This is a genomic window from Collinsella aerofaciens, from assembly GCF_015670795.1.
Classification (GTDB): Bacteria; Actinomycetota; Coriobacteriia; order Coriobacteriales; family Coriobacteriaceae; genus Collinsella; species Collinsella aerofaciens_Q.
This window is the reverse complement of sequence record NZ_JADPCJ010000001.1, coordinates 1-115,343: the sequence shown is the minus strand read 5'-3', so window position 1 is coordinate 115,343 and position 115,343 is coordinate 1. Positions and strand designations below refer to the sequence as shown.

Annotated in this window: 108 protein-coding genes and 2 tRNA genes (1 of these 110 running past the window's edge); 17 read left to right on the top strand and 93 right to left on the bottom strand. The window is 60.6% G+C overall.

Going from position 1 to position 115,343, the window contains the following annotated elements; genetic code table 11:
- Window positions 1-123: the 3' end of a transcriptional repressor LexA gene (gene lexA, locus I4W09_RS00550; RefSeq protein WP_195239284.1), read on the top strand. It extends 522 nt beyond the left edge of the window; only the last 123 of its 645 coding nucleotides appear in the window; the start codon falls outside the window, past its left edge; it ends in the stop codon at window positions 121-123.
- Window positions 123-827 (top strand): heparan-alpha-glucosaminide N-acetyltransferase, encoded by a 705-nt coding sequence (locus I4W09_RS00545; protein ID WP_196031236.1) that lies wholly within the window; start codon window positions 123-125, stop codon window positions 825-827. The genes lexA and I4W09_RS00545 overlap by 1 nt, the downstream gene beginning before the upstream one ends.
- Here I4W09_RS00545 and hflX read toward each other — a convergent pair.
- From hflX to pyrR, 43 genes are all read right to left on the bottom strand, one after another.
- The gene (hflX, locus tag I4W09_RS00540) at window positions 812-2,101 is read right to left on the bottom strand and encodes a GTPase HflX (RefSeq protein ID WP_196031235.1); all 1,290 of its coding nucleotides are present in this window, start codon (window positions 2,099-2,101) and stop codon (window positions 812-814) included. The two genes, I4W09_RS00545 and hflX, sit on opposite strands and share 16 nt — an antisense overlap.
- Entirely contained in the window at window positions 2,101-3,039 is a 939-nt protein-coding gene (miaA, locus tag I4W09_RS00535; RefSeq protein ID WP_196031234.1) for a tRNA (adenosine(37)-N6)-dimethylallyltransferase MiaA, read from the bottom strand. Before miaA ends, hflX begins: the two co-directional genes overlap by 1 nt.
- Window positions 3,039-4,409, bottom strand: a complete 1,371-nt coding sequence (gene miaB, locus I4W09_RS00530; RefSeq protein ID WP_055285164.1) for a tRNA (N6-isopentenyl adenosine(37)-C2)-methylthiotransferase MiaB — start codon at window positions 4,407-4,409, stop codon at window positions 3,039-3,041. Before miaB ends, miaA begins: the two co-directional genes overlap by 1 nt.
- Before the next feature lie 52 nt (window positions 4,410-4,461).
- Entirely contained in the window at window positions 4,462-4,779 is a 318-nt protein-coding gene (locus I4W09_RS00525) for a stage V sporulation protein S (RefSeq protein WP_006235982.1), read from the bottom strand.
- Between the two features lie 74 nt (window positions 4,780-4,853).
- A complete protein-coding gene (locus I4W09_RS00520) occupies window positions 4,854-5,939 on the bottom strand; it encodes an ATP-binding protein (RefSeq protein ID WP_006235981.1) in 1,086 nt (361 codons plus the stop codon).
- A 1-nt stretch (window position 5,940) separates the two neighbouring features.
- Window positions 5,941-7,491 (bottom strand): ribonuclease Y, encoded by a 1,551-nt coding sequence (rny, locus tag I4W09_RS00515; RefSeq protein ID WP_117770339.1) that lies wholly within the window; start codon window positions 7,489-7,491, stop codon window positions 5,941-5,943.
- A 257-nt stretch (window positions 7,492-7,748) separates the two neighbouring features.
- Window positions 7,749-8,441 carry a regulatory protein RecX gene (locus I4W09_RS00510; RefSeq protein WP_195920007.1) on the bottom strand — a complete coding sequence of 231 codons (693 nt, stop codon included), beginning with the start codon at window positions 8,439-8,441 and terminating at the stop codon, window positions 7,749-7,751.
- Between the two features lie 11 nt (window positions 8,442-8,452).
- Window positions 8,453-9,601: a recombinase RecA gene (gene recA, locus I4W09_RS00505; protein WP_022094695.1), complete on the bottom strand. Its 1,149-nt coding sequence runs from the start codon at window positions 9,599-9,601 to the stop codon at window positions 8,453-8,455.
- 257 nt (window positions 9,602-9,858) lie between these two features.
- Window positions 9,859-10,389, bottom strand: a complete 531-nt coding sequence (locus I4W09_RS00500) for a CinA family protein (protein WP_196031233.1) — start codon at window positions 10,387-10,389, stop codon at window positions 9,859-9,861.
- A 12-nt stretch (window positions 10,390-10,401) separates the two neighbouring features.
- Window positions 10,402-10,950 carry a CDP-diacylglycerol--glycerol-3-phosphate 3-phosphatidyltransferase gene (pgsA, locus tag I4W09_RS00495; RefSeq protein ID WP_006235973.1) on the bottom strand — a complete coding sequence of 183 codons (549 nt, stop codon included), beginning with the start codon at window positions 10,948-10,950 and terminating at the stop codon, window positions 10,402-10,404.
- Between the two features lie 99 nt (window positions 10,951-11,049).
- Window positions 11,050-12,399: a 30S ribosomal protein S12 methylthiotransferase RimO gene (gene rimO, locus I4W09_RS00490; RefSeq protein WP_196031232.1), complete on the bottom strand. Its 1,350-nt coding sequence runs from the start codon at window positions 12,397-12,399 to the stop codon at window positions 11,050-11,052.
- Window positions 12,400-12,426: 27 nt separating this feature from the next.
- Complete coding sequence (locus I4W09_RS00485) at window positions 12,427-12,924, bottom strand: YajQ family cyclic di-GMP-binding protein (RefSeq protein WP_117770334.1); 498 nt, start codon at window positions 12,922-12,924, stop codon at window positions 12,427-12,429.
- 26 nt (window positions 12,925-12,950) lie between these two features.
- Window positions 12,951-14,480 carry a RodZ domain-containing protein gene (locus tag I4W09_RS00480; RefSeq protein WP_196031231.1) on the bottom strand — a complete coding sequence of 510 codons (1,530 nt, stop codon included), beginning with the start codon at window positions 14,478-14,480 and terminating at the stop codon, window positions 12,951-12,953.
- The gene (locus I4W09_RS00475; RefSeq protein ID WP_230318581.1) at window positions 14,480-17,260 is read right to left on the bottom strand and encodes an FtsK/SpoIIIE family DNA translocase; all 2,781 of its coding nucleotides are present in this window, start codon (window positions 17,258-17,260) and stop codon (window positions 14,480-14,482) included. Before I4W09_RS00475 ends, I4W09_RS00480 begins: the two co-directional genes overlap by 1 nt.
- Before the next feature lies 1 nt (window position 17,261).
- Window positions 17,262-18,932: a ribonuclease J gene (locus I4W09_RS00470; RefSeq protein ID WP_022094702.1), complete on the bottom strand. Its 1,671-nt coding sequence runs from the start codon at window positions 18,930-18,932 to the stop codon at window positions 17,262-17,264.
- A gap of 375 nt (window positions 18,933-19,307) precedes the next feature.
- Window positions 19,308-19,928, bottom strand: a complete 621-nt coding sequence (locus I4W09_RS00465) for a sugar O-acetyltransferase (protein ID WP_230318580.1) — start codon at window positions 19,926-19,928, stop codon at window positions 19,308-19,310.
- Between the two features lie 280 nt (window positions 19,929-20,208).
- Window positions 20,209-22,455, bottom strand: a complete 2,247-nt coding sequence (locus I4W09_RS00460) for a polyribonucleotide nucleotidyltransferase (RefSeq protein ID WP_196031230.1) — start codon at window positions 22,453-22,455, stop codon at window positions 20,209-20,211.
- Between the two features lie 149 nt (window positions 22,456-22,604).
- Window positions 22,605-22,883 carry a 30S ribosomal protein S15 gene (rpsO, locus tag I4W09_RS00455; RefSeq protein ID WP_035138510.1) on the bottom strand — a complete coding sequence of 93 codons (279 nt, stop codon included), beginning with the start codon at window positions 22,881-22,883 and terminating at the stop codon, window positions 22,605-22,607.
- A gap of 138 nt (window positions 22,884-23,021) precedes the next feature.
- Window positions 23,022-23,771, bottom strand: coding sequence for a DNA repair protein RecO (gene recO, locus I4W09_RS00450; RefSeq protein ID WP_148331456.1), 750 nt, complete (start codon window positions 23,769-23,771; stop codon window positions 23,022-23,024).
- Between the two features lie 15 nt (window positions 23,772-23,786).
- Window positions 23,787-24,863, bottom strand: coding sequence for a GTPase Era (era, locus tag I4W09_RS00445; RefSeq protein ID WP_196031229.1), 1,077 nt, complete (start codon window positions 24,861-24,863; stop codon window positions 23,787-23,789).
- Between the two features lie 12 nt (window positions 24,864-24,875).
- Complete coding sequence (locus I4W09_RS00440) at window positions 24,876-25,253, bottom strand: diacylglycerol kinase family protein (protein ID WP_148331457.1); 378 nt, start codon at window positions 25,251-25,253, stop codon at window positions 24,876-24,878.
- 9 nt (window positions 25,254-25,262) lie between these two features.
- Window positions 25,263-25,772: an rRNA maturation RNase YbeY gene (gene ybeY, locus I4W09_RS00435; RefSeq protein ID WP_117770331.1), complete on the bottom strand. Its 510-nt coding sequence runs from the start codon at window positions 25,770-25,772 to the stop codon at window positions 25,263-25,265.
- Window positions 25,769-26,755, bottom strand: a complete 987-nt coding sequence (locus I4W09_RS00430; protein WP_196031228.1) for a PhoH family protein — start codon at window positions 26,753-26,755, stop codon at window positions 25,769-25,771. The genes ybeY and I4W09_RS00430 overlap by 4 nt, the downstream gene beginning before the upstream one ends.
- Window positions 26,736-28,028 carry a MiaB/RimO family radical SAM methylthiotransferase gene (locus I4W09_RS00425; RefSeq protein ID WP_148331459.1) on the bottom strand — a complete coding sequence of 431 codons (1,293 nt, stop codon included), beginning with the start codon at window positions 28,026-28,028 and terminating at the stop codon, window positions 26,736-26,738. Before I4W09_RS00425 ends, I4W09_RS00430 begins: the two co-directional genes overlap by 20 nt.
- A 9-nt stretch (window positions 28,029-28,037) precedes the next feature.
- A complete protein-coding gene (gene dnaJ, locus I4W09_RS00420) occupies window positions 28,038-29,186 on the bottom strand; it encodes a molecular chaperone DnaJ (protein WP_055309893.1) in 1,149 nt (382 codons plus the stop codon).
- An 81-nt stretch (window positions 29,187-29,267) separates the two neighbouring features.
- Entirely contained in the window at window positions 29,268-30,371 is a 1,104-nt protein-coding gene (locus tag I4W09_RS00415) for a DnaJ domain-containing protein (protein WP_196031227.1), read from the bottom strand.
- Window positions 30,372-30,429: 58 nt separating this feature from the next.
- Window positions 30,430-31,662 (bottom strand): radical SAM family heme chaperone HemW, encoded by a 1,233-nt coding sequence (gene hemW / locus I4W09_RS00410; RefSeq protein WP_117770328.1) that lies wholly within the window; start codon window positions 31,660-31,662, stop codon window positions 30,430-30,432.
- A gap of 2 nt (window positions 31,663-31,664) precedes the next feature.
- On the bottom strand, window positions 31,665-32,708 hold the full coding sequence (gene dusB, locus I4W09_RS00405) for a tRNA dihydrouridine synthase DusB (protein ID WP_117770327.1): 1,044 nt from the start codon (window positions 32,706-32,708) through the stop codon (window positions 31,665-31,667).
- Window positions 32,709-32,712: 4 nt separating this feature from the next.
- The gene (gene lepA, locus I4W09_RS00400; protein ID WP_117770326.1) at window positions 32,713-34,524 is read right to left on the bottom strand and encodes a translation elongation factor 4; all 1,812 of its coding nucleotides are present in this window, start codon (window positions 34,522-34,524) and stop codon (window positions 32,713-32,715) included.
- A gap of 96 nt (window positions 34,525-34,620) precedes the next feature.
- Window positions 34,621-34,887, bottom strand: a complete 267-nt coding sequence (gene rpsT, locus I4W09_RS00395; protein ID WP_022094714.1) for a 30S ribosomal protein S20 — start codon at window positions 34,885-34,887, stop codon at window positions 34,621-34,623.
- Window positions 34,888-35,020: 133 nt separating this feature from the next.
- A complete protein-coding gene (holA, locus tag I4W09_RS00390; protein WP_117770325.1) occupies window positions 35,021-35,983 on the bottom strand; it encodes a DNA polymerase III subunit delta in 963 nt (320 codons plus the stop codon).
- 78 nt (window positions 35,984-36,061) lie between these two features.
- Window positions 36,062-38,365, bottom strand: a complete 2,304-nt coding sequence (locus I4W09_RS00385; protein WP_196031226.1) for a DNA internalization-related competence protein ComEC/Rec2 — start codon at window positions 38,363-38,365, stop codon at window positions 36,062-36,064.
- Entirely contained in the window at window positions 38,362-39,075 is a 714-nt protein-coding gene (locus I4W09_RS00380) for a helix-hairpin-helix domain-containing protein (protein WP_196031225.1), read from the bottom strand. The genes I4W09_RS00385 and I4W09_RS00380 overlap by 4 nt, the downstream gene beginning before the upstream one ends.
- A 213-nt stretch (window positions 39,076-39,288) precedes the next feature.
- Window positions 39,289-40,533, bottom strand: a complete 1,245-nt coding sequence (gene thiI, locus I4W09_RS00375; RefSeq protein ID WP_196031224.1) for a tRNA uracil 4-sulfurtransferase ThiI — start codon at window positions 40,531-40,533, stop codon at window positions 39,289-39,291.
- Window positions 40,534-40,815 (bottom strand): DNA-directed RNA polymerase subunit omega, encoded by a 282-nt coding sequence (locus I4W09_RS00370; RefSeq protein ID WP_035138532.1) that lies wholly within the window; start codon window positions 40,813-40,815, stop codon window positions 40,534-40,536. It lies immediately after the preceding gene.
- 5 nt (window positions 40,816-40,820) lie between these two features.
- The gene (gene gmk, locus I4W09_RS00365; RefSeq protein ID WP_006236131.1) at window positions 40,821-41,390 is read right to left on the bottom strand and encodes a guanylate kinase; all 570 of its coding nucleotides are present in this window, start codon (window positions 41,388-41,390) and stop codon (window positions 40,821-40,823) included.
- Entirely contained in the window at window positions 41,391-41,699 is a 309-nt protein-coding gene (gene mihF, locus I4W09_RS00360; protein ID WP_148331465.1) for an integration host factor, actinobacterial type, read from the bottom strand. It abuts the gene before it with no gap.
- 239 nt (window positions 41,700-41,938) lie between these two features.
- Entirely contained in the window at window positions 41,939-42,655 is a 717-nt protein-coding gene (pyrF, locus tag I4W09_RS00355; RefSeq protein ID WP_117770322.1) for an orotidine-5'-phosphate decarboxylase, read from the bottom strand.
- Window positions 42,649-43,557, bottom strand: coding sequence for a dihydroorotate dehydrogenase (locus I4W09_RS00350; RefSeq protein ID WP_006236128.1), 909 nt, complete (start codon window positions 43,555-43,557; stop codon window positions 42,649-42,651). The genes pyrF and I4W09_RS00350 overlap by 7 nt, the downstream gene beginning before the upstream one ends.
- A 14-nt stretch (window positions 43,558-43,571) precedes the next feature.
- On the bottom strand, window positions 43,572-44,339 hold the full coding sequence (locus I4W09_RS00345; RefSeq protein ID WP_196031327.1) for a dihydroorotate dehydrogenase electron transfer subunit: 768 nt from the start codon (window positions 44,337-44,339) through the stop codon (window positions 43,572-43,574).
- Window positions 44,340-44,455: 116 nt separating this feature from the next.
- Complete coding sequence (locus I4W09_RS00340; protein WP_196031223.1) at window positions 44,456-45,745, bottom strand: dihydroorotase; 1,290 nt, start codon at window positions 45,743-45,745, stop codon at window positions 44,456-44,458.
- Entirely contained in the window at window positions 45,729-46,673 is a 945-nt protein-coding gene (locus I4W09_RS00335; protein WP_035138537.1) for an aspartate carbamoyltransferase catalytic subunit, read from the bottom strand. Before I4W09_RS00335 ends, I4W09_RS00340 begins: the two co-directional genes overlap by 17 nt.
- Window positions 46,674-46,677: 4 nt before the next feature.
- Complete coding sequence (gene pyrR / locus I4W09_RS00330) at window positions 46,678-47,262, bottom strand: bifunctional pyr operon transcriptional regulator/uracil phosphoribosyltransferase PyrR (RefSeq protein WP_117770320.1); 585 nt, start codon at window positions 47,260-47,262, stop codon at window positions 46,678-46,680.
- Between the two features lie 452 nt (window positions 47,263-47,714).
- Here pyrR and rpmB point away from each other — a divergent pair, with 452 nt between their 5' ends.
- Window positions 47,715-47,903 (top strand): 50S ribosomal protein L28, encoded by a 189-nt coding sequence (rpmB, locus tag I4W09_RS00325; RefSeq protein WP_022094725.1) that lies wholly within the window; start codon window positions 47,715-47,717, stop codon window positions 47,901-47,903.
- 206 nt (window positions 47,904-48,109) lie between these two features.
- Here the strand turns inward: rpmB and I4W09_RS00320 are convergent, their stop codons facing one another.
- A complete protein-coding gene (locus I4W09_RS00320; RefSeq protein WP_196031222.1) occupies window positions 48,110-48,886 on the bottom strand; it encodes a transposase in 777 nt (258 codons plus the stop codon).
- A gap of 332 nt (window positions 48,887-49,218) precedes the next feature.
- On the opposite strand from I4W09_RS00320, the gene adhE reads away from it, so the two are divergent.
- Both adhE and I4W09_RS00310 read left to right on the top strand, forming a co-directional pair.
- Window positions 49,219-51,867 (top strand): bifunctional acetaldehyde-CoA/alcohol dehydrogenase, encoded by a 2,649-nt coding sequence (gene adhE, locus I4W09_RS00315; protein ID WP_196031221.1) that lies wholly within the window; start codon window positions 49,219-49,221, stop codon window positions 51,865-51,867.
- Between the two features lie 88 nt (window positions 51,868-51,955).
- Window positions 51,956-52,720, top strand: coding sequence for an aminoglycoside phosphotransferase family protein (locus I4W09_RS00310; protein WP_035138543.1), 765 nt, complete (start codon window positions 51,956-51,958; stop codon window positions 52,718-52,720).
- 178 nt (window positions 52,721-52,898) lie between these two features.
- On the opposite strand, the gene I4W09_RS00305 is transcribed toward I4W09_RS00310, so the two are convergent.
- The 26 genes from I4W09_RS00305 to rpsP form a co-directional block, all read right to left on the bottom strand.
- A complete protein-coding gene (locus tag I4W09_RS00305) occupies window positions 52,899-54,620 on the bottom strand; it encodes a proline--tRNA ligase (protein WP_230318578.1) in 1,722 nt (573 codons plus the stop codon).
- Window positions 54,621-55,703: a flavodoxin-dependent (E)-4-hydroxy-3-methylbut-2-enyl-diphosphate synthase gene (gene ispG / locus I4W09_RS00300; RefSeq protein WP_196031220.1), complete on the bottom strand. Its 1,083-nt coding sequence runs from the start codon at window positions 55,701-55,703 to the stop codon at window positions 54,621-54,623.
- Window positions 55,704-55,716: 13 nt separating this feature from the next.
- On the bottom strand, window positions 55,717-57,078 hold the full coding sequence (locus tag I4W09_RS00295; RefSeq protein WP_196031219.1) for a M50 family metallopeptidase: 1,362 nt from the start codon (window positions 57,076-57,078) through the stop codon (window positions 55,717-55,719).
- Window positions 57,079-57,103: 25 nt separating this feature from the next.
- A complete protein-coding gene (dxr, locus tag I4W09_RS00290) occupies window positions 57,104-58,291 on the bottom strand; it encodes a 1-deoxy-D-xylulose-5-phosphate reductoisomerase (protein ID WP_196031218.1) in 1,188 nt (395 codons plus the stop codon).
- Window positions 58,291-59,190: a phosphatidate cytidylyltransferase gene (locus I4W09_RS00285; protein ID WP_233504656.1), complete on the bottom strand. Its 900-nt coding sequence runs from the start codon at window positions 59,188-59,190 to the stop codon at window positions 58,291-58,293. Before I4W09_RS00285 ends, dxr begins: the two co-directional genes overlap by 1 nt.
- Window positions 59,191-59,192: 2 nt before the next feature.
- The gene (gene uppS / locus I4W09_RS00280; protein WP_055309876.1) at window positions 59,193-59,987 is read right to left on the bottom strand and encodes an undecaprenyl pyrophosphate synthase; all 795 of its coding nucleotides are present in this window, start codon (window positions 59,985-59,987) and stop codon (window positions 59,193-59,195) included.
- Window position 59,988: 1 nt separating this feature from the next.
- Window positions 59,989-60,525: a ribosome recycling factor gene (gene frr, locus I4W09_RS00275; protein WP_006236112.1), complete on the bottom strand. Its 537-nt coding sequence runs from the start codon at window positions 60,523-60,525 to the stop codon at window positions 59,989-59,991.
- A 2-nt stretch (window positions 60,526-60,527) separates the two neighbouring features.
- Entirely contained in the window at window positions 60,528-61,250 is a 723-nt protein-coding gene (gene pyrH, locus I4W09_RS00270) for a UMP kinase (protein WP_035138557.1), read from the bottom strand.
- Between the two features lie 117 nt (window positions 61,251-61,367).
- Window positions 61,368-62,237 carry a translation elongation factor Ts gene (gene tsf / locus I4W09_RS00265; protein WP_196031217.1) on the bottom strand — a complete coding sequence of 290 codons (870 nt, stop codon included), beginning with the start codon at window positions 62,235-62,237 and terminating at the stop codon, window positions 61,368-61,370.
- A 45-nt stretch (window positions 62,238-62,282) separates the two neighbouring features.
- Window positions 62,283-63,011 (bottom strand): 30S ribosomal protein S2, encoded by a 729-nt coding sequence (gene rpsB / locus I4W09_RS00260; RefSeq protein WP_006236109.1) that lies wholly within the window; start codon window positions 63,009-63,011, stop codon window positions 62,283-62,285.
- Window positions 63,012-63,230: 219 nt separating this feature from the next.
- A complete protein-coding gene (locus tag I4W09_RS00255; protein ID WP_230318590.1) occupies window positions 63,231-64,139 on the bottom strand; it encodes a tyrosine recombinase in 909 nt (302 codons plus the stop codon).
- An 8-nt stretch (window positions 64,140-64,147) separates the two neighbouring features.
- Window positions 64,148-65,485 carry a methylenetetrahydrofolate--tRNA-(uracil(54)-C(5))-methyltransferase (FADH(2)-oxidizing) TrmFO gene (trmFO, locus tag I4W09_RS00250; protein ID WP_117770364.1) on the bottom strand — a complete coding sequence of 446 codons (1,338 nt, stop codon included), beginning with the start codon at window positions 65,483-65,485 and terminating at the stop codon, window positions 64,148-64,150.
- Between the two features lie 14 nt (window positions 65,486-65,499).
- Window positions 65,500-66,432, bottom strand: a complete 933-nt coding sequence (locus I4W09_RS00245; protein ID WP_196031216.1) for a DNA-processing protein DprA — start codon at window positions 66,430-66,432, stop codon at window positions 65,500-65,502.
- Entirely contained in the window at window positions 66,432-67,955 is a 1,524-nt protein-coding gene (locus I4W09_RS00240) for a YifB family Mg chelatase-like AAA ATPase (protein WP_055309873.1), read from the bottom strand. Before I4W09_RS00240 ends, I4W09_RS00245 begins: the two co-directional genes overlap by 1 nt.
- Window positions 67,955-68,440, bottom strand: a complete 486-nt coding sequence (locus tag I4W09_RS00235) for a YraN family protein (RefSeq protein WP_055309872.1) — start codon at window positions 68,438-68,440, stop codon at window positions 67,955-67,957. Before I4W09_RS00235 ends, I4W09_RS00240 begins: the two co-directional genes overlap by 1 nt.
- Before the next feature lie 189 nt (window positions 68,441-68,629).
- A complete protein-coding gene (rnhB, locus tag I4W09_RS00230; RefSeq protein WP_055309871.1) occupies window positions 68,630-69,418 on the bottom strand; it encodes a ribonuclease HII in 789 nt (262 codons plus the stop codon).
- A gap of 93 nt (window positions 69,419-69,511) precedes the next feature.
- Window positions 69,512-69,853, bottom strand: coding sequence for a 50S ribosomal protein L19 (gene rplS, locus I4W09_RS00225; protein ID WP_006236098.1), 342 nt, complete (start codon window positions 69,851-69,853; stop codon window positions 69,512-69,514).
- Window positions 69,854-70,063: 210 nt separating this feature from the next.
- Window positions 70,064-72,814 (bottom strand): pyruvate, phosphate dikinase, encoded by a 2,751-nt coding sequence (gene ppdK, locus I4W09_RS00220; protein WP_117770365.1) that lies wholly within the window; start codon window positions 72,812-72,814, stop codon window positions 70,064-70,066.
- A 249-nt stretch (window positions 72,815-73,063) separates the two neighbouring features.
- Window positions 73,064-73,930, bottom strand: a complete 867-nt coding sequence (locus tag I4W09_RS00215; RefSeq protein WP_196031215.1) for a pyruvate, water dikinase regulatory protein — start codon at window positions 73,928-73,930, stop codon at window positions 73,064-73,066.
- A gap of 34 nt (window positions 73,931-73,964) precedes the next feature.
- Window positions 73,965-76,061 (bottom strand): glycine--tRNA ligase subunit beta, encoded by a 2,097-nt coding sequence (gene glyS, locus I4W09_RS00210; RefSeq protein WP_117770367.1) that lies wholly within the window; start codon window positions 76,059-76,061, stop codon window positions 73,965-73,967.
- A gap of 3 nt (window positions 76,062-76,064) precedes the next feature.
- The gene (locus tag I4W09_RS00205; RefSeq protein ID WP_006236091.1) at window positions 76,065-76,976 is read right to left on the bottom strand and encodes a glycine--tRNA ligase subunit alpha; all 912 of its coding nucleotides are present in this window, start codon (window positions 76,974-76,976) and stop codon (window positions 76,065-76,067) included.
- 59 nt (window positions 76,977-77,035) lie between these two features.
- Complete coding sequence (lepB, locus tag I4W09_RS00200) at window positions 77,036-77,599, bottom strand: signal peptidase I (protein WP_055309866.1); 564 nt, start codon at window positions 77,597-77,599, stop codon at window positions 77,036-77,038.
- A 2-nt stretch (window positions 77,600-77,601) separates the two neighbouring features.
- Window positions 77,602-78,360: a tRNA (guanosine(37)-N1)-methyltransferase TrmD gene (gene trmD / locus I4W09_RS00195; RefSeq protein WP_055285126.1), complete on the bottom strand. Its 759-nt coding sequence runs from the start codon at window positions 78,358-78,360 to the stop codon at window positions 77,602-77,604.
- 10 nt (window positions 78,361-78,370) lie between these two features.
- Window positions 78,371-78,892: a ribosome maturation factor RimM gene (gene rimM / locus I4W09_RS00190; protein ID WP_055309865.1), complete on the bottom strand. Its 522-nt coding sequence runs from the start codon at window positions 78,890-78,892 to the stop codon at window positions 78,371-78,373.
- A 4-nt stretch (window positions 78,893-78,896) separates the two neighbouring features.
- Complete coding sequence (locus tag I4W09_RS00185; RefSeq protein WP_171021534.1) at window positions 78,897-79,142, bottom strand: KH domain-containing protein; 246 nt, start codon at window positions 79,140-79,142, stop codon at window positions 78,897-78,899.
- A 42-nt stretch (window positions 79,143-79,184) separates the two neighbouring features.
- The gene (gene rpsP, locus I4W09_RS00180) at window positions 79,185-79,526 is read right to left on the bottom strand and encodes a 30S ribosomal protein S16 (RefSeq protein WP_022094749.1); all 342 of its coding nucleotides are present in this window, start codon (window positions 79,524-79,526) and stop codon (window positions 79,185-79,187) included.
- A 201-nt stretch (window positions 79,527-79,727) separates the two neighbouring features.
- Between rpsP and dinB the strand changes: the two genes are divergently transcribed.
- Window positions 79,728-80,981 carry a DNA polymerase IV gene (gene dinB, locus I4W09_RS00175; protein WP_195544404.1) on the top strand — a complete coding sequence of 418 codons (1,254 nt, stop codon included), beginning with the start codon at window positions 79,728-79,730 and terminating at the stop codon, window positions 80,979-80,981.
- A 95-nt stretch (window positions 80,982-81,076) separates the two neighbouring features.
- On the opposite strand, the gene rsfS is transcribed toward dinB, so the two are convergent.
- From rsfS to I4W09_RS00080, 19 genes are all read right to left on the bottom strand, one after another.
- A complete protein-coding gene (gene rsfS, locus I4W09_RS00170; RefSeq protein ID WP_022094751.1) occupies window positions 81,077-81,532 on the bottom strand; it encodes a ribosome silencing factor in 456 nt (151 codons plus the stop codon).
- A 27-nt stretch (window positions 81,533-81,559) separates the two neighbouring features.
- Window positions 81,560-82,093: a bis(5'-nucleosyl)-tetraphosphatase (symmetrical) YqeK gene (yqeK, locus tag I4W09_RS00165; protein WP_172677985.1), complete on the bottom strand. Its 534-nt coding sequence runs from the start codon at window positions 82,091-82,093 to the stop codon at window positions 81,560-81,562.
- 87 nt (window positions 82,094-82,180) lie between these two features.
- Window positions 82,181-82,858 (bottom strand): nicotinate-nucleotide adenylyltransferase, encoded by a 678-nt coding sequence (gene nadD / locus I4W09_RS00160; RefSeq protein ID WP_022094753.1) that lies wholly within the window; start codon window positions 82,856-82,858, stop codon window positions 82,181-82,183.
- A 3-nt stretch (window positions 82,859-82,861) separates the two neighbouring features.
- The gene (gene obgE / locus I4W09_RS00155) at window positions 82,862-84,328 is read right to left on the bottom strand and encodes a GTPase ObgE (protein ID WP_022094754.1); all 1,467 of its coding nucleotides are present in this window, start codon (window positions 84,326-84,328) and stop codon (window positions 82,862-82,864) included.
- Window positions 84,329-84,413: 85 nt separating this feature from the next.
- Complete coding sequence (gene rpmA / locus I4W09_RS00150; protein ID WP_006236075.1) at window positions 84,414-84,671, bottom strand: 50S ribosomal protein L27; 258 nt, start codon at window positions 84,669-84,671, stop codon at window positions 84,414-84,416.
- Window positions 84,672-84,704: 33 nt separating this feature from the next.
- Window positions 84,705-85,079: a 50S ribosomal protein L21 gene (gene rplU, locus I4W09_RS00145; protein ID WP_035138585.1), complete on the bottom strand. Its 375-nt coding sequence runs from the start codon at window positions 85,077-85,079 to the stop codon at window positions 84,705-84,707.
- A gap of 67 nt (window positions 85,080-85,146) precedes the next feature.
- On the bottom strand, window positions 85,147-85,959 hold the full coding sequence (locus tag I4W09_RS00140) for a TIGR03936 family radical SAM-associated protein (protein ID WP_117770371.1): 813 nt from the start codon (window positions 85,957-85,959) through the stop codon (window positions 85,147-85,149).
- Window positions 85,956-87,833 (bottom strand): TIGR03960 family B12-binding radical SAM protein, encoded by a 1,878-nt coding sequence (locus I4W09_RS00135; RefSeq protein WP_117770372.1) that lies wholly within the window; start codon window positions 87,831-87,833, stop codon window positions 85,956-85,958. Before I4W09_RS00135 ends, I4W09_RS00140 begins: the two co-directional genes overlap by 4 nt.
- A gap of 10 nt (window positions 87,834-87,843) precedes the next feature.
- Window positions 87,844-88,773 (bottom strand): YcjF family protein, encoded by a 930-nt coding sequence (locus I4W09_RS00130; protein ID WP_117770373.1) that lies wholly within the window; start codon window positions 88,771-88,773, stop codon window positions 87,844-87,846.
- A gap of 18 nt (window positions 88,774-88,791) precedes the next feature.
- Window positions 88,792-90,018, bottom strand: coding sequence for an FtsW/RodA/SpoVE family cell cycle protein (locus tag I4W09_RS00125; RefSeq protein ID WP_117770374.1), 1,227 nt, complete (start codon window positions 90,016-90,018; stop codon window positions 88,792-88,794).
- Window positions 90,019-90,027: 9 nt separating this feature from the next.
- Complete coding sequence (mrdA, locus tag I4W09_RS00120) at window positions 90,028-92,097, bottom strand: penicillin-binding protein 2 (protein ID WP_196031214.1); 2,070 nt, start codon at window positions 92,095-92,097, stop codon at window positions 90,028-90,030.
- 13 nt (window positions 92,098-92,110) lie between these two features.
- Window positions 92,111-92,677, bottom strand: a complete 567-nt coding sequence (locus tag I4W09_RS00115; protein ID WP_117770376.1) for a rod shape-determining protein MreD — start codon at window positions 92,675-92,677, stop codon at window positions 92,111-92,113.
- Window positions 92,678-92,688: 11 nt separating this feature from the next.
- Complete coding sequence (gene mreC, locus I4W09_RS00110) at window positions 92,689-93,630, bottom strand: rod shape-determining protein MreC (protein WP_117770377.1); 942 nt, start codon at window positions 93,628-93,630, stop codon at window positions 92,689-92,691.
- Window positions 93,631-93,708: 78 nt separating this feature from the next.
- Window positions 93,709-94,740, bottom strand: a complete 1,032-nt coding sequence (locus I4W09_RS00105) for a rod shape-determining protein (protein WP_006236061.1) — start codon at window positions 94,738-94,740, stop codon at window positions 93,709-93,711.
- A gap of 127 nt (window positions 94,741-94,867) precedes the next feature.
- Entirely contained in the window at window positions 94,868-96,172 is a 1,305-nt protein-coding gene (locus I4W09_RS00100; protein WP_230318577.1) for a tetratricopeptide repeat protein, read from the bottom strand.
- A gap of 11 nt (window positions 96,173-96,183) precedes the next feature.
- Window positions 96,184-96,726, bottom strand: coding sequence for a peptidylprolyl isomerase (locus tag I4W09_RS00095; RefSeq protein WP_006236059.1), 543 nt, complete (start codon window positions 96,724-96,726; stop codon window positions 96,184-96,186).
- A 107-nt stretch (window positions 96,727-96,833) separates the two neighbouring features.
- Entirely contained in the window at window positions 96,834-97,976 is a 1,143-nt protein-coding gene (locus I4W09_RS00090) for a zinc ribbon domain-containing protein (protein WP_196031213.1), read from the bottom strand.
- Window positions 97,977-98,079: 103 nt separating this feature from the next.
- Window positions 98,080-100,803, bottom strand: a complete 2,724-nt coding sequence (locus tag I4W09_RS00085; RefSeq protein WP_196031212.1) for an HAD-IC family P-type ATPase — start codon at window positions 100,801-100,803, stop codon at window positions 98,080-98,082.
- Between the two features lie 76 nt (window positions 100,804-100,879).
- A tRNA-Arg gene (locus tag I4W09_RS00080) sits at window positions 100,880-100,956 on the bottom strand.
- 204 nt (window positions 100,957-101,160) lie between these two features.
- Between I4W09_RS00080 and aroF the strand changes: the two genes are divergently transcribed.
- The 10 genes from aroF to I4W09_RS00030 all read left to right on the top strand — a co-directional run bounded on the left by aroF (window position 101,161) and on the right by I4W09_RS00030 (window position 111,272).
- The gene (aroF, locus tag I4W09_RS00075; protein WP_196031211.1) at window positions 101,161-102,183 is read left to right on the top strand and encodes a 3-deoxy-7-phosphoheptulonate synthase; all 1,023 of its coding nucleotides are present in this window, start codon (window positions 101,161-101,163) and stop codon (window positions 102,181-102,183) included.
- Window positions 102,184-102,186: 3 nt separating this feature from the next.
- The gene (locus I4W09_RS00070; RefSeq protein ID WP_196031210.1) at window positions 102,187-103,101 is read left to right on the top strand and encodes a prephenate dehydrogenase; all 915 of its coding nucleotides are present in this window, start codon (window positions 102,187-102,189) and stop codon (window positions 103,099-103,101) included.
- Window positions 103,102-103,137: 36 nt separating this feature from the next.
- Entirely contained in the window at window positions 103,138-104,244 is a 1,107-nt protein-coding gene (aroB, locus tag I4W09_RS00065; RefSeq protein ID WP_196031209.1) for a 3-dehydroquinate synthase, read from the top strand.
- Window positions 104,238-105,557, top strand: a complete 1,320-nt coding sequence (gene aroA / locus I4W09_RS00060) for a 3-phosphoshikimate 1-carboxyvinyltransferase (RefSeq protein WP_196031208.1) — start codon at window positions 104,238-104,240, stop codon at window positions 105,555-105,557. The genes aroB and aroA overlap by 7 nt, the downstream gene beginning before the upstream one ends.
- 1 nt (window position 105,558) lies before the next feature.
- On the top strand, window positions 105,559-106,656 hold the full coding sequence (aroC, locus tag I4W09_RS00055; RefSeq protein ID WP_196031207.1) for a chorismate synthase: 1,098 nt from the start codon (window positions 105,559-105,561) through the stop codon (window positions 106,654-106,656).
- A 136-nt stretch (window positions 106,657-106,792) separates the two neighbouring features.
- Window positions 106,793-107,938 (top strand): prephenate dehydratase, encoded by a 1,146-nt coding sequence (gene pheA / locus I4W09_RS00050; RefSeq protein WP_196031206.1) that lies wholly within the window; start codon window positions 106,793-106,795, stop codon window positions 107,936-107,938.
- Complete coding sequence (locus I4W09_RS00045; protein ID WP_138374971.1) at window positions 107,939-109,189, top strand: shikimate kinase; 1,251 nt, start codon at window positions 107,939-107,941, stop codon at window positions 109,187-109,189.
- A 64-nt stretch (window positions 109,190-109,253) separates the two neighbouring features.
- Window positions 109,254-109,691, top strand: a complete 438-nt coding sequence (aroQ, locus tag I4W09_RS00040) for a type II 3-dehydroquinate dehydratase (RefSeq protein ID WP_055309849.1) — start codon at window positions 109,254-109,256, stop codon at window positions 109,689-109,691.
- Window positions 109,692-109,821: 130 nt separating this feature from the next.
- A complete protein-coding gene (locus tag I4W09_RS00035) occupies window positions 109,822-110,271 on the top strand; it encodes a DUF4869 domain-containing protein (protein WP_117770387.1) in 450 nt (149 codons plus the stop codon).
- 23 nt (window positions 110,272-110,294) lie between these two features.
- Window positions 110,295-111,272, top strand: coding sequence for a DEAD/DEAH box helicase family protein (locus I4W09_RS00030; RefSeq protein WP_148331496.1), 978 nt, complete (start codon window positions 110,295-110,297; stop codon window positions 111,270-111,272).
- A gap of 319 nt (window positions 111,273-111,591) precedes the next feature.
- Here I4W09_RS00030 and I4W09_RS00025 read toward each other — a convergent pair.
- The 3 genes from I4W09_RS00025 to I4W09_RS00015 form a co-directional block, all read right to left on the bottom strand.
- Window positions 111,592-111,668, bottom strand: a tRNA-Arg gene (locus I4W09_RS00025).
- 54 nt (window positions 111,669-111,722) lie between these two features.
- Window positions 111,723-112,490, bottom strand: a complete 768-nt coding sequence (locus I4W09_RS00020; protein ID WP_022094777.1) for an ABC transporter ATP-binding protein — start codon at window positions 112,488-112,490, stop codon at window positions 111,723-111,725.
- A gap of 11 nt (window positions 112,491-112,501) precedes the next feature.
- A complete protein-coding gene (locus I4W09_RS00015) occupies window positions 112,502-113,347 on the bottom strand; it encodes an ABC transporter permease (RefSeq protein ID WP_022094778.1) in 846 nt (281 codons plus the stop codon).
- Window positions 113,348-113,507: 160 nt separating this feature from the next.
- On the opposite strand from I4W09_RS00015, the gene I4W09_RS00010 reads away from it, so the two are divergent.
- Window positions 113,508-114,476, top strand: a complete 969-nt coding sequence (locus tag I4W09_RS00010; protein WP_196031205.1) for a glycosyltransferase family 2 protein — start codon at window positions 113,508-113,510, stop codon at window positions 114,474-114,476.
- A gap of 105 nt (window positions 114,477-114,581) precedes the next feature.
- Here I4W09_RS00010 and I4W09_RS00005 read toward each other — a convergent pair.
- On the bottom strand, window positions 114,582-115,343 hold a 762-nt coding region (locus I4W09_RS00005; protein WP_196031204.1), incomplete at its 5' end, for an SDR family oxidoreductase.

Here is a 115,343-nt window from a genome sequence, read left to right as displayed (position 1 = left end):
ACGTTCTACAAGGAGCAGGGGCGCGTGCGCTTGCAGCCCGAGAACGACACTATGGAGCCCATCTATGCGACGAACCCCGTTATTTTGGGTAAGGTTGTCGGGTTAATGCGCCGGTTCTCGTAATGCAAAAACGCATCACCATATTTGATACCGTCCGCGGGGTTACTATGCTGTCGATGGCAGGTTTTCACGCCTGCTACGATTTGGCCTACCTATATAGATGGGATATGCCATGGTTTACCGAAACGGTTTTCCAGGATATCTGGCGCGCAAGTATCAGCTGGGTATTTTTGTTTATCGCCGGTTGGATGTGCACGCTCTCGCGTAATAACGTTAAGCGCGCCCTCAAGTACGCGGCCGCAGCTTTGGTCGTATGGATTGCAACTACACTGGTATCAGTCGACGATTCGGTAAACTTTGGCATCATTTATTGCATGGCGGCGTGCACCGCGGTGGTTGCACTCACCCGTCCGTTACTTCAAAAAATGCCGGGCTCGTGGGGCATCGCAGCGTGCCTTGTTCTTTTTGCCCTAACCTGGGGCATTCCAAAAGCGGTCTACCCACTCCCCTACCTGGCATGGCTTGGATTCCCGGGCCCGGGTTTTGTTTCGGGAGACTACTATCCGCTCATTCCGTTTGTCTTTATGTACCTTACCGGCTTTTTTGCTGCCCAGGCAGCACAAGCATCAAGCCTTGAAGCGCCAGCATGGGCATACGCTAATCCCATCCCGGTGCTCGCAGCCCTCGGTCGGCATGCCTTGCCGTTCTATCTGCTCCATCAACCTGTCATTCTAGGCGTGTTAGAGCTCATTTATTCCGTACGATAGCGCTCAAGACGCGGCGCGATTCGGGCCGGCAACTTCGCCACAATGCGAACGCCATCCTCGAGATATTCCTCATGCAGAAGGGTTCCCTGCTCATGCGCCAGCGTGATGAGGGCACCCTCGCGATACGGGATATCAGCGGAGAGCAACACATCGGTGGCAGCTGCCTCACGAGCAATACGGTCGACGAGATCGTCGAGCCCCTCGCCCGTCTGGGCTGAAAACAGCACGGCCTCGGGATAGCGACGACGGAAACTCAATCGATCGACGCTATCGAGTAGGTCGATTTTATTGAACACCGTAAGCGTCAAACGCTCGCCGGCACCGATCTCGTCAAGAACGCGATCGACTGCCTCGAGTTGGCGCTCGTAGTCCTCGTCAGAGGCATCCACAACTTTAAGGATCAGGTCGGCACCAAGAACCTCAGACAGCGTGGACTTAAAGGCATCAACGAGACCATGCGGTAGCTTTTGAATAAAGCCAACGGTATCAGTAATGGTCATACCACGACCACCGGGCAAGCGATACGAGCGCGTCGTCGGATCGAGCGTGGCAAACAATTTATCCTGTGATAGCACCGTAGACCCGGTCAGGCGATTGAGCAACGTCGACTTACCGGCATTGGTATAACCGGCTAAGGCAACGCGAAACGCCGGCGACTCGATACGACTCTTTGACTGGACATCGCGGCGCTGTTCAACCTGCTTAAGCTCGCGACGAAGCGCGGCAATCTTGTTGCGAATCAAACGTCGGTCAACCTCGAGCTGGCTTTCGCCCTGGCCAAAGCGCGAACCAATGCCACCGCGTGTCTGCTCTTTAGCAAGATGGCTCCACATACCGCGCAAGCGGGGCAATAGATACTGCAATTGGGCTAGCTGCACCTGCAGGCGGCCCTCACGGGTCTGAGCGTGCAGGCCAAAGATATCGAGAATCAACGCCGTACGGTCGATAATCTTAACCGGTTCGCCCACGGCTTTCTCAAGATACGACTGCTGCGAAGGCGTTAAATCGTCGTCGAAGATAACAACATCGGCATCCATACGATGTACGAGCCCGCAAAGCTCCTCAACCTTACCGGAGCCGATAAACGATTTTGGATACGGCTTAACCAGACACTGTGACAAACGCGCCACGCACTGGGCGCCAGCCGTATGGGCCAGGCGCTCAAGCTCGTCAAGCGAACGATCGAGCGGCCAGGCGTTATCGCGCCACTCAACTCCGACAAGAACGGCGCGTTCGGGCTCGGGTGCCGTGGGAACAAGGGGGAAACGGGCCATTAGGCAGCCTCAATACGATGCAGGATGTCCTCAACGACCTCATCGATCGTAAACTCGTCCATATCAAACCACACGATACGGTCATCGCGCTTAAACCACGAAAGCTGACGTTTGGCATAGCGACGCGAACGCATCTTGATGAGTTCGCGAGCCTCATCCATAGAAATCACGCCATTGAAAGCATCAATGATCTCTTTATAGCCAATTGCCTGCATCGAAGTCAGGGCATCTCCCAGCCCCTGGTCCATAAGACCGCGAACCTCATCGACAAGACCCTGCTCAAACATCAGATCGACGCGCAGGTTAATGCGCTCGTAGAGCACCTCGCGATTACGCGTCAGACCAAACCATAGAGCATGATAATGCTCGCGCGGAACACTAAACTGACTTTTTTGCTGTGCATAGGAGATACCATCATCATGCATCTCGAGCGCACGAATCACACGGCGCACATTATGGGGATGAATAACAGCAGCCGATTCTGGGTCGCGCTCGGCAAGCAGGGCATGCAGCTCTTCCTCGCCAATACGCTCGGCAAGCTCCTGATAGCCCATACGACGATCGTCCTCAAGTTCACCCGAAGGAAAGTCCATTTCATCGAGGGCGGCCTTGAGATACAGCCCCGTACCTCCGCAAAAAACCGGCAGGCAACCCGAACCAAGGAGACGTTCAACATGCGCGCGAGCGTCAGCCTGATAAAGCGCAGCAGAATATGCCACACCCGGCTCTACAATGTCGACGAGACGCAGCGGCACCGTACACTCATCGGGCGCCATCTTTGCGGTACCGATGTCCATGCCGCGATAGATTTGCATCGCATCGAACGACAGCACTTCGGACGAAAGACGAGCTGCCAAACGGTCGGCAACATCACTCTTACCAACCGCCGTCGGACCGACGATCGCAACGGCGGAAAGTCCTGCCCTGGGAGAAACCATTAGCGCGGCTCGCCCACAACGGAGCCGGACAAATACCAGGTCTTGGCAACGTCAACGTCAACATCAACGATCTTGCCAACAAGCTGATCGATGCTGTAACCCTCGGGGATAGGCGCATGCACGGTCTGATTCTTGGGACTCTTGCCCAGCAGGACCGCGTCGTTCTTTTTACTCGTTCCCTCAATGAGCGCCGGCACCACAGTATGAAGCTCACCCTGGTTATACTCGTGTGCCGTAGTCTCGATAACCTTAACCAGGCGGTTGAAACGCTCGAGAATAACCTCATGCGGCGTAGGATCGTCAATCTCTGCGGCCGGGGTACCGGCGCGCTTGGAATAGATGAAGGTATAGGCCTGAGCATAGCGGACCGTCTCGGCAAGTGAGAGCGTCTGCTCAAAGTCCTCTTCAGTCTCGCCCGGGAAGCCAACGATAATATCGGTCGAGAGCGCGATATCGGGCATGCGGTTGCGAATGCGATCGACCAGGCCCAGATAGTCCTCGCGTGTATAACGGCGATTCATCTCTTTGAGGATACGCGTGGAGCCCGACTGAACGGCCAAGTGAAGCTGCGGCATGACGGCGGGCGTCTCGGCCATGGCGTCGATGGTCTCGGGCAGCAGATCCTTAGGATGAGAAGAGGTAAAGAAGATGCGCTCCACACCCGTATCACCCACGGCACGCAGCAGATCGGCAAAACGCGGCTTGCCAAACAGATCGCGACCATATGAGTTAACGTTTTGGCCCAGCAGCGTAATCTCGCGCACGCCCTGGCGCACCAAACCGGTCACCTCGTCGACAATTTCCTCGAAGGGGCGGCTCTTTTCGCGACCGCGCACGTACGGCACGATGCAATAGGTACAGAAATTATTGCAGCCCGTCATAATGGGCACCCAGGCGTGATACTGGGTCTCGCGATGCCACGGCATGCTCATGGCATCCGTATCCTCATGCTCATTGGTGCGGATATGACGCTTGCCATCAAGGAACGCCTCGGCAATGAGCTCGGCCACATGTGCGATGGAATGCGTACCAAAGATGACATTGACGTTATCGACGTTGGTGAGCAGGCCCTCGCCATCGCGCTGCGCGATGCAACCACCAACGGCAACCACACGCTTGCCCGAGGGTGAGGGCGGGAGGCTCTTACAAGAGTTGCACTGACCGTACAGGCGAGTATCGGCGGCCTCGCGCACGCAGCATGTCATGAAGACAACAATATCGGCATGCTCGGGATCGAGCGCCATGAGGCAACCATACGAATCGAGCAGACCGCTCACGCGCTCAGAGTCGTGCTGATTCATCTGGCAGCCAAAGGTGCGGATAAAGTAGGTTTTACCGGCAAGAATATCGCGTACGGAACGCTGGTCCATGTGCATAAGTCCTAACGATGGAGAGGGGGGGGCGAATCGAGGCAAGCAGAAGCTATGCCACAGGCTTAACATCATCCATGACGACGTTATCCATAGCAGCTCGATTGATCTGGTGAACGTAAATAGAAAGACGGATGGCCGTGCGCGACTCCCCGTTAATAAGGATGTCGGAGAACACGGGCGCGCAGGAAATATCAAAACCGGTTGGAATCAAAAAACCGCGCGCGATAGCCACAGCCTTTATGGCCTGGTTGACCGCACCGGCGCCGACACACTGAATGTTGACGGGCACACCATCCTTGACCATGCCGGCGATGGCGCCGGCAACGGACGCGGGCGATGATTTGCTTGATACCTTCAGGCAATCCATGAAGAAACTCCTGCGTTTAAAAGTACGTTTTAACTGCAATAACTGTATCGTACCGAGTGGACTCGGTAAAGGCACTATTCCTCTTTGGCAAGATCGAAGGTCACAGTGATTCGATCACGCGAAACGCGAATCTTTGGGTCGCCGCAAAGGTTGAGATAGTACCGGGCGGCAAGGTCATTAAAGTCGCGCTCCACAGCACGCGAAAACTGTGCCATGTCATCCTTGGCAATACGAAGCCCGCGACGATCCTTCGCGAGATCGACAGGAGCCGGCGCATGCGAGGACGAATCACGCTCGCGCAGCAGACGCGCGGTCACACCGCGAACGGGCTTAATCTGCCCTGCCAAAATGCGATGTGCCGTGCGCTCGGACATCTCAAGACCCAAACCCGAGCAGATACGAATAAAGTCCTCGGCATCAGAGGCAAGGCCTAAACGATCGACAACCGGAAGCTCGCTCTCGTCATCAATAAACAGGAGACGAGACGTATCGAGCCGACTTGACGCCTGAGCATAAAGGGTCGCGGCAATCTCAGACGGAGAACCAAGATAGACATCGCAACCACGCAGCTCCTCGAGCGCAAACTCACAGGCAGCGCGAATAATATTATGCGGGCCGCGAGCACAGACATAACGTCCGTCCTCATCCTTGACGGCCTGGGGCCAGCTGGACTGATCGGCACGCTCACTGAGGCGGTCGGCTGCAACGCTCACCTTAAAGGCTGAACCAAGATCGACGCCGGACGTGACCACACGGGCCTCGTCGGTGTTCTGCTTGATCGAAAACAATGCCATGCCACGACCGTGAACGCCCCAACGGTCCATCTTCATGCTCTCGAGCTTGGAGGTAACGCGGGCATCGAAGATTCGCTCTTGCATATCCTGCGGAACGCCCGAACCGTTATCCAGAAAGACAAGCGTGCGGACGCCATCTTCCTTGGTCGTGGCGAGATAGACCTTGTCGGCGCCGGCATCGCGAGCATTACGGAGCATTTCGATGACGATATCCTCGACATGCTGAATGTCGTGTTTTGCCTGGCGCCGCTCGGCCTCCGAAACGCGGAGGCGGACATACCCCTCGCCAAGGTTCTCCTCGACGCGAAGGTTGCCCTCCCCCGACATCGACGCGATAAATGAGATGAGCTCGTTCGCGTCGCTCATGTTATTTAGCGATATCGACAGCGCGGCTCTCGCGAATCACGACGACGCGCACCTGACCGGGATACTCCATCTCTTCCTCGATCTGATGGGCGATATCGTGAGCCAGGACCGTGGACTGGGCATCGGAGATCTTGTCCGGCTGAACCATGACGTGGACCTCGCGACCAGCCTGCATGGCATAGGTACGCTCGACGCCCTCATGGGAGTTGGCAATCTCCTCGAGCTTCTCAAGACGCTTGATGTAGTTCTCGGCAGACTCGCGACGGGCACCGGGGCGAGAGGCGGAGACGGCATCGGCGGCCTGTACCAGGACATCGAGCACCGTGTTGGGGTCGACATCGGCATGGTGAGCCTCGATAGCGTGAACGATAACGGGCTTCTCGCCATAACGGCGGGCAAGCTCGGCGCCGATGACGGCATGCGGGCCCTCGACGTCGTGGTCGATTGCCTTGCCCAGGTCGTGCAGCAGGCCGGCGCGCTTGGCGGTAACAACGTCCAGGCCAAGCTCGGAAGCCATCACGCCGCACAGATCGGAAACCTCGAGGGAGTGCTGAAGCACATTCTGACCAAACGAGGTACGGTAGCGCAGGGCACCAAGGGTCTTGACGATCTCGGGGTGCAGGTCGTGGATACCGGTATCAAAGGCAGCCTGCTCGCCAGCCTCGCGCACGCGCTGCTGAACCAGGTCGGCAGCCTTGTGATACATCTCCTCAATGCGGGCGGGGTGAATGCGGCCGTCAGCAATGAGGTTCTCGAGGGCAACACGGGCGGTCTCACGACGGACCGGGTCGAAGCTCGAAAGAACGACGGTCTCAGGCGTGTCGTCGATCACGAGGTTGACGCCGGAAACCTGCTCGAAGGTCCGGATGTTGCGACCCTCGCGACCGATGATACGGCCCTTGAGGTCATCAGAGGGAATGTGCACGGAGGTAACGGTGACCTCGGCTGTGTGGTCGGCAGCGCAGCGCTGAATCGCCAGGGACAGAATCTCCTGGGCGGTCTTGTGGCACTCGGCGCGAACCTGCTGCTCGGACTCGCGAATGATCGTGGCAGCCTCGTGGGTGACCTCGCCGCGAACCTTATCGAGGAGCTCCTTGTGGGCGTCCTCACGGGTCAGGTCGGCGATACGCTCGAGCTCGGAGGTCTGCTTGGCGCAGAGCTCCTCAAGCTCGCGGGAGCGCTTCTCGACCTGACCGGCCTGGCTGGACAGCTGGTGCTCACGCTTGTCGAGAGCGTCGTTTCGGCGATCAAGGGACTCCTCGCGCTGCATCACACGGTTCTCGAGCGTACGAATCTCGCTCTTACGCTGCTTGTCCTCGGCCTCGGCGGCCTGCTTGTTCTTGATGATCTCCTCTTTAGCCTCGAGCAGAGCCTCTTTTTTGAGGGTCTCGGCCTGACGCTTAGCATCACCGATCAGGGACTCAGCCTGTGCGTGTGCCGACTGGATCTTTTCGTCGGCCTCGTGAAGACTACCCTGCTTGGCGGTGCGCATGTAGGCAATGGCGGCGATGGCACCCAAAACGATGCCAACGAGCGCTGCGATGATAGGCATGCTCACTCCTTTTTATGGATTCGTTACACAACAAAGCGAACCGTCCTTACGAACGGCTCGCGACATTTGAGTAATATGGGCGCAGCTTATGCGGGTCGGATACAGATAAACATATAAACAAACTCATCACAGATGAGCACATATCACAAAGCAAATGACAGTGTTTATCGTACGTTGAACCACAACAACTGTCAAATAAATGGCCCCGGCACGGCGGCTAAAACACGGTGAACGGCAGGGCCACAAAACACATACGCCTAAACCGCACATTCCTCGCGTTCGGCATCGAGACGTGCCTTAACGGCATCGGCGGCGACGTGATACGAGAAGCCCTTGCCCATCAAAAACCGAACCAGTTTTTCGAATTCGCGCGTCTCTGGAACACGCCGCTTGGCGAGCAGGGCTGACGCACGCGCCAAATCGTCTTCGACGGCAAAATAATCCTCGGGATAACCGGGAATGTCATCGAGCACGACATGACGGCGCTTGAGCTCGGTCTCGATTTTGCGCTGTCCCCAACCGCGCCGCTTGCGCTCCTCGATAAAGTACGAGCAAAAGCGGCTCTCGTCTAAAAAACGATACTCGGTGGCGCGCTCGACGGCGAAATCGATCGCAGGCTGGTGAAAGCCGTAGCGAGCCAGCTTGTCACGGACCTCACCCGTCGCATGGTCGCGGCGCGATAACATCTCGGTCACCATGGTAAGTGCACATTTACGCTCAATGAGCTGCACCGCCTCACGGAAGTTGTCCCAATCACAGGGAAGATCGGGGCGGTTTTTGACATACAGCCGCGCGACCCGCACGGGAATCCAAATGGACCGCTCAAAACCGCCCTCAAGCTCACAATCGATATGTGCGCAAGGCTTTTTGGACGCATACCCGCTCGAGAACGAGGAGGCCGCCTTCTTATCGGGAAAGACGACCGTGGCCTCGGTCACCGTATACGACATGAGCGTAACCGCTACTCGTCGTCATCATCGAGCATGGCGGAACCATCGATGGCGTAAAGCTCGTCAAACTCCTCAGGCGCAGGCTGATCGGTCAGCTCGACCTCGGACGGAGCATCGTCATCAAACTCTAGTCCACAGGCAAGGCGGACCTTATGCTCAATCTCGTCGGCACAATCGGGGTGTTCGCGCAGGAACGCCTTGGCGGCCTCGCGACCGTTGCCGAGCTTATCCTCGCCATAGGCAAACCAGGAGCCCATCTTCTTGCAAATGCCGCACTCGACAGCCATGTCCAGAATCGAGCCCTCCTTAGAGATGCCCGTACCGTACATGATGTCGAACTCAGCAGAACGGAACGGAGCTGCCACCTTGTTCTTAACGACCTTGGCGCGCACGCGGTTACCGATAACCTCGTCCTTAAGCTTAATGCTGTCGATGCGGCGAATGTCGATACGCACCGAAGAGAAGAACTTAAGGGCGCGGCCGCCCGTCGTGGTCTCGGGGTTGCCGAACATGACGCCGATCTTCTCACGCAGCTGGTTAATGAAGATGCACGTCGTGTTGGACTTGGACAGCGAGCCGGCGAGCTTGCGGAGCGCTTGGCTCATCAGGCGAGCTTGCAAGCCGACCGTAGTGTCGCCGATTTCTCCCTCGATCTCGGCACGCGGGGTCAGCGCGGCGACGGAGTCGACGACGATAGCATCGATGGCGCCGGAACGCACGAGCATGTCAACAATCTCGAGCGCCTGCTCACCCGTATCGGGCTGGGAAATCAGTACCTCGTCGATATCCACGCCAATGCGCGCGGCATACGTGGGATCAAGCGCGTGCTCGGCATCGATAAATGCCACAACGCCACCCATTGCCTGGGCCTCGGCCAGGATCTCGAGCGAAAGCGTCGTCTTACCGGAGGACTCAGGACCGTAAATCTCGACGATACGGCCGCGCGGCACGCCGCCGATACCCAGCGCGGCATCGAGGGCCAGGGCGCCCGTGGGAATGGCCTCGACCTCGAGCTCGGGGCCACCGTCGCCGTACCTCATGATGGAACCCTGGCCGAATTTCTTCTCGATCTCGGCCTTGGTGGTGGCGATCATCTCATCGCGCTCTTTACCCGTCGTGCGAGCATGAACGGTACGTACGGGACCTGAATTCTTGGCCATGAATAGCCCTCCTCTTAACAACCTGCATCGATAATAAACGAACGGCTGTTCGTGGTCAACCGTTCAGGCCAATCATATGCAGGCGGTCTTTCCAAAACCCAACCAAACGCCGACCAAACACTGACCAAATACTTGACCACAAAGGACCAAATATGAACAAGGCAGGCAAAAATACATCTACAACCAGCACAAACGCTAAATTTGTCAGAGGTCCCTATCTCCACAATTAAGGGGCCCTAAGGCCCCTTAAAACATGTCTATTCCATAGAGTTGAGCACAAGGGCAATGCGCCCCAATGCCTCCGCGACCGCATGGGCACGAACACACGAACGGTCGCCCTCATAGTGGCAGCGCACAGAGTCCACGACCGGCACGCCCCCATCGGCGGAACGATGCGCCCAGCCAATATAGAAAGTGCCCGCCGGATCGCCCTCAGTGCCACCGCCGGGGCCGGCATAACCCGTTGCGCTCACTGCAATATCGCTCTGGTACAGCTCCAGCGAACCCACCGCCATCTCGCGCGCGGTCTGATGCGACACCGCGGTATAGCGGTCGAGCGTCTCCTGCTCAACACCAAGAACACGATGCTTAATCTCATCGCAATAGGTCACCGCACCGCCACGCAGCACCGCCGAGGCGCCCGGGATATCCGCAATCGTCGAGGCGATCATACCCGCCGTCAGCGACTCAGCCGTCGAAACCGTCACGCCCCGAGCGCTCGCGCGCTCGACAATATCACGCGCCAGCTCCTCGTTATGTGCGGAAATCTGCTCAAAAGAGTCCGTCATACCCACCAGGACCTAGACCGAAAAGACGATCTTGCGGCAGTTCCAGAAGTACTGGGCGCCCGAGATAACGGTCAGGACAACGGCAACGGCGTACAGGAAGCGCGACACCGAGTAGATGCCGAGCGTCAGCGCCACCGGGCCGAGGTGCAAGCCGGCCATAGCAAAAACGCACAGGTAACCGCAGATGGAGACCATCGTGGTCGCCGTCTTGTACTTGCCGAGCTTATCGGCCGCAACGACCACACCGGCCGCACTTGCGACCATGCGAAGGGCGCTCACCAGAAGCTCACGGAACAGGATAATGAACACGGACCACACGGTCACCGCGCCAAAATCCAAGAACAGCAGCAGGGCCGAAAACACGAGCAGCTTATCGGCAATGGGGTCCAAGAATTTACCGAAGTCGGTGATCTCGTTGCGCGAACGCGCCAGATAACCGTCGACCTTATCGGTGCACGACAGGATCACATACAGAATGAAGGCAGCGGCGGCGAGCGGGCCGTCGAAGGTGCTCCAATCCGTACCGGCAACACTCGTGTGAGAAAGCGCCGACACGATCATGAACACCGGGATAAAAACGATGCGAACGCACGTCACGATGTTGGCGGGCGTCCAAACACTCGTCAGTTCCTTATTGCTCTCGTTTGCCACGATGCTCTCCTACTCCACAACATGGCCGATAAGCTCATAGCAGAAGCTATCGGTAAACTCGACAGTCAGAATATCGCCCACAGATGCCTCGCTGGCATCCAAGTGCACCGCGCCATCGGAATCGGGCGCCTGGAACCAGGCATGGCCGATCAGCTCGGCGCCGTCCTCGGTTTCTTCGATACCGTCGACGATCACCTGGGCGCGCTCGCCCACATGTGCGGCGGTGGCGGCAAAACCGAGCGACTCGGCCAGGTCCATGGCCTCCTGGGCGCGCTCGAGCTTGACCTCTTCGTCGACCTGACCCTCCATCTTAGCGGCCAGGCTGCCCTCCTCCTGCGAGTAGGCAAAGACGCTCGTGTAGTCAAAGCCGACGGTGTCCATAAAGTCGATAAGATCACGAAACTCGTCGTCGGTCTCGGTCGGGAAGCCGACCATGGCCGTGGAGCGAATCACGATACCGGGGATGCGCTCGCGAAGGTCGCGGAACAGGTCCTCGAGCTCCTGGCGCGAACCGGAGCGACGCATGGCCTTGAGGATGCGCGCGTCGCAGTGCTGCACGGGGATATCGATATAGGGCAGCACCTCGGGCGTATCGCGTATCGTCTCGATGAGTTCGTCAGTCATGCCCTCGGGCTGCAGGTAGAGCACGCGGACCCAGACGTTGTGCGGGCGCACGGCCTCAGCGACGGCACGCAGCAGCTGTGCCAGATTGCGCGGCGAGCCCTCGGCGACGTCCTCGTCGGCAAAGTCGGTGCCCCAAATACCCGTGTCCTGGCCGATCAGCACGATCTCGCGCACACCGCCGGCAACCAAGTCGCGCACCTCGGAGATAATGCTCTCAGCATTGCGCGAATGATAGCGACCGCGAATGTAGGGGATCATGCAGAAGCTGCAAAAACGATTGCAGCCATCGGAGATCTTGACGTAGGCGACAGCGCCCTCGACAGTGCGCTTGAACTGCGGAATATAGGCTGCGATCTCACGCTCGACACCCAGTACGCCATCGATGACCGCCACGATGCCGTCCTCCTCGTCGGCCTTCACAAAGGCAGCGACCTCGGGCAGCTCGTCAGGCAGGTCGTCGCCATAGCGCGACGGCACACAGCCGCACATGACGATGGGGCAAGAACGAACGCCGTCCTGAACCTCGTTGGCGAGCTCGAGCGTGGTCTCGATGCTCTCGGACGTTGCGGAGGCAAGGAACGAGCATGTATTGACGATGGCGATATCGGCATCCTGCGGGTCGAATGCTTCATCGTAGCCTGCAGCGGTCAAAAGAGAACGCATGCGGTCGGTGTCAACCTCGTTCTTAGCGCACCCGAGGGTGATGTAGAGCACGGAGCCCAACGGTGTATCCATGTTGGAGAGCGGTCCTTTCGAATGATATTAGCGGTAGTTGGTGAACTGCAGCGGCTGGCCGTAGTCCTGGTCGCGCAGAAACTGGATCACGGTCTGCAACGCGTCCTTCGAAGCAGAGGAAACACGCAGCTTGTCGGCCTCGATGGTCACCTTGACCTTGAGCTTTTGGTCCTTGATGTCCTTGTTGATCTTCTTGGCGGTCGCCTGGTCGATACCCTCGACGATATGGCCGAGCACGCGCACGGTGCCGCCCGATGCCGCCTGCGGAGCATCCCACGAGACAGCCTTGAGGTCGATGCCGCGCTTGATGAGCTTGGAGCTCAGCACGTCGATAATCTGCTTAGAGACAAAGTCAGCCGGGGCGCTGATCGTAAAGAGCTTGTCGCCCTTCGAAAGCTCGATCGTGGCGCCGGAATCCTTAAGGTCATAGCGCTGGGAAATCTCGCGCGTGGTCTGCTGGAAGGCGTTGTCGACCTCTTGCATGTTGACCTCGGACACGACGTCGAAGCTGGAATCTTTAGCCATGATGTTTCCTTTCGCGTACGAGCGGCTTAGTAGCTATCGTACGAATAGTCGGTAGAATCGGTGGGTGTCTGACCGTCAGTTGCGGTATCGGCGCCATCCGTGGACTGGGCATCGGTACCGTCGGAGGTGTCGGTACCATCGGTGGTATCGGCACCATCGGTGGTGTCGGTACCATCAGAACTTTCACCATTCTCGGAATCAGTCGTCTCCTTCTTGGGAACGGTGATCGTCACACGCGCCACGCCCGAGGTCTTGGTATCGTAACGGACCTTTTCACCGTTCTTGGTAACGGTGACATCGGAAGGCTTGGACGTGGTGATCTCGATCGAGGACTCGGGCGTGTACTCCTGCTCAAAGGGGCCAGTCGCTTGGGCGCCATAGACCGACTTGCCATCGACCTTGACCTCAATCCACGCGGTCTTTCCCTTGGCAACGGAGACTTTGACCTTCGTGACCTCGTTCTCTTCCTTCTTGGCCGTCGTCTTGGTAGCGTCCGAGTCAGTCGACTCATTCGTCGCCTCATCGGTGTCTTCGTCCTCGTCGACCGTTTCGGTCTTCTTAGAAGACTTCTTGGTCGTCGTCTTGGTAGCAGTGGGCGTCTCGGGCGTGGTCTCGGGCGCCGAAGATGCGCAGCCGCGCAGAAGCACCACGATGAGCACAATCAACAGCAGCGCAACGGCACCGATGCCGGCGTAGACGATACGCGGATCGAGCCCGTTGTTTTGAGGAGTACGTGATCCGCCGCGTCCACGATTGGAGCTGCTGCGGCCGCCTCCCTGAGGCATACAGCCACGATTGCTATCGGATCGGCCGCGATAGCCACCCTGGCCCTGAAGGCTGCGCTGACCCGAACGGGGCGCAAGTTCACCGCGGCCTTGATAGCCACGCTGGCCCGAACGCGGAGCCGAAGAGCGCTGGCCATACGGCTGCGACTGAGAACGAAGACGCGGCGTCACCTGCGTGGTATCGGCGTCCGCATAGCCGCCACGAGAGCGACCAGAAGAGACCCCACGGTAACCGCGATCGGAATAGCCGCCGTCGCCGTAGCCGGCACGAGGGTCACGCGCCACGCCTCGGGCAGCGGGAAGTGCACGGTCCTCGGGCATCGGCGTACTGCGGAACCGGTCACGCTGTGAGCGAATCTCCTCGCCCGAACCCGTCTCGGTAATATAACCGGCCTGCTGAGGACGCTGTCCATAGCGGGTCGAACGACCGCCCTGAACCATCAGGAAGCGCCCGTTATCGACCGAGGAACGCGAATTGACGTAGCCGGCGGCGTCCTGAAAACGACCGCCCTGCTGCGACGTCTCGCGTTCGTATGCCATCAGATCGTCAAAGTAGGCATTGACGACCTCGCGCGGATTGAGGCCCAAAAAGCGAGCATAGCTCGAAATCATGCCCTGCGCATAGCCGCGCGGCGGCATCGAAGCAAAGTTACCGGTCTCGAAAAACTCGATGATCTGCGGCCTGATTTTGATGGTGTTGGCGACTTGCTGAATGGAAAGGCCCATTCGGCGACGCTGCTCAAGCAGCATGTCACCAAAGCGTGCAGCCATCAGAATCCTCCAAACTCACGATCTTCACGTGCCATCTCGGCGTCGACAGACTCCAGCGCGGCAAGCCCCTCCTCGTCCAACAGGACCTCGCGCGGCTTGGAACCGTCGGGCGGACCGACGACACCCTTTTCTTCCAGCATATCCATAATACGCCCGGCACGCGCATAGCCAACCTTCAGACGACGTTGCAGGCCAGATGTGGAGCCAAGCTGCGATTCCACCACAATATGGGCGGCTTCCCAAATGAGCGGATCATCGTCTTGCGGCTCGGCGACTCCGGTACGGACAATGCCGCCGCCACCCGCCATGGACATGGAAGCGGGCGCCACGGCAGACAGGATCTCCTCGTGGTAGTCGGGCTCGCTCTGCGACTTGACGAACTCGACGATCTCGTTGATTTCATCATCCGAGACAAAGCAGCCCTGGATACGGCGGGGCTTGCCCCAGTCGACCTTAGAGAACAGCATGTCGCCCAAACCGGTGAGCTTTTCGGCACCCATCTGGTCGATGATGACGCGCGAGTCGATGCCCGTGGCGACGTTAAAGGCGATGCGGTTGGTGATGTTGGCCTTGATGAGGCCCGTCACCACGTTGGAGCTCGGGCGCTGCGTGGCCACGATAAGGTGGATACCTGCGGCACGGCCCAGCTGAGCAATACGCACGATCGAGGCCTCGACATCCTTACCGGCGACCATCATCAGGTCCGAGAGCTCGTCGATGATGATGACCAGGTAGGGCATCTTTTGCGGCGGGTTATCGTAATGCTCAAACTCGCCGGCGGCCTGCTTTTCGTTGTAGGTCGAGATCTTACGCACGTTGAGACGCTCGAAGACCTTCAGGCGACGCTCCATCTCGGACACGGCCCATTGCAGAGCGCTCGCGGCCTGCTTGGGCTCGGTCACTACAGGCACGTAAAGATGCGGCAGACCGTTATAGCCCGCAAGCTCGACGCGCTTGGGGTCGACCATGATCAGGCGAACGTCCTCGGGAAGGGCGCGCATGAGCAAGGTCGTGATGATGGAGTTGATCATGACCGACTTACCGGAACCCGTGGTACCGGCGATCAGCAGGTGGGGCATCTTGGCAAGGTCGGCGACGACCGGCGTACCCTCGGCATCTCGACCGATGGCGAGCTCGAGCGGACCGCCCTTCACATAGGGAAGCACGTCGCCCAGGTTGACGTTCTGGCGCTTGCGATTGGGAATCTCGATACCCACAAGCGAGGTGCCGGGGATCGGGGCAAAGATACGCACCGACTGGGCAGCAAGCGATAGCGCGATATCGTCCTCGAGGCTCGAAATCTTGCTCACGCGCTCGCCCTCGCCAGGTTGCAGCTTAAAGGTCGTCACCGTGGGGCCGGCGATCCAGCCGACCACGCGGGCACTACGACCAAACTCCAGCAAGGTGGACTGAAGCGACTCGGCAGTTTGCTCCAGCTCCTTGTCCGAAGACGCGGAGGAAGCCAACTGCGGGTTGGCATGCAGAATCTCAAGTGGCGGAAGTTTGAGGCCGTCCTCTTCTTCGCCCTCGTTATCTGCGGCGCCGCCGTCCGTTCCCCCATCGCTGGCCGCAGCCGATTCGACAGCACTCAAGGCAGGCGCATCGGCAACCTTGGGATGCTTCAAGAAGTCGGGGATCTGAGGTGCTGCCGAGACAGGATTCACGGCAAACGGCGGCTCGGACTCGTCGATCTTATCGGGGTCGTCTTCCATCGAAAGCTGACCGGTTACCTGGTCGCGCTTTGCATGGCGACGCGGCAGCAAAGTTGTCTTTGCGGTCTCAATCGGAGCCTCGTCGTCCTCGTCATCACCCTCGGTGAGCTCAATCTCGCTCTCGGACCAAGACGGGTCGGGCTCACTCGTATTGAGTTTGGGCGCAGCCTTGCCCTTCTTGGCATGGCGGCGCGGCAACAGCGTTGTCTTGGCCCGCTCGGCCTCCACGGCATCGGACACGTCGACAAACGGGTCCTCGTCCTCGTCGTCATCGTCCAAAACCGGGTCCACATCGTTGCCCATGACCGTGGTCACGGCAGCATCGGAGCCCTTTTGACGAAGATTGCTCAGGTGAGGACGGGCAACGCCGGGCACCGACAGGGCCTCATCGTCACCCCACGGACTCGCGTTAACATCGGCACGACGGCGCTCGGCAAAATCAGCCGCACGGTCGCGAGCAGAGCGCAAAACGCCGCCCACCGAAAAGCCGATGATGACCAGGCCCACGACGACAAGGCCCAACAGGACCACCATCGCGATAGGCTTACCCAGGGCATTCTGCAGCGCACTCGCAATAAACGCACCAATGTAGCCACCCGAGGCGGACAGATTTTGCGGCGTGAACATAAGGTCGCACGAGTCGCTCGTACCTGGCACCATCAACGAAAGAATGGAGACGACGGCGATAAAGACCACGGCGCCGCCCGCAACAGAGCGCGCGTTGAGCGGCGAGTCCTCGCCTAAAAAGAGCGTGGCGGCAAACAGCAAAATGACGATCGGCAGCACGTAGGCGCCCAGACCAAAGCCCAAGTGGTAGAAACCGGCAACCGCAGCCGTAACGGGCGCAGTCGCCGGCGAAATCACGGCAATAAAGGACGCAATCGCCAAGACGGCAATGACCACGCCGGCGATATCGCGGTTGGCCGAGGGCTCGACCAAGGGCTCAAAATCATCGAAGTCCGCCTCGTGGCCCTTATTGGCACGCAGATGGGAACCGGCACCCTTAGCAGATGCCGGTTGGTTGTTGGCCTTATTGCCTTTGGCGTTTTGTGCAGATCCGCGCGCCAAACTAAACCTCCATGACGACCGGGATGATCATCGGACGAGTGCGCGTACGGCTCCAGATAAAGTTGGAGAGCGAGTCGCGCACGGCCTTGCGAATGGCATCGGAACCGCTGCTCGTAAAGCTGAACTTGCCCTTCTCGATCGTCTTCATAATGGACGCGGAGGCATCCTCGGAGAACTGGTCGTCGATGGCAAACGAGACGCCGCGGCCCGAGAACTCGATGGCCTCGATCTTCTTGTGCTTGAGCGAGACGATGGCAACAGCGGTAACCATACCGTCGTTGGCGAGCTTCTGACGATCACGCAAGACGATGGGGTCGGTATCGCCGATGCGCAGGCCGTCGACGTAAACGACGCCGGACTCGACGGGCGTACCGCGCTTAACGATACCGCCGCGCATCTCGAGCGTGTCGCCGTTGTCGAGGATAAAGATATGATCGTCCTTGAGACCCATCTTGCGGGCCAGTTGGGCATGGGCGCGCAGATGCACGGCTTCACCGTGAACCGGCATAAAGTACGTGGGCTTGGCCATGGCCATCAGGAGCTTGAGCTCCTCCTGGCTACCGTGACCGGAAACGTGAACGAGAGCGCGGTTCTTATCCCACACGTCGCAGCCGAGCTTGGCCAGGCTGTTGACGACCTGCTGGACGGCTTTCTCATTGCCGGGAACAGGAGTTGCCGAGAGGATAACGGTATCGCCCTCGTGGATGGAGAGCGTCTTGTGCTCGCCATTGGCCATGCGGGACAGGGCCGACAGCGGCTCGCCCTGCGAACCGGTGCACATGACGACAATCTTGTCGTCAGGCAGGTTATCAATGTCAAAGGCATCGATGATATCGGCGTCGTCGATGTTGAGGTAGCCAAGCTCGCGCGCCACGCGGGTGTTAGTGAGCATGGAGCGACCGGTCACAACGACCTTACGGCCGCACTTGCGGGCGGCATCGCAGATCTGCTGCAAACGATGGATGTGGCTCGAGAACGACGCGACGAACACGCGACCCGGGGCGTTCTTGATGGCGTGCAGCAGGTTGGGACCAACCTCGGCCTCTGACTTGGTAAAGCCGGGAACCGTGGCATTGGTGGAGTCGGAAAGCAGTAGGTCGATGCCCTGCTTAGCAAAGCGGCTGATAGCGGCATAGTCGGGCGTGACGCCATCGATGGGCGTCTGGTCGAGCTTAAAGTCGCCGGTGTGCATAACGGTGCCCTGATTTGTGCGGATGAACACGCCCAGAGCGCCGGGGATGGAGTGCGTCATCGAGAAGAAGTCGAGCGAGATGCCGCCGAGGTTGACATGGCTGCCGCCCTTGACCTCGCGGAACTTGGGTGCGCGGATGCGGAACTCAGAAAGCTTGCCCTCGATAAAGCCAAGCGTCAGCTTGCTCGAGAAGATGGGCACCTTATTGTTGAGGTCCTGCAGCAGGTACGGAAGCGAACCGGTGTGGTCCTCGTGGCCGTGGGTGACGACGATACCGCGGAGCTTCTCCTCGTTCTCCAGAACATAGGTGTAGTCGGGAAGCACCAGATCGATACCAGGCTGGGAGTCATCCGGGAACATGAGACCGGCGTCGACGAGCACCATGTCGTCGCCGCACTCGAAGACCGTCATGTTCTTGCCGATGCCGTCAAGGCCGCCGAGCGGAATGATCTTCAAGGGAGATGATTTTTTAGCTGCCATAGGTTAGTGTGGTTTCCTTTCTTCGAAACGGGTCTGGAACAACCGACGGGGCGCTTCTGGCAAACCGACCGCCGGGAACGTACAAACATGCATCACAGAGTCGACGCAGTAACCACAGTATGATACCCATTTGCCCACCAACAGACCACCCATGCATCAAAGCCCCATCTGAACTGGTCCATCCCGCCGGTTTCCCGTGGGGCGGGCACTGATGAAGTTTCCTGCTCTACAGTCCTGCTCACGACGGAGGCCACATTAAGTGGCCTCCTGTTCGTGCGGAACTCGCGATAAACTTCATCAGTGCCCGCCCCACGGGAAACCTGCCAATAAGGGATAGGTTTGTTTTAGTAGGTTTTATCTGCGGGAATGCCGAGGCTATGATCCAATTGCCTCGTTGTAGGCATTCAGCTGGCCTTGCCAGAGCTTGCGATCGTTGTCGGTAATCTCTCGAATGATATGAGCTGGATTGCCGCCGATGATGACGTGGCTTGGAACGTCTTTAACAACAACTGAACCTGAGGCTATGACCACATCGTCTCCGATTGATACGCCCGGATTGATAATCACCCCGCCGCCCATCCAGACGTTGTTGCCGATTACGACAGGCTTAGCATACTCGAGGTCTAGATTGCGCACATCGGCGTCAATTGGATGCCCAGCAGTAAATATACTCACATGGGGTCCTAGAAAGACGTTGTCGCCAAAGGTCACGTAATTTTCGTCCAGAATCGTCAAACCGGTATTCGCATAGAAATGGTTACCAAACGAAACCCTGTCGCCGTGATCAAAATAAACGGGAGCCGTTAAGACCATATCGTCCGGAGCAACGCGAAAACACTTCTTTAGTTCCTCAAAGGCGCTCGAATCAGCCCAATACTCCGACTCATTAAACAACTTCTGAGCCGCATGCACCCTACAAAACGAATGGTCGTTAACCCGATAGGGGCTATAGAGCTCCCCGGCAATCATGCGGTCCCATTCAACCTTATTTGTCATGCCAACCCCCTAGGCTAAGCGTTAGATGCGAAAAAGTATATCAACTAAGAACAGAAGACCAGCAAGCTACCAACAGCGTTAACCAGCCCTTTTGCTTGCGCCCGGGAGGGACGCATATGAAGTTTATCGCGAGTTCCGCACGCAAAGGAAAGCACTTAATGTGCTTTCCGTCTTACGCAGGACTGTAGAGCAGGAAACTTCATATGCGGCCCTCCCGGGCGCGAGCAAAAGGGCGACCCCTGTCCGGAGTCGCCCTTGTTGAGCTGCTTATGTTTAGCTGTTACTCGGCGTCGTGGTGACGGCGGGGCTTTCGGCCTCCGTTGTCGCCGGGACGGCGCGGACGGTCGCTGCGCTCAGAGCGCTCGCGACGCGGACGCTCACGGCGCTGGAAGTGCTCGCCGTCGCCCTCGGAGGCACCCTCGGCACGAGCCGGGGCCTCGGGCTTATCAAGACGATCGAGCGAGATCTTGCCGCGATCGTCGACCTCGATGACGACGACCTTGACCTCGTCGCCCACGTTGAGGACGTCCTCGACCTTCCCCACGCGGCCCTTGGCGACGCGGGAGATGTGCAGCAGGCCGTCCTTACCGGGCAGCAGGTTGACGAAGGCGCCGAAGGGCTGGATGGAGACCACACGACCGGTGTACTCCTCGCCCGGCTCGGGAACCTTGATGATGAGCTTGATACGCTCGACGGCCTGGTCGACGGACTCGCCGGTGCCGCCAACAAAGACGGTGCCGTCCTCCTGGATGTCGACCGAGGCGCCGGTCTCGTCCTGGATACCGCGGATGACCTTACCGCCGGAACCGATGACGTCGCGGATTTTGTCGGTCGGAACCTGGATGGAAACGATGCGCGGAGCGGTGCTGCGCGTGGTGTGGCGCGGCTCGGGGATCACATCGAGCATCTTCTGCAGGATGAAGGCGCGACCCTCCTTGGCCTGCTGCAGAGCGCGGGCCAGGATGTCAAAGGTGAGGCCGGTGGCCTTGTTGTCCATCTGCAGAGCGGTGATGCCCTCGGTGGTGCCGGTGACCTTAAAGTCCATGTCGCCCAGGAAGTCCTCGAGACCCTGGATGTCGGACAGGACCACGGTCTTGCCCTCCTCCTGGATCAGGCCCATGGCGATACCGGAGACCGGGCGCTTAATGGGCACGCCGCCGTCCATAAGGGCGAGCGTAGAACCGCAGGTCGAAGCCATCGAAGAGGAGCCGTTGGACTCCATGACCTCGGAGACGACGCGGATGGCGTAGGGGAACTCGTTCTCGTCGGGGAGCACCGGAAGCAGAGCGCGCTCAGCAAGGTTGCCGTGGCCGATCTCGCGGCGCTTGGGGCTGCCCATGCGGCCAGTCTCGCCGGTGCAGAACGGCGGGAAGTTATAGTGGTGCATGTAGCGCTTGCCCTCGGTGGGCTCGATGGTATCCAGACGCTGACCCTCGTTGAGCATGCCGAGCGAAAGAACCGAGAGCACCTGGGTCTGGCCACGCTGGAACAAACCGGAGCCGTGAACGAGCGGCAGGTAGTTGTCCTTCACCATGATGGGACGGATCTCATCGGCGGCACGGCCGTCGACGCGCTCACCGGTCTCGACGACCATGGTGCGCATGGCCTTCTTCTCGAGCTTCTTGAGCGCCACGGGGATCTCGCGCTCCCAAGCGGCCTGCTCCTCCTCGGTGAACTCGGCGCGGATGGACTCCTTCAGAGCCTCGACCTTACCGATACGGGAGAGCTTGTCGGCGTCGCGAAGGGCGGCAGCCATCTCGTCGTAGTGGGCGAAGATGCGCTCCTGGACCTCCTCGACGGGCTGGTCGAGCGGGTACTCCTTCTTGACGATGGGGCCGTTGACCTGCTCCCACTCGGCGACGAACTCGTCCTGAGCCTGGCAGAAAGCAGCAAGGGCCTCCTGGCCAAACTTCATGGCGGCAAGCATGTCGTCCTCGGAGATCTCCTCGGCTCCGGCCTCGACCATCGAAATAAAGTCGGCAGAGCCGCCCAGCTCCAGGTCCAGATCGGAGTTCTCGCGCTCCTCGTAGGTGGGGTTGACGATAAACTCGCCTGTCTCCACGTTACGGCCGATGCGCACGCAGGCAAGCGGGCCCTCGAAGGGCACGCCGCCAAGCGTCATGGCCAGGGATGCACCCATGACGTTGATGACATCGAAGGGGTTGACCTGGTCGGCGACGAGCGAGGTGGCGACGATGTGCACCTCGTTGCGGAAGCCATCCGGGAAGCTCGGGCGAATCGGGCGATCGATCATGCGGGCCGTGAGCGTGGCCTTCTCGCTGGGACGGCCCTCACGCTTGAGGTAGCCACCCGGGATGCGGCCGGCTGCGTACATCTTCTCGTTGAAGTCGACGGTCAGCGGGAAGAAGTCGTAGTTCTTGCGCTCCTTGGAGACGACCACGGTGTCGAGCATCGTGGTGTCGCCCTGCTTGACCAGGCAGGCGCCGGTGGCCTGCTTGGCAAGCTCGCCCGACTCAAAGGTGTAGGTCTTGCCGTACAGCTCAAAGGTCTTGGATACGAGTGTCATTGTTCTCCTTAACCCCGCAGACCCCTTGTCTGCGGGCTTCTCATGTGACGCGGGCCCCCTGCCCCCGCCACGCTTCAGAGCGTGATTGTTCGCGCCCTTACACAAAAAGAGCGCCCCGCTGCGCAGGACGCTCTTAGCATGTACAAATCCTACTGGATGTTGTCGCGGATGCCCAGAGCCTTGATGAGCTCACGGTACTCGACGATGTCGTTCTTCTTGATGTAGGAGAGAAGACGACGACGACGGCCGACGAGCATGAGCAGGCCACGACGGGTGTGGAAGTCCTTCTGGTGGGACTTCATGTGCTCGGTCAGCTCCTTGATGCGCTCGGACAGGATGGCGACCTGAACCTTGGGGTTGCCGGTGTCGACCGGGGTGTTACCGAACTGGGCAGTCAGCTCCGCCTTGCGCTCTTTGGAAACAGTCATTGTTTCACCTTTCGTTTTACGTCGCCCGCGGGCGACTCGATTCGCCTCGGACTGGGAAGCCGCCGGTGGAGCGAACAACCAAGGTCGAGGTACCAACAGGTCGGTATGTTACCACAAGCAGCCCGCGCCTGCGCATCATCACCGACCCAACATGAATTCCATCGCACGGAGGCGCTGATCGGTGTGCGTCGCAGCCCAAACATGCGAAAGCCCGAGCAGGAATGCCGCCGTATGCGGGTCGATTCGCTCGGCCATGAGCGCATCGAAGGTCATGGACATGAGGGCGCGCAGCCATGCGGTCTCACCGGTCGATACCAACTCGGCACCCGGAACGCTCGACGCGCACGAGCCGCACATGAGCCCACCGGCCTGGGGCGAAAAATACGACAGCATGGGGTCTCCGCACAGTACGCAGGCCGAAAAATCGGGTCGATAGCCAACATGCGACAGCAGCTTAAAGACATATGCCGCCACGAGTAGATCCATATGCGCCGTGTCGAGCCCGCCGCCCACCAGGGCAAGCGCCCGCTGCGTAATAGCAAAGGTAAACGGGTCCTCGGCGTCCTCGAACGAGCATACGCGCGCGACCTCGGCGATCGCGCTTGCGGCGCAGGTCGTCTCGTAATCGGGCGCAGCGCTGAGCGGCGCCTCCATAAGTTCGGCCTGGGAAACCACGTCGAGCGACCGTCCATGCGCGAGCAGCATATCGACGGTACAGAACAGCTCGCAGCGCGCAGCCAGGCGCCCACCGGGTTTGCGGGCGCCCTTTGCCACGGCACGAACCTGCCGACCCCGCTCGTCAAGCATCGTCAGGATCAGGTCCGTCTCTTTAAGCTTCGTCTTGTCGAGGACGAGAACCTTCGTGCGATATGTCCGGGAGCCTGCCATGCGCGCCGCGCGCCCTTAGTCCTCGGCGGTGTAGCCAAAGCGGCGAATCTGGGCCTCGTCGTCACGCCAGCCGGCCTTGACCTTCACGTCCAGCTCCAAAAAGACCTGCGTGCCAAAGATGCGCTCAAGATCGCGACGGGCGTCGATACCGATATGCTTGATCATCTCGCCGCCCTTACCGATGATGATGCCCTTTTGGCCCTCGCGCTCGACGTAAATGGTGGCGTGCACGCGCAGCACCTTCTTGGTCTGCTCGAGCGCATCGCAGATCACGCCAACGGAGTGCGGAATCTCATCACGGGTGCGGCGCAAGACCTTCTCGCGCACAAACTCGGCAACGAGCGTCTCATCGGAAGCGTCGGTACCCATGTCCTCGGGGAACCAACGCGGACCCTCAGGCAAAAAGTGCGCAACGGTCTCGATAAATGCATCGACGTTGAAGTTCTTGACCGACGACGTCACGATCTCGTCGTCATATTCCATGAGTTCGTGGGCTGCCTTAAGCTGCTCCATGACCTGTGCGGGGTCGGCCTCATCGGCCTTGGTGAGCACCAGGACCTTCTTGGAACGAGCGTTCTTGACGCGCTCGGCAACCCAGGCGTCTCCCCTGCCGATCGGTTTGGTGGCATCAATCAAAAACGCGACGACATCAACATCGTTCAGCTCGAACAACGCGCTCTTGTTGAGCTCGGATCCCAAGCCGTCCTTGGGCTTATGAATACCGGGGGTATCGACAAAGACCAGCTGGTAGCCGGGGCGGTTGACGACGGCGCGCATGCGGCGGCGGGTCGTCTGGGCCACCGGCGAGGTGATGGCGACCTTTTTGCCATAGCAGGCATTAAGCAGCGTAGACTTGCCAGCGTTGGGACGACCGACCAGGGCCACAAAGCCGCTGCGGAAACCGGGCTCCAAGTCACCAAAGCCCGCGAGGTTGTCGTCCTCGTCGCACAGGGCGTCAAGCTCCTCGTCGCTCATGTCCTCAAACGGGTCGAACTCCTCGACATCCTCATAGGCCTCTAACGCTTCGGCATCCACCGCATCCAGGGACTCGTCGTCCAGAGTTTCATCGATAGGCTGCATATTGTCGGACATGAAAATCCCTTTCTAAATAAAGTCGAGCGCGTGGGCAAATACCAGCACGCCCACAATCGCGGCGGTGATGGAAAGAATGTATACAGAGGCGGCGGCGATGTCCTTCGCACGCTTGGCCAGCGGATGGAGCTCCTGGGTCGCTAGGTCGACGATAGCCTCCATAGCGGTGTTGCACAGCTCGCCGTGAATCACCAGGCCACAACAGATGATAATCGTGGCCCACTCGGCAATGTCGAGGCCCACGATACAGCCGGCAATGACGGTGCACACGCCCGCCACGAGCATGACCTTAATGTTGCGCTCGGTCTTGACGGCGGTGACGAAGCCCTCCATGGCGTAGGAAAACGACTTTAAGAAGGACGGATGGTCCTTGTTCGATCCGGGAATCATAGACGGCTCCTAGTCGTGGGCGTGGTTGGTGATGGGGCCGACGTGGACTAGCTTGGGGTCCTCGCCGCGCTCGAGCGCCAGATCGCGCAGGATGGCGTCCTCGCGGGCCTCCATGACCTCGGCCTCGTCGTCCTCGATATGGTCATAGCCCAGCAGGTGCAGCATTCCGTGTACGAGCATCAGACGGCACTCGTCAGCGGGGCTATTGCCAAAACCGGGGGCCTGACGGGCAATAACCTGCGGGGCCAAGATAATATCGCCGAGCTCAAGCGTCTCATCGGCGGGAATGTCATCGTCAAAGGCCGAATCGCACTCAAACGAGAGCACATCGGTGGTGCGGTCGATACCGCGCCACTCGTGGTTGAGCTCGTGCATCTCGTCCTCGTCGACATACGAAAGGGAAATCTCGACTCCACGTTCAACGCCCTCGGCGGCAAGCACAACCTCGCAGATGTGCTCCACCTCCTGCGCGTCGAGCAGCGTATCGAGCTCGGCATCGTTGCTGATCAATACACTCAACGGGACTCCTTTCGGTCGCGCGGGCGCTGCTCGCGCACGTCATCATAAGCTTCATATGCCTCGACGATACGACCCACCAGGGCATGGCGCACCACGTCGGCACGCTCGAGGTGAGAAAATGCGACATCGTCGACACAGCCCAAAATCTGCTCAACGTCAGCAAGACCGCCACGACGACCCACCAGGTCGCGCTGGCTCAGGTCGCCGGTAATCACGAACTTGGAGTTGAAGCCCAGGCGCGTCAGGAACATCTTCATCTGCTCGGGCGTGGTATTTTGCGCCTCGTCGAGTACCACGAAAGCATCGCTCAGCGTGCGGCCGCGCATGTAGGCAAGCGGGGCGATCTCGATCACGCCGCGCTCCATAAGCTCATCGGTGCGCTCGCGATCCATCATGTCAAAAAGGGCGTCGTAAAGCGGACGCATGTAGGGATCGATCTTTTCCTCAAGGGTGCCGGGCAAAAAGCCCAGATTCTCCCCCGCCTCGACAACCGGACGCGTCAAGATCAGACGGCCCACCTCGTGACGCTTGAGCGCGGCAACGGCGAGCGCCATAGCCAGATAGGTCTTACCGGTACCGGCAGGACCCAAGCCAAACGTGATGGTATGCGAGCGGATGGCATCCACATAGCGCTTTTGCCCGAGCGTCTTGGGGCGAATGACGCGGCCGCGATACGAAAGCAGCACGTCATCGCGAAGCGACGTAGCCTCGTGCTCACCGTCGCGCAAGACGGCCAGGCAGCAAGAGACATCGTCGGCAGACAGCGTGCGCCCGGCGGCCGCCTCGCGAAAAGCGTGCTCGAAAAAGCGCGCCACGAGTTCGACCTCGTCCGGGTCGCCGCTCACGGAGATGCTATCGCCACGGGCGACCACATGGGCGCGAACCAAGCTCTCAAGCGCACGAAGGACGCCGTCGCCGGCGCCCAAAACGCGCGAGGGACCAATTCCCTCGGGAACGGTAAGTCTAATCTTCGAGGCTTCCATGAACCTCCCTGCGTGCATGGACCAAGCCGGAATCATCGACTCCGATGATAGCAACATCGAGCAGGCACGGGGCTGTAAGTCCACAGGTATCGTCAAGACGGGCATGATGGAACGAGCCGAGCGTCAGGTTGTCACCATACTCGAGCACGGCACGCTCGACCGTGCCCACGCGACGACGAGCGTCGGCAATAGCGAGCTCCTGTGCGGCGGCCCGCATACGGCGGCTGCGCTCGGCCATAACCTCGGGTGGCACCTGGTCGGGCATGTCGGCAGCAAGGGTACCGGGACGCTTGCTGTAGCGGAACACGTGCATACGCGAGAAACCCACACGGCGGCACAGCGCCAGCGATTCCTCGAACTCCTCGTCCGTCTCACCAGGAAAACCGACGATGACATCGCACGAAAGGGACGCCTGGGGCAAGATGGCACGAATCATACGCACCGTGTCCTCAAAGGCCTCGGCGCTATAGGGACGGCCCATGCGATGCAGGGTCGCCGTGCAACCGGACTGCACGGGCAGGTGCAAAAACGGGGCGATACGCTGCGGATAGCGCGCCATAACCTTAAGCAGGCGCTCGGAGATATCCATGGGCTCGACCGAGGAAATGCGCACATGCGGAATAGACGTGCGCTCCATGATGGCCTCGAGCAGCTCATCGATTTCGACGTGCTCGTCGGTCGCGCTCTTGCCATCGTAGGCACCCAGGTTCACACCGGTCAGCACCACCTCGGGCACGCCGGCCTCCTGGGCCTCGCGAACTTGCTCGAGCACGGACTCGACGGGCACGGAGCGCTCGGGGCCGCGTGCCTTCCACACAATGCAATAGGTGCAGCGATGGTTGCAGCCGTCCTGAATCTTCACGCCCAGGCGAGAGCGACCGAGCGCATCGACCACCTCGCCATCGCTGCAGGCGGGAACGCTATCGGATTCGACACCCAGCACCTCGCAGACGCGCTCGGCGACGTCAATCTTGGACGGCTCGGCGATCACGCGATCGGAGAGCTCCAGCAACTCCTCGGGATGCAGGTTGACGACGCAGCCGGTTACGACCACGTAAGGCTCGCCCGGATAGGCCAGCGCATGACGGACGGCCTTACGGGTCTTGGCCTCGGCCTCGCCCGTAACGGCACAGGTGTTAATGACGATCAGATCGGCATCCTGCGGCTCCACAATAGCAAATCCCAGGCGCATAAGATCGGCAGTGATACGGTCGGACTCAACCCGGTTGACGCGGCAGCCGAGGTTGACGACAGAGATATGAGGTGCGAGCACGCGGGCTCCTTAATCGAGGATATCGTCGAGGGCACTCTTGATACGGTCGGTCACCGACTTCTTACCGGAAGCGACGTCATCGCCCATCTCATCGGCAAAAGCGCGGAGCAGCTCGCGTTGCTTATTGGAAAGATTGGTGGGAACGACCACGCGCAGTTGCACGATCAAGCGGCCACGCGAACCGCCACCGCCAATGCGCGGCATGCCGTAATTATTGACGCTCACGGTGTCACCGTACTGGGCGCCGGCGGGAACCGTCACCTTGACGACCTCGTCGGGCATAATGCCCTCGACCTCGATCTCGCAGCCAAGCGCAGCCTGCGCAATCGAGATATCGCTCAGGAGGTACAGGTCGTCACCGTTGCGCTTAAAACGCTCGTGGTCGGCAACACGAACGTTGACGATCAGGTCGCCCGAGGGCTCACCGCGAAGGCCTGCCTCGCCAAAGCCGCTCACGCGCAGCTGGCGACCGGTCGAAACGCCGGCGGGGATATCGATGTCGATCTTTTCGTGCGAAGGTGTGCGGCCCTGACCGTCGCAGGTCTCGCAGGGATGGTCGATGACCGTGCCCTCACCGTGGCAGTCGGGGCAAGGCGAAGAGGACTGAACCTGGCCCAGGAACGAGCGCTGGACCGTCGTGACATAGCCTGTGCCGTGGCAGCGGCTGCACTGCTTTTCCTGTGCGCCCTCGGCCCTACCAGTGCCGTTACAATCCTCGCAGGGGGCAAGGCGGTCATAGCTGATCGTCTTTTTGCAACCGAGCGCCGCCTCCTCAAGGGTCACCGAAAGGGAGATCGCCATATCGCGGCCGCGACGACGCTCACGGCGATTTCGGGCGCCACCGCCGGCACCGCCGCCAAAGAACGACGAGAAGAGGTCGTCCATGCCCATGCCGCCAAAGATATCGTTGATATCGACGTAGCCCGAACCACCAGGGCCGTCCGCGGTGCCGTAACGGTCGTAGTTAGCACGCTTCTGCTCGTCGGAAAGAACGGAATAAGCCTCGTTGAGCTCTTTGAACTTGGCCTCGGCCTCGGGGTCGTCCGAAACGTCCGGGTGTACGGTACGGGCCTTCTTTAGAAACGCGCGCTTAATCGTCCGCGCATCGGCATCCTTGTCGACGCCAAGTACCTCGTAGTAATCCCTATTTTCCGACACGACCGAATCCTTCCGACTTTCATTATTGTCACAGTGCGTCCTATACCCAAGCTGGGCCGGCCGCAAACAGAGGGCTAGATGTTATTGCATTGCGTAGGGCGAAAGCATGGCACGTTGCGAGCAGCTCGCAAACCAAACCGACACGAGCGCGAACATAAATCCGTTGGCAAAACCGTTGGCAAACTGCATCGCGCCGCGCTTCCACCACAGCAGGCTGCGGTGCAGCACGCCGTCCGAGACCACCATGAAAAGGCCCATGGCAAACGGAATAAAGCACATCACGGCAAAGGCCGAGAACACGCCCGATATGGCCGACAGCACCAAAAACGGCGCCACGATGCCCATCAGGTAAAAACCGGTACGGGCCTTGCCTTCCAGACGCTCGGCCTCAACATGGGCACGGCCGACAAGATCGCCGCCCGAGGCACCGTTGGTGCCGGCGTGACCCATGCCGCCAATGCGGACCTCGTCGCCATCGTGCGTGCCGGCAGGAAACTCAATTGTCTGCTCGGAGGTCACACGGGTTCGACCGCTGCCGCCGCAATCGGGACAGGGGTCGGCGACGACCTTACCGGAACCTCCGCACTCGGGGCAGACCGACTGGAACGTGCCGGCACCGAACAGGAAGGACAGGTCGACGTCGATGTGGCCGCGACCGCCGCAGCTCGGACAGGTATGTGCATGCTCGGACGAAACAGAACCCGAGCCTCCGCAGTGACCACAGGTATCGAAGCGCGTATAGCGAACGGTCTTGCGGGCACCGCCCTTGGCCTCCTTGGCGTCGAGCTTAATATCGACGACCACGTTGGCGCCGTTCTCGGGATTATAGGCAGCCTGCCCGCGACGCGGCTGGCCCCAGGCGCCCCCGAAGGGGAAACCGCCGTCAAAGGGATTGCCGTAACCGGCGCTGCCGGCATAGCCACCGCCATAGGGCGAAGCCGTCGGTGCACCGGCAAAGGGATTGCCCGAGCGCATGGCGTCGTAGCGCGCACGCTTCTGCTCGTCCGAAAGCACGGCGTAGGCCTCGGAAACCTCTTTAAACTTTTCCTCGGCATCAGGTTCTTTGTTGACGTCCGGATGGAGCTTGCGGGCCTTTTGCTGGAAGGCCTTCTGAATATCACGCGAGGTGGCGTCCTTGGAGACACCCAAAATCTCGTAGTAATCTTTTTCGTTCATCGTCGCCATGCGCGGCAACCTCCTGCTCACAGCAGCGTATATATTGCGGTAATTCTACCCGAGCGGCCTAGGCTAGACCCCAAAACAGCTCGAACAGCACATTTCCATCGAGCCAGCCCAAGTGGGTGGGCGCTAAACGAGCACGGACATGGCCCGCGAGGACGTCTGCCGAAGTGAAGGGTCCCTCATGGACTCCGAGCGTCTCGGGCACCCAAGTGGCAAGACCCAATTCGAGCGCGCGATCGCAGACAGCTGCCAGCTCGCCCGTTGGGATGACGCAAGCTGCACGAACCAACAGATCGGACGCAATACCGCGCGTCAAGCGACAAGCGAGCATCAGGTCTTCAGCCGCAGCCTCACGCTGCGACAGATATTCGGCCTCGAACGCCGTCGCGTCATCGTCACGTTGCACCAGACGCACGCGGTACGAATCGCCTCGAGAAGACACGCCGGGGAACAAACCTGCAAGACGATCGAAATCCTCGGCATCGAGCATGCCCGCGGCAGAGCGACCCAGGCCCAAATAGCCCTGGCCGGTCCAGTAGGCAATGTTATGGGCGCACTCATGTCCGTCGAGCGCATAGCTTGCCACCTCATACGGGTGATAGCCGGCCGCACCCAGACGCTCACGCGCCACATCCATGCACGAAGCTTGAAAATCCTCGTCGGGCTCTACCGACTCGTCGCGGCACGCCATGCGATAAAGGGGAGTCCCCTCCTCAAGCGTGAGCGGGTAGACCGACACATGATGCGGAGCCGCCGCCAGCACGCCATCGAGCGTGCGCCTCCAACTCGCTGCGGTCTGCCCGGGAAGTCCGCACATAAGGTCGCACGACACGTCAAGCCCAGCGTTCTTGACTGTCGCGATGGCGGCGAGCGCCCGATCGGCATCGTGAATACGGCCGATAGCGGTAAGTTCGATGTTATCGAGCGTTTGCACGCCCAGAGAGACGCGTGTGACACCAACCTTGGCAAGCGCAGCGGCAAGCTCGGCGGTCAGCGACTCGGGATTGGCCTCGCAGGTAAACTCAACGGGGGCGCACCACGCACGAATACGCCGCGCCAGCTCCACCAGGCGCTCCCCCGCCAGCGACGGCGTACCACCGCCAACATAGACGGTGCGGATCTGTTCAAGGGCCCTAGCCTTGCCAAAAGCATCGAGGCGCGCGAACAACTGCTCAAAATAGACATCGAGCGCAGCGCTCAGGTCGCACGGAGCAAAACTGCGCGAGTCAAAGTCGCAGTACCGGCACTTTTGGGCGCAAAACGGCACGTGCACGTACAGCGCGGTAACGGCCACCCTTAAGCCTCCAGCGGATGTGGAGGCACCGATTCGCCGGCGGCAAGGGCAGCCTCGCAGGCCACCACATCGCGCTCGATCTCATCGACCAGCGCCATAAACTCCTCGTAAGTGGAACAGCGCACCACATGGGCACGCCAAGCGGCGGCATGGGGCATGCCTTTTAAGTACCAGCTTGCGTACGTACGGGCACGCGACATGAGCGGCAGGAGCTCATGCGTCAGCGTTAGGTGCTCACGCAGGGCGTCTAGGCGCTCAACGGAGCTGCGCGCCGGCACCGGCATGCCATCGAGCGCAAGGGCGCGAGCATCACCGAACACCCACGGATTGCCGTAGATGCCGCGCGCGATAAACACCGCGCTGGCACCAGAACTGCGCAGATGCTCCGCGGCATCCTCGGCGCAGAACACATCACCCGAACCAATCACGGGAATCTCGACGGCGTCGGCAACCTCATCGACAACCGACCAATCGGCCTGGCCGGTGTAGAGCTGCGTGGCACAACGGCCGTGCACGGCAACTGCAGAGGCGCCCGCCCCTTCAAGCATCTGGGCAAACGTTGCGGCGTTGCGGTCCTCGGCATAAAAACCCTTGCGGATCTTCACGGTCACGGGAACATGCGCCGCGCCCACCGCTGCCTCGACAATCTTCTCGGCCAGGTCGGGCGTGCGCATAAGCGCCGAGCCTTCGCCCTTAGTAACGACCTTGCGAGCCGGACAGGCCATGTTGATATCAATCAATGACAGGCGATCGCCCACACGCTCCTCGACGGCGGCGACGGCACTCGCAAACTGCTCGGGCTTGGAGCCAAAGAGCTGCACGCAAATCTGCTGCTCCTTGTCGGCCGGTAGCACCAGGCGCCAGGTCTTGTTGCTGGCATAGGCAAGGCCCGCCACGCTCACCATCTCGCTATAGGCGAGATTGGCACCGCGGCGGCGGCACATGATGCGATAAGCGGGATCGGTTACGCCCGCCATGGGAGCCATAAGGAACGGCTGCTCGGCATAGGCGCCCAGCAGCCGCTTGCTGTATTCGGAAAGCGCCATAGACCTACTCGTCCACCTTGAGGATCGCCATAAAGGCCTCCTGCGGGACCTCGACCGAGCCGATGGCCTTCATGCGCTTCTTGCCCTCTTTCTGCTTCTCGAGCAGCTTGCGCTTACGCGAGATATCGCCGCCGTAGCACTTAGCAAGAACGTCCTTGCGACGCGCTTTGACGGTAGAACGGGCGATGATTTTGTTGCCGATAGCACCCTGGATGGGAACCTCGAACAGCTGACGCGGGATGATCTCCTTAAGTTTGTCGCACAGACCACGGGCCAGGCCATAGGCCTTGTCCTTATGGACGATAAACGACAGCGCGTCCACCTCGTCGCCCGAAAGCAAGATATCGAGCTTGACGAGCTCGGAGGGACGATACTCGTTGAACTCGTAGTCGAGCGAGGCATAGCCCTTGGTACGGCTCTTGAGCTGGTCAAAGAAGTCCAAGATGAGCTCGGCGAGCGGCATATCAAAGCGCATCTCGACCGACTTGCTCGTGAGATGAATCATGTCGGTAGTAATGCCGCGGTGCTCGATAGCGAGCTGCATGACGGCACCCGTATACTCGGGCGGGCAGATAATCTTGGCCTTGAGGTAGGGTTCCTCGATACGCTCGATGCGCGTAGCCTCGGGCAGATCCTGCGGGCTGCGGACATCAATCATCTCGCCGTCAGTCTTGTAGACGTGATAGTCCACCGAGGGGCTCGTGGCAATGAGGTCAAGATTGAACTCGCGCTCCAGGCGCTCCTTGACGACCTCCATATGCAGCAGGCCCAAGAAGCCCACGCGGAAGCCAAAGCCGAGCGCCACCGAGGTCTCGGGCTCCCACACCAACGACGGGTCGTTGACGTGCAGCTTATCGAGCGCGTCACGCAGGTTCTCGTAGTCCTTGTTATCGATCGGGAACAGGCCCGTATAGACCATGGGCTTGGCCTCGCGGTAGCCGGGAAGCGGCTCGGGGCAGGGATTCGACGCCCACGTGAGGGTATCGCCCACGCGAACGGCCTCGGGGTCCTTCAGGCCCGTGACCACGTATCCGACCTCGCCGACCGTGAGCGCGTCGACCGGGGTCTCGGCGGGACGCTTGACGCCCACGCCATCGACCAAAAAGTCGCCCTTTGCCTGCATCATGCGCAGGGTATCGCCCTTTTTGATGGAGCCGTCAAAGATGCGCACCGTGGCGACGACGCCACGATACTCGTCGAAGTACGAATCCAGAATGAGTGCCTTGAGCGGCGCGTTCGCATCGCCCTTGGGCGGAGAGATCAAAAAGACAATGGACTCCAGCAGATCGTGGATGCCCTCGCCGGTCTTGCCCGAGACGCACACGGCATCATCGGCAGGGATCGCCAGGTCATCCTCGATCTCGGTCTTAACCTCGTCGGGATGGGCCGAGGGCAGGTCGATCTTGTTGATGGCCGGCACAATGTCCAGATTGGCGTTCATGGCGAGCGTCGCGTTGGAGACGGTCTGCGCCTCGACGCCCTGCGTGGCGTCGACAACGAGCACCGCGCCCTCACAGGCTGCCAGCGAGCGCGAGACCTCATAGGTAAAGTCCACGTGGCCCGGCGTATCGATCAGATTGAACTGATACGTCTCGCCATCGTCGGCGTCATAGGACACGCGAACGGCATTGGACTTGATCGTGATGCCGCGCTCGCGCTCGATATCCATGGTGTCGAGCAGCTGCGACTCCATGTCGCGTTCGTCGACGGTATGGGTGAGCTCGAGGATGCGATCGCTGATCGTGGACTTGCCATGGTCGATGTGCGCAACGATTGAGAAGTTGCGGATGTGGGAAATGTCAATTGAAGTATTCATGCGGACTATCTTACCCGAGCGGTACAAAAAATGGAGCCTGTTCCATAAAACAGGCTCCATTTATGCGCGTAATCTGTGTGGTGTGAAATTTACAACTTAGGCGTTGATGCTGTTCACGAGCTTGGCAAGACCGGACTTGCGGTTGGAAGCCTGGTTCTTGTGGATAACATGCTTGGCGGCAGCCATGTCGAGACGCTTGGTGACGGTCTTGAGGGCAGCCTGGGCCTTCTCGGCGTCGCCCTCGGCAACGGCGGACTGGACGTGCTTGGTCAGCGTCTTGAGCTCGGACTTGACAGCCTTGTTACGCATGCGAGCTGCCTCATTGGTGCGGATACGCTTCTTCTGAGACTTGATGTTTGCCACTTCTGGAGTTCCTTTCGAGTTCCTTGCAAAAAATGTATGACACCTCTGAGACACGGTGAGGTCATGCAAGCGCCTACTATAGCACGCTCCCCCTCAAAGGGATAGAACGAATTTGTCAAATAAGCAGGTATCATCACGATTTTCTCAAGATGTACGTAATCCAGAGCAAAAGCGCGGTCTGAGAATCGGCCGAACCCTTCAGCGCGAGCTCCACATCGACCGCGCCCTCGAGCGCGGCAACGAGCTCTGCCATCGAAAAGCGACGTGCCCAGGTCAGGTGATTCTTGACCTGCCAGGACTGGAGCTTAAGCGTTGCGGCCAGCTCACGACCCTGTCCGCGCGCATCGAGCGCCTTGGCAACGATAAGCTCGCGGATGCGGCCGCACAGCAATGTGTAAGTCCACACGTAGCTCTTGGCGGGCAGTAGATTGAAGAGCTCGAGCGAGCGTCGCATGTCACGGGCCGAGACCGCATTGAGAAAGTCCCAGGGCTGGACTTCGGCCGTGCGCACAATCCAGCGCTCCACATCAGCAAGCTCAATCTGGGGCGCCTCGACCATCTGGGCAAGCTTAGCCAAATCGTTATCGAGCATGCGAGTGTTTTCACCCGAACGCGAGACGAGCTCCTCGGCGGCCGCCGTCGAGATCGACTTGCCGTGCTGCGTCGCCATCTGCTGCACGCGGCGCGGTAGCTCCCAGCGCTTGGTACCGGAGCAATCGATCACCGCCTTCTTGTCGATCTTGGCGATCGCCTTATACAGGCGCGTGTTCTTGGCAAGCGAGTCGGCGATGATGAGACAAACCGTCGTGGGGCTGGGACTCGCCAGATAGTCGACAAGCGGCTCGGAGATCGCTTTGGCGAGTTTTGAGCAGCCGTCAAGGATTACCAGGCGAAACTCGCTGCCCATGGGAAAGGTGTTGAGCGATCCGATAATCGACTCGATATCGGGGTCTTTGGTCATATCGCGCTCGTCGAGGTTGAACTCGACCATACCCGACTTTTCCAGACGCGCTTTCATACGCGAGACGGCGTGATCGCGCTTGACTCCGTCGGTACCGACGATCAGATATGCCGGCAGCAGACCGGTTTCGGACATTGCGCTCCCCTCCCGCAGACTCTCGAATTCGTACCGTGCCATTTTAGCCCAGGGGTTGGTCCCGCGCCAACGGCAGCATCACGGTCGCTGGCATCGCATGGCAAAACCTGTTACGGTCGGCGAGACGGTAATGTCTCCTTGTTCAATGGTACATGCGAACGCGCCGCCCGCATCGCGAACGGCATCGATGCAGGCATCGGATGGATGGCCGTAGCGGTTGCCCTCGCCCGCACTCGCCATAGAGAGCTCGGGCTTAAGCGTTTCCAGCAGGTCTTTGTCGACGGAAACTTTTGAGCCGTGATGCCCCAGCTTGAGCACATCGATATCACCCACCTCCTGTACAAACTCGCGCTCCTGATCGAGCTCGGCATCACCAGTGAGGAGCATACGCAGGCTCTTGCATTCCCGGGCATAGGAGAGCAGCAAGACAAGCGAGTCCTCATTGCCCTCGCCATCCACCGTGTCAAACGGCCACATCACACGAGCCCGAAATGCGCCGATATCGACCGTATCCCCGCGAGCCACCTGCCGATACGTTACGCCGGGGCGATTCAGGACCTCAGCAGGCGCACCGTCCAGCGCATCCGCTGCAACTGCAATGGTTCCAACCGAAAACCGATCGAGCACATCGGGAAGACCACCCCAATGATCTTCGTCCCAATGTGTCACGAAGACGGCGTCGATATGGTGGACATTGTTGCGAACCAACGCCGCTACCACGCGCTCGTCGAGCCCGCAGTCGACGAGCGCTACTGCGCCGCCCTCGCGGATAAGAATCGCATCGGCCTGGCCCACATCGAGTACCGTCACCGAAGGCGGAGCGAATCGATCCCAGTAGACGTACGGAATCGCAGCCAAGAGCACCAGGCATGCAAGCCCCACCGCCATAAGACGTGCACGGGGACGCGGCCACCAGACCAGCAGAACCGCCAGCAAACACGGCACTAGGTAAATCCACATGCTATCGGGCGGCACGCTCACGGATGCACCCGGCACGGCGGCAAACAGCTGCTCGAAGAACAGCGCGCAACGGGCGGCAATCATGGGCACAACGAGCGCCCAAGTCCGCAACGGCGCCACGAGCGAAAAGGGAACCAGCACGATCGACACAGCAAGCAGTACGCTCACCACCGGACCGATGACCGCATTTGCCAACGGAGCAATGAGCGAGAACGTACCAAAGGCAGGAATGGTGATGGGGAGCGTCGCCAACTGCGAGCACAGTGTGACGGAGAGCGTGCTGGCAATGCCCGACGGCACGCTCAGCTCACCCAAAGCGTAGGTAGCATACGGGCAAAAGCACAGGATGGCAAAGACGCTGGCACATGAAAGCTGAAAGCCCATCTCGAACAGCACCGTCGGCCTCAGTAGCACAAAGATGGACATGGTTACGAAGAGTGCCGATGCGCCGTGCCGACGACGACCCGCTCCGTTTACGACAAGCGTCGCGAACACCATGCAGCACGCGCGCACGGCCGAGGGAGACGCGCCCGTAAAGGCAGCGTAGCCCACAAGCGTTATCGCCAATATCACCCGCTGAAAACCACGTGAGCACCGAGTCTTTTGCAATACGCCCTCGATCACAAACCCCACGATAGCCAGATGGCTGCCCGAGACGGCGATAAGATGCGCCGTTCCCGTCACCGAAAACCAGTCGCCCGCCGGCTGGGCGCGCAGCTCGGCCGAACGACCACAGACGACACCAGCTATGAGCGCACGTGCCGGGTCGGTCGCAGGCGCGATGGACGCAAGCAGCCAATTTCGCAGCCGAAGCAGCGGCCCCGGAGAGCCCTCATCGACCGACACAATCCGAACGGCTTTAACCTTGCGCACCTCGCCTCGGAGCACGCGCAATCGTCCATACGCATCGTTCTCAAAACGTGAAACGCGACCGATAACACGCACGTGCGCCCCGACCTTGAGCTCGCGGTCGCACGATAGGCGAACCGTTGCCAAGTTCTTACCGTCCGCGCGTACCTCGCAGGTATAGGAATACACGTCGTCGTTTATGGATGGATCACCCTGCACGACAAACTCGAGGCTGCTTGCCGCTCGACCGTCGAGCGCCTTCGAGGCGTTGAGCGCGCCCGCAGCCCACCACGCCGAGACGACCGCTCCCGCCACGAGACCGACGGACGCGGCATACAGCCACCGCTTCCAAGGGGCAAGCCGCGCACAAGATTGAGCCAGCACAACGAATACCGTCGCCGCAACGGGAATGGCCCATAGCAGCCCGACCGCCGGCGCCTGCTCCCTCAGCAGCGCATCAGCGGCCACGTTGAGCACCAAGGCGCAGCTCATGCACATGCCGGCACACAGGGCCATCGTCCACGGCATCAGGGGCCGCGGAGGCATCACATGTTCGCGCTCGGTCGCACTCATACGCAGATGCAATCTTTGATTTTGGCAAGCTTCTTCTCGCCGATTCCCGACACACGCATCAGATCGTCAACCGAGGCAAAAGCACCGTTCTTTGTACGCTCATCGATAATCGACTGTGCCACGGAGGGACCGATGCCCGAGAGCGTCTGCAGCTCTGCCGCGCTTGCCGTATTGATGTTGACTAGGCCCGTTGCGCCACTCAGGCCCAATGATGCGGAAGCCCCACCATCAACACCGGCTTCCGCAATGGACGCCTGCTGCTCCCCCACCGTTGGAACGTGAATCTTCTGCCCATCGACGACCTTGGATGCCCGATTGAGCCCCGTAACGTCTGCCTCGGGCGCCAGCCCGCCGGCGGCATCTATCGCCTGAGCCACCCGCGCGCCGTCCTTGACGCGATATACACCGGGCGACACAACGGCACCATCAACATCGACATAAACCTCTGCCGCGGCAGACGCCTTAGACGAAGAGCCTTCGGATGTCTTTCCGCTCGAGGCATCGCCGGATCCCGGCTCCACTAACGAGCCCGAACCATCAGTGCGCTCAAACGACACGCCGCCAGTACCGCCGCCAAGGTTCGCCATCGCCAAGCCGCTCGCCATCGCAATGACGACCAGTATCGCCATCACCACTGCCTTGTGACCGAGCAGCTTGTCCGCCCAGCGGTCCATCTTTTTGACCCGTTCGTGTTGTTCGCGCTGCGCCATAGCAAAACCTCCCAACACCATCGTGTCAGGAAGGGAGCTCCGCAACAGCCACGCTCCAAAACCGGTTTTAGCGGTCAAACCAAAAACCGACCAAAACCTTGCACAAATCTGTCCATTTATTCAGCCACACGTCAGCAAATGGACACTTAGCCGCAAGATGCCCAGATAGAAAAAGACCGACGATGCAGGCGCATCGTCGGTCTATGCACAAAATTACTCGTGATCTTGGTAAATCTCACGCGGAGCAAGCTCCGAATGTTTGCGTTTTAAGGTCTTAGGGGCCTTATACGTGTTGCTCTCGAAGTCGATGTACTCGGTCTGCTTGAGCAGGCGCTCGATCATCTCCTCATGATCGAACAACTCCCAGGCCTCATGCACGGCATCGAGTTTAGCGTGCGTCTCGGGACGGCGCGGCATAAACAGCGTGCAGCAGTCGGGAGCGGCCTCAGTCGAGATATCGAACGTACCGATCTCCTCGGCACGCGCAATGATCTCCTGCTTGTCCGAACCGATGAGAGGACGGAACACGGGGATCTTCACGGCCTCGTTGACGGCCATGATATTCTCAAGCGTTTGGGAGGCAACCTGTCCAAGCGATTCGCCCGTCACGATGGCCTTGGCGCCCTCGATGTGTGCAATGCGCTCGGCAACCGAATACATAATGCGGCGATACATGATCACGCGCAGGTTGCTGGGACAGGTGACCGAAATCTCACGCTGGCAGTCGCCAAACGGCACCACGTACAGGCGGCCGATCTGGACACCCGGCTCAAGCGCACGGATGATGTCCTGCACCAGATACTCACTCGTATCGGGCGTCTGCGGACGACCAGAGAAATGTACCGGCACGCACACCGCGCCGCGACGCGCGAGCATCCAGGTCGCCACCGGAGAATCGATACCCGACGACAGCAGCGTCACGACCTTGCCGGCAGAACCCACCGGCAGACCGCCCACGCCGCGCTCGGAGCGCGCGTACACATAAACGCTACCCTGGACCACCAGTACGTGCACCATCGCATCGGGGTCGTGCATTTGAACCTTTTTATCGGGGAAGGCCTCACACAGCACCTCACCCACCTGACGATTGATGTCAATCGAGGTAAGCTCATAGTCAGTATTGGAGCGCTTGGCGTGCACCTTAAAAGAATCGAAGGAACCAAGCTCGCGCAGCGCCTTCACGGCGGCGGCGCAGTACTCCTGCGAGTCGCGGTTGGTGTGATACGCCAAAGACACACGTGCAACGCCGGGAACGGTGCGAATGACACGCGCCGCCTCATCGGCCTGATGCTCGTTAAAGGTCACGAGGATATAACCGGAAATTCGAGACACGGCATTCACGGAAAAGGCGGCCAAGGCCGCCTTGATGTTATCCATGAGGATATGCTCAAAATGTGCGCGGTTCTTACCCTTCAGTCCAACCTCGTGATAGTGGACCAGGCAGACGCGAGCCGCCATTTAGGCTTCAGCAACCTTGTGGCCGAGCGCCTTCTCGTAACGGGCCTCGTCGTAAGAGATGTCGCCGTCGACAATCTCGTCCATAGCCATCGAAATGGTATCGGCACCGGAAAGCCCGATGGTGATGTCATCGACATCCTGGACGGCAAGCACGCGGTTGTGCTGGCCACGCAGCATGCTGTTAATGTCGCAGGCGCGCTTGGAGGCAAGCGAAGCGAGCAGGAAGCGGTTGTGATCGGTCTTCTCCAGAAGATCGTCAATGCAAGGCTTTACAACGGACACGGACCTCAGATCCTTTCATGCATATCGAGAACGCGAACGAGCTCATCGGTCGCGCGGTCGAGATCGTCATTAACCACGACGTCGTCGTAGCGGTCGGCAAGGGCAAGCTCATCGGCGGCGTTTGCCATACGCAGCTCAATCGTCTCGGGCGTCTCGGTACCGCGACCGACCAGGCGCTCGCGGAGTACCTCAAGCGAAGGCGGCTTGATAAAGATCAACACGGCCTCGGGGAAACGCTCCTTCACCTGCAGGGCGCCCTGGACATCGATCTCCAAAATCAGAGATGCGCCAGAGGCGAGCTTGGATGTGACCTCGCTCACCAACGTGCCGTAGCAGTTACCGTGGACCTCGGCCCACTCAACAAACTCACCGTTTGCCACGCGGCGGTCGAACTCCTCGCGCGTCAGAAAAAAGTAGTTGACGCCGTCGACCTCACCTTTGCGTGGTGCTCGCGTGGTAGCCGAAACCGTCAGGCCCAGGTTCGAGCGGCGCTCGCGCACACGAGTGACGAGCGTACCCTTCCCTGCGCCTGACGGTCCAGAAATCACAAAGAGCTTGGAATCCTGAGCGCTCACTTATTTGGTCAGCTGCTCGAGGAGCTGCTCGCGCTGACGGACGCCGAGGCCCTGGACGCGACGGGTAGCGGAGATACCAAGCTCCTCCATGATCTTGGCGGCCTTGGCCTTGCCATAACCAGGAAGAGACTCGATGAGGGTGGAAACCTTCATGCGGGAAGCGATGGGGTCATCGGAGTTGAGCACGGACTCGAGGGGCTTCTCGCCCTTCTTGATCTGCTCGCGAAGCTCGGCGCGAGCGTGACGTGCGGCAGCAGCCTTCTCAAGAGCCTGCTTGCGCTGCTCATCGGTAAGCTGAGGGAGTGCCATTCGTACCTCCAAATAGTTGGGTTATATCTGATTCAATAATTGGCATTTTAGCACGTAGAACGTACAAAATACCCAATCGCGGCTCCATAGGTTAGACGATACCCGCAAAAAGTGCAATATACTGCGCCCAAAGTTAAGCCCCTGACCTGCGATTCCACACAAAGGATGGGAAAGTTTACGCAGGCACAGGGGCTATTTTGTGCTAATGAGACCCAAAAGTGGTGACTTAGGGGAATCTTTTACGCGATGTTTTCGACCAGCTCGGCGACAATGGCGTCAAAGGCGGCAACCGGATCGTCGGCGCCGGTGATGGGACGGCCCACCACAATGTGGCTTGCGCCACGCTCGATAGCCTGGGAAGGCGTCGCCACGCGGGACTGGTCGCCTAAGGCGGCACCCACCGGACGCACACCCGGAGTCACGATCAGGGCATCAGGACCCAGCAGCTCACGCATGTCGTGAGCCTCCATCGGCGAGCACACGATGCCATCGATGCCGTTGGCCTGAGCGAGCTTTGCCAGGCGGGCGGCCTCCTCGGCCACCGGCGACTCGACGCCAATCTCGCTCAAGGCATCCTGATTCATGCTCGTGAGCACGGTGATGGCGACGAGCTTGGCGCGGTCCTCGCGCGCCTCCTCGGCACCCTCGCGGCAGGCAGCGAGCATGGCGCCCGAACCCAAGCCGTGAACCGAGAGCAGGTCGGCACCGGCAAGCGAGGCCGAACGGGCGGCACCGCGAACCTGATGCGGAATATCATGGAACTTAAGGTCAAGGAAGACCTTAAAGCCCAGGTCCTTAAAGGTCTTGACGATCTCGGGGCCCTCAGCGTAATAGAGCGTCATACCAACCTTAAGCCAGGCGGCATGGCCCGAAAGCTCGTGGGCAAGCTCGAGCGCACGCTCGCGGTCGCAGTCGAGAGCGACGATTACGCGGTCGCGGGCATCGGTCTCTAGCATTCGAAAGCACCTACCAGTTCGTTGATGTCCTTCACGCCTTGGGACTCAGCCCAGGCCTCGAGCTCGTGCGCGATCTTGAGCGAAGCGCACGGATCGACGAAGTTGGCCATGCCGACCGACACGCAGGTGGCGCCGGCCAGGATAAACTCGGCCGCATCCTCGCCGGTCATGACACCGCCGACGCCGTTGATGGGGATATCGACGGCCTGGGCAACCTCCCAGACCATGCGCACGGCGATGTGGTGGCACAGCGGGCCCGAAAGGCCGCCCTTGGGCTTGGCCACGCGGGACTTGCGGGTATGGACGTCGATGGCCATGCCCTGAATGGAGTTGATGACCGAAAGGCCGTCGGCGCCGGCAGCCTCGAGGGCCTTGGCAATCTCGGCGACGTTGACCGGCGCCATCTTCACGAACAGCGGCTTATCGGTCACCTTGCGGCAGGCAGCCATAACGGATGAGGCGCCCTCGGGCGTAGAGCCCATGGCGGCACCGCCGGCGGCGATATTAGGGCAGCTCACGTTGATCTCGTAGCCGGCAGCCCAGGGGCACAGCTCGACATACATCTCGAGCGCGCGGACAAACTCGTCAACGGAGTGGCCGGCAACCTGACAGATGACCTGGCAGCCGTCCTTGGACAGCTGTTCGAGCCACGGACCGGACTCGCGGGCAAAGGCAGCCACGCCGGGGTTCTGAAGGCCCACGGAGTTGATCATACCGCCGGGAATCTCAGCCATGCGGGGCGCGGGATTGCCGGGCCAGGGCTCGGCAGCGCAACCCTTGGTGGTGATGGCGCCCAGCTGGGAAACATCAAAGAAGTTCTGGAACTGCCAACCGTAGCCAAAGGTACCGGCTGCGGTGTTGATGGGGTTCTGCATCTTGACGCCGCCGAAATCGACGGCCATGTTCACGGTACCCACTAGAAGACCACCACCTTGGAAGCATCGAACACGGGGCCGCACATGCAAGCACCCTTCATACCGTCGACCGTCTCGACATTGCAGGTGTTGCAGGCGCCAAAGCCACAGCTCATCATGCGCTCAAGCGACACCTCGCAGTACGCACCGGCCTCGGCGGCAGCGGCGGCGACTTTCTTCATCATGACAGCGGGGCCGCAGCTGGCCACATAGTCGTAGCCGCCCTCGCCGAGCAGCTCGGCTGCCGGGTCGGTGCAAAAACCGTGCGTGCCCAGCGTGCCATCATCGGTGCAAACGTTGACCGTGGCGCCCAGCGCGCGGAACTCATCGACACCCACGGCCTTGGACGCGGTGCCAAAGCCCAGGCACACGTCGACGGCCACACCCTGCTCGGAAAGCTTGTCGGCAAGGCACAGCACGGGCGGAACACCGATGCCACCGGCGACGAGCAGGGCCTTCCTGGTGCCCTCGGGTACCATCCAGCCACGGCCACCGGGGCCCAGCAGGTTAGAGGTGGAGCCAGAGCCCATCTGGGACAAACGACGGGTATCGTCGCCCACGACGGCGTACCACAGCTCGACGGTGCCGGCCTCGGCGTCGGCGCGGTAGTAGCTCAGGGGCACGCGAAGCAGCGAGGACGCATCGCCGGGTACGGCGATGTTCACAAACTGACCGGGCTTGAGCGCACTTGCAAGCTTGGGGGCCGAGATGACGAGCGAGAAGATGCTGTCGGCAATCTCCCGGTTCGAGACGACCTCGAAGTCGTGCATGCGTGCAGTGGAAGGTGTGGGCATAGACGCTCCAATCCCCCATGCGGTTGCATGGTCCAAACTAATAGAAAGCGCGGCACCGCAAGGGCGCCGCGCACAAAAGCGATAAGGCTATGCTAGCAGATGCAGCCGTCGGCAAGCGTCTGCTTACCGCCGACAAACACATCGGTGGCACGACCGGTGAGCGTGCGGCCGGCAAAACCGGAGTTCTCGGCGCGCGACTCGTAACCGTCCTCGCCAACCGTCCAGGTTGCGGAGGGGTCGAACACGGTCAGGTCGGCAACGGAGCCCGCCTTGACCTGAACCTGGTCGAGACCCAGGATCTCACGCGGCTTGATGGCCATGAGCTCGACCATGCGGCCCATGCTCATCTTGCCCGTGTTGACCAGCTCGGTGAGTACGAGCGACAGCGAGGTCTCGAGGCCGATCATACCAAAGGGCGCAAGCTCGAACTCACGGGCCTTCTCCCACGGGGTGTGAGGAGCGTGATCGGTGACGATAACGTCGACGGTGCCGTCGATGACGCCCTGACGGATGGCCTCGGCATCCTCCTCGGTACGCAGCGGCGGGTTGACCTTGAGCGAGGTGTTGTAGGTCTCGTCCAGGTCGTTCTCGGTCAGGAACATGTGGTGCGGGGTGGCCTCGCAGGTAACCTGAACGCCAGCGGCCTTACCGGCACGCACGAGCTCGAGACCGTGAGCGGTGGAGATGTGCTGGATGTGCAGCTTGGCACCGGTCAGCTTGGCGATCTCGATGTCGCGGGCGATCTGGAGCTCCTCGCCGGCAGCCGGCCAGCCCTCGAGAGCCAGACGGGTCGAGACCTTGCCCTCGTTGATCTGGCCGTGGCCGACCAGGTCCTCGTCCTGGCAATGGCTCATAAAGACCTTGCCGAACATCTTGCCGTAGTCCATGCAGCGACGGAGCATACCCGCGCCCTGCACGCCGCGACCGTCGTCGGTGAAGGCGACGGCGCCGTGGGCGACCATATCGCCCATCTCGGACATGGCCTCGCCCTTAAGACCGCGGGTCATGGCGCCCGACGGATAGACGCGGCAGTGACCGACCTCGGCAGCGCGGGACTTGACGAACTCCACGACGGTGCCGTTATCGGTGACGGGATCGGTGTTGGGCATGGCGCACACGCCGGTAAAGCCGCCCTTGGCAGCTGCGCGGGTGCCGCTCTCGATGTCCTCTTTGACCTCGTAGCCGGGCTCGCGAAGGTGAACGTGCATATCCACCAGGCCAGGGACGAGGTACTTGCCGGAAAGGTCGCGGACCTCGGCTCCCTCGACGGCGAGATTCTCGCCGACCTCGGCGATCTTGTCGCCGTCAATCAGGACGTCAACGACACCGTCAAGCTCGACGGACGGGTCGACGACGTGGGCATTCTTAAGAAGCAAGGCCATTATCGGCACCTCCAAGCAGCAGATACAGGATAGCCATACGCACGCAGATACCGGCGTAGACCTGCTCCAGGATGACGGAGCGTTGCGGGTGGTCGGCCATATAGGAGTCGAACTCGACGCCGCGGTTGATGGGGCCCGGGTGGCAGATGATCGCATCGGGCTTCATGAGCTTCTCGCGGTCCTTGGTCAGACCGAAGAGCTTGTGGTACTCACGAATGGTCGGGAACGGGGCACCCTCGAGGCGCTCCTGCTGCACGCGCAGCATGTAGACGACGTCCAGCTCGGGCAGGACGGAATCGAGGTCGCTCGTCACGTGGTCGCAGCCCAGGACCTCGGGCGCCGGCGGCAACAGCGTGCCGGGGGCGACGGCGTAGGTCTCGCAGCCCATGATCTTAAGGGCGGGAATCAGCGAGCCGCAGACACGGGAGTGCGCGATATCGCCGACGACAGCGACCTTCAGACCGTGGAAGTCACCCTTGTGCTCCCAGATGGTGTACAGGTCGAGCAGGGCCTGCGTGGGATGGTTGTGCTTGCCGTCGCCGGCGCAGATGACGCTCGCGGGCGAGTTCTGCGTGACGATGTAGGGAGCACCGGCGTGCTTATCGCGCACGACGATGCAGTCGATCTTATAGGCGTTGAGGGTCTCGACGGTGTCGACGAGGCTCTCGCCCTTGACCGTGGAGGTCGAGGAGCCGCCAAAGTTGAGGCTGTCGGCCGAAAGACGCTTCTCGGCGAGCTCGAAGGAGCTACGGGTGCGCGTCGAGGGCTCGTTGAACATGTTGACGATGGTCTTACCCTTGAGCGTGGGGACCTTCTTGATCGCACGCTCGTTGACCTCAGAGAACGCCTTGGCGGTCTCGAGGATGAGCTTGATGTCCTCTTCGGAGTACTCGGTAATGTCGATCAGGTGCTTATGGTTGAACGCCACGGTACTACTCACCTCCCAGCGGCGCGGAGCCCACGTGGGAACCCGGCGCGACGTCGTTAATCTCGACGGCGGTGTGGCCGTCGACTTCCTTCATATATAGGTGCACGTTCTCCTCATGCGACGAGGGAACGTTCTTGCCGACAAAGTCCGGCGAGATGGGGAGCTCGCGGTGACCGCGGTCAACGAGAACTGCCAGCTCAATACGGCTCGGACGGCCCAGGTCCATGACGGCGTCCAGAGCAGCGCGGATGGTACGACCCGTGTACAGGATGTCGTCCACCAGCACGACGCGCTTGCCGTCGACGCTAAAGGGAATGTTGGTGGCGTGGATCGCGGGAGCGAAATTGGTCGCATAGTCATCGCGGTAGAAGCTGATGTCCAGGCTGCCGAGCGGAACTTCGACGCCCTCGATCTCCTTGATCTCCTCGGCGAGCTTCTTTGCCAGAAGGTCGCCGCGCGTGACGATGCCGACCAGAGCGAGGTCTTCACAGCCCTCGTTGCGCTCGAGAATCTCGTGCGCGATGCGGGTCATCGCTCGATTGACGGCGGTCTCGTCCATGATGACCGCCTTGGGGGAAGTCGTGCCCATCGATCTCCTTCCTCACATGTCTTGACTGCTGACACAGTCAAAAAAATAGATGCCCGACCGCTTAAAGCGGACCAGACACCCACAGGAAAGGCTGCTCGCATGGCAGCTATGTAATTCCATGTGGGTATCTCGTACCCCTTTAATGGTCAAGGGATAGTGTAGCCAACCTCGAGCTTAATTGCGAGCATAAATACAGAGCAATCCGTAAACGGAGCCCAATGCTCCATAAACCTATATATATTTGTGGGACGAGCTTGAAAACGCACGCACGAGCTGGCATAATCCCCTCTGCTGCACGCAAATCGGATCTACGTCCAGGGCCGTGGCGTGGGCACTATCGCCAAAAGAGGAATATCTCTGTGTAGATTGCGCACAGGGAGCGACTTCTGTGCTATAGTTCAGGCTTGTTTGTTAACGCGACATGTTCGTTTGTCGCCCAAGGAGGGTCAGTTATGTCCAAAGTTTGCGAAGTTTGCGGTAAGCACCCCGTTGCCGGTCGCTCCATCAGCCACTCTCACCGCGTCACCAACCGTAAGTTCCGCCCCAACATCCAGCGCGTCTACGTTGTCGTCGATGGTCACCGTCGCAAGATGAACGTTTGCTCCACCTGCCTCAAGTCTGGCAAGGTTGCGCGCTCCTAAATAAGGTCTTACCAACAAGTACCTCGGACTCTCCGGGTCAAAGACCTCGCGTTCATATAGAACTTACCAAAGGCGTCCTCCCCTACGGAGGGCGCTTTTTTGTGCTCATTGGGCGCTCATTGGGGACAGACTTAGATGAGTGCTTTCACGCATTGGGGACAGACATGACGTACACATGCGGCGCCATGATCAGGTCCTGCCCAGCCTCACGCAGCCTCCTTCCAGCCTGCAGTGGCCTTGGTCACGCTTGTAGCGCCGATACCGGTGATACGGGCAATTTGCTTGACCGTGAGATGTGCCCGCCTGAGCCTCAGCAGACACGCATCACGCTCGAGTCGCGGCAGGGCCTTGAGCAGCGCAGGATCTATGCTCGGCAGGACTTCGTGCGCAACGGAAAGGGCCTCCTCATCGGGGATCCGCCGGCGTGGAAGAACCTCTACTGACCAGATGCGCCCGGCAACTTTCTCGAGATGCTCGCAATAGCAACGGGAGCCTCCGACAATATCGAGCATAGGAGCCGCATCACAGATGTCAAAGGGATCATAGCCCAGCTGATATGCCTTGTAGCTTGACCAGCGGTATGCTTCGAGTGAGTTAATTGCACCCTTCACAGGATTGAGATGGATATAATCGAGTAGCTGCACCGCCTGTGTGTCCGACTCGACCGCGACCCGCGAATAGCGATTGTCAAACAAATGCCCCGTTCTCCCCGTTTTCCCATTGAAATACTTAGCATATGCCGTCAATGCGCACTGCATCGCCTTTGAAAGATTGTCGAACGGATCATCAACCATCAAATGAAAGTGGTTGTCCATAAGGCACCAAGCCAAAACCGCCACTTCATGGCGCGCAAACCTGTCCGAGATGTCCGATAAGAAACGATATCGGTCAGAGTCATCTTCAAAAATAATCTGTTTGGAGTTGCCACGGTCAAAGACGTGGTAATAGCCGGTGAGCGAAACGGCGCGGGCGCATCGGGGCATAATCTCTCCTTTCAAAACTGAACAGGCAACACCTAAAAGGAGAGAAGGAACGCGAAATGCTGAGCCTGTGACCTATTTATATCCAATGAGCGGCAAAAACAGGTTCAGAACGGCAAAATGGCAAAACGATATCTGTCCCAAATGAGTGAAAGCACTCATGTAAGTCTGTCCCCAATGAGCGGGGCGATGCAGCAGGCAGATAGTTTTAGTTAAAGCGTTTCAGTTTATTGAAGCGTTTTAGTGTGCCTTTTACGGGAATCTTACCGTTCGCCGAATAATTTCTTGCTATCATGCAAGGCGTAGGGTAAATCTCCGATCGCAAGGAGACACAAATGGTGAAAAAGTCACCGGAAAACACTACTCCCGCAATTGTGGACAACGTAGAGGCGCTTGAGGCTAAGCTCGCTCAGATGCGAGAGGCCCAGGCGCTTTTTGCTACGTACACGCAGGAGCAGGTCGACAAGATCTTCTATGAGGCCGCCATGGCCGCCAACAAGGCTCGTATCCCGTTGGCGAAGATGGCCATCGAGGAGACCGGCCGCGGCGTTCTTGAGGACAAGGTCATCAAGAACCACTACGCCGCAGAGTACATCTACAACGCTTACAAGAACACCAAGACCTGTGGTGTCCTGGAGCGCGACGAGGCTTACGGCATCACCAAGATCGCCGAGCCCATCGGCATCGTGGGCGCCGTCATCCCGACGACCAACCCCACCTCCACCGCGATCTTCAAGACGCTGATCTGCCTGAAGACCCGCAACGCCATCATCATCTCCCCGCACCCGGCTGCCGCCAAGTGCACCATCGCCGCCGCCAAGCTCGTGCTTGACGCCGCCGTCAAGGCCGGCGCCCCCGAGGGCATCATCGGCTGGGTCGATGTCCCCTCCATCGAGCTGACCAACATGGTCATGCGCGACGTCGACATCATCCTCGCCACCGGTGGCCCGGGCATGGTCAAGGCCGCTTACTCCTCGGGCAAGCCCGCCCTGGGCGTTGGCGCCGGTAACACCCCGGTCGTCATCGACGACACCGCCGACGTGCTGCTCGCCGTCAACTCCATCATCCACTCCAAGACCTTCGACAACGGCATGATCTGCGCCTCCGAGCAGTCCGTGACCGTCATCGACACCATCTATGACCAGGTCAAGGCCGAGTTCCAGAAGCGCGGCTGCTACTTCGTCAAGCAGGGTGCCGAGATGGAGGCCCTGCGTGCCGCCATGTTCAAGAACGGCGCTCTCGATCACCGCATCCCCGGCATGGCCGCTGCCAAGATCGCCGAGCTCGCCGGCATCGAGGTTCCCGCCAAGACCAAGATCCTGATCGCCGAGGTCACCTCCACCGACCCCGCCAAGGAGGAGTTCTCCCACGAGAAGCTCTCCCCGGTCCTGGCCATGTACCACGCCAAGGACTTCCAGGAGGCCGTCGACAAGGCCGAGCACCTGGTGCTTGCCGGTGGCCCGGGCCACACCGCCTCTCTGTACGTGCACCCCGCCCAGGCCGAGAGGATCAGCCTGTTCGAGCACGTCATGAAGGCCTGCCGTATCGTCATCAACACCCCGTCCTCGCACGGCGGCATCGGTGACCTGTACAACTTTGGCATGAAGCCGTCTCTGACCCTGGGCTGCGGCTCCTGGGGCGGCAACTCCGTCTCCGAGAACGTTGGGGTGAAGCACTTGATCAACGTTAAGACTGTGGCCGAGCGCCGTGAGAATATGCTGTGGTTCCGCGCTCCCGAGAAGGTCTACTTCAAGAAGGGTTCCACGCCCGTCGCCCTCGACGAGCTGGGCAACGTCATGGGCAAGAAGCGCGCCTTCATCGTCACCGACCAGTTCCTCTTCAAGAATGGCAACACCCGCGCCATCGAGGCCAAGCTCGACGAGATGGGCATCGCCCACGACTGCTTCTACGACGTCGAGCCCGATCCGTCGCTGCAGTGCGCACGTCGCGGCGCCAAGCAGATGGCTCTCTTTGAGCCGGACGTCATCATCGCCGTCGGCGGTGGCTCCGCTATGGACGCCGGCAAGATCATGTGGATGATGTACGAGCACCCCGAGTGCAAGTTTGAGGACATGGCCATGGACTTCATGGACATCCGCAAGCGTATCTTCACCTTCCCCGAGATGGGCAAGAAGGCCTACTTCGTCGCCGTCCCGACCTCTTCGGGTACCGGCTCCGAGTGCACGCCGTTCGCCATCATCACCGACAAGGAGACCGGCATCAAGTGGCCGCTCGCCGACTACGCGCTGCTCCCCAACATGGCTATCGTCGACGCCGACAACTGCATGACCGCCCCGCGCGGCCTGACCGCTGCCTCCGGCATCGACGTCATGACCCACGCCATCGAGTCCTACGTCTCCATCATGGCTTCCGACTACACCAAGGGCCTCTCCGAGCGCGCTGCCAAGCTCGTCTTCGAGAACCTGCCCTCCAGCTTCACGAACGGCGCCAAGGATCCGCACGCCCGCGAGGAGATGCACAACGCCTCCTGCATGGCCGGTATGGCCTTCGCCAACGCCTTCCTGGGCCTCAACCACTCCATGGCCCACAAGCTCGGCGCTTTCCATCACCTGCCCCACGGCCTCGCAAACGCTGTCATCCTGACCCGCGTCATGCGCTACAACGCCGCCGAGGCACCCGTCAAGATGGGTACCTTCTCCCAGTATCCTTACCCCAACGCGCTGCACAACTACGCCGAGATGGCCAAGTACTGCGGCATCGAGGGCAAGGACGACAAGGAGGTCTTCGAGAACTTCATCACGAAGCTCGAGGAGCTCAAGGACTTCATCGGCGTCAAGAAGACCATCGCCGACTACGGTGTTGACGAGCAGTACTTCCTCGACACCCTCGACGAAATGACCGAGCAGGCATTCAACGACCAGTGCACCGGCGCCAACCCGCGCTACCCGCTCATGAGCGAGATCAAGGAGCTCTACCTGGACGCCTACTACGGCCGCGAGCCCCAGGATTACGCCGTCTGCTAGTTTTAGCACGGTTTTTAACGGCGGGGGTGCACGGGTGTTTCACACACCCCCGCCGTCGCTTCTATCGCATCGTTGAAAGGATGCAACCATGCTGCTACCCGATTCCAAGACCGAGCTCGTCCGCCGTGGCAACAAGGTCGTTTACGACCTGGGCGACAAGATTGTCAAGGTCTTTAACGAGACCAAGCCTGTCTCCGACGTGTTCAACGAGGCTTTGAATCTTGCCCGCATCAATGAGTGCGGCATCCGCAGCCCCAAGGCGCTCGAGGTTTCCCAGCTCGAGAACGCCAACGGCTGGGCGCTCGTGACCGAGAAGGTTCCGGGCACCACCCTTGCCGAGAAGATGACTGCCGAGCCCCAGCGCTTTGGTGAGTACCTCGAGATGTTCGTCGACCTCCAGATCGAGATCCACGGCTACACCTCCCCGCTGCTCAACCGTCAGCGCGACAAGTACGCCCGCATGATCGACAGCCTTGATCAGCTCAATGCCACCACGCGCTACAACCTTCAGGAGCGTCTGGACGGCATGACCAAGGAGTTCAAGGTCTGCCACGGCGACTTCAACCCCTCCAACGTCATCGTCGGCGACGACGGTCAGCTCTATGTGTGCGACTGGGCACACGCTACCCAGGGCTCCCCTGCTGCCGACGTTGCCACCACCTACCTGCTCTTTGCCCTCAACAGCAAGGATCAGGCCGAGGCCTACCTGGAGCTCTACTGCGACCGCGCCGACATGCCCATGCAGGTCGTGCGTCAGTGGACGAGCATCGTCGCCGCTTCCGAGCTCGCTCGCAAGCGCAACGTGAACGATGAGTTCCTGAAGAACTGGATCGACGTCGTCGATTATCAGTAATATCTGAGCGATTCATTTCGCATCGGAGGCACAAAGGAAAACCCCGCAGCTCGAATGGGCTGTGGGGTTTTCCTTTACCCGTCGAGCTAATTCACGCAACAAAAAGGACTGCTCCGCATCTCATCCTAAGAGAGATACGGAGCAGTCCTGCAATTACATCTAATAGCAGAAGCGTAGATTAGCGACGGGCAGCCTTCACAAGCTCGGCGACCTTGGCGACGACCTCGTCGATCGCCACATCCTCGCGCTCACCCGTGGCACGGTCCTTGAGCTCAACGGTGCCATTCTTAAGGCCACGCTTACCCAGAACGACCTGATACGGGAAGCCCATAAGGTCGTTGTCGGCAAACTTAAAGCCGGGACGCTCGTCGCGGTCGTCGACGACAACCTCGATACCCTCGGCGCACAGGCCATCAACGATCTGCTCGCAGACGGTAGCGCACTCCTCCTTCTTGGGATCGAGCGGAATCACCGCGACCTCGTACGGGGCAACGGAGACCGGCCAGACGATACCGTGCTCGTCGTTGTGCTGCTCCACGACGGCAGCGAGCGAGCGGGACACACCAACGCCGTAGCAGCCCATGATGAGCGGCTTCTCCTTGCCGTCCTCGTCCATAAAGGTGGCACCCATGGCCTCGGAATACTTGGTGCCCAGCTGGAAGACCTGGGAGACCTCGATGCCGCGAGCAGCGGAGAGCGGCTTGCCGCAGTGCGGGCAGGGATCGCCGGCCACAACGGTTACCAGGTCGGCCCACTCGTCGACGGTAAAGTCGCGCTCGGGGCAGGCACCGGTAAAGTGATAGTCGACCTCGTTGGCGCCGCAGGCCCACTGCTTAGACTCACGCAGGCTCTCGTCACACACCAGGCGGATGCCCTCGGGCAAGTTAACCGGTCCGATAAAGCCCTTATGCAGACTATAAGTCTGGAGCTCCTCATCAGTCATCATTCGATAGCCCTTGCCAAAGACATGCTCGGCCTTGCAATCATTGAGCTCGTGGTCGCCCGGAACAATGGCCACGACTGGCTTGCCCTCGGCGTCAATGAGAGCCAAGGACTTGCGTGTACCGTTCTCGGGGAAGCCGAAGAACTTTGCAACGGCCTCGATGGTGCCCATGCCCGGAGTCTCGACCTTGGTAAGCGTACCGTCGCCAGGACCCTCGGTCACGACGACCTTGGTGCTTGCCGCCTCGTCATCGGCAGCAAAGCCGCAATCGTCGCAGTAGACCAGCGAAGCCTCGCCAGCGTCGGCCAAAGCCATGTACTCAACGGAGGTATCGCCACCGATCTCACCAGAGTCGGCAACAACAGGCAGGGCCTTGATGTAGCAGCGCTCGCAGATGTTAGCGTAGGCCTGCTTCATCTTGTCATACTCCTCCTGCAGGCTCTCCTGCGTGGCGGAGAAGCTGTAGGCGTCCTTCATGATGAACTCGCGACCGCGCATCAGGCCAAAGCGGGGACGGAACTCGTCGCGGAACTTGTCCTGAATGTGGTAAAGGTTGACAGGCAGCTGCTTATAGGAGCGCAGCTCGTTGCGCACCAAGGCCGTGACGGTCTCCTCGTGCGTGGGGCCCAGGACGAACTCGCGACCATGACGGTCGTCAAAGCGCACAAGCTCCTTACCATAGGCGTCGATGCGGCCGGACTCGCGCCACAACTCGGCGTCGACCATGATAGGCATCATAAGCTCCTGGGCGCCGGCGGCGTCCATCTCGTCGCGCACGATGTTCTCGATCTTGCGAATCGAGCGCCAAGCAAGCGGCAGGTAGGAATATAGACCGGCGGCCTCCTTGCGGATCATGCCGGCACGGAGCAGCAGACGGTGGCTGGCGAGCTCAGCGTCCGCCGGATCCTCTTTAAGCGTCGGCGCATAAAGCTTAGACATATACATTGCTCGGGTCATTTATTTCTCCTCAATAAGCTTGTCGACCTCGGCCATAAGCGCGTCGACAATTTGGTCCTCAGCTACTTTACCAATGATCTGGCCATGCGAAAAGAGCAAGGCCTGACCACGTCCGCAAGCAACGCCCAGATCGGCATCAGAAGCCTCGCCGGGGCCATTAACGGCACATCCCATCACAGCGATCGAAAGCGGCGCGGAGTAGTTCTTAAGCCGCTCGGTAACCTCCTCGGCAATGGGAATAAGGTTAACCTGGCAGCGGGCGCATGTGGGGCACGAGACAATCTCGGGGCCACGGCGACGCAGGCCCAACGACTGCAGAATACCCCAGGCAACCGGCGGCTCCTCAACCGGATTGGCTGTGAGCGACACACGCATGGTGTCGCCAATGCCTTCGGAAAGCAAGATACCCAAGCCTACAGAGCTCTTGATGGTGCCCTGGAGCTTGGTCCCCGCCTCCGTCACGCCCAGGTGAAGCGGAACGTGGGGAATCTCACGCGACAGGGCTCGATAGGTATCGAGCGTCGTCTGTACGCTATGGGCCTTGGCGGAAAGCACTATGTTGGTAAACCCACGATCCTCAAAGTGCCGCACAAAGCGCTCGCTCGACATCACGAGCTTTTCGGGCTGCGTGAGGTCATCGCGCTCGGCGATATCCTGCTCAAGCGAACCGGCATTGACGCCGATACGAATCGCACAGCCCGCAGCACCCGCAGCATCAATCACCGCGTCGACCTTAGCCCAATCGCCGATATTGCCGGGATTGATGCGGAGCTTGGCGGCACCGGCCTCCACAGCGCCAATGGCCAGCTTGTGGTTAAAGTGGATATCGGCAACGATTGGCACCGGAGACTCGGTACAGATGGTGCGGAAACCCTCAAGCGCGGCCTCAGTGGGCACGCTCACACGCACGATATCGCAGCCAGCCTGCGCCAACGCGCACACTTGCGCAAGTGTTGCCTGGGCATCAGCGGTATCGGTGCAGGTCATGGATTGGACCACCACCGGTGCGCCGCCACCGATCTGAACGCCGCCCACATGCACGGGGCGCGTCAGCTCGCGCGGCAAAGGATGGGATAAAGACAATCCAAACACTCCCCTACAAAATAAATCGAAGGACGTCGGAACGAAGCATATAGACAAACAGCAGCGCAAAGAGCGCGATGCCCACATAGCTCACAATCGTCTGGACCTTGAACGGAAGCTCGCGGCCAGCAATCTTTTGAATGATCTCGATGACCAGCTTGCCGCCATCGAGTGGTGGGATGGGCAGCAGGTTCATAAAGCCAAGCGAGAACGAAATGAGGGCGGCAAACGAAAGGAACGTGGCAGGGCCGGCAGCAGCAGCCTGTGAAGACATAACGCTAATGCCCACAATCGAAGAAGACTGATCGAGAATCTCCATCGTATGCTGCGGCTGGAGCAGGCGCATCACGCCCTCCGCTGTCTGCACGACATAGGAGAACGAAAGGCGAGCCGACGTGATGGGGTCTAAACGGACCACCTGCGTAGAGGCATACACACCTAGGCGCTCGTCCTCTTTGAGCGCAACCGAGGTCGAATGCTGCTTGCCGTCGCGCTCATACTCAATGGCGATATCGTCCTTACCGGCGGCCTTGCCGATAGCATCGTAAACGTCCATCCAGGTAGAGCACGATACTCCGTCAACCGAAAGGATCGCGTCGCCGCCCTCGATACCCGCCTTGGCGGCAATAGACCCCTCGTCAACCTGACCAATCACGTTGGTATCCATCGGCACGGTGACACCCGCAATAGAGTAGATGCTCATAAGCAGCAAAAAGCCCGTCAGGATATTGACGAGAATGCCCGCGAGCAGCATAAAGGCGCGCTTGAGAAAACCCTGGCCCAGATAAGTGTGCGAGCGCTCTTGCGCCAAGAAATCAGCCTCGCCGCACGGCAGCTCCCACACATCGCCCTCGGTAGTCGCATGTTCTCGATCGAAACGGCGGCCGTCAAAGGTGGTGTAACCCGCCGCGTCTCGCGGCAGCGTCTGATACTTGGTGGGATAGTAGCTCGGCGAGGGCTTCTCCCCTTCCTCATACCAAGGCGCGATAGAGCCCCAACCCAAGAGCAAGGCGCATGCCTCGAGCACAACCTCCTCGGATAGCTCGAGCTCGACAGCAAGGTCGGCCACGGTCACGCGACCATGACGATAGATAGCCGCGAGCACGCGATCGGCGCAGGAGACGTCGGTCGGATCCATACCGCAGATGGCAGCGTAGCCACCCAGCAGCAGCGGGGTCACGCCAAACTTGGTTCCAATGCGACGCGACGTGTAATGGATGTCAAAGCGGCACGGCAGGCCCAAAAAGAACTCGGTCACACGGACGCCGCAGGCACGCGCCGCCAAAAAGTGGCCGCCCTCGTGCAAAAACACGAGGACGGAAAGCATCAGCAGGCCCCAAAAGACCGATGAGAGAACGCTCAGAACAGTATCCATAAAACGAAAAAGCAATCCTTATGGGTTAGGAACGGGTTGCGGCGAGCACCTGCGCAGCCTTTTCACGCGCCCACGCATCGATGTCGCGAAGCTGCTCAAACGAATCGACCGCCTGCATATCGTGGGCATCCATGCAGGATTCTACAATGCGATCGATATCGGTAAAGCTGCAGCCATCGTGCAGGAAGGCATCGACAGCGACCTCGTTGGCGGCATTGAGCACGCACGGCATGGTGCCACCCGTATTGCCGGCACGCTCGGCCAGTGCCAGACAGCGGAAGGTATCCATGTCGGCAGCATCAAACGTGAGCTGCCCCAGCTCGCGGAAATCGATACGAGGCGCCGGGGTATCCCAACGCTCGGGATACGAGAACGCGAACTGGATGGGAATACGCATGTCGGAAGCACCGAGATGCGCCATCACGGAGCCGTCGGCGAACTCGACCATAGAGTGAATCTTGGACTGACGCTGCACGACCACGTTAATGAAATCGAGGCCGCAGTTAAACAGATGCATGGCCTCAATGCGCTCCAGGCCCTTGTTCATGAGGGTAGCGGAGTCGATGGTGATCTTGGCGCCCATGGCCCACGTGGGATGTGCGAGGGCATCGGCACGCGTCACGCGATTGAGCTCGTCGCGCGTGCGGCCAAAGAACGGACCGCCCGAGCAGGTGAGCCAAATACAATGAGCCTCGCGCGGGTCCTCCCCCAGATAGCACTGGTAGATGGCGGAGTGCTCAGAGTCGACTGGAATAAGCTGGCCCGGTTGCGCCAACGGCATAAGCAAGTCGCCACCGACGACGAGGGACTCCTTGTTGGCAAGGGCAAGACGCTTATTCGAGGTCAAGGCCGCATGGCTCGCCTCGAGACCGGCGGCACCCACAATAGCGACAAGCACGCAGTCGACATCGTCGCGACGCGCGAGCTCGCAAACCGCCTGCGCGCCAACGCCGAGCTTCGTTCCCTCGGGCAACTCCTGCAGCACGGCGTCATCGCCATGAGCGACATCGGCCACGGCAACCGCCGGAACCGAGAACTCGCGGGCAGCGGCAACGAGCTCGGAGGTACTGGAGTTAACGGATAGCGCCGTCACCTGCAGGCGATCGGCATGCTGGCGGCACACATCGAGCGCCTGGGTGCCGATAGAGCCCGTACAACCCAGGATGGCAACACGGAGACGTCCATCGGGGCCATACGTCGTCTGGAAGGACATTACAGCACGCCTCCGATCATCAAAAGCAGCTGCGCGGTAATGCAGCCAAAGATAAGCGAATCGCTACGATCGAGCATGCCGCCGTGGCCCGGGATAAGGTTACCGGAATCCTTAACGCCCACACCGCGCTTGATGCGCGACTCGATGAGGTCTCCGATAACGCCCAGGACGGACACGACCACGCCGCACAGCAGCGCATAGGGCAGGCTGAGCTTGTAGAAGTGCGTCGCCCACAGGATGAGCCAAATCAAAACCGAGCCCAGGATGCCGCCGACAAACCCCTCCCAGCTCTTTTTGGGAGAGATCTTGGGAACCATCTTGTGCTTGCCGATACGGCTACCCACGATGTAGGCAAACGAATCGGAGACCCAAAGGGACGCGCAAACGCCCACCGAAAGCAGGGCGCCGGCAAAACCGGGCACGGCATCGCGCAGCAGCACGATAGCCGACAGCATAAAGCCAGTGTAGATGGGACCCATGAGCGTCACGGCCACATCAGAGATGCGGGTACGCGGCGACCAAACATACCAAATGCCCACAGCGAGCATCAGGGCAAAAAGCAGGGCATTCAGCAACATCGAATCGCCCAACGCCGACAGCGGAAAGAGTACGGCGGCAGCGATACCCATGCGCTCGTTAGCCATCTTGCCATCGAGCCTCGTCATACGGAAAAACTCATAGCAGCACAGACCGCTCATGACAGAAACAAAGATGGCCGTGGGCACAATACCCAAAACCAGGCACAGGATAAAGACAACGGCATAGACGATACCGGCGGCGGCACGGGTGATAAAGCCGGCAAGCCACGAACCGGTGCCATTCTTCGCTGCGGGCGCTCCCGCAGCGACAGCCTTGCGCTCAGATGTCTTGGGAGCAATTGCCTTGGGACGATCGGACACGATTAAGCCTCCTCGGTCTTGCTCAGACCACCAAACCTACGGTCACGGCCCTGATAGGCCAAAATGGCGTCGACAAGGCCCCAACGATCAAAGTCGGGCCAATAGGTATCGGTGACGTAGAATTCGGAATAAGCCACCTGCCACAGCAGATAGTTCGAAAGGCGCAGCTCACCAGAAGTGCGAATCACAAGCTCAGGATCGGGAAGGCCAGCGGTATAGAGGTGGGAAGCCACCATGTCGTCATCAATTGCGCCAGGATCGATCTTACCGGCGGCAGCGTCGAGTGCGATCTGACGGACAGCGCGGGTAATCTCGGCACGCGCGCCGTAGTTGACGGCAAGCGCCAGCGTCATGCCGGTGTGATTGGCGCACTCGGCAAGACCTCGCTCAAAGACATCGCGGGTCTTCTTAGGCAGTGCGGAAATATCGCCCAAAAAGACAACGCGAACGTTTTCGCGCTTAAGCAGCGGCAACTCATCGATAAACGTCTTGGCAAACAAATGCATCAAAACGTTGACCTCGTGCTGCGGACGATTCCAGTTTTCGGTGGAAAACGCATAGGCCGAAAGGACGTCGACACCCAAGCGCACGCATGCGGTAATGATCTCGCGCAGGGAGACGATACCCGCCTTGTGGCCCTCGGTGCGTGCAAGACCGCGCGACGTGGCCCAACGACCGTTACCGTCCATGATGCACGAGATATGGTGCGGAATGTTATTAAGGTCAAGGTCGGAAAAACCGACGCCCGCAGGGGCGTCGGCAAAGTACTCGACCAGTTTATGCTCGTCGTATTGCACCTTAGATCTCCATGACCTCGGCTTCTTTTTCCTTCAGAAGCTCCTCGACCTTGGCGACATACTCATCAGTGTGCTTCTGGACCTTGGCCTGCTCGCGACGGACATCGTCCTCGGTGAGCTCCTCATCGCGCTCGAGCTTGTTGTTGAAGTCGCGACGGATGTTACGGATAGACACCTTGGCCTGCTCGGCGTACTCGCGGCACTCCTTGACGAGCTCGCGACGGCGCTCCTCAGTGGGAGCCGGGAACGGAAGACGAACGACGGTGCCATCGGAGTTGGGGGTAATACCCAGATCGGAAGCGCCGATGGCCTTGACGATAGCATTGATGAGTGCCTTGTCCCACGGCTCGATGAGCAGCATGTGGGCCTCGGGGGTCTTGACGGCGGCAACCTGCGTGACCGGCGTGGGAACACCGTAATAATCGACGGTGATGTCGGACAGAATGTTGGCATTGGCACGGCCGGTACGGACCTTGGAGAAGTTATGCTTGAGGGACTCGAGCGACTTGTCCATATGGGCGGTGATGTTCTCTGCCATGCTTAATCCTCCTGATAGACGAGCGTGCCGACGGGCTCACCCGAAAGCGCGCGCTTGACGGTGTCCTCGCCATCGATGTTGAGGACCAAAATCGGCATACGGTTATCCTGGCACAGTGCCGTAGCCGTGGAATCCATAACCTGCAGACCGCGGACAAGAACCTCGTGGTAGGTAATCTTGTCAAAACGGACAGCATCGGCGCACTTGACGGGATCTTTGTCGTAGATGCCGTCAACCTTGGTGGCTTTAATCAGAATCTCGGCGCCGATCTCGCACGCACGAAGAGCCGCGGCGGTGTCGGTCGTAAAGTACGGATTGCCCGAACCGGCAGCAAAAATAACGACGTTGCCCTTGGAAAGGTGGTTGATGGCGCGACGACGAATATAGGGCTCGCAGATCTCGTTCATCTGGATAGCGCTCATCACGCGACAGGGAACATCGTTGTGCTCGAAGGCATCCTGCAGGGCGAGCGCGTTCATAACGGTCGCGAGCATGCCCATATAATCGGCCTGAGCACGCTCCATGCCACCGGCAGCGCCGGCCATGCCGCGGAAAATATTGCCGCCGCCGACAACGACGCCGACCTCATGGCCAACGGCTAGCAGCTCCTTGACCTGCTTGGCAAGATGGTCGGTAACCTTGGGGTCGATGCCATATTGGCCGTCGCCCATCAGTGCTTCGCCGGAAAGCTTAAGAAGCACGCGTTTATATCGGATGTCGGACAAAGCGATCCTCCTTTAATTAGACTCTCAATATGATATCAAAGGCTCTGATAAGAGCCATGAAAAAGCAGGCTGTGAGTAAAACCCACAGCCTGCTCATTACCAGCTACAAGAGCTTATTTACTCGCCACGGACCAGACGGTCAAAGGCAACGACGGTAATGGTGTCGCCGAGCTCCTTGGAGACCTGCTCAGCGTACTTCTTGATGGTGAGGGAGCTGTCCTTGATGAACTCCTGCTCGGTGAGCACGGACTGCTTGTAGAACTTCTCCAGACGGCCGACAGCCATCTTCTCCTGGATAGCCTGGGGCTTGCCGGACTCGGCAGCCTGGGCCATGTAGATCTGCTTCTCGTGCTCGACGGTCTCGGCCGGAACCTGATCGCGGGTAGCGCAGATCGGGGCGACGGCAGCAACCTGAAGGGCAACGTCGTGAGCGAAGGTCTTGAAGGACTCAGCCTGAGCGGTCTCGGCCTTCTCGAAGGCGAACTCGACGAGGACGCCGATCTTACCACCCATGTGGATGTAAGAAGCGAGCGCGCCGTTCTCGGCCTTGCGGGCAGCGAAGCGGGAGATCTTCATGTTCTCGCCCATGATGTGAATCATCTCGGTGAGCTCGGAGGAAACGGTCTCCTCGCCCATCGGCTTCTCGAGCAGAGCGTCGACGTCAGCAGGCTCGGTGGTAGCGACAACCTCAGCGACCTTGGAAGCAAAGCCGGTGAACTTGGCGTTGGAGCCAACGAAGTCGGTCTCGCAGGAGAGCTCGAGCAGAGCGCCGGTCTTGCCATCCTCGGAGACGAACGCGGCGACAGCGCCCTCGTTGGTCTCACGGCCAGCCTTCTTGGCAGCCTTGGCAAGGCCGTTCTTACGCAGAACGTCGACAGCGGCGTCCATGTCGCCGTCAGCCTCGACGAGAGCCTTCTTGCACTCCATCATCGGGGAGTCGGTCATCTCGCGGAGCTGCTTGACCATAGCGGCGGTAATCTGGGCCATTGTGGTTCCTTTCAAAGAGATGAAAAAGAATTAACTAAGACTGATTTACTCGGCCTTGGGCTCAGCGGCCATCTCGGCCTCGGAGACCTGCTCCTTGCCGGAGCCAGCGAGGCAGGCGTCAGCCATGAGCTCGCACATAAGGGTGACAGCGGAGATAGCGTCATCGTTGCAGGGGATGCCGTACTCGACCTCGTCGGGATCGGAGTTGGTGTCGATCAGGGCGACGACGGGGATGTTCAGGCGCTGAGCCTCCTTGATGGCGTTCTCCTCGCGCTTGGTGTCGATGACGAAGAGAGCCTGGGGCAGACCCTTCATGTCGCGGGCGCCACCGAGGTTGGTCTGGAGCTTGGTGAGCTCCTTGCCGAGAACAGCCTGCTCCTTCTTGGGCAGAACAGCCATGCGGCCGTCCTCGACCATGGCCTCGAGCTCCTCCATGCGGTTGATGCGGGAGCGGATGGTGACGAAGTTGGTCAGCATACCGCCGAGCCAACGCTGGTTGATGTAAGGCATGTTGGCGCGCTCAGCAGCGTTCTTGACGGCCTCCTGAGCCTGCTTCTTGGTGCCGACGAACAGCACGTTGCCGCCCTTAGCGACGTTCTTGACGAATGTATAGGCCTGGTCGGCGTCGAGGATGGTCTGCTTGAGGTCGAGGATGTAGATGCCGTTGCGCTCACCAAAGATGAACGGCTTCATCTTGGGGTTCCAGCGACGGGTCTGGTGACCGAAGTGGCAGCCGGCCTCGAGCAGGGTGCGGATATTAATCTTGGTAGCCATGTTAAACCTCCTGTGGTTTGCCTCCGCGCGGGGTCATCCTCCAAAACCAACCCGGACATGTGCTACCAAAGCCCGGGCACCACGGTATGAAGTAGCCGCGCGTGCGTGATAAAAACATGTTGCCGTGAAGCAACCCGATGAATGATAGCAGGAATGCTTCTTTCTGCCAACCCGCAATCAAAACCACACACCTGAGTGCGGCGCGGGACGTCCCAGCCACTATTCGCCGCGGGGATGGGCTTGAGCCACGGCACGCTTGAGCCGATCGGGCGTGAGATGCGTGTAGATTTGCGTCGTGGACAGGCTCGCATGACCCAGCAGCTCTTGAACCGAGCGCAGGTCCGCACCGCCCTCAAGCAAGTCGGTCGCAAAGGTATGGCGCATCGCATGCGGGGCGATGTCGGCCGGAATGCCGGCGAGCGTCGCCAGCGTATGGAACCGCCGCCGGAGCATGGCGGCGCTCATGCGATTGCCACGCGCCGATATAAGCAGCGGATGCGGCCCAGTAGCGAGGTCGCGGCGCTTTGCCTGAGCGAGCAACTCCGGCCTCCCCTCCTCAATATAGAGACGCGTCACATCGAGCGCACGACGATACAGAGGGACGATACGCTCCTTGCTCCCCTTGCCCCAAAGTCGCAGCGTTCGCTCGGACCAACCAATAGACTCCACGTTGAGCGCCGCGAGCTCCGAGATTCGCGCGCCGGAGGCATAGAGCAACTCAAGCATCGCCGCATCGCGCAGTCCCGCGGGCGTCGAGGTATCAGGCGTCTTGAGCAGCGCCTCAACCTGCTGGGTCGTAAGGACACCCGGCAGGTCACGCGGCAGCCTGGGCGATGCGATCGCCGAGACCGCATCGCCCTCGACAATCCCCTCGGCAGCCATCCAGCGATAGAGAGATCGAATAGCCGACAGGTGCGCCGCAAGCGTTCGGGGAGCCACCTGCTCACGCGAAAGCTCGGCAAGATAGCGACGAATGGTGCGCACGTCGGCAGCGAAAGCATCGATATCCTCGCGCTCGCACCAGGCAGCGAAGCGCTCCAGCCTCGAGCCATAGGCCGTCACCGTGTTGGGAGAAAGTCCCTCGACGCGTGCGATATAGGCGATAAACGAGTCGACGGTGTCGTACAGGTCAAAGGCTATGACCGGTCGCCTCCAAACAAGTCGGAACGCGTGGCCAAGTAGGCATCGAGGGCCTCGAGCGCACGGTCCGCATAGGCCTGGTAGCGGTCGCGCTTGCTGCGGCGCTTACCATCCTCGAGTGGCGGCACCAGGCCAAAGTTGACATGCATGGGCTGATAGCCCACGGTGGCAGGATCGGTCGCATAGCCCACGAGCGCACCTAGGGCGCCCACACGCGGCAACTCGACGCCCGCGGCACCGATAGCCTCGGCATAGGTGTTGAGCGCCGCGAGAAGACCGGTCGCCACGGCTTCCATGTACCCCTCGGTGCCGGTGATCTGACCGGCCAGGCGCACACCGGTACCGGGCACGGCAAAGGTGCCATCGAGCACATGCGGGGCGTCGACAAAGGTATTGCGGTGCATGACACCGTAGCGGAAGAACTCAGCGTTCTCCAGGCCCGGCACCATATGGAAGACGCGCTTCTGCTCGCCAAAGGTCAAGTTGGTCTGGAAGCCAACCAGGTTATAGGCGGTCTTCTCCTTGTTCTCGGCACGCAGCTGAATTGCCGCCCAGGGGCGACGTCCGGTACGCGGGTCGGTGAGGCCGACGGGCTTCATGGCGCCAAAGCGAATGGCGTCCTTGCCGGTGCGCGCAACTTCCTCGGCAGGCTGGCAGGCCTGGAACAGATCGCCGCCCTCAAAGTCTTTGAGCACCACGCGGTCGGCCGTGGTAAGCGCCTCGATAAAGGCCTCGTACTCTTCCTTATTGAGCGGAGCGTTGAGATAGTCGCCGCTCCCCTGCTCCTCGTAGCGCGACTGCGAGAACAGCACGTCCATATCGAGCGTGGAGGCATCGACGATCGGCGCCGCGGCATCGAAAAACGCAAGGGCGTCGCCGCCGACGAGCTTCATGACCTCTTCGCTCAGCGCCGGTGAACACAGCGGGCCCGCGGCAATGACCACCTGGCCCTCGGGAATCTGCGTGACCTCGCCGTGCACGACCTCGATATTGGGACGAGCGGCAACCTCGGCCTCGACAAGCTCGGAAAACTTGACGCGGTCGACCGCCAAGGCGCCACCGGCGGGAACAGCCGCGCGATGGGCGCAATCGAGCAGGACTGAACCCATGCGCTCAAGCTCGGCCTTCAGCAAACCAGCCGCGGAATCCGGACGGGTCGACTTAAACGAATTGGAGCAGACGAGCTCTGCCAGGTGATCGGTATGGTGGGCCGGGGAGCTCACCTGGGGGCGCATCTCGCACAGCTTTACGGCAAACCCGCGATCTGCCAGCTGGATCGCGCACTCCGAACCCGCCAGACCGCCACCGATAACTGTCACCTGATCGAACTGCATCTGCAAACACCTTTCTAATTGACACGTTTTCCATTGTGACCGAAGGGCGTCTGGGCGTGAAGGGCAAACTTGGAGGGCGCATACCTTCCATCCATCATGCGCTCGATAAGGCCCTCGAGTTCAAGCGAACCCAAGAGTTTGAGTACGCCAACTGCATCGAGCGAGACGAGCGCCGCGATGTCGTCGACCTTGAGCGGAGATGCGATGAGCGCATGCATCACGGTCTGCTGCGTTGGATCCAGGTCGGCAATGCCGGGAGCATCGGGGCGCGAGTAGCGCAGGGTTCCGTAGATGCGTGAGATAGCCATCTCGATAGATTCCTCGTCGATGATGCAGCAGGCACCGTTCGCAATGAGGTAATTCGTGCCACGCGACTCGGGCGATAGGATCGACCCCGGCACGGCAAGAAGTTCGCGCCCCAAATCCATAGCAGCCTCGGCTGTAGAAAACGTCCCAGAAGGCATACCCGCCTCGGATACAAAGAGGGCTTGCGACAGGGCCGCGATCACGCGATTGCGGCGCGGAAAGGCGAACTTGCGCGGAGCCATGCCCCACGGAGAGATCGACACGACCGCGCCACCCGTATCGAGCGTGCGAGTAATAAGCCCCGCGCTCGAACGCGGGTAGACCACGTCGGCGCCCGTCCCCAGCACCACGACGTGTTTGCCGCCGGCGTTGACCGCAGCCCAACCCGAGGCCTGGTCACAACCGACCGCGCCGCCCGAAACTACCGTCACTCCCGCCTCGACCGCCACCTTTGCCGCAAGCTCTGCCACGGCAAGACCATACGGCGAGGCCTTACGCGCGCCGATGATGGAGAGCGCGGGCGTCGAAAGCACCTCGGGGTTGCCACACACATAGAGCGTCTGGGGTACATCAGAAAGCTCCAAAACGGTCTCGGGATACAATGCATCACCTGGATGCAGCTCAAAGGTCCCCTCGGCCATCATTGGTCCCTCCTTCCCTGGTACATCGCCGCCTCGAGCACGTGGTCCTGCGTCACTTGCTCGCTCTCGGCGACGTCAGCGATTGTACGCGCGATACGCACCAGGCGTACGATGCCGCGGCCCGTGAGATGCGTGCGTTTGGATAGGCCGAGTACGCATTTCTCGGCAGCATCATCGAGCTCGAAGGTCGAAACGACGCCGTCAATGGACCGCGTCTCGTCATCCTCGGCCTCGGCATCCGCATCGTCCATACGGGACTCGCGCCAAGCGCGAAAAGCGCGACCGCGCACAACGTAGTCACGTAACTCGGCCGACGACATACCCTCTGCGCCCTCGATAATCACTTGAGGGTCGGGACGGGTCACATCGATCATCATGTCGATACGGTCGGCCAAAGGACCGCGCAGTTTAGACCGATAGCGCTCGACCATCGCCGCCGAGCAGCGACACGGTACCTCGCGATCGCCCAAAAAGCCGCAGGGGCAGGGATTGCTCGCAGCCAGCAGCTGAAAGCGCGACGGGAAGGTAAAAGCCCCATCGACGCGTACGATCCTCACGTAGCCGCGCTCGATAGGCTGTCTGAGCGTCTGCAGTACACCCGTGGGAAACTCGGCAAGCTCGTCCAAAAAGAGCACGCCGCCATGAGCAAGGCTGATCTCACCCGGGTGCACCGGGCGCCCGCCGCCGATAAGGCCTGCGGTCGAAATACTGTGGTGGGGACTGCGGAAGGGGCGGTGCCCCGCCAACAAGCCATCAATGTTCTCACCCAAAACCGAATGGATGCACAGTGCCTCCTGCTGATCCTCAACGGAAAGCTCGGGCAGGATGCCGGTCATACGGCGTGCGAGCATCGTCTTGCCCGATCCCGGAGACCCGATCATGAGCAAGCCGAGTTCTCCTGCCGCCGCAAGCGCCATGCCGCGTTTAGCGACTTCCTGCCCCAGCACGTCGGCATAGTCGAGCTCAGGCTCAAAGGTCGCTTCGACGCCCTCGGAATCCAAGTAGTGCCGCGCGGCATCGCCCATACCATGAGCAAGCTGAGACAAATGATCGATGAATCCGCAATCCACGCCCGCGAGTGGCACATGCTGGTCTGACCTGCCGGCGATAAAGGACAGCCCCAAATCACGCGCCAATAACTGAAACGCCACCTCGCCCTTGACAGGAAGCACCGTACCGTCCAAGCCAAGCTCACCAGCGATAAGACAACGATCGAGGTTGTCGCGGGGAATCTGCCCATCGGCCGCCAATACCGCGATGGCGATGGGCAGATCAAAGCCGCTACCGGTCTTGCGGATATCGCCGGGCGCCAGATTGACCGTAATGCCCGAGCGCGGGATCTCGAACCCGGCGGAGCGCATCGCGCAGCGAATACGACCGCGCGACTCCATCACCTCCATACTCGGTATGCCGAGCATCTGGATGCCCGGAACGCCGCCGGCAAGCGAGACCTCGACCGTGACGGGAATCGCCTCGACGCCGCGGATGCAGGCCGCGTGAACGGCAAACGTCTCGAACGCCATCACGACACCTGCCAATCGAACGCGTTGTACTGGTGCTCGATCTCGGCGATATGCCCGCCGCGAATGGTAACGCCCACGGCATCGAAGCGAATCGCCTTGAGCGGATAATGCTCCATGAGATAGCAACTTGCGATGCGGCGGTAGCGACGTTGCTTTTGGGCGTCCACGGCCTCCTCGGGAAAGACCCGCGTGCTGCAATCCAGCGCAACGCGTCTGGTCTTGACCTCGGCCATCACCACGACATCGTCGAGCTCATCGAGCAGCACCAGGTCGGCCTCGCCCTCGGTGCAACGATAACCCTGCTCCAGCAAGGTGTAGCCGCGCTCGTTAAAGTAGTCGATGGTGATCAGCTCGCCCAGCATGCCCAGCTCGCGAGGACTGAGTCCCTTGATAAACTCGGGCGTCATCGCCCCGCAGTCGAGCTTGCCGTTTTCCCAACACTCCTTGAGCTGCTGCGTCTTACTCTTTTTGCTTGCGGCACTCATGGGGTCTCCTTTCCCGCACACTGCATTGCCCCGATGATGAGAGCACCTTTCATGCGGGTAAGTACCGGAAGCAAACCAAAAGCTGACCAAATGCCGTCAAAAAACGGGCCGTACGCAGCAATGGTGTTGCATACGGCCCGCTACCAGCAGGTTTATAAAACCCCAGAGGTCCCTGTCTCCACAATTGACCTAGAAAAGGCGCTCAGTCTGCAGAAAGTTTCCGCAAAAGCTCACGCGGTGCAGCGGACAAAGTCCATGTTTGCGAATGGCCTCGATGTGCTCGGGGCTCGCATAGCCCTTCGACTCGGCCAGATGGTACTCGGGGTACTCGGCGTCGTACTCGACCATCATCTCGTCACGCGTGACCTTGGCCATGATGGACGCCGCGGCGATACAGGCGATCTTGGCATCGCCCTTCACCACGTCGCGCTCATTGGGAACGGCGCCCAAGGGGTTGCCATCCATGAGGACGCAGTCGGGTTCAAGTCCCGTATCGGCCACGGCGCCCGCGACGGCAACGCGGATGGCGCGGGCCATACCCATCTCATCGATATCCTTAGGCGCGATATGGCAAAAACCAATCGCCGTCGCCACCTCGGCAATCTTCACAGAGAGCAGCTCGCGGCGCGCCGGCGTGAGCTTTTTGGAATCGTTGATGCCCCAGACGCGCGGCTCCATGGGAAGGCACACGGCACACACGGTTAAGGGACCCGCTACCGAGCCACGGCCCACCTCGTCGACACCAACGACCACCCCATCGCCGCCAAGCTCATGCATAAGCTCGTACATGCCATTGACGCGCTCGCGCTCGGCAACCTCTTTGGAATGGCGTTTGAGGGCGCGTTCACAAGCCTTGATCACCTGCTGGCGCGGGTCCTCGCGATAATGCTCCACGAGGGCGGGGATCTCCTCAAACGTTGCGCTCGCCAGCTCTCCGGCAACCTGCGATGCCGAAACCGAGCTCGTCATATTGGCCATACCAGGCCCTCCTTGCATGCAAATCAGATAAAAAGAAGGGCCACCCGAAGGTGACCCTTACGTCCAAACGAGTGGACAGACGCTGCGATCTTCTTAGCGCTTCTCGGGGATGCGAGCAGCCTTGCCCACCTTGTCGCGGAGGTAGTACAGCTTGGCGCGACGGACGCGACCATGACGAACGACCTCGAGCTTGGCGATCTTGGGGCTGTGAAGCGGGAAGGTACGCTCAACACCGACACCGAAGGACATCTTGCGGACGGTGAAGGTCTCGCGGGCACCGGCGCCGGCCATGCGGATGACGTCGCCCTGGAAGACCTGGATGCGCTCGCGGTCGCCTTCCTTAATGCGGTAGTGAACCTTGACGTTGTCGGCGACGCGAACCTGAGGAATGTCCTCGCGGATCTGCTGACGCTCGATTGCGCGGATGTAATCCATGTGCAATTCCTTACTCTTCTAGAGGTGCCGTACCACTCTGGCCGGCACGTAGTTGAACAAACGTATTCGAGTATACACGCGCGGGTTTCTGCTGCAAGAACAATTTTTTACGCAGACAAAAAGACAAAACCCGCACATGATAACCGTCCGCCTCACGAATGAGACGGACGGCATGAAGGGGGGCTACGTTAGGCGTCTGAACCCAAAACGTTAGGCGGAGCGCTTCGCCTCGAGCTTGGCCTGGGCGGCAGCCAGGCGTGCGAGGGGCACGCGGTAGGGCGAGCAGGACACGTAGTCCACGTCGGCCACATTAAACAGACCCTTGATGGACTTGGGGTCGCCGCCGTGCTCGCCGCACACGCCAAAGTGCATGTCGGGGTTGGTGGCGCGGCCCTTCTCGACGGCCATGCGCACCAGCTCGAGCACCGCCGTGTCAATGGTCTCGAAGGGGTTGTCCTTCAAGATCTTCTTGTGCATGTACAGCGGGATGAACTTAGCCTCGGCATCGTCACGAGAGAAGCCGAAGGTGGTCTGGGTGAGGTCGTTGGTGCCAAAGCAGAAGAAGTCGGCATGACGCGCGATCTCGTCAGCGACCATGCAGGCGCGTGGCAGCTCGAGCATCGTGCCCACGGGAATATTGAGCTCGACGCCCTCCTCGGCAGAAACCTCGGCGATTACCCGCTCGATGACCTCGCGGGTCTGGACATGCTCCGCCGTGATGGAGACGAGCGGAACCATGATCTCGGGTCGCGGGTCGACGCCCTCCTTGATAAGGCGGGCAGCAGCCGTGGCGACGGCGCGAACCTGCATGAGTGGCAGATCGCTAAAGACGACGGACAGGCGAACGCCGCGCAGGCCGAGCATGGGGTTCGACTCGACCATGCCGTCGATACGACGCAGGCGGGCGCGCAGGGCTGCAAGCTCTTCCTCGCTGGCGCCGGCGGCTTCCTTCTTGGTGATGGCGACCTCGAGCTCGCGAGGATTATCCAGGAACTCATGAAGCGGCGGATCGAGCAGGCGGACGACCACATCGCGACCGGACATGGTCTTGAACATCGCCAGGAAGTCCTCGGTCTGAACCTTGAGCAGGTCGGCCAGGGCCTGCTGCTTCACGGCCTCATCGTCAGACAGGATAAAGCTCTGGATGATGTTCTTGCGGTCGCCCAGGAACATGTGCTCGGTGCGGCACAGGCCGATGGCCTCGGCGCCAAACTCGAGCGCAAGCTCGGCATCCTCGGGATTGTCGGCGTTGACGCGCACATGGTTGGCATGGCCACAGGTCTCGTCCAGGCGAATCTCGTCGGCCCAGGACAGGATGGTGTCCAGATCGCCGGTAAGCTCGGCGGAGACCAGGTCGACGGCGCCGTCGACGACGATGCCCTGGGTGCCGTCGATGGAGATGACATCGCCCTCGCGCAGCACGCGGTCGCTGCCCTCGATGCGCACGACCTTCTCGGCGGCGTCGATATGGAAGCGCTCAACGCCACAGACGCAGGGCGTACCCATGCCGCGGGCGATAACGGCGGCATGACTCGTCTTGCCACCGTGGCTGGTCAGGATGCCCTCGGCGGCGACCATGCCCTTCAGGTCGTCGGGGTTGGTCTCCCAACGAACCAGAATGACCTTGTGGCCCTCGGCGGAACGCGTGACGGCGTCGTCGCTCGAGAACACGACCTCGCCCACGGCGGCACCGGGGCTGGCGTTCAGACCGCTGGCCAGCGCCTCGTACTTCTTGGAGGCGTCAAACTGCGGGTGCAGGAGTTGGTCGAGCTGCGCGGGATCGATGCGGCTCACGGCCTCCTCGCGGGTGATCAGGCCCTCCTCGACCATTTCGATAGCGATGCGCAGGGCGGCGGTGGCGGTGCGCTTGCCCACGCGGGTCTGGAGCATCCAGAGCTTGCCCTGCTCGATGGTGAACTCGATATCGCACATATCGCGATAATGATCCTCGAGCGTCAGGAACACGCGCTCGAGCTCCTCACCTGCGGACTCGAGGCCCGGGGTGGTCTTGAGGTCGGCAATGGGCTCGGTGTTGCGGATGCCGGCGACGACGTCCTCGCCCTGGGCGTTAACCAGAAAATCGCCGTAGAACTCCTTGGTGCCGTCGGCCGGATTACGCGTAAAGGCGACGCCCGTCGCAGAGGTCTCGCCCTTGTTGCCAAAGGCCATGGCCTGCACGTTGACGGCGGTGCCGAGGTCGTCGGAAATGCCATGCTGCTTGCGGTAGATGCAGGCACGCTCGTTCATCCAGCTGCCAAAGACGGCCTGGATGGCAAGGCGTAGCTGAAGCTCCGGGTCGTGCGGGAAGACGGGCTTGCCGTCAGCGACCTCGAGCTCGGGATACAGGGAGGCATCGACGTTCTCGGAGAAGATGCCCTTAAAGGTCTCGACGAGTTCCTGCAGGTCCTCAGCCGAAAGCTCGGAATCGACGCGAACGCCGGCGACCAGACGGGCCTGGGTCAGGGCGTTCTCGAACAGGTCGGCGTCAACGCCCATAACGACGTTGGAGAACATCTGAATAAAGCGGCGGTAGCTATCCCAAGCAAAACGCGGATTTTGCGTCTGGGCGATGAGCCCCTGAACGGAGTCGTCGTTGAGGCCTAAGTTGAGGACCGTGTCCATCATGCCGGGCATGGAGAACGGAGCGCCCGAACGAACCGACACGAGCAGCGGATCGGAGGCGTCGCCGAGCTTCTTGCCGCAGCGGGCCTCGAGGTCCGCCTCGGCAGCAACGATCTCATCGAGTGCGCCCTCGGGCCACACGTTGCCGGCACCGGAGTACTCGACGCAAGTCTGGCAGGTAATGGTAAAGCCACCGGGAACCGGCAGGCCGATGCGGCTCATCTCGGCAAGGTTTGCGCCCTTGCCGCCAAGCACGAAGTTCATGGACTTGTCGCCCTCAGTGACACAGGTGCCCTGGGCGTCGGTTCCAAAACGGTAAACCCTCTTGCAATCGCTCACGATACTTCCCCTTTCATGCACTTACGCGCACGACCGTGGTAACGAATCGACCCGCCAAATGCGGGCCGTGAGGGAACTATACGGCGGGTTTTGAGCGGGCTTAAGCAGAGGATGCGCGGTTTGGTAAACGTGCTAAAACTGGCGGTAAACGGTAGGTAAAGGTGGTTACCTTATGAATATACCACTGTAAGAAAGTGCAGGTCAGATGCGATATTTTTGCTAAATCGCTTTATCAAAATGCTGCTACTATTAGGCTCGACGGGCGGCGCGGCGGGCACGGGCTTCTTGGATTTCCTCCAAGTGGCTAATGATCTCGGCTGCGCTTTCCTCGATGGCCTTGCCGTCGGTACGCACCACAAAGCAGCCTAGGCGCTTCATGAGCGCACGGGCTTCCTCGAGCTCGCTGTGCACGCTCTCAGGCTCGGCATAGGAGCCGGCAACGGCACGAGCGTAGTCATCGCCCAAGCGGCTATCGCGAATTTCGGAAATCACATCGACGGTCGAAATCAGGCCGAACAGGCGCCTCGGGTCGACCTCGTAAATCGACTTGGGCGGCTCCATGCCATGCGCCAGTGGGACATTGGCGACCTTGTAGCCCTGATAGGCCAAATACATCGACAGCGGCGTCTTGGACGTACGCGATACGCCCAGCAGCACGATATCGGCACCCGACAGATCGTCGCAGCCGCGCCCGTCATCGTGCTCAACGAAATACTCCATGGCCTCGATACGATGGAAATAGCGGTCATCGGTCTTGTGAATCACGCCCGCAACGCCCTTGGGCGGCACACCGATGAGCGACGACAGCACAGCGAGCGTCGGGCCGATCAGGTCGACCGAACGGATATGCAGCATGCCCAGGTAATCGAGCACACGGGCGCGAAGCGCCGGATCGACAATGGTGTGGAACACGGCAATATCGCGATGATCGGCATCGACGCGCGGACCCACAAACGACTTGACCTGCTCCACCGAGTTCACCTTGGGCAGGCGCAAGAGACGAAAAGCCCCTTCATCAAATTGCCCGGACGCCGCAAGCACCACCTCACAAGCGGTATCACCGAGCGAGTCGGAGATAACGATAACGGTGGGACGAGCGGTGACCGGGCAATCCATGCGGGGCTCCTTTTGCGCTTACACGCAGGCTGGCTTACTTTTTACGAGCAAGCTCACCGATGTTGGCGATGCCGGAGAAAACGGCCTCGAAGCGGTTGAGCAGCTTAAGGCGATTATCGCGGAGCTGCTCGTCCTTGTCCATGACCATGACCTCGTCGAAGAAACGGTCGATGGGCGCGCGCAGGGCGGCGAGGGCAGCAAATGCGGCCGGATAATCCTCGGCAGCAAGGGCGGCGTCGACAGCGGTCTGAGCAGCCTCGGAGGCATCGGCAAGCGCGAGCTCGACCTCGCCCATCAGGGCGCGGTCGTACTCCGCGCCCAGCTCGGGCTTGGAGATGTGCGCGGCGCGGGCATAGGCGGTCGCCAGGTTATCGAACGTCTCAGCGTCGTTCTTGCGGGCCTCGTCGAGGGCGGCGCAGCGGGCGAAGAAGACGGACGGGGCGATGATGTGCACCGCGGAGACGGCGGCAACGGTATCGGCCGGGATCTTTTCGTCGCGGGTCATGCTCACCAGACGGCCGTGGAAGAAGTCGCGAACCTGCTGAGCGACCTCGGCGGCGTCGAACTCGATACCCTGCTCGCTATAGAGCTCAAGGGCAAAGTCGATAAGCGACGTGGGATCGATCGGCAGACGGTCGCGCAGGATGTTGATGATGCCGATAGCGGCACGACGCAGCGCGTAGGGATCGGAGGAGCCGGTCGGGGGCTCGCCAATGGCAAAGATACCGGCGATGGTATCGAGCTTGTCGGCGCAGGCCACGATGCAGCCAGCGGTGCCCTCGGGCAGCTCGTCACCGGCAAAGCGGGGACGATAATGATCGCGAATGGCGTGGGCGACCTCATCGTTCTCCCCCATCGCGGTGGCGTAGTAACCGCCCATCACGCCCTGCTGGCTCGTGAACTCGACGACGGCGTTGGATACCAAGTCGGCCTTGCACAGGTGCGCGGCGCGAGCGGCATCGGCTGCCAGGTGAGCACCCAGGTGTGCCTCACGGGCAATAGCGAGCGCGAGCTGCTCGATGCGCTCGGACTTGGCGAGCACGCTACCGAGCTTCTCCTGGAAGGCGACCTTGGCCAGACGCTCGCGGAACTCGTCGAGGGAGATCTTCAGGTCCTCCTCGTAGAAGAACTTTGCATCGTCCAGACGGGCACGCACAACGCGCTCGTTGCCGTCGATCACGCGCTCGGCGTTCTCGGGCTTGCTGTTGGAGACGACCACGAACTCACGCGTGAGCTTGCCCTCGCCGTCATAGATCGGGAAGTAGCGCTGGTTGGTGAGCATGGACTCGCAGATGATCTCGTGCGGGACCTTGAGGAACTCCTCATCGAAGGTCCCGACGAGCACCGTCGGCCACTCGCAGAGGTTGATGACCTCCTCAAAGACCTTCTTGGGCGTATCGACATGGCAGCCGGGACGGGCAGCCTCGACCTCGGCGATACCGGCAAGGATGGCCTCGCGACGGCGCTCGGCAGAAAGCACGCCGGCGTCCTCGAGCACCTGCTCGTAGACGGCGGGGCTGGCGACCACATGGTCACCGGGGCCAAGCACGCGATGGCCACGCGTGGTGTTGCCACTCGTCACGTCGGCAAACGACACGGGCACAACGTCCTCGCCCAGAAGGCAGCAGATCCAGCGGACCGGACGAACAAAGGTCGCATGCTCGTGACCCCAGCGCTGAGAGCGGTAGTTGGGCCACTGCAGGCCAGCGATAGTCTTCTCGCACAGGGCCGTCAGGATCGGGGTGGCCGGGGCGGAAGGGATGTTCTTCTCGGCAAAGACATACTCGCGACCGTCGGTGTCCTCGCGACGAACCAGATCCTCGGCAGCCACACCGCACTTGCGGGCGAAGCCCTGGGCGGCCTTGGTGGCGTTACCATCGGCATCGAAGGCGATGTTGGCCGCGGGGCCGCGCTTGACCTCGTGAACCTCGTCGGTCGCGGTGGCGACGTCGGCAACGAGCGCAGCCAGGCGGCGCGGGCTCGAGATCACACGGACCTCGCCGTGGGCCAGACCGGCCTCGTCGAGACCCTTGGCGATCATGGTGCCAAGCTGCTTGACGGCATTGTTCAGCGGTGCGGAGGGCATTTCTTCCGTACCGATCTCAAACAGGAAATCCTTAGCGTCTGCCATGGCTTACGCCACCTCGCCTTCCTGATCGGCATTCTCGTTGACTCCGGCGACCTCGGCCATGTAGGCCTCGCAGCACGCCTTGGCGACGGCGCGGACGCGCAGGATGTAGTTGGCACGCTCGACCGCGGACAGGGCGCCGCGAGCATCGAGCAGGTTGAAAGCGTGGCTGCACTTCATGACGCAGTCATATGCCGGCAGCGGCAGCTTGCGCTCCAGGCAGGAATGGCACTCGGCCTCGTAGTCGTCAAACTTCTGACGCATCATCTCGACGTTTGCGACCTCAAAGTTATAGGCACTGAACTCGCGCTCGTTCTCGAGGAACACGTCGCCATAGGTCATGGGCGTGCCGTCGGGCAGGTAGCTCCACACCAAGTCGTAGACCGAGTTAACGCCCTGCGCATACATGGCAATGCGCTCTAGGCCATAGGTGATCTCGACGGGCACGGGGTCGACCTCGATGCCGCCTACCTGCTGGAAGTACGTAAACTGCGTGACCTCCATGCCGTTGAGCCAGACCTCCCAGCCAAGGCCCCAGGCGCCGAGCGTCGGGCTCTCCCAGTCGTCCTCGACAAAGCGGACGTCATGGTCGTTGGGGTCCAGACCGATAGCGGCAAGAGACCCCAGGTAAAGCTCCTGGGCGTTGACCGGTGAGGGCTTGATGAGCACCTGGAACTGATAGTAGTGCTGCATGCGGTTGGGGTTCTCGCCGTAGCGGCCGTCGGCGGGACGGCGGCAAGGCTGCGCATAGCAGGTGCGCCACTCGGCGGGACCGAGCGAGCGCAGCGTGGTCGCGGTATGGAAGGTACCGGCACCGACCTCGGAGTCATAGGGCTGCATGATGACGCAGCCCTGCTCGCCCCAGTACTGCTGGAGGCGCAGGATGATGTCTTGGAAGGAAAGCGATGAAGCGTTCATGCCTCTAATATCCCCTCGTCGAAACGATTACACGGTTAGGTACTGTACTATAGCGGTTTTTAGTCGATAGCGCCCAGACGGTTGAGCGGCCAGTAACGCACGAGCGCCACGGCGATCAATTCGGAGCGGTCGACCGGGCCAAAGTAGCGGGAGTCAGCAGAGTTCTCGCGGTTGTCGCCCATCACCCACACGCACCCGTCGGGAACGGTGTAGGGATAGCTTACCTGAGCGCCGGGCGCTTGGACCGAAAGTGGCCAGCTCATGCCCGTCGTATAGTCCTCGTCGAGCGCTTGGCCGTCAACGACCACCTTGCCATCCTGCAGGTCGACCGTCTGCCCGGCCGTGGCAATAACACGCTTGACAAGAACATCATGCTCGGAGGTGCCATCGGGGTTGTGAAACACCACGATATCGCCCTGCTTGACGGGCTGACCGAGCTCGAGGCTCACCTTTTGTGCCAGGATCTGGTCGCCAATCTCGATCGTGGACTCCATGGAACCGGTGGGTACCACAAAGGGTTCGACCACAAACGAGCGAATCAAGAAGGTAGCGACCAGTGCGATCGCGACGACCACGATCCACTCAAACGCACCCTTTAGCACGGAATGCTGCGATGGAACCATCCTCACTCCTCGCTCTGCGAATACGAAGCGTCCAGAATCTCCTGCGCGTAAGCGCGCTCCTCGGGCGTGAGCCGCGCCGTCTCAATCAGATCGGGACGCCAACGACAGGTGCGCTCGATGGCGTTCTTACGACGCCACGCATCGACCTTAGCATGATCGCCGCTCACAAGCACCGGAGGCACGCCCTCGCCGTTGAACTCGGCAGGACGGGTGTACTGCGCGTACTCGAGCAGGCCTCCATCCTCGGCGGTCGAGAACGACTCGTCCACGTTGCTCATCTCGTCGCCCAGGGCGCCGGGAATCAGGCGTACGACGGCATCGGCAACGACCATAGCGGGAAGCTCGCCGCCCGTAAGCACGTAGTCGCCGATCGACAGACGCTCATCGGCATACGCATACGCGCGCTCGTCGACGCCCTCGTAGCGACTGCACACAAACAGCAGGCGCTCACTTTTGAGCAGGCGCTCGGCCACATGCTGCGTAAAGGGCTCGCCACAGGGGGTGAAGAACACAACCGTGGGCTTGGGACCCTCTGCGCTAATGGCCTCGATGGCCTCTGCGATAGGCTCGACCTTCATGAGCATGCCCTGCCCGCCGCCGTACGGCTCGTCATCGACGGTACGATGGCGGTCGTGCGTCCAGTCGCGCAGGTTATACGCCTTAAAATCAAAAAGGCCGGCCTTGCGGGCGCGGCCCAAAATCGATGTGGACATGACGGGCTCAAACATCTCGGGAAAGACCGAAAGGGTCTCGATCAGCATGTTGTCCTCCCTACTTGTCCATATCGATCAGGCCGTCCATAACATGGACGGAAATTGTTCCTGTGTCGGGAAGATCGAGCACGACCTGCTCGATCACGGGAATCAGTACCTCGCCGTACCGATCGCCCTCGACAACCCAAACATCGTTAGCGGGCGTCGACATGATCTCGACGATCGTGCCGAGCGAACCGAAGCGCTCGTCGACCACCTCGCGACCCATCAGGTCGGTATAGGCAGCGTCGAGCGAATCGAGCTCAAAGTCGTCACGATTTGCCAGCACGTAGCATCCCGTGATGCCCTCGGCGGCCGTCAAGTCGTCAATGCCCTCAAACGAGACCAGATCGCCATCGCCCGTATCGGTGACGGACACGACCGTGCAAAAGCGGTCGCGCTTGAGCGCCGGCGGCGTCAGGGCGACGCGCATACCCGGCTCTAATACAGAAGGAAGCCCCCGCAGCGGCTGCGCGAGGACCTCCCCCTTCCTTCCGTGCGGCTTGACCACACGGGCGATGTTTTTGTACTGGGACCTCAAGGTCCTAGCCCAGAACCTCTACCTCGACAGCAGTGTCGAGGCGAGCAGCCAGTGCACGGGCGAGCGTGCGAATGGCCTTGATGGTACGGCCACGACGGCCGATGACCTTAGCGACGTCATCCTCGGCGACCGAAACCTCAATCGTAGAGGCGTCATCACCATCGATGACCTCAAGGCTCACGGAATCCGGGTCGTCGACGATCTGAACAACGAGATATTCGACGAGATCGGCGATGCGATCTGAGAGCATTGCCTCACCCTCGAGCTGTGCAGCGTCAACCTCAGGCACGATTTACTCCTCGGCGCCCTCAGCGGCCTCAGCGGCAGCCTTAGCGGCCTCGGCCTCTTTGGCGAGCTGCTTCTTGGACTTCTTGACGACGGTCTCGGTCTTCTCGCCCTCGTTGGCGGCCTTGACCAGAGCGGCGACGGCGTCGGTGAGCTGAGCGCCCTTGGACTGCCAGTCGGCGATCTTCTCGAGGTCAAGGTTGATGGTCTTGGGGGCGGTCATCGGGTTGTAGCGGCCAACCTCCTCGATGATACGACCGTCACGCGGGGCGCGGGAATCGGCGACGACGACACGGTAGTACGGACGCTTCTTAGCGCCGTGACGAGCAAGGCGAATCTTGACTGCCAAAGGAAACTCCTCCAACCAAGCAGCTTTAGGCTGCAACTACAAACAAACAGTTGAACATAATACGCCATCGACGCGGGCAGGTGAAGTCCGTGAGACCAACTTCTTCGGTGTAGTCGAGGGCAAATCCATATCTTAGACAAGAATTCGGGATTTGCAAGCACATACACGCACCCCACATGAGCTGCGCGGTATACTCATGACATGGAAAGACGCGAACATACATACGGTTATGAGGATGCCATGGGCGTCACGCCGCCTCCCTGGACGGGTCCGGCGGTGGGTCTGATGGACCTTGATGCGTTTTTTGCGAGCGTGGAGATGCTCGATCATCCCGAATGGCGCGGAAAGCCGCTCATCGTGGGCGGAGACGCCGATTCGCGTGGCGTCGTGTCCACGTGTTCGTATGAGGCACGTCGCTTTGGCGTGCACTCCGCCATGCCCTCAGCCGAGGCGCGGCGCTTGTGCCCGCAAGCCATTTGGACGCACGGGCACTTTGATCGCTACCGCGAGGTGAGCGCGCACGTTATGGCAATTCTCGCCGACGAGACCCCGCGCGTTGAGCGCGTATCCATCGACGAAGCCTTCATCGATATCACACCGGGTCGCTTTGCGCCCGAAGACCCGCTGCTGGTTGCGCGGCGTATAAGCGGTCGCGTGGCAGAGCTGGGAGTGACGTGCTCCATTGGCGTGGGCTGCAACAAGACGGTCGCAAAAATCGCAAGCGAGCGGGATAAGCCGTTTGGGCTGACCATCGTGCGCCCCGGAACCGAGCAGCGCTTTTTGGCCGCGCTGCCAGTATCTGCCATGAGCGGCATCGGGCGCTCGGCCGAGGAGCGACTGCGCCGCATGCGCATCTACACCCTCGGCGAGCTATCACGTGCACCGGAATCCACCTTGGCCTCTATTTTTGGCGTCAACGGCGAACGCATGCGCCAGCGTGCGCAAGGACTCGAAATCTCCGAAGTCACGAGTCTCGATGAAGAGCGCGAGGTCAAATCGGTCAGCAATGAACGCACCTTTGCGAAAGATTTGACTGAGCGTGGGGATATTGAGGCGGCGATTGCGCTGTTGGGAGAGTCAGTGGGACGCCGCCTGCGCCGTCAGGGGCTGACGGGTGCCACGGTAACGCTCAAGCTTAAGTATTCGTATGGCAGCGGGCGTACGGCACAGCGCCGGCTGCCTCATCCGACCGACGATGAGAACATCTTCGTGGCGGTTGCACTCGAACTGCTCGACAACATCTGGCAGGATGGCATGCATGTTCGCTTAGCGGGCATCGGCATGAGCGACTTCGACCACCAAGGCGGCATCCAGACTGACCTGTTCTGCGAGATCGATGACCGCGGAGCCCAATCCAGCGACCGCCGCGACCTCTCCGTCGCCATCGACGCCGTCCGAGACAAATTCGGCGACACCGCCCTTTCCTTCGGCCGCCAATCCCGCTTCAACGATTAACCGCCTTTGGGCAAAAAGAAAGCCGGGCAGGTGCGGAAACCGCACCTGCCCGGCGATATGCGTGAGGGTAGCTAAACCCCGTCTCAAATGAGCTACTAGAGGAGGTTGAGGGGGAGCTGGGGGGCGTCACCCCAGAGCTTTTCGAGACGGTAGAAGTCGCGCGCCTCGGGAGTGAAGACGTGGACGACAACCGAACCGTAGTCCATGAGCATCCAGGTCTTCTGCTCGCGGCCCTCGATGGAGAACGGATGCTCGCCGCAAGCCTCGGCGACCTTCTCCTCGATCTCGTCGACGATCGAATCGACCTGGCGGTTGTTGGTACCGGTGGCGAGCACAAAGTAGTCGCACACATCGGAAAGCTCGGTCAGGTCGAGCACCTGAACGTCCTCGCCCTTCTTGTCGTAGGCGGCCTGCGCGGCGGCGCGGGCGACATCCTCGGCGGCGACACCGCTCGCGGACAGCGAGGCGGCAGTGCGGTCAGACGTGGCGGCGAAGCTCTTGTGCTCCACACCTTCAAGAATCTGCTCGTCGGTCATGGTCTCGTCGGCCATGGAATACCTCTTTCTAGTCAGCCCGAGCTAGCGCAGCTGGGCGTAATGGTTGTAAATCGAAATAGCCGTGGGATAAAGATAGCGCCCGGACTGGATCACATAGACCAGACCCTGCGCAAAACAGGAGAAGAACAACTCGTCGAGTGAGGACTTCCCCACCATCTTGCGCAGCGCATGGGCATAATCGCCGTGGCGGTTGGGTTCGATGGCATCGGCCACAAAGACCACCATATCGAGCGGCGTCATGTCGCAGTCACCCACGGTGTGACGGTCGACAGCCTGGAAAACGGCCGGCGACAGTTCGGGAAAAAGCTGCGGAAGTTCATAGGCGGCAACAGGGCCATGCAAAAGCGGCGTCGCGGCGGAAGGAGAGCCGGCAATCTTAATGCCGTAATGCAGAGCGCGCGTGACCAGCTCGTCGTCGGAGAGCACTTTGTCCCAGTCATGGATCAGGCCGGCGGCAGCGGCATCAAAGCGGTCAACGCCGTAGACCTCGGCCAGATGAAGTGCGGTCTCGGCAACACCCAGCGAATGCACATAGCGCTTGCGCTTATCCTTCATGCGAACATCGAGCAGCTCTTGAATGCGCTTGAGCAGCGCGCGCTCATCGCCCTCAAACTGATCCTCTACCGACAACGTAGACCCCCATCACTCAAAATCTTCTTGGCCCAAATCGGCATATAGCCTGCGTTTGCGAATGTAGCCGAGCACGGACTCGCTCGTAAGATAGCGCACGCTCATACCGCGGGCAACACGCTTGCGAATGTTCGTCGAGCTGATCGCCAGCGCCGGAATCTGAATATAGCGCACGTCGAACGGCAGCCCCGACTCTTTGATTCGGGCACGCGCCGTATCGATATCAAAGCCCGGTCGCGTCGCCGCAATAAAGGTAGCAAGCTCAGCGATTCGTTCGGCATCATGCCAAGTCACAATATCGATAATCGCGTCGGCGCCCGTAATAAAGTAGAGCTTTACCTGCGACGGGTAAAAGTCGCGAAGGGCATGAAGCGTATCGGCCGTATAGGTTACACCCGGACGGTCGATCTCGAACCGGCTCGCCAAAAAGGCCGGGTTCGCGGCGGTGGCGAGGACCGTCATGGCATAACGGTCCTCGGCAGGCGTCACCGGCTTGTCAAGCTTAAAGGCAGGAGAGCCCGCCGGCATAAAGAGCACAGCGTCCAAGTCGAGCGACTCGCGCGCCTGCTCGGCGGTCACCAGGTGCCCGTAATGGATGGGATCAAAGGTGCCACCCATAATGCCGAGCCTAAACTCCTGCCCGTCCTCTAGAGGAAGCTCGGGCAGACCGATTCCACCGCGCAGCGACATGGCTTACTCGCCCTCCGAGGTCTCGGCATCGCCCGCGGCATCCGCCGCATCGACAACCTCGACTCCCTCATCCGCAGCATCGGCCACGTCAATGGCTTCAACGGCAACGTCCTCGCCAGCATCCTCGAGCTCCTCGTACTCCGAGAAGTCCTCGGCGCCCTCAAAGTCAAAGGCGCGCTGGCAAATGCGGACCTCGTCGCCCGCACGGCAACCGGCCTTCTCGAGCGCGTCGTCAACACCCATACGCGCAAACTTATGCTGCAGGTAAATGACGGCTTCCTCGTTTTCCCAGTCGGTCTGGATGACCATGCGCTCGATGGCACGACCGACCACGCGGAAGGCACCGGGCTCTTCCTGAACAATGCGGAAACGCTTCTCACGCTGCAGGCGACGGCGCTCCCACTCATCGTCGCGCAGAACGACCGGCTCATCCGAGACAGCCAACTCGGCGCGCAGCTTAGCCACCTGCTCGCCCACGGCAAGCATCAGCGTGTTGAGGCCGGCGCCCGTCACGGCAGACACGGCAAAGAACATATGTCCATCGTCGAGCGCTGCGCGCTTGAGGTCGGCAATCTTGTCGGCCGTGCCCGGCGCATCGCACTTGTTGGCAACGACGATCTGCGGACGCTCCGAAAGCTCGGCGCCATACTGCTCGAGCTCGCGGTTGATGATGTGGTAATCCTCGACCGGATCGCGATCCTCAAAACCACCCGTCATGTCGACGACGTGCATGATCAGGGCCGTACGCTCAATGTGGCGCAGGAACTGGTGACCCAGGCCCTTACCCTCGCTCGCGCCTTCGATAAGACCGGGGACGTCGGCAACGACGTAAGAATATTCACCGGCACGCACCATGCCGAGGTTCGGCACGAGCGTGGTAAACGGGTAGTCGGCAATCTTGGGACGGGCGGCACTCATGCGCGCGATGAGCGATGACTTACCCACGGAGGGAAAGCCCACGAGCGCGGCATCGGCCATAAGCTTCATCTCGAGCTCGATCCAGTGCTCCTCGGCCGGTTCGCCCAACTGGGCAAAGGCCGGAGCGCGACGCACCGACGTCACAAAGTGCGTGTTGCCCAGACCGCCGGCACCGCCGGGCGCCACGACGACGCGCTCGCCGTCGTGCACCAGGTCGGCAATCTCAAACATCGGGGTCTGCGTCTCGGGATCGAGCTCGCGCACCACGGTACCCATAGGGACCTTGAGAATCAGGTCCTCGCCGCTCTTGCCGTTACGACGGGCACCCTGCCCGTGCGTGCCGCGCTCGGCGCGAAAGTGATGCTTAAAGCGGTAATCGATCAGCGAAGACAGCTGAGCATCGGCCTGGATGACGACATTGCCGCCACGACCGCCGTCGCCGCCATCGGGGCCGCCCTTGGGGACAAATGCCTCGCGCCTAAACGACATGCATCCGGCTCCGCCGTCGCCGCCGCACACGTTAATGCGGCTGATATCGGTGAACTGTGACAACAGAATCGCCTCCTACAAAAAAGAGGGAGACCCTTGAATCCTAAAACTCAAGTGCCTCCCACATATGTGCTCTATGAAGGGTGAATTACGCGTTCGCGAGCGGGCGTACGCTGACCCTGTGCTTGATACCCTTGTGGAACTCAACGGTACCGTCGACCAGCGCGAACAGCGTGTCGTCCTTACCACGGCCAACGTTCTCACCCGGGTGGATGTGCGTGCCGTGCTGACGGACGAGAATCGTGCCCGTGGTTACCGTCTGGCCGGCATAGCGCTTCGTGCCAAGGCGCTGACCGCGGGAGTCACGGCCATTACGGGAGGAACCGAGTCCTTTTTTGTGTGCCATTGTGTATACCTACTCTTTCGTTACGAGTGTAATCTACTCGGCGACGGGAGCCTCGGCAACAGCCTCAGCCTCTGCCTTGACAGCCTTCTTGGCGCGGGAGGTAGCCTGAACCTTCACGATCTTCAGCTTGGTGAGCTGCTGACGGTGACCCTTCAGACGACGATAGCGCTTGCGCTTGTGGAACTTGAAGACCAGCTGCTTCTCGCCCTTGAACTGCTCAACGATCTGAGCGGTAACCTTGGCCTTGGCCAGCTTGTCGGGATCGGTGACGATCTTCTTACCATCGTTGAGGAAGATAACCGGCAGGGTGACCTTGTCGCCCTCATTGCCCTCGATCTTCTCGACGGTGATGACATCGTCGGTGGCGACCTTGTACTGCTTGCCGCCCGTGTTAACGATTGCGTACATGTTTACTTGCCCTTCATGCATCAGTTAGTGCAACAGCCGAATATAGTAGCAGGCGAAAATACCCCCGTCAACGAGTATGTGGAGCAAATCCACAAGTTCGCACAGGTATGGGGCTGACGAGTCGGCCCTCGTCGTCCTCGCATGCTTGATTCTGACGCTCGACATCGTAGGAGCAGATGGTCACGAGGTCTTGCATACCGGTGGAAACAATAGGTGCATCCACGCCCGGGGTCAAGCCCTGCAACAAAACATCAGCAGCAGAAAGCAAAATTTCCGGACGCATGGAGCCCTCGTTGTCGGCATGGGTGTCGAGCATGAGCACCAAATGGTCCGGGCGCTCCCCCGCCGTGAGCTCATAGCCCACGAGCGTGTGATCCAAATCCAAGCGCTTGCTCTTTTTGCCGCGCGCGTAGTCGATGCCGTGGCCCGCGCGCAGCGTGTCGATCGCACGACGCACCTCGTCGGCGCTTACGGGCGCCTCGGGATCCAAGTGCAGGTCGATGCGATACGACAGGCGCGTGAGCTGCGCCGTCAACGCCGGCGTGCGCACGTCGATGTACGCCGCCTCGATGGGCGCCAGATCGGCCGGAGACGCCGCAGCCAGGCGCCCAAATGCCTCGTCGTGCGCCACGAACTCGGTCATAAACAGGTCATACCACTCGCAGGTCGACGACGTACCCACCGGCAGCGCCGAAGAGAAGCCCACGCGCATGTGCGGAGAGAAGCCCTGCGTGACGGCATAGGGAAGTCCCGCACGGCGCACGATGCGCTCAATGGTATGGATTACTTCGAGATGGCCCAGGTACTTAAGGCGATCGCGCTTGCCATAGCGAACACGAAGCCTAAAGAGCGAGGGGTTGTCGGTCAGGCGCTCACTCATGCGCGATCACCCATCAATACATTCTTGGCGTGGAGCGTGGGGCAGATCCCGCAGCCGGTGCACGACGTGCGGGTACAGTCGGGAGTCGTGACGCCCTCGAGCGAGCGACGGTACTCGCGCTCGAGGAAGCCGCGCGTGCAGCCGGGGCTCACGTGCTCCCACGGCAGGCGCCAGTCCAACTCGTAGGGCAGGTGCACGAGCTCATTGAGGTCGATGCCGTTTTTGGCAGCAGCTTCCTTCCAGTTATCGAGCGAGAAATGCTCTACCCAGGCGTCAAAGCGAGAGCCCGAGCGCCAAGCATCGATGATGACGGGCGTCATGTCACGACCGGCGCGGGAAAGCGCGGCCTCGATGAGCGAGGTCTCGGCATCGTGGTAATGCACGCGGACGGCACGGTTGCGAACGCTCGTGATAAGCAACTTCTGGCGACGCTTGACGTCGTCGTAGTCGAGCTGCGGGCACCACTGGAACGGCGTGGCAGCCTTGGGGATAAAGACCGAAACCGAGATGGACACCGAGATCGAGCCGCGACGAGCCTTGGGCACCACGGAACGACCGAGCTCCAGCACGTGATCGGCCAGATTGGCGATGGCCACGATGTCCTCATCGCGCTCGCCGGGAAGGCCCATCATAAAGTAGAGCTTCATGCGGTTCCAGCCGGCCTCGAAGGCCGCCTTGGCCGCACGGTCCAGGTCCTCCTCGGTCACGTTCTTGTTAATGATGTCGCGCATGCGCTGGCTGCCGGCCTCGGGCGCGAACGTCAGGCCGCCCTTCTTTTCGCCGGCGACCGACTCGGCCATATCCACGCCAAACGAATCCAGGCGCTGCGACGGAATAGACACGCGTATACCCGTATCCTCCAGGCGACGGTTGAGCCTGCCGAGCACGTCGCGAATGCAGGAGTGGTCGGTCGTGGAAAGCGAGGTCAGCGACACCTCGTCATAGCCGGTCTTTTCCAGACCCTGAATCACCGACGAGACGATCTGGTCGGCCGAGCGCTCGCGCACCGGGCGATACGTCATGCCGGCCTGGCAAAAACGACAGCCGCGGGCGCAGCCGCGCAGGATCTCGATAGACAGGCGGTCGTGAACCAGCTGTGCATAGGGCACGCACGACTGCGACAGCGGATTCGTGGCGCCGAAATCCTCGACGACGCGCTTGTAGACCACGGTCGGCGCATCCTTGCCCTCACGCGGCACGGTGTAGCCATGCGGCGAGCAGGGCTCGTCGTGACGAACCTCATAGAGCGACGGCACGTAGTTGCCGGCAATGGATGCAAGCTGCTCGACAATCTGCGCGCGCGGGACCCCTTCGTCACGCAGGCGGCGATGCAGCTGGCAGGTCTCGAGCAGCGATTCCTCGCCCTCACCGATGAGGATGGCATCGAAGAAGGCCGCGTACGGCTCGGGGTTGTACACCGAGGGACCGCCGGCGATGATGATTGGGTCGTCTTCACCTCGGTCGGCCGCTAACAGCGGAATGCCAGCGAGGTCCAAAGCCTCGAGGAAGTTCGTCACCGCCATCTCGTGCGGCACATGCAGACCGACGATATCAAACGAAGCGACCGGCGCTGCACCCTCGAGCGATAGCAGCGGAATACCCGCCTCGCGCATGGCGTCGCCCATATCGGGCCACGGCACATAGCCGCGCTCGCAGGAGATGCCCTCGGCCTGGTTAAGGATGTTGTAGAGGATGGCGATACCCTGGTTGGGCAGACCGACCTCGTATACGTCCGGATAGATCAGACAACAACGGTAATCGGCATCGGCCTTGAAAAGCGTGCCCCACTCGTGATCGATATAGCGACTCGGCTTCTCGACCTTGGCGAGCAACGGCTCAATTAAATGAAAACAGTCTTGGTATGCAACGCGCAACGGAAAACCCCTAAGCAGCGAGATCTGATGCGTCCTGATAGGACGCCATAGGACGGGTAGCGCCCACGACCGTGGTCACCAGATCGCGAACGCGGGAGAACGTGGCAGTGACCACCTCGTTGGCACGGCTGTAGTCGACATCGCGCTCGTAGAGCGAAACGAGCGCACGGCCCATGCCATAGGTGCCCGCGGCAGCAGTGAGCGCCTTGACGGCAAACCCAATATGCGGCGTCTGCTTGACGAGCGCGCGGGTGACCGCGCGGATCACAAGACCGCCGGCAAGCACGCCCGCGACCTCGTAGCCGCGCTCGGGCTTAATGCCGCGTCCAAAGACGGCAGCGAGCTCAAAGAGCATGCCCACCTGCGCCAGCGCCATAACGGGATAATCGGCGCCCGGCAAAAACACCAGCGCACCGGTCGCCATATTGGTGAGCGCGCACGAGGTGATGATACGGTTGGCCGCCGCGATGCGCATGAAGGCAAAGTTCGCCGCAAAAGCCGTTTCCTTGTCGGTGCGATCGAGAATCCAGCGGGCAAGCGTCTCGAGCAGATACGTCTTATCGATTGCCGCTACCACGCCGAGCATGGGCGTGGACTCCTCGATAAACGGCACCTCCACAGCAGACTCGGCAAGCACGCACACGGGCGCGCCGGCGATCACGAGCTCCTGCACGGCACTCTCCAAGCGGTCGGAACCACACGAGAGCACCAGCACCACATCGGTATCGGTCTTTGGAGCAATTCGCTCCTCCCGCAGACGCTCGACGCGCACAATGCCCGAGGTCGTCTGCGGCACAAAGGCGTCACGCACCGTCTCGGCCAGAAAGCGCGAGGCGGACGAATCCAGATAGACCGAGACGCGCACCGGCGTATCGGAATCCTTCTTAACGGACGCGCCCATCTTAAAAGCGCGGGTCAGCTTATCTACGGGAATTTTCATAGCAAACCCCTCCAGCGGTTACGCGGCGCCCGAACGATGCCGCCATATGGATTGTACGATACCCACCGTCAGCAGCTGAATCATCATCGAAGACGAACCGAAGCTAATAAACGGTAGCGGAATACCGGTAATCGGCATCATGCCGATGCACATGCCGATGTTTTCGAAAGTCTGGAACGCCCACATGCCAACGATGCCCACACACGAAAGACGCAAAAACAGCGACTCGCACTTAAAGGCGACGCGAATCGTCGAAAAGATCAGCAGCACGTAGAGGCACAGGAGCAAAAAGGAACCGCAAAAGCCAAAGGTCTCGGACAGGAAGGCGAAGACGAAGTCGGTGTGGAACTCAGGCAGAAAGCCGCCGGCCGACTGCGTCGCATGCCCCAGGCCCTTACCAAAGAAGCCGCCCGAGCCAACGGCGATAAGCGACTGCTGCAGGTTGTAGGCATCGTCCAAATCGGCATTATCGGGGTCGATAAAGACCGTCAGACGGTTCATCTGATACTGCTTGATGAGCACATCGTGGCCGAGCAACGAATCAAAGACCGAATCAAGCGCCAGGACGAGGGCCACCAGGCCCACGAGCAGGGCCAGGGTCGACAGCACCCATTCGCGGCGTGCACCGCTCATGCAGATGACGATGGCGCCCGAAACCAGCACGACCAGGCCCGAGCCCAGGTCACCCATGGCAACGACGGCCAAAAACGGAATGGACAGCATGCCGCAGAGCTTGACGTAGTCGCGAACGGTATCGATGCGACCGTTATACTGCGAGCCAAGCGTAGCAATAAAGAAGATGGTGATGAGCTTGGCAAGCTCAACCGGCTGGAATGTCAAGCCGATACCGGGAATCTTGATCCAACCCGTCATGCCCAGACCGCCCGTATAGGACAGACCCGGAATCTTGGGCGAGAAGATCACGATCAGGTCGATGACGAGCAACGCCGTCGAGAAATTGGAAATACCGCGCAGGTCGGTTCGCCAGACGAGCACCGCCAGCACCGCTCCGATACCAATTCCCAGCAGATGGCGTGAGAACGAAGCATCGGCCTTAAACTGCGAAGCCGACCAGATAATGATGGCACCGTAGGCGACGAGCGCCACAGTAGCCACGAGCACACCGATATGCACCTTTTGGCGAAACGTGCCGCGCGAGGCCGAAAGTTGCTTGTTGACGCGGTCCAGGCTGCTGCGAGAGCCGGTCTTGGTTGAACGGAACAGATCCGCCGGAGAAAAATCCATCGCAACCTCCTATCGAACCGAAGAATCGCCCGAGGCCGAAGAGGTATCGGGCTCGTCATAAATCACACCGAGCACGTCGCGCACGACATGCATCGCGGTATCTGAGCCGCCGCCGCCCTGCTCCAGGACAGTAGCGATGACATACTTGGGATCATCGGCCGGTGCATAGGCGCAGAACCACGCGTATTCGTCCTCGCCGCTTTTCTCGCCCGTGCCCGACTTGCCGTATACCTGGGGCGTCAGGGTGCCAAAGTGAGCCGCCAGGGACGTCGATGCCGTGTAAATCACGTCGTGCATGCCGTTGCGAACAAGAGCCAAATCCGAATCGCTGTTGATCTTGGCCTCCAGGCGCTTCTTCTTGCCCTTGCCGTTGTACTTATAGGCATCGCCGTCGCCATCGCGCGACACGGCAGACAAAAACACGTGAGGCACGTACTGTTTGCCGCCGTTGGCAAGACCCATATAGGCGCACGCCATCTGCAGGGGCGTCACCAGGATGTCGCCCTGGCCGATGGCAATATTGGTCATATCGCCGGCATTCCACTTGCGGTCCTCGGCAGAGGCGTCGGTGAAGTACGACTCTTTCCACTCGGCATCGGGAATACGGCCCGCGCCCTCACTCGGCAGATCGATACCGCAGGTCTTGCCTAGACCCCAGCGACGAAAGACCTCCTGCAGGCCCTCGGGATGTTGCTCGTCATAAAAGAACGCCTTGCCCATGTCGTAGAAGACGGGGTCGCACGAGTTGGCGATACCCGACTGCAGCGTCATGGTGCCGTGGCCAGACGTCAACCAGCAGCGCTTGCCCCAAGCCTTGCCCAGGCCCGTCCAATAGCCCGTGCAGTTGGTTGTCTGCGTTGAAGTGTAGGTTCCAAACTCAAGACCGGCCAGCGCCGAGAGCGGCTTGATGGTCGAGGCCGACATGTACTGTCCGCTAATGGCGCGGTTGAGCAGCGGGTGCGAACCCTTGTCATCATTGAGCTCGGTCCACACGTCATTTGAGACGCCGCCGATAAAGACAGACGGATCGAACTTGGGCTCGCTCGCCATGCCCAGGATCTCCCCATTGTTGGGATCGAGACACACCACAGCGCCGTTACCGGCATTGCTGTAGCCAGTGGTCTTGGCAAGCTCGATAGCGCTCGCCAGTGCCGTCTCGCAGGCCTGTTGGATCTTAAGGTCGAGCGTGAGCTTAATGTCGGAGCCGGCCTTCGCGGGCACGGCGCCGGCCTGACCGGTCACATTGCCTGAGGCATCGACCTTGACGGTCTGCTCGCCACGAATACCCTGCAGCAGATTTTCGTAGTAGCTCTCAACGCCCGCCTGGCCCACGATATCGCCCGACTGGTACGTAATCTTGCCAGCAGAAGCATCATCATCGCCAGAGGTTTTCTTATTCTGAGCCTCGAGCTGCTCGGAGGTGATGGTGCCGGTATAGCCCAAGATATGGCATGCCGTCTCGCCATATGGATACTGGCGCTCGGTACGCTCGGCAATCTTGACGCCCGGGAACTCGCCGGCGTGTTCCTTGATATAGGCAACCGTGGAGCGACGGACGTCCGTCGCGATGGTATGCAGGCTCTGGGCGCCCTCTGTATTGTCCTGAATATTGCGAAGGACCGCCACGTAAGGCATTCCAAGCACGTTGGCAAGATGGCGAACCAGAAGCTCATCCTCGGCAAGGTCGCGGTAGGCCACGACAGCAAGTGAGGGACGGTTCTGGACAAGCGCCACGCCATTGCGGTCGAGGATGCGGCCGCGCACAGCGGGAGTGGTAACGGTGCGAGTCTGATTGCTATTAGCCTGCTTCTCGTAATAGTCCGACGAGACCATCTGCATGCCCCACAGCTTGACGGCGAGCGCCGCAAACATCGCGCCCACACCCGCGGTGAGGATGGAAAAGCGGCCCTTAAAGGCGGTCGCCGCTGTATTGCCCTCGCCCTCGGTGGCGCGCGGGGCCGTTCCATGCTGCGTATCGTAGGTAAAACGGGAATCGCCGCGACGCATGATGACCAGCGCGACCACGATGGCCACAACCAGCACGATACCGGCGATAATAACCGTCAACTGGGAAGACATCTACGGGCCTCCCCTATTTGAGCTTGCGGGTCTTGGGCTTAAAGCGCATGCCCGTCTGGCGTCCGCCACGTGCGGAGAATCCATAGCCGGACTGCGGCACGACGCCGGACATCAAAAACGGAATGGCAACCAGACCCGACAGGATCGAGGACGGTAGCGCATGGCCGAAGATCGCCACGACAAAGCTCGTCTCCAAACCCATAAACAGCAAGATGATGCTGTAGATCACATTAATGACGAGCGCGAAGGCGCCCACAGTGACGCCGCGCGCACTCGGGGTACCGCCCGTCTGACCGACGGCGCTGTGCACCAGGGCAAAAGAACCCACGGTCAGCAGGAGCGACATAACGCCCACCGGCACGGCAGCGGACAGGTCATAGAACAAGCCGCTGCAAAAACCGCACACGACGGCACGGGTCGGGTCGCCCGAGAACACGCTTAGGCACACCAGGATAATCATGAAGTTGACGCGACCGCCCGCAATGGAGATCTGCGGTGCCAGGCCTGCCTGCAGCAGCACGCACACGATGGCGGCGATTACAAACGTACGGGAGCTCATCCCCTGCTCGTGTAGATCCATGGACATGCCCCCTATTCGCTCGAGCCGGAATCGGTCGTCTCGGACGCGTCGGAACTGTCATCCGAACTCTCGTCCTTCGTCTTGGTCGCAGCGTCGCGCGACGTTCCCTGCGGCGTGCTATTTGCGGTGCTCACGTCCTCATCCGAAGCCGACTGTTCGTCGGTCAGCGAGGTAATGACCAGCACTTCCTCGTTGTTCTCGGCCGTGGTCTGAGCGCGCACCACAATGGTGTAGTACACGTCGTTTGCCGACTTCTCAACCGACGAGACGGTGCCGAGCGGTAGACCCTTGGGGAATACACCGCCAATGCCCGAGGTCACGATGATGTCGCCAACCTTAACATCGGAGTCGACGCTCACGTACTCAAGACGCAGCGTGCCGTCAGCCTGACCCTGCAGCATGCCCTGGGCGCGCGTGTCCTGTACCATGGCGGACACACCCGAGTTCTCGTCGCCAATAAGGCGCACGGTAGAGGTCTTGGCCGATACCTCGATAATCTGACCGATAACACCGGCAGAACTCGTCACGGGCATGTTGATGGTAAGGCCGTCGGCAGAGCCCTTGTCGATGGTTACGGTCGAGGTCCAGGCATCGCCCGAGGCACCAACGATACGAGCAGCGGTCGATTTGAGGTTGTAGGTCGACTGCAGGCCGACCAGCCCCTCCAGACGCTCGGCGGTCTTTTGAGCCTCGGAGAGCTCAGCAACCTTAGAGGTCAGCTCCTCGTTTTGCTTCTTAAGCTCGTCAAGCGTGTCCTGCGACGCCGTAAGGTTAGAGAACACGTTGCCGATCGCATTGAAGGGGGCCGCCACAGCCGAGCCCACAAAGCGCACCGGCGAGGTAATCGTCGTCACGCCCGAACGCACGGCATGAATCGGTCCTGCCTCGCCCTCGCGGATGTAAAACGTGAGCAGCAACACCGAAATCAGGCTGAAAACAATCAACGGGCGCATACCCGTTGATTGTCGCTTGGTATTCAGATTTGTGGAGAAACCCGAAGATCGTGCCAAATGGAATCCACCTTTTGGAAATTAAGCATTGGTCTGGACGAAGCCGCCATCAAACGCATTGGCCTCGAGCACGCGGGCACAGCCGTTAACGACGTTATCGAGCGCCGTGGGGCTGACGTTGACCGAAACACCGGTCTCATCGCGCAGGCGCACGTCGAGACCGCGCAGCAGCGCGCCGCCACCAGTCAGCAAAATGCCGTAGTACATAAGGTCCGAGGCAAGATCGGGAGGCGTAGCGTCGAGTGCGTCCTTGACGGCCTTGGCCATCTCGTCGAGCGGCTTGTTGAGCGCGCGACGAATCTCCTCGCTCTCGATGCGCACGGTCTTGGGCAGACCGGTGATCACGTCGCGGCCGTTGACCTCGACGTCGAGCTCGTCCTTGAGCGGCACGGCGGAGCCGACCTTGATCTTGATGTCCTCTGCCGTACGCTCGCCGATGGCCAAGTTGTAGGCATCACGAACGTGCGTGAGGATGGCCTGATCGAACTCGTCGCCGGCAATACGGATGGACTGCGAGACGACGATGCCACCCATAGCGATAACGGCAACCTCGGTGGTACCGCCACCGATGTCGATGACCATGGAGCCGGTGGGTTCCTCGACGGGCAGATCGGCGCCGATAGCGGCAGCCATGGGCTCCTCGATCAGGTAGGCCTGGCGAGCGCCAGCCTGGATCGTGGCCTCAAAGACAGCACGCTTCTCGACCGACGTGACGCCGGAGGGAACGCAGACGACAACGCGCGGACGCGGGGTCCACGGATAGCGCTTCTCGGACGCCTTGTCGATAAAATAGCGAAGCATAGCCTCGGTAACATCGAAGTCGGCGATGACGCCGTCCTTCAGGGGACGAACGGCCACGATGTTGCCGGGCGTACGGCCGAGCATGCGCTTTGCCTCGATACCGACCGCCAGGATGCGCTCGTCGTTCTTGTCGATGGCGACTACAGAGGGCTCGCGAATGACGATGCCCTTGCCGCGCACGGAGACAAGCGTATTTGCGGTGCCGAGGTCGATGGCAAGATCGCCCGCATAGCTACCGAAGAACATATCCATCAAAGAAAACAACGCAACTCCTGATGTGTTGGATGATTGCTGGAAAACTACTAGCTCATGATACTAGCGCAAGCCCGGCACCTCACTTGCGGTGAAGCGCCGGGCAAAGCTAAATCCCATAAGGTCACTACTGGTTGTCAGCAGCCGAGAAATCCATATCGAGCGAGGAAACGGCCCAGCCGATATGATTGTCGGAGCGCACGAATTTGACGGTGTACTCCTGCTCGCCGCCCTTGGACAGCGATGCCTTCACCTTAGCGGTCGTCTCGGTCATGGACTGATCCATGCCCTCGACGGACACGGTGGCACCCTGCGGAATCGAGGAGATGATCATCGACTTGGCGTCCTCGGACAGGCTCGAGGCCAGGCAAGACTCGGCCTTTGCGGTGTCACCGTCGCCGGCAGCCTGGAACAGATCGGTAACGACAAACTCCTGGGACGGGAAGCCAAAGCCGCGCGTGTAGGCAAAGCCCAGACCGCCCGCGGCGATCAAAATGAGCAGAAGCAGCACGATGAAGACTTTGAGACCCGTGTGGCGATGGCGGCGACGAACCTTGGCCTGCTTACGATCCTGACGGTCCTGCTGGACCATCTCGGACTCGGACAGCGTAAAGAAGCCGGTGTCCGAGGGATCGGGCATAAACTGACCGGTCGCGCCCGTAGGATCGAGCGGATCGACGGCAGGAGCGTCCATCGCGGGCGCCGGAGCCGTGGCCATAGCCGTCTGGGCAGACAGCGCGGCAAGCGAATCGTGCACGCGGGCAAGCTCATCGGCCTGCTCGGAGGTGAGCTGGTAGATGCCATCGGCAGTAGCGGCGTTAAAGGCGTCGAGTGCGTCGGAGGGGCGGCCGGCGGCAGAAAGTGCCTGACCCATGCCGGCGTTGAGCGCACGCGTGTCGTCGCGGGGGCCGGCAAAGTCGATAGCCGTGCGGTAGGTCTCCACGGCATCCGCCGGACGGCCGAGCTTAATGAAGCAACGACCAAGCTCGCCGAGTGCGGCGGCAGGAGCCGGATTGGCGCCGTCGATGGCAGCCTGACGGAAGGCAGTACCCGCGTTGGCATAGTCGCCCGACTGGAACAGCGCGTTACCCAGGCCCAGATAGGCCTTGAACGGCGTGGCATAGGAAGCATCCTGCGTAGCAGCAGAGAACGCCTGAGCGGCCGTCGTGTAGTCGCCCACGGCGGCGAGTGCCTTGCCGCGGTTGGTGAGCAGCGCGCCGCGCTTGCCGTAGGTGCCGTCATTGAGGGCAGCGGCGTAGGCCTCGGCGGCCTCGGCATACATGCCCAGGTGCATCAAGGCGTTGCCACGAAGGTGATCGGCCTCGCCCATAATCTCATCGGGAGTTTTTGCCGCCCCAAGCATCTGGGCTGCAGCGGAAAAATCACCCGCGCGGTAAGCGGCGCGGCCCTGTTGGATCAGCTGGCTATTCAAGGAAGTCCCCTTTACTCGTGAACGATCTCGACATGGACGATCTCGTCGCCGGCACGCAGCTGCGAAATCACATCGAGACCCTCGACCGTGGTACCAAAGACGGTGTAACCGGAATCGAGGTTATGCTGGGCACCCAGGCAGAAGTAGAACTGCGAACCCGCGGAATCGGGGTCCATGGAGCGTGCCATGGCAAGGGCACCATCGACATGGCTGTTGCGCGGATTGGTGGCAAACTCGCCCTTGATGCAGTAGCCGGGGCCACCGGTACCGGGCATGCCGTCGGGGCCCTCAAGACCGGCAGCGACGTCGGCGCCGGACATATCGCGGGTATTGGGGTCGCCGCCCTGAATGACAAAGCCGGGCACATAGCGATGGAACTTAAGGCCATCATAGAAACCCATCGTGGAAAGCTCGCAGAAGTTCGCGACATGAATGGGAGCGCCCTCGCCGTCAAACTTGACCTTGATGGTACCCTTCGACGTCTCGATAACGGCGCACTCGTCGCCGGCAAGCTGATACTCGGGCGTGTAGAGCTCTTTCTTAAAACCAAACATGTGGTTCCTTCCTCGTGCGTTTAAAGCATATTTGTACGAATTGTAGCAATAAGCATGCGCTTACATCAATTGCGCACGTAGGTTATGCCGACTATGGCGAACTAATTTTAGGAACGCTGCTGCGGCTTCCAGGAACCCACATTGGCGTCGTACTGGTTCAGCGCGCTGTTGCCGCCCTGCGCGATGGGCGCCAGGATCTCGCTTTGGTGGGAACTCATCGACTCACCATCAGGAATGGCCAGCGAGATATCCCAGCTCTGACAGATCACGTCGACACGCTCGAACATCCACTCGGCAAGCTGCTTTAAGTGGGCGATGTCGTCCGCATAGACCGTATCGTCCTGATACTTAAGGTTGTTAAGCTCATCTTGCGTCTTTTTGATCTGGTCGCGCAGGGCGTAGGCACTCTGCGACAGCTCCTGGCGGGTGGACAGCGGCGTTCGGAGATAGCCGTTGTTAAAGGAATCGATGACCTCGCCGATCTGGTCCTCATCACCGTAGGACACGATGGTCTGATACAGACCGTCGAGTCTGGTATAGAGCTGATCATCGGTGAGCACGGTTTCTTCCTGGACCACCTCGGCAGAATCGTCCTGCTTGGTATCGTCCTCAGTCGCCTCGCCCTTTTGGCGCGTGGGGAAGGTCGTCTGCGCGGCCTGGCCAAACTGGTCATAGAAGCCAGGCATGACACCCATGGGATCGGCCGTCACAAACCAATAGGCACCGCCGCAAACGACGGCAAGGACCGCGATGACGATGAGCGGCTTGGGGATATGACGCTTGTGCTTGTGATAGGCGTCCTCGTCGGGATGCACCTTGCGCTTGGGTTTTTGAGCATCGTCATGCAGGGAAACGGGCGTGGGAATATCGACCTTGGGGATACCGAAATCCTTATCGAAAGCCGGCAGCACGCAGGTCTCGTTAGGATCGGCGGCGTCCGAAAGAACCGCGGCAGCCGAGGCGGGCGCATGCGGCACCTCGGTATCGATCTGCTCTTGCGTTAGGCGCGGAAAGCCCGCCGTGCGGCCCGCTGCCAGGTCGGATGCGGCCGCGTCCTCGGAGAGGATGCCCGGAGCGGGGCGTCCGCATTTGGGGCACGTACGATCATGCGGAGAAAGACGGGCACCGCAGCCCTCGCAGAACACGAACTCGGTGTGCTCGGGACCATCGCCCGGACCCACATAGGCGTTGCAGTAGGGGCAGAACGAGGCGCCGTCCTCGATAGTCTTAAGGCAATGCGGGCAGATCACGGCATCCTCTTTTCGAAGCAATTCAAACAATCGAGGTTAGAGCATAACATCGCCACGGCCCCACAGGAGCAAGGCACCAATTCAACATCGCCAGGGCGCGTAGTTACTTCTTCTTCTTGCTTGGCATCGAGACTTTGATGCCTTGGGCGGACTTGGTTACGCGGGAGCGCTTGACGCCCGTGGACTTCTTTTTCTTGGGCTGGGCCTGGGCCACGCCCTCGAGTGCGCGGGCCTCGGCCTCGCGAGCAGTGCGATCTTCACGGCGCTGCGCCATGTCGGCGGCGAAGCGCTTGGCAAAACGCTCGGCCGTCGAACCCGTCGAGCTCACCTTGCCGCCACCGCGACCCAGGTGGACGCGCACACCGCGGCCAAAACCAGTTGCAGCATGACGACGACGCGGCTTGAGCGAATCCATCATCGTGGCGAGCTTAAAGAACACCGAGCAGGTAAAGACCACGATGATAGCCAAGATAACCATCTGGCCCATCGACAGGTTGGCAATAGACAGCAGCTCCGGGAATCCGATAACGCCCACCAAGATGCCGGCGACCACAAACACAAAGAGCACCACACGTAGGGGCGTGAGTGGCTGCGAGATGCGCCAGATCAGGCTGACGCTCGCCGCGCACGACGTAAGCAGGCACATCGTAGACAGCGTGAGCTGGCTAAAGCCAAACACGCGCGCCACAAAGATATCGAGCGCCGCAGCCAAAATGACCGCAATCGACGCCGGCAGTGCCCGCTTGAGCACGTTCGTCAGGAACGACCCCTTCACGCGAGCATTGTTGGGCTCCAGGCCCAACACAAAGCCCGGCGCGCCGATGCAGAAGAAGTTAATGAGCGTCATCTGAATTGGCTCGAAGGGGTACGGCGGCAGCGCGATGCACAGCGCCGCCAGACCCATCGAGAACAGCGTCTTGGTCAGGAACAGCGAGGCCGAACGCTGCAGGTTGTTGATGGAGCGACGACCCTCGGCCACCACGGCGGGCATCGAGGCAAAGTCGTTGTCGACGAGTACGATCTCGGCCACGTTGCGCGCGGCATCGGAGCCGGCCGCCATGGCAACGGAGCAGTCGGCCTCCTTGAGAGCCAGCACGTCGTTGACGCCGTCGCCCGTCATGGCCACGGTGTGCTCGCGGCGCTTGAGCGCCTGCACGAGTTCGCGCTTCTGCTGCGGGGTCACACGACCAAAGACATGGTAGCGGTCCACTGCGGCATCGAGCTTGGCCGGCGTATCGAGCGTCGTGGCGTCCACATAAGCGTCCGCCCCCGGCACGCCCACCACGCGCGCGATCGACGACACCGTACGCGGGTCGTCGCCACTGATCACGTTGAGGGTCACGCCCTGCTCGTTAAAGAAGCCGATGGTCTCGGCCGCCGAAGTACGGATCTCGTCGCGGATGGTCACAAAGCCCACGGGCTCGGCCTCTCCCACCATATCGCCATCGGGCGTAAAGCCGTCCACGCGCGCCACCACGAGCACGCGGCAGGTATCGGCAAGCTCGGCGACACGGTTCTCGAACTGCGAAAACACACGCTCCGAAAGCACAAACTGCGCGGCGCCCATCACATAGGAGCCCTGCGCAAACGAAGCGCCACTCCATTTTTTAGACGACGAGAACGGAATGACCGACAGCGGCTCAGACACCTCGACCGGGCGATCGGCGTAATAGTTGAGCAGCGCCTGGCAGGTCTCGTTGGCATCGGCCGAAGTCGCACGTGCCACGTTAGCCAGCGCAAAATCGAGCACCGTGGTATCGACGGGAACAGCCGCCTCGTCCGGGCCGGCGCCTAGGCTCACGCCCTCAACCGGCAGCGGATACGTGCCCTCGACCTCCATGCGGCCCGACGTGATGGTGCCCGTCTTGTCCAGGCACAGCACGTCGACGCGAGCGAGCGTCTCGATGCAGTAGAGCTGCTGTGCCAGCACCTTGCGGCGGGCCAGACGCACCGTGGCGATGGCGAGCACCGAAGAGGTCAGCAGTACCAGGCCTTGGGGGATCATGCCCAGCAGGGCGCCCACCGTGAACAGCAGCGCCGACGAAGGCACATGACCAGCCAACAACTCGGAGAAGCACCACGAAAGCGCGCTATCACCCGGGGTTCCCGCGGCATCCCACAGCTCGCTCACACTCGAGGCAAACAACGCCAAACCGAGCGGGATCATGATGATGCTCGCAAAGCGCACGATGGCGTTAAGCGCGTTCATGATCTCGGAATTGACCTTTTTGACGTACTTGGCCTCGTTATTAATTTTGGCCACGTAGTTGTCGGCGCCGACATGGATCACGCGGGCGCGCAGCAGGCCCGAGTCGATAAAGCTGCCGCTCATGAGCTCGGAACCGGGCTGTTTCTTAATAAGGTCGCTCTCGCCCGTCAGCAGGCTCTCGTTCACGAGCGCCTCGCCCGATACCACCACGGCGTCGGCCGGAATCTGGTCGCCGCGCCCCAGGCGGATGATGTCGTCGAGCACGATCTGGTCCAGGTCGAGCTCCACCTCGGCGCCGTCGCGCACCGCGATGGCCTTCTTGGAGGTCAGCAGTGTGAGCTTATCGACCATCTTCTTGGAACGCATGGACTGGATGACGCCAATAGCGGTATTAAGGAACACCACGAACAGGAACGTCAGATTCTTAAACGAACCGGTCAAAATGACCAGGAACGCCAAGATCACGTTGATCAAATTGAACAACGTGCAGAGGTTCTCGATGATGAGCTCTTTGACCGACTTGGTCTTGCGCTCCATGTTGCGGTTGATCTTACCGGCGGCGATGCGCTCCTCGACCTCGGCGGTCGAGAGTCCGCGCTCGATATCCGTTGCTGCCATACCACGTCCCATCACGTCGCGTCGGTATAAGAAAAACCGCCCGGACCATGCGAGGTTCGGACGGTCTTACGTTCGATGGTGCCCCATGTTGGATTCGAACCAACGGCCTTCTGCTCCGGAGGCAGACGCTCTAATCCCCTGAGCTAATAGGGCGAACGACTGGCATTATACCCAAGTGCGCCACGGGCTATCAAAATAAAAGAAAAAGCTTTGCAATTCCGAGGAAGACGCGGCGCAACGGCCCACTTTAGAAGGCAAAAGCGAGTCAGATAGTATAAACTCTCATGCACCATATATACACGGCTCGCGATGCGGGCCGTTTTTGCAAAAGTTATCCATCGAGGTGAGAGGCACACCATGATTGCAATTTTAAAGCAGAGCGCCAGCGACGAGGCCGTCGGCCATATCGTCAGCTGGATTGAGAAAAAGGGCCTGAAGACCGATGTCTCGCGCGGCGAGAACGAGACGATCATCGGCCTGGTGGGCGATACGACCAAGATCGACCCGTTCCTGCTCGAGTCCATGGATGTCGTCGAGCGCGTGCAGCGCGTCTCCGAGCCGTTCAAGCGCGCAAACCGCAAGTTCCACCCCGGGGACTCCGTCATCGACTGCGGCCACGGCGTCAAGATCGGCGGCGACCAGTTCCAGGTCATCGCCGGCCCGTGCTCCGTCGAGGGCGAGAACCTCATCCGCATCGCCCGCCGCGTGAAGGCCGCCGGTGCCACGATGCTGCGCGGCGGTGCCTACAAGCCCCGCACCTCCCCCTACGCCTACCAGGGCATGGGCCCCGCCGGCCTCGACCTGCTGTGCGAGGCGTCTGCCGAGCTCGACATGCCGATCGTCACCGAGATCATGGATCCACGCGACGTGCAGGTCTTCTTGGACAAGAAGATTGACGTCATGCAGATCGGCGCCCGCAACGCCCAGAACTTCCCCCTGCTCAAGGAGGTCGGCAAGACCCAGACCCCGATTCTGCTCAAGCGCGGTATGTCCGGCACGATCGACGAGCTGCTTATGGCAGCCGAGTACATCATGAGCGAGGGCAACGACAACGTCATCCTGTGCGAGCGCGGCATCCGCACCTTCGAGACCCGCACCCGTAACACCTTCGACCTCAACGCCGTGCCGGTGCTGCACCACCTGTCGCACCTGCCCGTCGTTGCCGACCCCAGCCACGCCACCGGCTACACCCGCTACGTCGAACCCATGGCGCTCGCCGCGACCGCCTGCGGTGCCAACGGCCTAGAGATCGAGGTCCACGACGAGCCGAGCCGCGCCTGGTCCGACGGCGCCCAGGCCCTCACCCCCGATCAGTTCGACGACACCATGCGCCGCATCCGAGCCATCCGCGAGGTTGTCTGCCAAGAGACCATGGAGTAGCCCATGGGTACGGTGAGAAACGCGCGCGTTAACCAGGGCAGCCCCAAGTGCGCCGGCATCGTCGGCCTTGGCCTCATCGGCGGTAGCTTTGCCCGCGGCTATGCACAGGCGGGCGTCCGCGTGCTGGCCTGGGACCCCGATGACGATGTCATGACGGCCGCCAGCATGGGCACTGTCGCCGGAGAGCTCAACGACAAGACACTCGGCGAATGCGACATCATCGTCCTGGCTTGCTACCCCGAGGCCTGCATCGAGTGGCTCGAGGCGCATGCCCAGGCCCTCGCCGACGCCACCGACACCGAGGCCATCATGGGTCCCGTAGTGATCGACACCGTGGGCGTCAAGGGCATCGTGTGCGAACGTGCCTTTGAGCTTGCCCGTAAGCACGGCTTTTACTTTGTGGGCGCACACCCCATGGCGGGCACGCAGTACTCGGGCTACGCACACTCCCGCGCCGACCTGTTCCAGGGCGCGCCACTCGTGCTCGTGCCGCCCGCGGTGGACGATGCGCTCAAACTGGAGCTTTTGGGCCAGGTGCGCGAGATGGTGCGCCCCTTGGGCTTTGGCAAGTTCACCGTGACCAGCGCCGCCGAGCACGACCGCGTCATCGCCTTCACGAGCCAGCTTGCGCACGTGGTGTCCAACGCCTACGTAAAGAGCCCGACCGCCCAGGTCCACCACGGCTTTTCAGCCGGTAGCTACCGCGATCTCACCCGCGTGGCGCACCTCAACCCGCAAATGTGGTCCGAGCTCATGATCGACGACGCCGACGCGCTTGCCTTCGAGATCGACCACCTGATCGAGTCGCTCGGCGCCTACAGCCGTGCGCTCAAGGACCGCGACCAGCGCTATCTGGAGATTCTCCTTGCCGAGGGCGACCGCATCAAGCGCGCACTCGACGACGAGGCCTCCCACTAGACCACCCATCACGCCAGGTCGAAAGGACCGAAGCTTATGGCGATTACCATCGATATCGACACTGCACGCCCATACCAGGTGCATGTTGGCACGTTTTTGCTGGAGCAGGCGGGACCGCTCGTGCGCGCCACTGCCGGCGGCACCAAGGCCGTCATCGTGACGGACACCAACGTGGGCCCGCTCTACCAAATGCCTGTCAAACAGAGCCTGGAAGCGTCAGGCTACGAGGTAAGCATCTACACCTTCGAGGCCGGCGAAGCACACAAGCGCGCCGAGACCTACATCAACATCTTGGAATTTGTGGCCGAGCACGAGCTTTCGCGCTCCGACGTGATCGTGGCGCTCGGCGGCGGCGTCGTGGGCGATGTGGTCGGCTTTGTTGCCGCCACCTACATGCGCGGCTGCAAGTTTGTACAGATTCCCACGAGCCTGCTCGCCATGGTGGACTCGTCGGTGGGCGGCAAGACGGCCATCGACCTGGCCGCAGGCAAAAATCTCGCCGGTGCCTTTTGGCAGCCGAGCGTGGTTATCGCCGACGTGGGATGCCTTGCCACCCTCACGCCCGAACAGTTCGCCGACGGCTGCGGCGAGGTCATCAAGCACGCCGTCATTGCCGATCCGGAGCTTTTCGCCGAACTGGAGAAAACCCCGCTCACGCTGGAGCTGCTTAACCAGGACGTGGCCCGCGTGGCGCTCATTATCGTCCGCAATATCGACATCAAGCGCGCCGTGGTCGTTGCCGACGAGCGCGAAACCAACCAGCGAAAGCTGCTCAACTTTGGGCACAGCGCCGGACACGCCGTCGAGGCCTGCGAGCACTTTGAGCTGGGACACGGCAACTGCGTGTCGATCGGCATGGGCATTATCACGCGCGCCGCGGCCCTGCACGGCATTTGCGACGCCGAGCTGCCCGGCCGCATCGAAGAGCTCTGCGCCCGTCATGGCCTCAAGACTCGCTGCGAGCTTTCGGCCGACGCCGTCTTTGCCGAGGCGCTGCACGACAAAAAACGCGCCGGTGACACGATCGACTTGGTGATTCCACACGGCATTGGCCGCTGCAGCATCGACCGCACGCCGCTTTCCACCTTCCATGATTTAATTGCCGAGGGCCTCGGCCAGAAGGGAGACGCATCCGCATGCTAGCCCGCATAACCCCCTCCCCGCTCAAGGGCACCGTTCCCGCCATCGCGTCCAAGTCGATGGCGCATCGCCTGATCATCTGCGCTGCGCTTGCCAACGGCGAGACACACGTCACCTGCAACACCACCTGCGCCGACATCGAGGCTACGGTGCGTTGCCTTACGGCCCTGGGTGCTCGCATCGAGACCGTCGAGGACGGCTTCCAGGTCCACCCCACCATGAAGAGTATTGAGTTTGGCCTGCTCAAGGCCCTTGCCGGCGGCACGCTTGACTGCGGCGAAAGCGGCTCCACGCTCCGCTTTATGTTGCCCGTCGCCTGCGCGCTGGGCGCAGAGGCCACCTTTGTGGGCCAGGGTCGTCTGGGCGCCCGCCCGCTGTCCCCGCTCTCGGACGAGATCATCGCCGCCGGCTGCGACCTACAGGGTCTGGGCGGTTTTCCGCTCAAGACGAGCGGACGCATGCGCCCGGGCACCTTTGTGCTGCCGGGAAACGTGAGCTCACAGTACATCTCGGGCCTACTGCTGGCAGCACCGCTGCTGGCCCAGCCCTCCTGCGTACAGGTGACCGGCCTGATCGAGAGCCGCCCGTACATTAACCTGACGATCCAGGCAATGAAGGCCTTTGGCGTCGAGGTCAACGTCGAGCGTATTCCGGCCAAGGACGGCCAGCCCGAGGTCACGAACTTCCGCGTAAGCAGCGGCTCGTACCGCACGCCCGGCAGCGTAGCCGTCGAGGGCGACTGGTCCAACGCCGCCTTTTGGCTGTGCGCCGGCGCCATCGGCTCCGACCCCATCACCGTGGAGGGTGTGTCGCTGAGCTCCGCACAGGGCGACCGCAACGTGCTTGCTGCGCTTTCGCGCTTTGGCGCCCGCATCGTGCGCTCCACCAACGCCGCCACCGTGCAGTCCGACAAGCTCGCCGGCTTTGAGATGAGTGCCCACGACATTCCCGACCTGGTACCCGTTATCTCGGCCGTGGCCTCGCTGGCACAGGGCCGCACCTTTATCCGCGATTGCGCCCGTCTGCGTATCAAAGAATCCGACCGCCTGGTCACCACCACCCGCGAGCTCACCGCGCTGGGCGCGCAGGTGCGCATTGCCGGCGATGACCTCATCATCAAGGGTGTCGATGCCTTTACCGGCGGCGAGGTCGATTCGCACAACGACCATCGCATCGCCATGATGGCCGCCATCGCCGCAAGCCGTGCCACCGGCGAGGTCGTGATCCACGGCGCCGAGGCCGTCAACAAGTCCTATCCCGATTTCTTCGACCACTACCGCCTGCTGGGCGGCAAGGTCACACTCGAGGAGGAATAGCATGTCCTCGACCTTTGGCAACGTCTTGCACTTAAGCATCTTCGGCCAGTCGCACTCCCCCGCTATCGGCTGCTCGCTCGATGGCATTCCGGCGGGCATCGCCGTGGACCAGGAGAAGCTGCAGGCCTTCCTCGACCGTCGCGCTCCCGGTCGCGACGAGACCGCGACCAAACGCCGCGAGGCCGACGCCGCCCACATCATCGCCGGTGTTGTCGATGGACATACCACCGGCGCGCCCATCGCCGCGATTATCGAGAACACCAACACGCGCTCCAAGGATTACTCCGAGCTGCGCCGCAGGCCCCGCCCTGGGCACGCAGACTTTCCGGCGCGTGTGAAGTACCACAACATGCACGACGTCGCCGGCGGCGGGCACTTCTCCGGCCGTCTGACGGCCCCTCTATGCATCGCCGGCGGGATCGCGCTGCAGGCGCTCGAGGCCCGCGGCATTCAGGTCATGGCGCACGTCGCGCAGATCGGCGGCATCTCCGACCTGCCGATGGACGATATGGTCTATCGTGAGGCCGACCGCAAGGCGATCCTTACGAACGATCTGCCGTGCATTGACGCCGCCGCAGCCGGCCGCATGCGCGAGGAGATCCTGGCCGCGCGCGACGAACTCGACAGCATCGGCGGCATCGTGGAGTGCGGCATTTACGGGCTTCCCGCGGGCATCGGTGACCCCATGTTCGACGGCATCGAGAACCGCATCGCGCAAATCGCGTTTGGCATTCCCGCCGTAAAGGGCGTGGAGTTTGGCATGGGCTTTGCCGTGGCCGCCATGCGCGGCAGCGAGAACAACGACCCGTATCGCATCGACGCCGAGACCGGCGGGATTGCGGTCGAGTCCAACAATGCCGGCGGCATCCTGGGCGGCATCTCCACCGGCGCGCCCGTCATGTGGCGCATGGCCGTAAAGCCGACGCCCTCCATTGGCCGCGAGCAGCAGACGGTGGACATGGACGCTATGGAAAATGCCGAGCTCTCGGTGCACGGCCGTCACGACCCCTGCATCGTCCCGCGCGCCGTCCCCGTTGCCGAAGCAGCCGCTGCCCTCGCGATTTGGGACGCCCTCCTAGAGGACGCCGCCCAGCTCTAAAAATCTCTGGGGGCCAACTCCGGCCCCCACGCCCACCCAGTGATTTTTCTGGGACGGGGATTAAAAAATCATTAGTTACACAATGATTTTTTAATCCCCGTCCCAGAAAAATCACCGACACGTGAAAGGGGTCCCTATGGACCTTGCTGACATCCGCCAGGCCATCGATGGCATCGACACCACGCTCCTCAACAGCTTTGTCGAGCGTATGGACATTGCCACCGAGGTCGCCAAATCAAAGATCGAGATGGGCAAGGCCGTCTTTGACCCCGCCCGCGAGCGCTCAAAACTCAACAACCTCGCCAGCCGCGCGCCCGAGCGCTACGAGGCGCAGACCATCACCCTGTTCCGTCTCCTCATGAGCATGAGCAAAGCCGAGCAGCAGCGCTACATCAACGAGCTCAAGGGCATCACCGTCTCGCAAAAGGCCCACGCCACGGCTGCAGCCTCCGACACGCCCTTCCCTCAAACGGCCACCGTTGCCTGCCAGGGCGTAGAAGGTGCCTATAGCCAGATAGCCGCGTGCAAGCTCTTCGACGTGCCCGACATCGCGTTTTTCGAGACCTTCGAAGGCGTTATGCGCGCTGTGCGCGACGGCTTCTGCGAGTTTGGCGTGTTGCCCATCGAAAACTCAACTGCCGGATCGGTCAACGCCGTCTACGACCTGCTCGCCCAGTTCGATTTCCACATCGTGCGCTCGCTGCGCCTCAAGATCGACCACAATCTGCTCGTCAAGCCCGGCACCAAGCTCGCCGACGTGCGCGAGGTTTACAGCCACGGCCAAGCCATTGCCCAGTGTGCGGGCTTTATCGAGTCCCACGACCTGCACGCCACCAAGTACCCCAACACCGCCATGTCGGCCGAGATGGTCGCCAATTCCGACCGCACCGATGTTGCCGCCATCGCATCGCGCAGCTGCGCGGCACTCTATGGCCTGGAGGTGCTGGAGTCCGACATCCAGGACTCGGACAACAACTACACGCGCTTTGTCGTCATCAGCCGCGAGCCACGCGTCTATCCCGGTGCCAACCGTACCTCGCTCATGATCACCACGGCCAACGAGCCGGGCGCCCTCTATCGCGTGCTCGAGCGCTTCTACGCACTCAACATCAACCTCATCAAGCTCGAGAGCCGCCCCATCCCCGGTCGCGACTTTGAGTTTATGTTCTACTTTGACCTGGACTGTCCCTTTGGCAGCAAGGCCCTCGACGACCTGCTCGATTCGATCGACGACGTATGCGAGAGCTTCACCTACTTTGGCAGCTACACGGAGGTGCTCTAGATGACCGATACCGCCGCAACCCGCCCCTACGGCGTGCTGGGCCGCGTGCTGGGCCACAGCTACACCCCGACCATCTACAAGGAGCTGGCGGGGCTTGAGTACGTGCGTTTTGAGCGCGAGCCCGAGGATCTTGAGGCTTTTATGACGGGCGACGAATGGGAGGGCACCAACGTGACCATCCCCTACAAGCGCGCCGTCATGGAATACCTGGACGAGCTGAGCCCGCTCGCCGAGCGCATGGGCAACGTCAACACCATCACGCGCCTGCCCGACGGCCGCCTGCACGGCGATAATACTGACTACTTCGGTTTCCAGTGCCTGGTCGAGGAGTTGGGCGTTGAGGTTGCCGGCAAGAAGGCCCTCGTGCTCGGTGCCACCGGCGGCGCCGGCACCACGGCAAGTATGGTGCTGGGAGACATGGGCGCCATCGTCGTACCCGTGGGTCGCACGAGCGAGGTCAACTACGACAATATCGCGCAGCAGTCCGACGCCTCCCTACTCGTCAACTGCACGCCCGCCGGCATGTTCCCCCATTGCCCCGACGCGCCTTGCACGCTCGAAGGCCTCGATGCGCTCGAGGGCGTCATCGACATTGTCTACAACCCCGCCCGCACGGGCCTGATGCTCGAGGCCGAGCGCCGCGGCATCCCCTGCATCGGCGGCCTGCTTATGCTTGTTGCCCAGGCGGCACAAGCTGTCGAGCGCTATACCGGCAAAGCCACCCCGCGCGAGAGGATCCTGGACGTAACGGAGCGCCTGTCACGCCGTGAACAGAACATCGCGCTGATCGGCATGCCGGGCTCGGGCAAGACCCGCGTGGGCGAGCAGATCGCCCAGCTCACGGGCCGCGAGCACATCGATCTCGATCGCGCCCTCGAGGAGCGCCTGGGCATGCCCTGCGCCGACTTTATCATCAAGTGCGGCGAGGCGGCCTTCCGCGAGCAGGAGACGGCAGCGCTGGCCGACATCTCCAAGCGCAGCGGCTTGGTGCTCTCCACCGGCGGCGGCGTGGTTACGCGCGACGAGAACTACCCTCTGCTGCACCAAAACAGCCAAATCGTGATGCTCAACCGCAAGCTCGACGAGCTCGCCCACAAGGGCCGCCCCATCACCGCGCGCGACGGCATCGACAAGCTGGCCGAGCAGCGTATGCCGCGCTACCGCGCCTGGGCCGACTACATCATCGACTCACGCGACTGCGCCGCCAACACCGCCCATGCCCTCCTCGACACCCTCCCACCCGCTCTCTAACCAAAACCACCACAAAGGGGGCAGGCACCTTTGTGGTGGTTTTTCAACTGCAAAGGAAGCAACCATGAAAGCACTCGTCATTAACGGCCCCAACCTCAACATGCTCGGCATTCGCGAGCCAGGCATCTACGGCAGCGACAACTACGATCGCTTAGTGCAGATCTGCCAGGAAGCGGGTGCCGCACAGGGCTTCGACGAGGTCGAGGTCTTCCAGTCTAACCACGAGGGCAGCATCGTCGACAAGATCCAGGAGGCTTACGGAAAGGTCGACGGCATCGTCATCAACCCGGCCGCCTACACGCATACGAGCGTGGCGATCCTCGACGCCCTCAAGGCCGTTGCCATCCCTGCCGTCGAGGTGCACATCAGCGCCGTAGAGACGCGCGAAGACTTCCGCCAGGTGAGCTACGCCCGCCTAGCCTGCTTCGCCACCATCACCGGCGAGGGCCTGCAAGGCTACGCCCACGCGCTGGAGCTGCTGAGGGAACGCCTCGAAAAGTAGCCTCGCGAGCAAATCCATCAACGCGATTCACACGCTAATAATGCCAGTGCCGCCAGCAGCAACCTCGCTACTGGCGGCACTTTATTACTGGCATATAATCATTGCAGTCACACAACGTCTGGAGACGCGCATGTTAAGCATCCATCTGGGGGATTACCCCGGTTCCATCTACGATACCGAAACCTATTTTAGGAACTCATACTTGGACTCATGGTTCGAAGACCCTATGGCCGCACAGATTATTAAAAGCGTGGACGGATCAGAGCTCATCGGTCCCCACAACATCGTAAGCAAACAGCTGGGCTCGATCACCCCACTCGAACTGTCCGGCGGCGTTAAGACGCTGCTGCTGGTGCGCAATCTCCCAAACATGGTGTTCAATGCATCCACTTGCGGAGATAACTGCGCCCGCTGGCTGCTCAAAATTGGCAAAGAGCAGGATGTGCTGGTAACCCTTTACCACATCATGAAATTTCCCTGGAAGCGTTTTGAGATTCGCATCAATAACGACGGCCGCATCGTCAGGAACATGCAGGAGTTCGTCGGTGCCACCAATGATTTTCTGGATGTTGATGAGTAATGAAAGGATCACACACCGTTGTCGTGGAGCGCGCAAAAGTCAAATACACGCTCACCTTTAAACGCAATATTTCCTTCATCCGCGGCAACAGCGGCACGGGCAAAACGACGCTCATCTCGATGATTCGCGACTACAACGACCGAGGACCGGAAAGCGGCGTTGCACTCAGCTGCGACGTGCCTTGTGAAACGCTTTCCGGCAGACGCTGGGAGCGCGAGCTTTCGATCATCGAAGATTCAATCGTCTTTCTAGATGAGGGCAACGAGTTTATCTACTCAAAGGACTTCGCCAAAACCGTAAACGGCTCGTCCAACTATTTTGTTCTGATATCTCGTCGCGATGCCAACGAGCTCCTCTACAGCGTTGATGAGATCCTGAAGTTAGTCAACACGACGAGTAAAACAATCAATGGCCGCAAGAGCGACAGGCGCTTCTACTCGGTGACCAAGCCGCTATATGACCACACGGCAAGCATGCTGTATCAGGATCTAAATGTTGGATTCGAGGTACCCGACGCCGTAGTTGTCGAGGATAGCAAATCTGGCTATCAATTCTACGACGCTCTTTGCAACCGGCTCGGAATCCCCTGCTATACCGCCACCGGCGTAGCAAATCTAAAGCGGACAATTCACGAATGCCCCGAGCAAAACGTTCTTGCCATTGGAGACGGCGCAGCGTTTGGTCCCTACATCGAAAAGGTGCTCGGACAGCGCGTTTACAAGAACGTTCGCTTGTTCCTCCCGGAATCATTCGAGTGGACACTTCTGCAATCTGGCCTCATTCCCAGTAACGACATTCCAAAAATCCTCAAGGATCCTTCGAGCTATATCGAAAGCCGCGACTACCTAAGCTGGGAACGATTCTTCACCGACGTATTGATCAAGTACTCGGCAGACACTCGCTACGCCTACAGAAAGGCAAAGCTCAATGAGCAGTACCTGAGGCCGCAGGCGATGAATGCAGTTGCAAACGTCTTGCCCGAGTGCCTGAAGGCAGACTAGACAGACTAGATATAGTGGGGAGGGCCAAGTTGGTCCTCCCCGTTTTTGTTACGCCTTCTTGATCACGTACACCAACCCTATGTCGCACCCGCAGCGCACAATCGACGCAAAGAGCCATGGTACTGGCAGCGTTAAAAGCAACGGCATCGTCTGCCAAGGGATAAACCAGTCAACCGCATGAAAGGCAAAGACGGCAAGGCTTGCCTGTCCGCAGAACGCTCGCACCACCGCTTCGGCCTAAACGTATACCCGGCAAGAATAAAGAACACCGGCATGTGAAAAAGCCCAGACCACCAAGCGGTCTGGGCTTAATAAACGATGGTGCTCCATGGCGGATTCGAACCGTCGACCTTGGGATTAGAAGTCCCCTGCTCTATCCAACTGAGCTAATGGAGCAAATAACCGCACGCCCAAGCAAGCGCAAGCCTGTTAGGCACAAGTAATTATAACCTAGTTGAACTGCTCGCGATACGCCTTACAGACCTCATCGACTGGGCCGTCCATGCGAAGGTCACCCTTCTCAATCCAAACGGCACGCTGGCAGATGCGCTCAACCTGCTCCATGGAGTGCGAAACGAACAGAACCGTCACGTCGCCGCTCTGGATAAAGTGCTGGATGCGGTCCTCGCACTTCTGCTGGAAGAACACGTCACCGACGGACAGCGTCTCGTCAACGATCAGAATATCGGGCTCGGTAATCGTCGCGATTGCAAAGGCGATACGCGCCACCATGCCCGAGGAGAAGTTCTTGAGCGGCATATCGACAAAGTTCTGAAGCTCAGCGAACTCAATAATGCCGTCAAAGTTGGCATCGATGAACTCCTTGGTGTAGCCGAGCAGGGCGCCGTTCAGATAGATGTTCTCGCGGGCGGTCAGCTCGGGGTCAAAGCCGGCGCCAAGCTCAATCAGCGGCGCGATGTTACCGTGCACCTTAACGCTGCCCTCGCTAGGCTCAAGAACGCCAGCGATAATCTTGAGCATCGTAGACTTGCCGGAGCCATTGGTGCCGACCAGACCCACAACCTCGCCGCGATGAATATCAAACGAGATGTGCTTAAGCGCCCTAAACTCCTCAAAGAACAGCTCGTGCTTGGCAAGCTTAATGAAGTACTCCTTGAGGTTGGTCAGCGACTCGGACGCCATGTTAAAGATCATGGTGACGTCGTCGACCTCGACAGCCAGAGGCTGCTCGCTGTAATCAACAACAGATTCAGTCATCACAGCACTCCTTAGATGTAGAGGATGAACTTGCGCTCGGACTTATGGAACACGGTATAGCCAATAATAAGCGCAAGAACCGCCCAGGCAACGCACATACCAAACGTCATAAGCGAGGGCGTAGTCTGGAACAGGAAGATATCGCGCATAAACTGCAGGTAGTTGAACATGGGGTTCGCATACATCAAGATACGCACGAGATGCGGCATTTGCGCAATATAGTCAGTCGTCCAGAAGATGGGCGTAATGTAAGTCCACGCCGTAATGACGACGCTCCACAGATGCATAACGTCGCGGAAGAAGACCGTAAGGGCAGAGAGCATCATGCCCAGGCCCATGCAGAAGCACATAAGCAGCAGCAGGCAAACCGGCAGCAGAATAAGGTGCCAAGAAGGCATAACGCGGAACCACAGCATGACGATGGCGACGGCGACCAGCGAGAAGGCAAAGTTGACCAGCGAGAAGAGCACCTTCTGCACCGGGAAAACCCAGCGGTGCACCTTAACCTTCTTGAGCAGAGGGGCAGCGCCCACGATCGACGTCAGGGCCTGGTTAGTAGACTCAGACATGACGGCAAAGGTAATGTTACCCACGATCAAGTACAGCGGGTACATCTCGGGCGTCATTGAGCCATTGCGGCCCTGGCCAAAAATCGTCGAGAACACGATGGCCATGACGATCATCATCAGCAGCGGGTTGAGCACCGACCATGCGACGCCCAGAACGCTACGGCGATACTTGATTTTAAAATCCTTGGTAACCAGCTGACGAAGGATAAACGCGTCCTTCTCAAATTCGTTCTTAGCAAACGTCGCAGGCAGACTGCGAGTTTCTTGTTGCTTTGTCTGATCCGACACGGATGCAACTCCTTTACTCGTAATCGTTGACAAACGAACAGTATAGACCCGACGGCCATGCAAACGATTCGCGCAACAAAACTGGAGAACTAACCCACATCTTAGGATGCCAGGCCCAAACGGCTATACTTTCTAGGATTGAATGTATAAGGAGCATTAAGTGAATTCTGAATCCATCGCCGTCATCATCCCTTGCTACAACGAAGCGCTCACGATCGGCAAAGTCATCGATGACTTTCACCGCGAGCTTCCGCAGGCGACGGTCTATGTCTATGACAACAACTCGTCGGACGATACCTCACGCATTGCCACCGAGCACGGCGCCACAGTCCGCTTTGAGCCCCGTCAGGGAAAGGGCAACGTGTGCCGCCAGATGTTTCGCGATATCGACGCCGATTGCTACCTGATGGTCGACGGAGACGACACCTACCCCGCCGAGGCGGCCAAGGCCCTCTGCGAGCCCATCCTTAACGGCACGGCCGACATGACCGTAGGCGATCGCCTTTCCAACGGCACCTACGCCGAGGAGAACAAGCGTGCCTTCCACGGCTTTGGCAACAATCTGGTCCGTGCCATGATCAAGTGGATCTATGGCTACAGCTTCGATGATGTCATGACCGGCTACCGTGCCATGAGCCGCCCGTTCGTTAAAACCTTCCCTGTGCTTTCCGAGGGCTTCCAGATCGAAACCGAGCTCTCGATCCACGCCGTCGACCACCGCTGGCGCATCAAGGATGTGCCCATCGAGTACCGCGACCGTCCGGAAGGTTCCGAGTCCAAGCTCAATACCGTAAGCGACGGCATTAAAGTCGTTGCGATGATTGGCACGCTGTTCAAGGACTACCGCCCTCTGAAGTTCTTCAGCCTCGTCGCACTTCTGTTTGCGGTGATCGGCCTCGCCTTGGGCACGCCCATCGTTGTCGAGTATTTCCAGACCGGCCTCCTTCCGCGCTTCCCCACCGCCATGCTCGCCGCGTCGTTTATGTTCCTGTGCGGTCTGAGCCTTGCGACCGGCTTCATCCTCGATTCCGTGGCAAAGGTCGAAAAAAAGCAGTGGGAGGTCAACGTGTACAGCAAATACGCCTACGATGACCAGCCCGGCAGGTCCGCCACCACGCCAAGCGAGTGAAAGATCTTCCGCAAAATACTATTGGCACCACTGCGCAGATAGCCATCAACAAGAAAAGCCGCCGTTAAAGAACGGCGGCTTTTACTCTCGAAAAGTTGATAGCGGCTAGAGCGTCTTGAGGTACTCCCCAAGCTCTTCCTCCCAGTCGGGCATGTGGAACCCGACCGACTCGAGCCTGGAAAGGTCGAGCGCGGAGTGGACCGGGCGCGGGGCCACGGGGCCCTCGGCGCCGGCGTAGTAGTCGGCGGTCGATACCGGCACGACCCTGTCGCCGTTGCCGTTGGCGGCCTCGAAGACGGCGCGGGCGATGTCGGCCCAGGACTTGACGGCGCCGGAACCGGTGCAGTCGTAGGTGCCGTAGGGGGCGCGGCTCCCCAGCACGTGGAAGATTGCCTGCGCCATGTCGCGCGTGAAGGTCAGGCGTCCCAGCTGGTCGTCCACGACGGTGACCTGCTCCAACTTGTCCTCCGGGTCGGCGACGCGGTCGGAGAGCGCCCTCATGGTCTTGACGAAGTTGTGCCCCTCGCCGATGACCCAGGAGCTGCGCATGATGTAGTGGCGCGGGCACCCGGCCACGGCGATGTCGCCGGCGGCCTTGGTCTGGCCGTAGACTGACAGCGGGCTGAGGGGCTCCTCCTCGTCGTGCACCTCGGCGGTGCCGTCGAAGACGTAGTCGGAGGACACGTGGACGAGCGTGATCCCGTGCTCGGCGCAGGTGCGGGCGAGCAGGGCGGGGCCGGTCGCGTTGGCCTTCCAGGCGGCCGCGCGGCCCTCGGGGGTCTCGGCTTTATCCACGGCGGTGTAGGCGCCGCAGTTGATCACGGTGCCGTAGAGCGACCAGTCGTACTTGGAGTAGGCCGCCGGGTC

Excerpts from the sequence above, each read along its gene's own strand:
- I4W09_RS00500 (WP_196031233.1), bottom strand. The coding sequence starts at position 10,389 with ATGACGGACTCTTTTGAGCAGATTTCCGCACATAACGAGGAGCTGGCG.
- trmFO (WP_117770364.1), bottom strand. The coding sequence starts at position 65,485 with ATGCAGTTCGATCAGGTGACAGTTATCGGTGGCGGTCTGGCGGGTTCG.
- miaA (WP_196031234.1), bottom strand. The coding sequence starts at position 3,039 with ATGGTTTCTCCCAGGGCAGGACTTTCCGCCGTTGCGATCGTCGGTCCG.
- I4W09_RS00125 (WP_117770374.1), bottom strand. The coding sequence starts at position 90,018 with ATGGATTTTTCTCCGGCGGATCTGTTCCGTTCAACCAAGACCGGCTCT.
- I4W09_RS00430 (WP_196031228.1), bottom strand. The coding sequence starts at position 26,755 with ATGGAAGCCTCGAAGATTAGACTTACCGTTCCCGAGGGAATTGGTCCC.
- I4W09_RS00460 (WP_196031230.1), bottom strand. The coding sequence starts at position 22,455 with ATGACACTCGTATCCAAGACCTTTGAGCTGTACGGCAAGACCTACACC.
- I4W09_RS00095 (WP_006236059.1), bottom strand. The coding sequence starts at position 96,726 with ATGTTTGGTTTTAAGAAAGAGCTCTACACGCCCGAGTATCAGCTTGCC.
- hflX (WP_196031235.1), bottom strand. The coding sequence starts at position 2,101 with ATGGCCCGTTTCCCCCTTGTTCCCACGGCACCCGAGCCCGAACGCGCC.
- I4W09_RS00045 (WP_138374971.1), top strand. The coding sequence starts at position 107,939 with ATGACCGATACCGCCGCAACCCGCCCCTACGGCGTGCTGGGCCGCGTG.
- rnhB (WP_055309871.1), bottom strand. The coding sequence starts at position 69,418 with ATGGCCAATATGACGAGCTCGGTTTCGGCATCGCAGGTTGCCGGAGAG.
- I4W09_RS00035 (WP_117770387.1), top strand. The coding sequence starts at position 109,822 with ATGTTAAGCATCCATCTGGGGGATTACCCCGGTTCCATCTACGATACC.
- I4W09_RS00340 (WP_196031223.1), bottom strand. The coding sequence starts at position 45,745 with ATGGCCTTGCTTCTTAAGAATGCCCACGTCGTCGACCCGTCCGTCGAG.
- mrdA (WP_196031214.1), bottom strand. The coding sequence starts at position 92,097 with ATGTCTTCCCAGTTGACGGTTATTATCGCCGGTATCGTGCTGGTTGTG.
- frr (WP_006236112.1), bottom strand. The coding sequence starts at position 60,525 with ATGGCAGAGAACATCACCGCCCATATGGACAAGTCGCTCGAGTCCCTC.
- I4W09_RS00385 (WP_196031226.1), bottom strand. The coding sequence starts at position 38,365 with ATGAGTGCGACCGAGCGCGAACATGTGATGCCTCCGCGGCCCCTGATG.
- I4W09_RS00085 (WP_196031212.1), bottom strand. The coding sequence starts at position 100,803 with ATGGCAGCAACGGATATCGAGCGCGGACTCTCGACCGCCGAGGTCGAG.
- I4W09_RS00345 (WP_196031327.1), bottom strand. The coding sequence starts at position 44,339 with ATGCACGACTTCGAGGTCGTCTCGAACCGGGAGATTGCCGACAGCATC.
- nadD (WP_022094753.1), bottom strand. The coding sequence starts at position 82,858 with ATGTCGCTGCGCGGTGGAATCGGTCTGCCCGAGCTTCCTCTAGAGGAC.
- tsf (WP_196031217.1), bottom strand. The coding sequence starts at position 62,237 with ATGGCCCAGATTACCGCCGCTATGGTCAAGCAGCTCCGCGAGATGACC.
- mihF (WP_148331465.1), bottom strand. The coding sequence starts at position 41,699 with ATGGCACTCCCTCAGCTTACCGATGAGCAGCGCAAGCAGGCTCTTGAG.
- trmD (WP_055285126.1), bottom strand. The coding sequence starts at position 78,360 with ATGCTGATCGAGACCCTTTCGGTCTTTCCCGAGATGTTTGAGCCCGTC.
- I4W09_RS00235 (WP_055309872.1), bottom strand. The coding sequence starts at position 68,440 with ATGAGTGCCGCAAGCAAAAAGAGTAAGACGCAGCAGCTCAAGGAGTGT.
- I4W09_RS00020 (WP_022094777.1), bottom strand. The coding sequence starts at position 112,490 with ATGACTGAATCTGTTGTTGATTACAGCGAGCAGCCTCTGGCTGTCGAG.
- I4W09_RS00070 (WP_196031210.1), top strand. The coding sequence starts at position 102,187 with ATGGGTACGGTGAGAAACGCGCGCGTTAACCAGGGCAGCCCCAAGTGC.
- I4W09_RS00485 (WP_117770334.1), bottom strand. The coding sequence starts at position 12,924 with ATGGCTAAAGATTCCAGCTTCGACGTCGTGTCCGAGGTCAACATGCAA.
- I4W09_RS00310 (WP_035138543.1), top strand. The coding sequence starts at position 51,956 with ATGCTGCTACCCGATTCCAAGACCGAGCTCGTCCGCCGTGGCAACAAG.
- rimO (WP_196031232.1), bottom strand. The coding sequence starts at position 12,399 with ATGGATACACCGTTGGGCTCCGTGCTCTACATCACCCTCGGGTGCGCT.
- I4W09_RS00465 (WP_230318580.1), bottom strand. The coding sequence starts at position 19,928 with ATGACAAATAAGGTTGAATGGGACCGCATGATTGCCGGGGAGCTCTAT.
- pgsA (WP_006235973.1), bottom strand. The coding sequence starts at position 10,950 with ATGATCGTGTCGGCGCTTTCTCACACGAGTGTTGCCGGTACGGATTGG.
- aroF (WP_196031211.1), top strand. The coding sequence starts at position 101,161 with ATGATTGCAATTTTAAAGCAGAGCGCCAGCGACGAGGCCGTCGGCCAT.
- rny (WP_117770339.1), bottom strand. The coding sequence starts at position 7,491 with ATGCCTATCATCGCAGCGCTCGTTGGCATCGTTTTGGGTGCCATCGCC.
- I4W09_RS00245 (WP_196031216.1), bottom strand. The coding sequence starts at position 66,432 with ATGGCCGAGGGGACCTTTGAGCTGCATCCAGGTGATGCATTGTATCCC.
- rpmA (WP_006236075.1), bottom strand. The coding sequence starts at position 84,671 with ATGGCACACAAAAAAGGACTCGGTTCCTCCCGTAATGGCCGTGACTCC.
- dusB (WP_117770327.1), bottom strand. The coding sequence starts at position 32,708 with ATGGCGCTTTCCGAATACAGCAAGCGGCTGCTGGGCGCCTATGCCGAG.
- I4W09_RS00520 (WP_006235981.1), bottom strand. The coding sequence starts at position 5,939 with ATGAGCGACGCGAACGAGCTCATCTCATTTATCGCGTCGATGTCGGGG.
- rplU (WP_035138585.1), bottom strand. The coding sequence starts at position 85,079 with ATGTACGCAATCGTTAACACGGGCGGCAAGCAGTACAAGGTCGCCACC.
- adhE (WP_196031221.1), top strand. The coding sequence starts at position 49,219 with ATGGTGAAAAAGTCACCGGAAAACACTACTCCCGCAATTGTGGACAAC.
- miaB (WP_055285164.1), bottom strand. The coding sequence starts at position 4,409 with ATGGACCAGCGTTCCGTACGCGATATTCTTGCCGGTAAAACCTACTTT.
- aroA (WP_196031208.1), top strand. The coding sequence starts at position 104,238 with ATGCTAGCCCGCATAACCCCCTCCCCGCTCAAGGGCACCGTTCCCGCC.
- lepA (WP_117770326.1), bottom strand. The coding sequence starts at position 34,524 with ATGAATACTTCAATTGACATTTCCCACATCCGCAACTTCTCAATCGTT.
- I4W09_RS00440 (WP_148331457.1), bottom strand. The coding sequence starts at position 25,253 with ATGATTCCCGGATCGAACAAGGACCATCCGTCCTTCTTAAAGTCGTTT.
- I4W09_RS00205 (WP_006236091.1), bottom strand. The coding sequence starts at position 76,976 with ATGAACGCTTCATCGCTTTCCTTCCAAGACATCATCCTGCGCCTCCAG.
- I4W09_RS00525 (WP_006235982.1), bottom strand. The coding sequence starts at position 4,779 with ATGGATTGCCTGAAGGTATCAAGCAAATCATCGCCCGCGTCCGTTGCC.
- aroC (WP_196031207.1), top strand. The coding sequence starts at position 105,559 with ATGTCCTCGACCTTTGGCAACGTCTTGCACTTAAGCATCTTCGGCCAG.
- mreC (WP_117770377.1), bottom strand. The coding sequence starts at position 93,630 with ATGCGCCCGTTGATTGTTTTCAGCCTGATTTCGGTGTTGCTGCTCACG.
- pyrF (WP_117770322.1), bottom strand. The coding sequence starts at position 42,655 with ATGCTAGAGACCGATGCCCGCGACCGCGTAATCGTCGCTCTCGACTGC.
- I4W09_RS00240 (WP_055309873.1), bottom strand. The coding sequence starts at position 67,955 with ATGGCGTTCGAGACGTTTGCCGTTCACGCGGCCTGCATCCGCGGCGTC.
- I4W09_RS00320 (WP_196031222.1), bottom strand. The coding sequence starts at position 48,886 with ATGCCCCGATGCGCCCGCGCCGTTTCGCTCACCGGCTATTACCACGTC.
- glyS (WP_117770367.1), bottom strand. The coding sequence starts at position 76,061 with ATGGCAGACGCTAAGGATTTCCTGTTTGAGATCGGTACGGAAGAAATG.
- I4W09_RS00185 (WP_171021534.1), bottom strand. The coding sequence starts at position 79,142 with ATGCTCTCAGATCGCATCGCCGATCTCGTCGAATATCTCGTTGTTCAG.
- I4W09_RS00350 (WP_006236128.1), bottom strand. The coding sequence starts at position 43,557 with ATGGCCGTCGATTTCGGCGGCGTCAAGATGCAGAACCCCATCAACACC.
- I4W09_RS00105 (WP_006236061.1), bottom strand. The coding sequence starts at position 94,740 with ATGGATATGTTCTTCGGTAGCTATGCGGGCGATCTTGCCATCGACCTC.
- aroB (WP_196031209.1), top strand. The coding sequence starts at position 103,138 with ATGGCGATTACCATCGATATCGACACTGCACGCCCATACCAGGTGCAT.
- I4W09_RS00415 (WP_196031227.1), bottom strand. The coding sequence starts at position 30,371 with ATGGCGACGATGAACGAAAAAGATTACTACGAGATTTTGGGTGTCTCC.
- I4W09_RS00215 (WP_196031215.1), bottom strand. The coding sequence starts at position 73,930 with ATGGATTGCCCGGTCACCGCTCGTCCCACCGTTATCGTTATCTCCGAC.
- yqeK (WP_172677985.1), bottom strand. The coding sequence starts at position 82,093 with ATGAAGGATAAGCGCAAGCGCTATGTGCATTCGCTGGGTGTTGCCGAG.
- I4W09_RS00470 (WP_022094702.1), bottom strand. The coding sequence starts at position 18,932 with ATGGCAGCTAAAAAATCATCTCCCTTGAAGATCATTCCGCTCGGCGGC.
- thiI (WP_196031224.1), bottom strand. The coding sequence starts at position 40,533 with ATGGCGGCTCGCGTCTGCCTGGTCCACTATCACGAGGTTGGACTGAAG.
- lepB (WP_055309866.1), bottom strand. The coding sequence starts at position 77,599 with ATGGTTCCATCGCAGCATTCCGTGCTAAAGGGTGCGTTTGAGTGGATC.
- pheA (WP_196031206.1), top strand. The coding sequence starts at position 106,793 with ATGGACCTTGCTGACATCCGCCAGGCCATCGATGGCATCGACACCACG.
- dxr (WP_196031218.1), bottom strand. The coding sequence starts at position 58,291 with ATGTCCTTCCAGACGACGTATGGCCCCGATGGACGTCTCCGTGTTGCC.
- rpmB (WP_022094725.1), top strand. The coding sequence starts at position 47,715 with ATGTCCAAAGTTTGCGAAGTTTGCGGTAAGCACCCCGTTGCCGGTCGC.
- rpsB (WP_006236109.1), bottom strand. The coding sequence starts at position 63,011 with ATGGCTACCAAGATTAATATCCGCACCCTGCTCGAGGCCGGCTGCCAC.
- pyrR (WP_117770320.1), bottom strand. The coding sequence starts at position 47,262 with ATGGGCACGACTTCCCCCAAGGCGGTCATCATGGACGAGACCGCCGTC.
- recO (WP_148331456.1), bottom strand. The coding sequence starts at position 23,771 with ATGGCAGGCTCCCGGACATATCGCACGAAGGTTCTCGTCCTCGACAAG.
- I4W09_RS00140 (WP_117770371.1), bottom strand. The coding sequence starts at position 85,959 with ATGAGTGAGCGCCTGACCGACAACCCCTCGCTCTTTAGGCTTCGTGTT.
- holA (WP_117770325.1), bottom strand. The coding sequence starts at position 35,983 with ATGTCCGAAACCGGTCTGCTGCCGGCATATCTGATCGTCGGTACCGAC.
- era (WP_196031229.1), bottom strand. The coding sequence starts at position 24,863 with ATGTCCGACAATATGCAGCCTATCGATGAAACTCTGGACGACGAGTCC.
- I4W09_RS00295 (WP_196031219.1), bottom strand. The coding sequence starts at position 57,078 with ATGGATACTGTTCTGAGCGTTCTCTCATCGGTCTTTTGGGGCCTGCTG.
- I4W09_RS00480 (WP_196031231.1), bottom strand. The coding sequence starts at position 14,480 with ATGGCTGCACGCTTTGGTGACATGCTGCTTGAGCAGCGTCGCCGAATG.
- rpsO (WP_035138510.1), bottom strand. The coding sequence starts at position 22,883 with ATGACTGTTTCCAAAGAGCGCAAGGCGGAGCTGACTGCCCAGTTCGGT.
- I4W09_RS00305 (WP_230318578.1), bottom strand. The coding sequence starts at position 54,620 with ATGACCCGAGCAATGTATATGTCTAAGCTTTATGCGCCGACGCTTAAA.
- I4W09_RS00545 (WP_196031236.1), top strand. The coding sequence starts at position 123 with ATGCAAAAACGCATCACCATATTTGATACCGTCCGCGGGGTTACTATG.
- aroQ (WP_055309849.1), top strand. The coding sequence starts at position 109,254 with ATGAAAGCACTCGTCATTAACGGCCCCAACCTCAACATGCTCGGCATT.
- dinB (WP_195544404.1), top strand. The coding sequence starts at position 79,728 with ATGGAAAGACGCGAACATACATACGGTTATGAGGATGCCATGGGCGTC.
- rsfS (WP_022094751.1), bottom strand. The coding sequence starts at position 81,532 with ATGGCCGACGAGACCATGACCGACGAGCAGATTCTTGAAGGTGTGGAG.
- I4W09_RS00130 (WP_117770373.1), bottom strand. The coding sequence starts at position 88,773 with ATGAAAATTCCCGTAGATAAGCTGACCCGCGCTTTTAAGATGGGCGCG.
- I4W09_RS00510 (WP_195920007.1), bottom strand. The coding sequence starts at position 8,441 with ATGTCGTATACGGTGACCGAGGCCACGGTCGTCTTTCCCGATAAGAAG.
- I4W09_RS00115 (WP_117770376.1), bottom strand. The coding sequence starts at position 92,677 with ATGGATCTACACGAGCAGGGGATGAGCTCCCGTACGTTTGTAATCGCC.
- recA (WP_022094695.1), bottom strand. The coding sequence starts at position 9,601 with ATGGCCAAGAATTCAGGTCCCGTACGTACCGTTCATGCTCGCACGACG.
- I4W09_RS00380 (WP_196031225.1), bottom strand. The coding sequence starts at position 39,075 with ATGGCGCAGCGCGAACAACACGAACGGGTCAAAAAGATGGACCGCTGG.
- rplS (WP_006236098.1), bottom strand. The coding sequence starts at position 69,853 with ATGGATTACATCCGCGCAATCGAGCGTCAGCAGATCCGCGAGGACATT.